At 59.9% G+C, this 115,343-nt stretch carries 95 protein-coding genes, 2 tRNA genes and 1 riboswitch (2 of these 98 cut by a window edge); of the genes, 65 read left to right on the top strand and 32 right to left on the bottom strand.

The window, feature by feature from the left end:
• Positions 1-188, top strand: partial view of a lipid IV(A) 3-deoxy-D-manno-octulosonic acid transferase gene (waaA, locus tag ACX3YF_RS04920; RefSeq protein ID WP_458973473.1) — the 3' end only. It extends 1,093 nt beyond the left edge of the window; the window shows 188 of its 1,281 coding nt (coding positions 1,094-1,281); its start codon lies off the left edge, out of view; its stop codon occupies positions 186-188.
• A gap of 72 nt (positions 189-260) precedes the next feature.
• On the opposite strand, the gene ACX3YF_RS04915 is transcribed toward waaA, so the two are convergent.
• On the bottom strand, positions 261-1,697 hold the full coding sequence (locus ACX3YF_RS04915) for a TolC family outer membrane protein (RefSeq protein ID WP_103403348.1): 1,437 nt from the start codon (positions 1,695-1,697) through the stop codon (positions 261-263).
• Between the two features lie 195 nt (positions 1,698-1,892).
• Positions 1,893-1,998: riboswitch (TPP riboswitch) on the top strand.
• A 162-nt stretch (positions 1,999-2,160) separates the two neighbouring features.
• Between ACX3YF_RS04915 and thiC the strand changes: the two genes are divergently transcribed.
• Positions 2,161-4,050, top strand: coding sequence for a phosphomethylpyrimidine synthase ThiC (gene thiC / locus ACX3YF_RS04910; RefSeq protein ID WP_047536631.1), 1,890 nt, complete (start codon positions 2,161-2,163; stop codon positions 4,048-4,050).
• 149 nt (positions 4,051-4,199) lie between these two features.
• Entirely contained in the window at positions 4,200-5,492 is a 1,293-nt protein-coding gene (cytX, locus tag ACX3YF_RS04905; protein WP_130204980.1) for a putative hydroxymethylpyrimidine transporter CytX, read from the top strand.
• Here the strand turns inward: cytX and ACX3YF_RS04900 are convergent.
• Positions 5,461-6,207 (bottom strand): RsiV family protein, encoded by a 747-nt coding sequence (locus tag ACX3YF_RS04900; protein ID WP_198132358.1) that lies wholly within the window; start codon positions 6,205-6,207, stop codon positions 5,461-5,463. The two genes, cytX and ACX3YF_RS04900, sit on opposite strands and share 32 nt — an antisense overlap.
• Before the next feature lie 214 nt (positions 6,208-6,421).
• On the opposite strand from ACX3YF_RS04900, the gene ACX3YF_RS04895 reads away from it, so the two are divergent.
• The 9 genes from ACX3YF_RS04895 (at position 6,422) to ACX3YF_RS04855 (ending at position 15,821) form a co-directional block, all read left to right on the top strand.
• Positions 6,422-7,039, top strand: coding sequence for an NUDIX domain-containing protein (locus ACX3YF_RS04895; protein WP_198132359.1), 618 nt, complete (start codon positions 6,422-6,424; stop codon positions 7,037-7,039).
• Entirely contained in the window at positions 7,030-7,482 is a 453-nt protein-coding gene (locus ACX3YF_RS04890; protein ID WP_046819863.1) for a DUF1249 domain-containing protein, read from the top strand. Before ACX3YF_RS04895 ends, ACX3YF_RS04890 begins: the two co-directional genes overlap by 10 nt.
• A gap of 112 nt (positions 7,483-7,594) precedes the next feature.
• The gene (gene cpdA / locus ACX3YF_RS04885) at positions 7,595-8,410 is read left to right on the top strand and encodes a 3',5'-cyclic-AMP phosphodiesterase (RefSeq protein WP_198132360.1); all 816 of its coding nucleotides are present in this window, start codon (positions 7,595-7,597) and stop codon (positions 8,408-8,410) included.
• Between the two features lie 180 nt (positions 8,411-8,590).
• The gene (locus ACX3YF_RS04880; RefSeq protein WP_090465470.1) at positions 8,591-9,199 is read left to right on the top strand and encodes a YqiA/YcfP family alpha/beta fold hydrolase; all 609 of its coding nucleotides are present in this window, start codon (positions 8,591-8,593) and stop codon (positions 9,197-9,199) included.
• Positions 9,200-9,241: 42 nt separating this feature from the next.
• On the top strand, positions 9,242-11,146 hold the full coding sequence (parE, locus tag ACX3YF_RS04875) for a DNA topoisomerase IV subunit B (RefSeq protein WP_130204972.1): 1,905 nt from the start codon (positions 9,242-9,244) through the stop codon (positions 11,144-11,146).
• Positions 11,146-12,135: an esterase-like activity of phytase family protein gene (locus ACX3YF_RS04870; protein ID WP_458973472.1), complete on the top strand. Its 990-nt coding sequence runs from the start codon at positions 11,146-11,148 to the stop codon at positions 12,133-12,135. The genes parE and ACX3YF_RS04870 overlap by 1 nt, the downstream gene beginning before the upstream one ends.
• Positions 12,132-12,653, top strand: coding sequence for a retropepsin-like aspartic protease family protein (locus ACX3YF_RS04865; RefSeq protein ID WP_047536656.1), 522 nt, complete (start codon positions 12,132-12,134; stop codon positions 12,651-12,653). Before ACX3YF_RS04870 ends, ACX3YF_RS04865 begins: the two co-directional genes overlap by 4 nt.
• A gap of 10 nt (positions 12,654-12,663) precedes the next feature.
• On the top strand, positions 12,664-14,931 hold the full coding sequence (gene parC / locus ACX3YF_RS04860) for a DNA topoisomerase IV subunit A (RefSeq protein WP_047536659.1): 2,268 nt from the start codon (positions 12,664-12,666) through the stop codon (positions 14,929-14,931).
• A gap of 176 nt (positions 14,932-15,107) precedes the next feature.
• Positions 15,108-15,821, top strand: coding sequence for a PqiC family protein (locus ACX3YF_RS04855; RefSeq protein ID WP_130204968.1), 714 nt, complete (start codon positions 15,108-15,110; stop codon positions 15,819-15,821).
• A 273-nt stretch (positions 15,822-16,094) separates the two neighbouring features.
• Here ACX3YF_RS04855 and ACX3YF_RS04850 read toward each other — a convergent pair whose 3' ends face one another.
• The gene (locus tag ACX3YF_RS04850; protein ID WP_448645706.1) at positions 16,095-17,615 is read right to left on the bottom strand and encodes an AhpA/YtjB family protein; all 1,521 of its coding nucleotides are present in this window, start codon (positions 17,613-17,615) and stop codon (positions 16,095-16,097) included.
• A 135-nt stretch (positions 17,616-17,750) separates the two neighbouring features.
• On the opposite strand from ACX3YF_RS04850, the gene serB reads away from it, so the two are divergent.
• Positions 17,751-18,965 carry a phosphoserine phosphatase SerB gene (gene serB, locus ACX3YF_RS04845; RefSeq protein ID WP_103403340.1) on the top strand — a complete coding sequence of 405 codons (1,215 nt, stop codon included), beginning with the start codon at positions 17,751-17,753 and terminating at the stop codon, positions 18,963-18,965.
• A gap of 127 nt (positions 18,966-19,092) precedes the next feature.
• Here serB and asd read toward each other — a convergent pair whose 3' ends face one another.
• The 3 genes from asd to ACX3YF_RS04830 are packed head-to-tail and all read right to left on the bottom strand — an operon-like array spanning position 19,093 to position 22,368.
• Positions 19,093-19,953 carry an archaetidylserine decarboxylase gene (gene asd / locus ACX3YF_RS04840; protein WP_047536672.1) on the bottom strand — a complete coding sequence of 287 codons (861 nt, stop codon included), beginning with the start codon at positions 19,951-19,953 and terminating at the stop codon, positions 19,093-19,095.
• Between the two features lie 18 nt (positions 19,954-19,971).
• Positions 19,972-20,787, bottom strand: coding sequence for a rhodanese-like domain-containing protein (locus ACX3YF_RS04835; protein WP_130204964.1), 816 nt, complete (start codon positions 20,785-20,787; stop codon positions 19,972-19,974).
• Between the two features lie 42 nt (positions 20,788-20,829).
• Positions 20,830-22,368, bottom strand: coding sequence for an HDOD domain-containing protein (locus ACX3YF_RS04830; protein WP_458943767.1), 1,539 nt, complete (start codon positions 22,366-22,368; stop codon positions 20,830-20,832).
• Positions 22,369-22,533: 165 nt separating this feature from the next.
• Between ACX3YF_RS04830 and motA the strand changes: the two genes are divergently transcribed.
• Positions 22,534-23,385 carry a flagellar motor stator protein MotA gene (gene motA / locus ACX3YF_RS04825; RefSeq protein ID WP_130204960.1) on the top strand — a complete coding sequence of 284 codons (852 nt, stop codon included), beginning with the start codon at positions 22,534-22,536 and terminating at the stop codon, positions 23,383-23,385.
• A gap of 2 nt (positions 23,386-23,387) precedes the next feature.
• Entirely contained in the window at positions 23,388-24,464 is a 1,077-nt protein-coding gene (motB, locus tag ACX3YF_RS04820; protein ID WP_130204958.1) for a flagellar motor protein MotB, read from the top strand.
• 49 nt (positions 24,465-24,513) lie between these two features.
• Here motB and ACX3YF_RS04815 read toward each other — a convergent pair whose 3' ends face one another.
• The 4 genes from ACX3YF_RS04815 to rsgA form a co-directional block, all read right to left on the bottom strand.
• Complete coding sequence (locus ACX3YF_RS04815) at positions 24,514-25,005, bottom strand: toll/interleukin-1 receptor domain-containing protein (RefSeq protein ID WP_130204956.1); 492 nt, start codon at positions 25,003-25,005, stop codon at positions 24,514-24,516.
• Positions 25,005-25,964 (bottom strand): caspase family protein, encoded by a 960-nt coding sequence (locus ACX3YF_RS04810; RefSeq protein ID WP_458973471.1) that lies wholly within the window; start codon positions 25,962-25,964, stop codon positions 25,005-25,007. The genes ACX3YF_RS04815 and ACX3YF_RS04810 overlap by 1 nt, the downstream gene beginning before the upstream one ends.
• Before the next feature lie 2 nt (positions 25,965-25,966).
• A complete protein-coding gene (locus ACX3YF_RS04805) occupies positions 25,967-26,374 on the bottom strand; it encodes a TIR domain-containing protein (protein ID WP_130204952.1) in 408 nt (135 codons plus the stop codon).
• Positions 26,375-26,585: 211 nt separating this feature from the next.
• Positions 26,586-27,617: a small ribosomal subunit biogenesis GTPase RsgA gene (gene rsgA / locus ACX3YF_RS04800; RefSeq protein ID WP_047536692.1), complete on the bottom strand. Its 1,032-nt coding sequence runs from the start codon at positions 27,615-27,617 to the stop codon at positions 26,586-26,588.
• A 107-nt stretch (positions 27,618-27,724) separates the two neighbouring features.
• Here rsgA and orn point away from each other — a divergent pair, with 107 nt between their 5' ends.
• From orn to ACX3YF_RS04775, 5 genes are all read left to right on the top strand, one after another.
• A complete protein-coding gene (gene orn / locus ACX3YF_RS04795; RefSeq protein WP_130204950.1) occupies positions 27,725-28,267 on the top strand; it encodes an oligoribonuclease in 543 nt (180 codons plus the stop codon).
• 144 nt (positions 28,268-28,411) lie between these two features.
• On the top strand, positions 28,412-29,023 hold the full coding sequence (locus tag ACX3YF_RS04790; protein WP_288100164.1) for a trimeric intracellular cation channel family protein: 612 nt from the start codon (positions 28,412-28,414) through the stop codon (positions 29,021-29,023).
• Between the two features lie 329 nt (positions 29,024-29,352).
• Complete coding sequence (locus ACX3YF_RS04785) at positions 29,353-33,141, top strand: dermonecrotic toxin domain-containing protein (RefSeq protein WP_458943766.1); 3,789 nt, start codon at positions 29,353-29,355, stop codon at positions 33,139-33,141.
• Between the two features lie 357 nt (positions 33,142-33,498).
• Positions 33,499-34,533 (top strand): hypothetical protein, encoded by a 1,035-nt coding sequence (locus ACX3YF_RS04780; RefSeq protein WP_223272642.1) that lies wholly within the window; start codon positions 33,499-33,501, stop codon positions 34,531-34,533.
• 91 nt (positions 34,534-34,624) lie between these two features.
• A complete protein-coding gene (locus ACX3YF_RS04775; protein ID WP_458973470.1) occupies positions 34,625-39,367 on the top strand; it encodes an RHS repeat domain-containing protein in 4,743 nt (1,580 codons plus the stop codon).
• Positions 39,368-39,441: 74 nt separating this feature from the next.
• Here ACX3YF_RS04775 and queG read toward each other — a convergent pair whose 3' ends face one another.
• Positions 39,442-40,512 (bottom strand): tRNA epoxyqueuosine(34) reductase QueG, encoded by a 1,071-nt coding sequence (queG, locus tag ACX3YF_RS04770; protein ID WP_288100637.1) that lies wholly within the window; start codon positions 40,510-40,512, stop codon positions 39,442-39,444.
• Positions 40,513-40,575: 63 nt separating this feature from the next.
• Between queG and ACX3YF_RS04765 the strand changes: the two genes are divergently transcribed.
• The 12 genes from ACX3YF_RS04765 to ACX3YF_RS04710 all read left to right on the top strand — a co-directional run bounded on the left by ACX3YF_RS04765 (position 40,576) and on the right by ACX3YF_RS04710 (position 55,573).
• Positions 40,576-42,075 carry an NAD(P)H-hydrate dehydratase gene (locus ACX3YF_RS04765; protein WP_458943764.1) on the top strand — a complete coding sequence of 500 codons (1,500 nt, stop codon included), beginning with the start codon at positions 40,576-40,578 and terminating at the stop codon, positions 42,073-42,075.
• Positions 42,063-42,533 (top strand): tRNA (adenosine(37)-N6)-threonylcarbamoyltransferase complex ATPase subunit type 1 TsaE, encoded by a 471-nt coding sequence (tsaE, locus tag ACX3YF_RS04760; RefSeq protein WP_047536712.1) that lies wholly within the window; start codon positions 42,063-42,065, stop codon positions 42,531-42,533. The genes ACX3YF_RS04765 and tsaE overlap by 13 nt, the downstream gene beginning before the upstream one ends.
• Positions 42,534-43,964 (top strand): N-acetylmuramoyl-L-alanine amidase, encoded by a 1,431-nt coding sequence (locus ACX3YF_RS04755; RefSeq protein ID WP_130204941.1) that lies wholly within the window; start codon positions 42,534-42,536, stop codon positions 43,962-43,964.
• Positions 43,965-43,972: 8 nt separating this feature from the next.
• Positions 43,973-45,871 (top strand): DNA mismatch repair endonuclease MutL, encoded by a 1,899-nt coding sequence (mutL, locus tag ACX3YF_RS04750; protein WP_458974827.1) that lies wholly within the window; start codon positions 43,973-43,975, stop codon positions 45,869-45,871.
• On the top strand, positions 45,871-46,842 hold the full coding sequence (miaA, locus tag ACX3YF_RS04745; protein ID WP_288100632.1) for a tRNA (adenosine(37)-N6)-dimethylallyltransferase MiaA: 972 nt from the start codon (positions 45,871-45,873) through the stop codon (positions 46,840-46,842). The genes mutL and miaA overlap by 1 nt, the downstream gene beginning before the upstream one ends.
• A 94-nt stretch (positions 46,843-46,936) precedes the next feature.
• Entirely contained in the window at positions 46,937-47,197 is a 261-nt protein-coding gene (hfq, locus tag ACX3YF_RS04740) for an RNA chaperone Hfq (RefSeq protein WP_007902656.1), read from the top strand.
• 12 nt (positions 47,198-47,209) lie between these two features.
• The gene (gene hflX / locus ACX3YF_RS04735; protein ID WP_046819838.1) at positions 47,210-48,511 is read left to right on the top strand and encodes a ribosome rescue GTPase HflX; all 1,302 of its coding nucleotides are present in this window, start codon (positions 47,210-47,212) and stop codon (positions 48,509-48,511) included.
• Positions 48,512-48,607: 96 nt separating this feature from the next.
• On the top strand, positions 48,608-49,780 hold the full coding sequence (gene hflK / locus ACX3YF_RS04730) for an FtsH protease activity modulator HflK (RefSeq protein ID WP_130204933.1): 1,173 nt from the start codon (positions 48,608-48,610) through the stop codon (positions 49,778-49,780).
• A complete protein-coding gene (gene hflC / locus ACX3YF_RS04725) occupies positions 49,780-50,649 on the top strand; it encodes a protease modulator HflC (protein ID WP_090465431.1) in 870 nt (289 codons plus the stop codon). Before hflK ends, hflC begins: the two co-directional genes overlap by 1 nt.
• Positions 50,650-50,953: 304 nt before the next feature.
• Positions 50,954-52,141, top strand: coding sequence for an ATP phosphoribosyltransferase regulatory subunit (locus ACX3YF_RS04720; protein WP_047536733.1), 1,188 nt, complete (start codon positions 50,954-50,956; stop codon positions 52,139-52,141).
• Between the two features lie 54 nt (positions 52,142-52,195).
• Positions 52,196-53,488 (top strand): adenylosuccinate synthase, encoded by a 1,293-nt coding sequence (locus ACX3YF_RS04715; protein WP_130204929.1) that lies wholly within the window; start codon positions 52,196-52,198, stop codon positions 53,486-53,488.
• 150 nt (positions 53,489-53,638) lie between these two features.
• The gene (locus ACX3YF_RS04710; protein WP_288100625.1) at positions 53,639-55,573 is read left to right on the top strand and encodes a methyl-accepting chemotaxis protein; all 1,935 of its coding nucleotides are present in this window, start codon (positions 53,639-53,641) and stop codon (positions 55,571-55,573) included.
• A gap of 46 nt (positions 55,574-55,619) precedes the next feature.
• Here ACX3YF_RS04710 and ACX3YF_RS04705 read toward each other — a convergent pair whose 3' ends face one another.
• From ACX3YF_RS04705 to ACX3YF_RS04690, 4 genes are all read right to left on the bottom strand, one after another.
• Positions 55,620-57,185, bottom strand: coding sequence for an ABC transporter permease (locus tag ACX3YF_RS04705; protein ID WP_130204925.1), 1,566 nt, complete (start codon positions 57,183-57,185; stop codon positions 55,620-55,622).
• Complete coding sequence (locus ACX3YF_RS04700) at positions 57,185-58,195, bottom strand: iron ABC transporter substrate-binding protein (RefSeq protein ID WP_448645713.1); 1,011 nt, start codon at positions 58,193-58,195, stop codon at positions 57,185-57,187. Before ACX3YF_RS04700 ends, ACX3YF_RS04705 begins: the two co-directional genes overlap by 1 nt.
• Positions 58,196-58,470: 275 nt before the next feature.
• Positions 58,471-58,557: transfer RNA gene (locus ACX3YF_RS04695), tRNA-Leu, on the bottom strand.
• 166 nt (positions 58,558-58,723) lie between these two features.
• Positions 58,724-58,810 (bottom strand) — tRNA-Leu (locus ACX3YF_RS04690).
• 225 nt (positions 58,811-59,035) lie between these two features.
• Here ACX3YF_RS04690 and rnr point away from each other — a divergent pair.
• The 11 genes from rnr to ACX3YF_RS04635 all read left to right on the top strand — a co-directional run bounded on the left by rnr (position 59,036) and on the right by ACX3YF_RS04635 (position 75,811).
• Positions 59,036-61,672: a ribonuclease R gene (gene rnr, locus ACX3YF_RS04685; protein ID WP_130204919.1), complete on the top strand. Its 2,637-nt coding sequence runs from the start codon at positions 59,036-59,038 to the stop codon at positions 61,670-61,672.
• A complete protein-coding gene (gene rlmB / locus ACX3YF_RS04680) occupies positions 61,669-62,436 on the top strand; it encodes a 23S rRNA (guanosine(2251)-2'-O)-methyltransferase RlmB (protein WP_288094967.1) in 768 nt (255 codons plus the stop codon). Before rnr ends, rlmB begins: the two co-directional genes overlap by 4 nt.
• A 314-nt stretch (positions 62,437-62,750) precedes the next feature.
• Entirely contained in the window at positions 62,751-63,173 is a 423-nt protein-coding gene (gene rpsF, locus ACX3YF_RS04675; protein WP_008035342.1) for a 30S ribosomal protein S6, read from the top strand.
• Between the two features lie 28 nt (positions 63,174-63,201).
• Positions 63,202-63,432, top strand: a complete 231-nt coding sequence (gene rpsR, locus ACX3YF_RS04670) for a 30S ribosomal protein S18 (RefSeq protein WP_002551829.1) — start codon at positions 63,202-63,204, stop codon at positions 63,430-63,432.
• Between the two features lie 36 nt (positions 63,433-63,468).
• A complete protein-coding gene (locus ACX3YF_RS04665) occupies positions 63,469-64,362 on the top strand; it encodes a YybS family protein (protein ID WP_047536780.1) in 894 nt (297 codons plus the stop codon).
• Between the two features lie 19 nt (positions 64,363-64,381).
• Positions 64,382-64,828 (top strand): 50S ribosomal protein L9, encoded by a 447-nt coding sequence (gene rplI / locus ACX3YF_RS04660; protein ID WP_007939577.1) that lies wholly within the window; start codon positions 64,382-64,384, stop codon positions 64,826-64,828.
• A 134-nt stretch (positions 64,829-64,962) separates the two neighbouring features.
• A complete protein-coding gene (gene dnaB / locus ACX3YF_RS04655; protein WP_077045379.1) occupies positions 64,963-66,360 on the top strand; it encodes a replicative DNA helicase in 1,398 nt (465 codons plus the stop codon).
• Positions 66,361-66,551: 191 nt separating this feature from the next.
• Positions 66,552-68,852: a YgiQ family radical SAM protein gene (locus ACX3YF_RS04650; protein ID WP_448645714.1), complete on the top strand. Its 2,301-nt coding sequence runs from the start codon at positions 66,552-66,554 to the stop codon at positions 68,850-68,852.
• A 220-nt stretch (positions 68,853-69,072) separates the two neighbouring features.
• Positions 69,073-72,345: a transglutaminase family protein gene (locus ACX3YF_RS04645; RefSeq protein ID WP_458973469.1), complete on the top strand. Its 3,273-nt coding sequence runs from the start codon at positions 69,073-69,075 to the stop codon at positions 72,343-72,345.
• A gap of 89 nt (positions 72,346-72,434) precedes the next feature.
• On the top strand, positions 72,435-74,921 hold the full coding sequence (locus ACX3YF_RS04640; protein WP_458973468.1) for a circularly permuted type 2 ATP-grasp protein: 2,487 nt from the start codon (positions 72,435-72,437) through the stop codon (positions 74,919-74,921).
• On the top strand, positions 74,921-75,811 hold the full coding sequence (locus ACX3YF_RS04635) for a transglutaminase family protein (RefSeq protein WP_198131919.1): 891 nt from the start codon (positions 74,921-74,923) through the stop codon (positions 75,809-75,811). Before ACX3YF_RS04640 ends, ACX3YF_RS04635 begins: the two co-directional genes overlap by 1 nt.
• A 152-nt stretch (positions 75,812-75,963) precedes the next feature.
• On the opposite strand, the gene ACX3YF_RS04630 is transcribed toward ACX3YF_RS04635, so the two are convergent.
• A complete protein-coding gene (locus ACX3YF_RS04630) occupies positions 75,964-76,143 on the bottom strand; it encodes a hypothetical protein (RefSeq protein WP_090328546.1) in 180 nt (59 codons plus the stop codon).
• 68 nt (positions 76,144-76,211) lie between these two features.
• Positions 76,212-76,799: an LOG family protein gene (locus ACX3YF_RS04625; protein ID WP_130204907.1), complete on the bottom strand. Its 588-nt coding sequence runs from the start codon at positions 76,797-76,799 to the stop codon at positions 76,212-76,214.
• A 343-nt stretch (positions 76,800-77,142) separates the two neighbouring features.
• Here ACX3YF_RS04625 and azu point away from each other — a divergent pair, with 343 nt between their 5' ends.
• Entirely contained in the window at positions 77,143-77,589 is a 447-nt protein-coding gene (gene azu / locus ACX3YF_RS04620; RefSeq protein WP_458943759.1) for an azurin, read from the top strand.
• 175 nt (positions 77,590-77,764) lie between these two features.
• Here the strand turns inward: azu and nadE are convergent, their stop codons facing one another.
• The 3 genes from nadE to ACX3YF_RS04605 all read right to left on the bottom strand — a co-directional run bounded on the left by nadE (position 77,765) and on the right by ACX3YF_RS04605 (position 80,872).
• A complete protein-coding gene (gene nadE, locus ACX3YF_RS04615; protein WP_130204903.1) occupies positions 77,765-78,592 on the bottom strand; it encodes an ammonia-dependent NAD(+) synthetase in 828 nt (275 codons plus the stop codon).
• Positions 78,593-78,596: 4 nt separating this feature from the next.
• A complete protein-coding gene (gene pncB, locus ACX3YF_RS04610; protein WP_458973467.1) occupies positions 78,597-79,820 on the bottom strand; it encodes a nicotinate phosphoribosyltransferase in 1,224 nt (407 codons plus the stop codon).
• Between the two features lie 140 nt (positions 79,821-79,960).
• Entirely contained in the window at positions 79,961-80,872 is a 912-nt protein-coding gene (locus ACX3YF_RS04605; protein WP_130204899.1) for a LysR family transcriptional regulator, read from the bottom strand.
• Positions 80,873-81,047: 175 nt separating this feature from the next.
• Here ACX3YF_RS04605 and amaB point away from each other — a divergent pair, with 175 nt between their 5' ends.
• The 9 genes from amaB to ACX3YF_RS04560 all read left to right on the top strand — a co-directional run bounded on the left by amaB (position 81,048) and on the right by ACX3YF_RS04560 (position 91,051).
• Complete coding sequence (gene amaB / locus ACX3YF_RS04600) at positions 81,048-82,538, top strand: L-piperidine-6-carboxylate dehydrogenase (protein ID WP_458973466.1); 1,491 nt, start codon at positions 81,048-81,050, stop codon at positions 82,536-82,538.
• Between the two features lie 153 nt (positions 82,539-82,691).
• A complete protein-coding gene (amaA, locus tag ACX3YF_RS04595; RefSeq protein WP_198131923.1) occupies positions 82,692-83,975 on the top strand; it encodes an L-pipecolate oxidase in 1,284 nt (427 codons plus the stop codon).
• 360 nt (positions 83,976-84,335) lie between these two features.
• Positions 84,336-85,469 carry an ABC transporter substrate-binding protein gene (locus ACX3YF_RS04590; protein WP_130204893.1) on the top strand — a complete coding sequence of 378 codons (1,134 nt, stop codon included), beginning with the start codon at positions 84,336-84,338 and terminating at the stop codon, positions 85,467-85,469.
• 171 nt (positions 85,470-85,640) lie between these two features.
• Positions 85,641-86,555: an ABC transporter permease subunit gene (locus ACX3YF_RS04585; RefSeq protein ID WP_047536821.1), complete on the top strand. Its 915-nt coding sequence runs from the start codon at positions 85,641-85,643 to the stop codon at positions 86,553-86,555.
• Positions 86,556-86,558: 3 nt separating this feature from the next.
• The gene (gene livM / locus ACX3YF_RS04580; RefSeq protein WP_047536823.1) at positions 86,559-87,842 is read left to right on the top strand and encodes a high-affinity branched-chain amino acid ABC transporter permease LivM; all 1,284 of its coding nucleotides are present in this window, start codon (positions 86,559-86,561) and stop codon (positions 87,840-87,842) included.
• Positions 87,839-88,711 (top strand): ABC transporter ATP-binding protein, encoded by an 873-nt coding sequence (locus ACX3YF_RS04575; protein ID WP_130204889.1) that lies wholly within the window; start codon positions 87,839-87,841, stop codon positions 88,709-88,711. The genes livM and ACX3YF_RS04575 overlap by 4 nt, the downstream gene beginning before the upstream one ends.
• Positions 88,708-89,427 carry an ABC transporter ATP-binding protein gene (locus tag ACX3YF_RS04570; protein WP_103403304.1) on the top strand — a complete coding sequence of 240 codons (720 nt, stop codon included), beginning with the start codon at positions 88,708-88,710 and terminating at the stop codon, positions 89,425-89,427. Before ACX3YF_RS04575 ends, ACX3YF_RS04570 begins: the two co-directional genes overlap by 4 nt.
• 360 nt (positions 89,428-89,787) lie before the next feature.
• On the top strand, positions 89,788-90,117 hold the full coding sequence (locus ACX3YF_RS04565) for a hypothetical protein (RefSeq protein WP_223272664.1): 330 nt from the start codon (positions 89,788-89,790) through the stop codon (positions 90,115-90,117).
• A gap of 163 nt (positions 90,118-90,280) precedes the next feature.
• On the top strand, positions 90,281-91,051 hold the full coding sequence (locus tag ACX3YF_RS04560) for an SDR family oxidoreductase (RefSeq protein WP_090328573.1): 771 nt from the start codon (positions 90,281-90,283) through the stop codon (positions 91,049-91,051).
• Positions 91,052-91,153: 102 nt separating this feature from the next.
• Here ACX3YF_RS04560 and ACX3YF_RS04555 read toward each other — a convergent pair whose 3' ends face one another.
• From ACX3YF_RS04555 to ACX3YF_RS04520, 8 genes are all read right to left on the bottom strand, one after another.
• Positions 91,154-92,287, bottom strand: coding sequence for an AGE family epimerase/isomerase (locus tag ACX3YF_RS04555; RefSeq protein ID WP_458973465.1), 1,134 nt, complete (start codon positions 92,285-92,287; stop codon positions 91,154-91,156).
• 165 nt (positions 92,288-92,452) lie between these two features.
• Positions 92,453-93,025 carry a HupE/UreJ family protein gene (locus ACX3YF_RS04550; RefSeq protein WP_130206306.1) on the bottom strand — a complete coding sequence of 191 codons (573 nt, stop codon included), beginning with the start codon at positions 93,023-93,025 and terminating at the stop codon, positions 92,453-92,455.
• Positions 93,026-93,054: 29 nt separating this feature from the next.
• Positions 93,055-93,669 carry an urease accessory protein UreG gene (ureG, locus tag ACX3YF_RS04545; protein WP_047536839.1) on the bottom strand — a complete coding sequence of 205 codons (615 nt, stop codon included), beginning with the start codon at positions 93,667-93,669 and terminating at the stop codon, positions 93,055-93,057.
• Positions 93,670-93,692: 23 nt separating this feature from the next.
• Positions 93,693-94,367 carry an urease accessory protein UreF gene (locus tag ACX3YF_RS04540; RefSeq protein WP_458973464.1) on the bottom strand — a complete coding sequence of 225 codons (675 nt, stop codon included), beginning with the start codon at positions 94,365-94,367 and terminating at the stop codon, positions 93,693-93,695.
• Positions 94,364-94,864, bottom strand: a complete 501-nt coding sequence (gene ureE / locus ACX3YF_RS04535) for an urease accessory protein UreE (protein ID WP_047536845.1) — start codon at positions 94,862-94,864, stop codon at positions 94,364-94,366. The genes ACX3YF_RS04540 and ureE overlap by 4 nt, the downstream gene beginning before the upstream one ends.
• A gap of 201 nt (positions 94,865-95,065) precedes the next feature.
• Positions 95,066-95,698, bottom strand: a complete 633-nt coding sequence (locus tag ACX3YF_RS04530) for a TetR family transcriptional regulator (protein ID WP_130206312.1) — start codon at positions 95,696-95,698, stop codon at positions 95,066-95,068.
• A 37-nt stretch (positions 95,699-95,735) separates the two neighbouring features.
• Positions 95,736-95,864: a hypothetical protein gene (locus tag ACX3YF_RS04525; RefSeq protein WP_256590140.1), complete on the bottom strand. Its 129-nt coding sequence runs from the start codon at positions 95,862-95,864 to the stop codon at positions 95,736-95,738.
• Positions 95,865-95,868: 4 nt separating this feature from the next.
• Positions 95,869-96,285: a hypothetical protein gene (locus tag ACX3YF_RS04520; protein ID WP_130206314.1), complete on the bottom strand. Its 417-nt coding sequence runs from the start codon at positions 96,283-96,285 to the stop codon at positions 95,869-95,871.
• A gap of 377 nt (positions 96,286-96,662) precedes the next feature.
• Between ACX3YF_RS04520 and ACX3YF_RS04515 the strand changes: the two genes are divergently transcribed.
• From ACX3YF_RS04515 to ACX3YF_RS04505, 3 genes are all read left to right on the top strand, one after another.
• Positions 96,663-98,738, top strand: coding sequence for an AsmA family protein (locus ACX3YF_RS04515; protein WP_458973463.1), 2,076 nt, complete (start codon positions 96,663-96,665; stop codon positions 98,736-98,738).
• Positions 98,739-98,970: 232 nt separating this feature from the next.
• Complete coding sequence (locus ACX3YF_RS04510) at positions 98,971-99,747, top strand: hypothetical protein (RefSeq protein WP_130206318.1); 777 nt, start codon at positions 98,971-98,973, stop codon at positions 99,745-99,747.
• 58 nt (positions 99,748-99,805) lie between these two features.
• The gene (locus ACX3YF_RS04505) at positions 99,806-100,504 is read left to right on the top strand and encodes a hypothetical protein (protein WP_458943754.1); all 699 of its coding nucleotides are present in this window, start codon (positions 99,806-99,808) and stop codon (positions 100,502-100,504) included.
• Between the two features lie 76 nt (positions 100,505-100,580).
• Here ACX3YF_RS04505 and ACX3YF_RS04500 read toward each other — a convergent pair whose 3' ends face one another.
• On the bottom strand, positions 100,581-101,495 hold the full coding sequence (locus tag ACX3YF_RS04500) for a LysR substrate-binding domain-containing protein (RefSeq protein ID WP_448645721.1): 915 nt from the start codon (positions 101,493-101,495) through the stop codon (positions 100,581-100,583).
• 110 nt (positions 101,496-101,605) lie between these two features.
• Here ACX3YF_RS04500 and ACX3YF_RS04495 point away from each other — a divergent pair, with 110 nt between their 5' ends.
• From ACX3YF_RS04495 to ACX3YF_RS04485, 3 genes are all read left to right on the top strand, one after another.
• A complete protein-coding gene (locus ACX3YF_RS04495; RefSeq protein ID WP_196584643.1) occupies positions 101,606-102,244 on the top strand; it encodes an FMN-dependent NADH-azoreductase in 639 nt (212 codons plus the stop codon).
• Positions 102,245-102,550 carry a DMT family transporter gene (locus ACX3YF_RS04490; protein ID WP_130206326.1) on the top strand — a complete coding sequence of 102 codons (306 nt, stop codon included), beginning with the start codon at positions 102,245-102,247 and terminating at the stop codon, positions 102,548-102,550.
• Positions 102,551-102,658: 108 nt separating this feature from the next.
• Positions 102,659-103,549 (top strand): esterase/lipase family protein, encoded by an 891-nt coding sequence (locus tag ACX3YF_RS04485; RefSeq protein ID WP_130206328.1) that lies wholly within the window; start codon positions 102,659-102,661, stop codon positions 103,547-103,549.
• Positions 103,550-103,623: 74 nt separating this feature from the next.
• On the opposite strand, the gene ACX3YF_RS04480 is transcribed toward ACX3YF_RS04485, so the two are convergent.
• On the bottom strand, positions 103,624-104,511 hold the full coding sequence (locus ACX3YF_RS04480; RefSeq protein WP_458973462.1) for a DMT family transporter: 888 nt from the start codon (positions 104,509-104,511) through the stop codon (positions 103,624-103,626).
• Positions 104,512-104,608: 97 nt separating this feature from the next.
• Here ACX3YF_RS04480 and ACX3YF_RS04475 point away from each other — a divergent pair, with 97 nt between their 5' ends.
• From ACX3YF_RS04475 to ACX3YF_RS04465, 3 genes are all read left to right on the top strand, one after another.
• Positions 104,609-105,391 (top strand): AraC family transcriptional regulator, encoded by a 783-nt coding sequence (locus ACX3YF_RS04475; RefSeq protein WP_130206332.1) that lies wholly within the window; start codon positions 104,609-104,611, stop codon positions 105,389-105,391.
• A gap of 108 nt (positions 105,392-105,499) precedes the next feature.
• Positions 105,500-105,808 carry a PsiF family protein gene (locus tag ACX3YF_RS04470; RefSeq protein ID WP_449104637.1) on the top strand — a complete coding sequence of 103 codons (309 nt, stop codon included), beginning with the start codon at positions 105,500-105,502 and terminating at the stop codon, positions 105,806-105,808.
• A gap of 238 nt (positions 105,809-106,046) precedes the next feature.
• The gene (locus ACX3YF_RS04465; RefSeq protein ID WP_047536867.1) at positions 106,047-107,060 is read left to right on the top strand and encodes an AI-2E family transporter; all 1,014 of its coding nucleotides are present in this window, start codon (positions 106,047-106,049) and stop codon (positions 107,058-107,060) included.
• 130 nt (positions 107,061-107,190) lie between these two features.
• On the opposite strand, the gene ACX3YF_RS04460 is transcribed toward ACX3YF_RS04465, so the two are convergent.
• The gene (locus tag ACX3YF_RS04460) at positions 107,191-108,465 is read right to left on the bottom strand and encodes an Hsp70 family protein (RefSeq protein ID WP_130206336.1); all 1,275 of its coding nucleotides are present in this window, start codon (positions 108,463-108,465) and stop codon (positions 107,191-107,193) included.
• Positions 108,466-108,762: 297 nt separating this feature from the next.
• On the opposite strand from ACX3YF_RS04460, the gene ACX3YF_RS04455 reads away from it, so the two are divergent.
• On the top strand, positions 108,763-109,707 hold the full coding sequence (locus tag ACX3YF_RS04455; RefSeq protein WP_130206338.1) for a DnaJ C-terminal domain-containing protein: 945 nt from the start codon (positions 108,763-108,765) through the stop codon (positions 109,705-109,707).
• 23 nt (positions 109,708-109,730) lie between these two features.
• On the top strand, positions 109,731-110,036 hold the full coding sequence (locus ACX3YF_RS04450; protein WP_130206340.1) for a chaperone modulator CbpM: 306 nt from the start codon (positions 109,731-109,733) through the stop codon (positions 110,034-110,036).
• Between the two features lie 69 nt (positions 110,037-110,105).
• Here the strand turns inward: ACX3YF_RS04450 and ACX3YF_RS04445 are convergent, their stop codons facing one another.
• Complete coding sequence (locus tag ACX3YF_RS04445) at positions 110,106-111,233, bottom strand: sensor histidine kinase (RefSeq protein ID WP_458943750.1); 1,128 nt, start codon at positions 111,231-111,233, stop codon at positions 110,106-110,108.
• 248 nt (positions 111,234-111,481) lie between these two features.
• On the opposite strand from ACX3YF_RS04445, the gene ACX3YF_RS04440 reads away from it, so the two are divergent.
• On the top strand, positions 111,482-115,343 hold the 5' portion of the coding sequence (locus tag ACX3YF_RS04440) for an NEL-type E3 ubiquitin ligase domain-containing protein (protein ID WP_458973461.1). 1,388 nt of this gene lie beyond the right edge of the window; the window shows 3,862 of its 5,250 coding nt (coding positions 1-3,862); the start codon lies at positions 111,482-111,484; its stop codon lies off the right edge, out of view.

The raw sequence follows: 115,343 nt of genomic DNA, 5'->3' as shown, positions 1-115,343 counted from the left end.
TGCGCAGCGCCGGGGCGTTGCAGGAAGTGGAGGATGCCGAAGGCTTGGCACTGGCGGTGCAGCGTCTGTTCGAATTGCCCAGGGATGCGCAGCGGATGGCGGAGGCGGGGTTGAAGGTGATGCGCACCAATCAGGGCGCATTGCAGCGGTTGCTGGATGGGTTGGGGCGGTTGATCGAGCGGGCTTGAATCTGTCACTGACCCTTTGTGGCGAGGGAGCACGCTCGCTCGCCACAAAGGTCTTTCACCAGGACTTGTTTGTTACTGACCCGGTCTTGCATTCAACTGGTCAGCCGCCGCCTTGGCCAGATCCGGCGGCAGGAAGTCCTTGTCCGGGTTGTAGTCAGGCTTGAGCCACCGCGCCAGGTCCTGCAAATCCCCGGGGTTCAACGTGCCGGCCTGTTGCTTGAGGCGCAGGTTGTCGAGGATGTAGTCGTAGCGGGTGTTGTTGTAGTTGCGCACCGAGGTGTACAGCTGGCGTTGCGCATCCAGCACGTCAACGATGTTTCGTGTTCCCACCTGATAACCGATTTCGGTCGCTTCCACCGCACTCTGGTTGGAAATGATCGACTGCTTGCGTGCCTGTACCTGTTCGACGTCGGTATTCACCGCGCGGTGCAGGTCGCGGGTGTTTTCGACGATTTGCCGGCGCAGGGATTCGCGTTGCTGCTCGATCTGATCCAGTTGTGCATAGGATTGGCGCACCTGGGAGTTGATCAGGCCGCCGCTGTAGATCGGGATGTTCAGCTGCAGGCCCACCGACGTTTGCTCGACGTTGCCACCGTAGGGTTGGGGAAAGGCATTCGGGTTGCTGAAGCCCAGGGCGTCGTTATCGCCTTTTTCGTATTTCGCCACGGCATCGATGGTCGGCGCGTGGCCGGCCTTGCGCTGCTTGAGGGTTTGCTCGGCAGCGCTGACGGCGTAGTTGCTGGCCAACAGATTGAGGTTCTGTTTGGCCGCCGTTTCGACCCAGGCCTTGGCATCGTTCGGCGCTGGCGGCAGGATCGGCAGGTTGTGGCTGATGCCCTGGATCGAGTTGTACTGACGGTTGGTCAGGGTGATCAGCGCTTCAAATGCATCATCCACCTGGCGCTGCGCGACGATACGGTTGGCGCGTGCGGTGTCGTAGCTGGCTTGTGAGTTGAGCACGTCGGTCTTGTCCGAGAGGCCGACATCGAAGCGCTCATTGGACTGATCGAGCTGGCGTTTGAACGCGGCTTCCTCGGCCTTGGTCGAGGCCAGGTTGTCCTGGCTGCGCAGTACGTTGAAGTAACTGTTGGCGGTTTGCAGGATCAGGTTCTGCTCGGTTGCCGAGAGTTGCAGCGCGGCCTGCTCATTGACGTCCTTGGCGGCCTGGAACTGGAACCAGCGATCGGCACGGAACAACGGCTGCGCCAGCGTGGCCTGGTATGAATGAGCATTGCGGTTGGCGGTGGTCGACGGCTGATCGAGCGAGGTGCGCGCGCTGGACACTTGCGCGCCACCCGAGAGATTAGGCAGCAGGCCGGCGCGGGCCTGGGGCACGACTTCCTTCTGGGCGCCGTATTGGGCCATGGCGGCGGCGAGGTCGGCGTTGTTGTTCACCGCTTCCTGATAGACGCTGACCAGATCGGTTTTGTTGGATAAGGGCGCTTCTGCCCAGGCCATTCCATTGGACGCACAAGACACGGCCAGGGCCAGTGAGAGTTTGCGCAGCATAGGCGTTCCCTAGAATTAATATTACACAAGTAATTTGAGCGCCAAGGCTAAGGCGCGACACGTGCAACGTCAATGCGCGCGACGGCGTAGCGAGTGTAGTGGCGCATCGGGGCGCCAACAATCCTGCAATTGCGCCATTCATCATGGTATTTGCCGCAGTGTTGGCGTTCTTTGCCAGTTGTGTCTAGACTGGCCGGGTTCTTGTCGGGGTGCCTTGCTATGAGGCTGAGATCGAATAATTTCGGATCCCGTTGAACCTGATCAGGTTAGCGCCTGCGTAGGGAACAAGATTTCTCGTCACCCGGCGAGTCCTCTTGTGCTTCGTCCGGGATGTTGTTCGACAATCGAACACCCCTCGAGCACTGAGCACAGCACTGCTGGAATTCCCAGCGCCCGTGCGTCCATTCGTTTACAGGTTCGCTCCGACAAATCCACCGCCTGGATGCTGTCTGGAGAGCCCGTGATGACGACAAAAGCAAAAAACGACACCCACCTGAGCGAATCGGCCAAGGTCGACGAGCAGTCGGTTCAGCCTTTTACCCGCTCGCAAAAAATTTATGTGCAGGGCTCTCGCCCGGACATTCGCGTGCCGATGCGCGAAATCAGCCTGGACGTGACCCCCACCGATTTCGGCGGCGAAATCAATGCCCCGGTCACTGTCTATGACACTTCAGGCCCGTACACCGACCCCAACGTCATCATCGACGTGCGCAAGGGCTTGGGCGATGTGCGCTCGGCCTGGATCGACGACCGGGGTGATACCGAGCGCTTGCCTGGCCTGAGCTCGCACTTCGGCCAGGAGCGCCTGGCCGATCCGGAACTGACCAAGCTGCGTTTCGCTCACGTCAACAACCCGCGCCGCGCCAAGGCCGGGGCCAACGTCAGCCAGATGCACTACGCGCGCAAAGGCATCATCACCGCCGAGATGGAATACGTCGCCATCCGCGAAAACATGAAGCTGCAAGAGGCCCGCGCTGCCGGCCTGATGAAACAGCAGCACGCCGGTCACAGCTTCGGCGCCAGCATCCCGAAAGAAATCACGCCGGAGTTTGTCCGCGAAGAAATCGCCCGTGGTCGCGCAATCATTCCAGCCAACATCAACCACACCGAACTGGAACCGATGATCATCGGCCGTAACTTCCTGGTGAAGATCAACGGCAACATCGGCAACAGCGCCCTGGGTTCGTCCATCGAAGAAGAAGTGGCGAAACTGACCTGGGGTATTCGCTGGGGTTCGGACACGGTCATGGACCTGTCCACCGGCAAGCACATCCACGAAACCCGCGAGTGGATCATCCGCAACTCGCCGGTGCCGATCGGTACCGTGCCGATCTACCAGGCGCTGGAGAAGGTCAATGGCGTCGCTGAAGACCTGACCTGGGAGCTGTTCCGCGACACGTTGATCGAGCAGGCCGAGCAAGGCGTCGACTACTTCACCATCCACGCCGGCGTGCTGTTGCGCTATGTGCCGATGACCGCCAAGCGAGTGACCGGCATCGTTTCCCGTGGCGGTTCGATCATGGCCAAGTGGTGCCTGGCGCACCACAAGGAAAACTTCCTCTACACCCATTTCGACGAAATCTGCGAAATCATGAAGGCCTATGACGTCAGCTTCTCGCTGGGCGATGGCCTGCGTCCGGGTTCGATTGCCGACGCCAACGACGAAGCGCAGTTCGGCGAGCTGGAAACCCTCGGTGAGCTGACCAAGATCGCCTGGAAGCACGACGTGCAATGCATGATCGAAGGCCCGGGCCATGTGCCGATGCAGTTGATCAAAGAGAACATGGACAAGCAGCTCGAGTGCTGCGACGAGGCGCCGTTCTACACCCTCGGCCCGCTGACCACCGACATCGCACCAGGCTACGACCACATCACCTCGGGTATTGGTGCGGCGATGATCGGCTGGTTCGGTTGCGCCATGCTTTGCTACGTGACGCCGAAGGAGCATTTGGGTCTGCCGAACAAGGATGACGTGAAGACCGGGATCATCACCTACAAGATCGCCGCTCATGCCGCCGACCTTGCGAAGGGGCATCCAGGCGCGCAGATTCGTGACAATGCCTTGAGCAAGGCGCGTTTCGAGTTCCGTTGGGAAGATCAGTTCAACCTCGGCCTCGATCCGGACACCGCTCGCTCGTATCACGATGAAACCCTGCCGAAGGATTCGGCCAAGGTCGCGCATTTCTGTTCGATGTGCGGGCCGAAGTTCTGCTCGATGAAAATCACCCAGGAAGTGCGCGAGTACGCGGCCAACCAGCGGATCGAAGCGCTGGACGTGGACGTCGCCCAAGGCATGGCCGAGCAGGCCGAGCGCTTCAAGAAAGAAGGCAGTCAGCTGTACCAGAAAGTTTGATCTGACCTGAAAGGATGGGGCCTATAGGCCCCATCGCCAGCAGGCTGGCTCCCACACTGGATTTGTGAACGCCACAAGTCCCCTGTGGGAGCCAGCCTGCTGGCGATAGCGGTCAACACAACAACAAATGTCCTTCTGAGATAACACCCTTGAGCATTCAACCCAGTACTTACTCCCCCGACATCGCGGTGCCGTCTGACAGGCGTGTGTTCGGCGGCCGGGATCTGTTTTCCCTGTGGTTCTCCCTCGGCATCGGCCTGATGGTGCTGCAGACCGGCGCGCTGTTGGCGCCGGGTTTGGGGCTGTCCGGCGCGTTGCTGGCGATTTTTCTAGGCACGCTGGTCGGTGTTTTGCTGCTGGCCGCGGTTGGCGTGATCGGTAGCGATACCGGCCTGTCGTCGATGGCCGCGCTCAAACTCAGCCTCGGCGCCAAAGGCGCGAGCCTGCCGGCGGTGCTGAACCTGCTGCAACTGATCGGTTGGGGTTCGTTCGAAATCATCGTCATGCGCGATGCCGCCAGCCTGTTGGGCGCACGAGCCTTCAGTGAAGGCAGCCTGCTGTCCCATCCGATGCTGTGGACGCTGGTCTTCGGCGCGCTGGCGACCTTGCTGGCGGTCAGCGGTCCGTTGACGTTCGTGCGCCAGATCCTGCGCAAATGGGGCATCTGGCTGCTGTTGGCCGCGTGCACCTGGCTGACCTGGAACCTGTTCGCCAAGGCTGATCTGGCGGGCTTGTGGGCGCAGGCCGGTGACGGTTCGATGCCGTTTGCCGTGGGCTTCGACATCGCGATTGCCATGCCGCTGTCGTGGTTGCCGCTGATTGCCGACTACTCGCGTTTCGGCAAACGGGCGAAAAACGTATTCGGTGGCACCGCGATCGGTTTCTTTATCGGCAATTTCTGGCTGATGAGCCTGGGCGTGGCCTACACCCTGGCGTTCGCGCCGAGCGGTGAAGTCAATGCCTTGCTGCTGGCTCTGGCCGGTGCAGGCCTGGGGATTCCGTTGCTGCTGATTTTGCTGGATGAGTCGGAAAACGCCTTCGCCGACATTCACTCGGCGGCGGTGTCCAGCGGGATTCTTCTACGCCTGAAGGTCGAGCACCTGGCGTTGGCCATCGGTGTGGTCTGCACCTTGATCGCCTTGCTGGCGCCCTTGGCTCAGTACCAGAACTTCCTGCTGTTGATCGGTTCGGTATTTGCGCCGCTGTTCGGCGTGGTGCTGGTGGACCACTTCATCCTGCGCAAACGCAGTGGCCAGGTCGCGGCAGCCGCATTGCGCTGGCCGGCGTTGCTGGCCTGGCTGGGCGGGATCAGCACTTACCATCTGCTGGCCAATCTGTATCCGGACATCGGCGCAACCCTGCCGGCGCTGGTGCTGGCAGGGTTGCTGCAACTCGTGCTGGGCCGGGCCTTCAGTTACGGCCGGGAAACAGCTCGGGCTTGATGATGCCATTCAGGCGAGGGTAGGGGATCTTCAGTTCGACATGGCCCAGCGCGTAAGGCGCGATGCTGCTGGTTTCGTACTTGAGGATCACCCCACCGTAGGTCAGCGCCACGTTCTGGGTTTTCTGGAACGGCCAGCTCTTCACGAATTCCGGTTCCTGATCGAGCTTGGTGCTGATCAGCCAGCTGTTGTGCGCCACCTGCGCGGCCTTCCAGAACGCGTCTTCCTGTCCCGGTACCAGCATGTCCGACAGCGTCAGCACCTTGTGCTGCTGGCGTGAGTAGTTGATGAAACCGCGGCCCGGAATCCCATGGGCGCCGCCGTTGTCCAGGTAGCTGGACAGTTCGACAATCACCAAGCCGTCATGCTGCTCGCGTACTTTCGATTGCAAATAACTGCTGTTGCGCGGGCCGGCGGTGCGCAAAAACTGTTCGCGATACGCGGCCAGTGTAGGCGCCACAGGGGCATCGGGCGAGGTGCGGGTCATTTGCAGCAGGCGTTTTTCGATGATGCCGTCAAGCGTAGGTTCGGCCGGGAAGTGCACGATATCAATATTCACCAGCGCGCAATCCTGATCCTTGCAGCCAGGCTTGAGCTGTTCGGAGGCGTCGCGAGTGGTTTCCAGCGGCGCCCGATAGTTGGGCTGGAACAGACTCTGGCAGGCACCCAGGGTCAGGGCGATGGCGGCCACGGAGGCGATTTTAAAAAGCGACATGGTTGTCCTTCATAAAACAGGGAAAGGCGAAAAGTTACCCGCTTCGACTGTCAACGAAGCAGTCAGTTCGCCACTAAGCTAATTAGAGTGGGTTTCGCCCTCACCGTCTATCCCGCTGACGGGAAAGGGGCTGCATCAAAGGTCACCGGCGCGTTAGGATGGCGCGAAGTCGAGGTGGGAGCCTCGTACAGGATTAGCAGTAACGAGGATAGTCATGACTGATTTTGCCACCGCCATTCCGACCGCCGTTGATATCGTTCGGCGCGAACAGTGCTATCAGGGCTTCTACAAGCTCGATCGCGTGCACTTGCGCCACGAACTGTTCGCCGGTGGCATGAGCCGCGAGATCAATCGTGAAGTGTTCGTGCGCCACGATGCGGTGTGCGTGCTGCCTTACGATCCGCAGCGCGATGAAGTGGTGCTGATCGAGCAGTTCCGCGTCGGCGCCATGGGCAAGACCGACAATCCCTGGTTGATCGAACTGGTCGCTGGTCTGATCGACAAGGAAGAAGTACCGGAAGAAGTTGCTCACCGCGAAGGGCAGGAGGAAGCTGGGCTTGTATTCGGGGCGCTGTGGCCGATGACCCAATATTTTCCATCGCCGGGCGGCAGCAATGAATTCGTGCATTTGTACCTGGGGCGTTGCGAGACAACCGGGGTCGGCGGCCTGCATGGGCTGGAGGAAGAAGCAGAAGATATCCGCGTCTCGGTCTGGGCCTTTGAAGATGCCCTGCAGGCCGTACGCGACGGACGTATTGCCAACGCACCAAGCATCATTGCCTTGCAGTGGCTGGCCTTGAATCGCGTTGAAGTGAGGGGGTTATGGTCGTAAACAAGCTGCGCGATCGCTATCGGGTGGACCTGGTGGGGCTGCAAGCGTCCTGCGAGGCGAACTACGCGCGACTGATGCGACTGCTGCCGGACATGCGCAACGAGCCGGCCGCGCGGCGCATCGCCGTGACCCATGGCGATCAGATGCTCGGGGTGCTGGCGCTGGAAGTGCTGCAAGTCTGCCCGTACACCACGACCCTGCAAGTGCGTCAGGAACACAGCCTGCCGTGGCTGCCGGTGCCGCAACTGGAAGTGCAGGTCTATCATGACGCGTGCATGGCCGAAGTGGTCAGCGCCGAACATGCGCGGCGCTTTCGTGGCATCTATCCTTACCCGAACGCCTCGATGCACCAGCCGGATGAAAAAGCCCAACTGAACATGTTTCTGGGCGAATGGTTGAGCCATTGCCTGGCGTTGGGGCACGAGTACGAAGTCGTACGTTAATGGTGAGCCGCAGTTGTGAACTGCGTCAGGTTCACAGGTTTCCCCTTTAGGTCGTCCCCCAGCATAATTGCGCCATTCATCCATTCCCGTGATCACGCCCTGGGAGAACACCTTGCCGAGCGTATCCACATTGAGTGCCGCCGATCCGGCGTTGCTGGTGCAAATTTCCGACAGCCATCTGTTCGCCGAGGCGGATGGCACGCTGCTGGGCATGAATACCCGCGACAGCCTGCAAAGAGTCATCGAGCTGGTACGCCAGCAACAGCCGCAGATCGACCTGATCCTGGCCACGGGTGATCTGTCGCAGGACGGCACGCTGGAGTCTTACCAGCGGTTTCGCGACCTGACCGGGCAACTCGGTGCGCCAGCCCGCTGGATTCCCGGCAACCACGACGAGCCGTTGATCATGGCCGAGGCGGCGGTGCAGAGCGCGTTGCTGGAATCGGTGGTCGACATCGGTAACTGGCGGGTCACGCTGCTCGATTCAGCCGTGCCGGGCTCGGTGCCGGGGTATTTGCAGGACGAACAGTTGCAACGGCTGGCGAGCTCGTTGAGTGAAGCGCCGGAGCGCCATCACCTGGTGTGCTTCCACCACCATCCAGTATCGATCGATTGTGCCTGGATGGAGCCGATCGGGCTGCGTAATCCCGAGGCGTTGTTTGCTGTGCTGGATCGTTTTCCACAGGTGCGCGCGGTACTTTGGGGGCACGTGCATCAGGAAGTCGATCAATGGCGTAATGATGTGCGTTTGATCGCTTCGCCTTCGACCTGCATTCAGTTCGAACCGGGCAGCGATGATTTCATGGTCGGGGAGCAAGCGCCGGGGTATCGCTGGCTGCGGCTGTTGCCGGATGGCCAGCTCGAAACCGGAGTGGAGCGCGTCACCGGTTTCGACTTCCAGATCGATTACAGCTCCAACGGCTATTAGTCATTCCCCAAGATTGCATTGCGGCCTTCGCGAGCAGGGCTTCGTGAACGGTGCAGATCCATTGTGGGAGCGAGCTCGCTCGCGAAGGCGTCCGCCCGGGCGACCCGATTTCACGGGTATCCCCGATTCCCCCGACACCCTGTAAACTCCGCCTCTTTATCCGACGCACAGGGAGTTCAAATGTCCGGCTCGATCCTTTATATCCACGGGTTCAACAGCGCGCCTGCGTCGAAAAAGGCCACTCAGTTGAGCGAAGTGATGGAGCGTCTGGGCTTGAGCGATCGATTGCGCGTGCCGGCCTTGCATCACCATCCCCGTGAAGCCATCGGTCAGCTGGAGCAAGCGATTGAGGCGCTCGGACGGCCACTGCTGGTCGGCAGCTCACTCGGCGGCTACTATGCGACTCACTTGGCCGAACGCCATGGCCTCAAAGCCCTGTTGATCAACCCTGCCGTCAGTCCGCACCGGATGTTCGACGGGTTTCTGGGGACGCAGAAAAACCTGTATACCGATGAGACCTGGGAACTGACCCATGACCATGTGACGGCCCTGGCCGAACTGGAAGTGCCGGCGCCGCAGGACCCGCAGCGCTATCAGGTGTGGTTGCAGACCGGTGACGAAACGCTGGACTATCGCCTCGCCCAGCAGTATTACCGGGCTTGTGCCTTGCGTATTCAGGCGGGCGGCGACCACGGTTTCCAAGGGTTTGCCGAGCGTCTTCCGGCCATGCTGAGTTTTGCCGGCATCGGCGCAGATTTGTATCAGGCGATTGATTTCAGCGCACTGTGAACCGTTGCCCCTTTTTCATTGAATCACTGACGACGAGACCCTATGGCCACTCCCAGCGCTAGCTCTTATAACGCAGACGCCATCGAAGTCCTCTCGGGCCTCGACCCGGTGCGCAAGCGCCCCGGCATGTACACCGACACCACTCGGCCAAACCACCTCGCCCAGGAAGTCATCGACAACAGCGTCGACGAAGCCTTGGCCGGGCATGCCAAATCGGTGCAGGTCATCCTGCACGCCGACCACTCGCTGGAAGTCAGTGATGACGGTCGCGGCATGCCGGTGGACATTCACCCGGAAGAAGGCGTCTCCGGCGTCGAACTGATCCTCACCAAACTTCATGCGGGCGGCAAGTTTTCCAACAAGAACTACCAGTTCTCCGGCGGTCTGCACGGGGTGGGTATTTCGGTGGTCAACGCCTTGTCGACCGAAGTCCGGGTCCGCGTAAAGCGTGACGGCAACGAATACCAGATGACCTTCGCCGACGGTTACAAGAAAACCGAGCTGGAAATCATCGGGACGGTGGGCAAGCGCAACACCGGCACCAGCGTGTTCTTCGCCCCGGACCCGAAATACTTCGATTCACCGAAATTTTCAATCAGTCGCCTCAAGCACGTGCTCAAGGCCAAGGCCGTCCTGTGCCCGGGGCTGCTGGTCAGTTTTGAAGACAAGGCCAGCGGCGAGAAAGTCGAATGGCATTACGAAGATGGCCTGCGCTCCTACCTGGTCGACGCGGTCAGCGAATTCGAACGCCTGCCGGACGAGCCGTTCTGCGGCAGCCTGGCCGGTAACAAAGAGGCCGTGGACTGGGCATTGCTGTGGCTGCCGGAAGGTGGCGACGCGGTGCAGGAAAGCTACGTCAACCTGATCCCGACCGCCCAGGGCGGTACCCACGTCAACGGCCTGCGCCAGGGCCTGCTCGACGCGATGCGCGAGTTCTGCGAATTCCGCAGCCTGTTGCCGCGCGGCGTGAAGCTGGCGCCGGAAGACGTCTGGGAACGCATTGCGTTCGTGCTGTCGATGAAGATGCAGGAGCCGCAATTCTCCGGTCAGACCAAGGAGCGTCTGTCGTCCCGTGAAGCGGCGGCGTTCGTTTCCGGTGTGGTCAAGGACGCGTTCAGTCTGTGGCTCAACGCCAACCCGGAAACCGGCATGCTCCTGGCGGAACTGGCGATCAACAACGCCGGCCGGCGCCTGAAGGCCAGCAAAAAAGTCGAGCGCAAGCGCATCACCCAGGGTCCGGCCCTGCCGGGCAAGCTCGCCGACTGCGCCGGGCAGGACCCGATGCGTTCCGAGCTGTTCCTGGTGGAGGGTGATTCCGCCGGCGGTTCGGCCAAGCAGGCGCGGGACAAAGAGTTCCAGGCGATCCTGCCGTTGCGCGGCAAGATCCTCAACACCTGGGAAGTGGACGGCAGCGAAGTACTCGCCAGCCAGGAAGTGCACAACATTGCCGTGGCCATCGGCGTCGATCCTGGCGCGGCGGACATGAGCCAGCTGCGCTACGGCAAGATCTGCATCCTCGCCGACGCCGACTCCGACGGTCTGCACATCGCGACCCTGCTCTGTGCATTGTTCGTCCAGCACTTCCGGGCGCTGGTCGATGCCGGCCACGTCTATGTCGCCATGCCGCCGCTGTACCGGATCGACCTGGGCAAAGAGATTTACTACGCCCTGGACGAAGCCGAGCGCGATGGCATTCTCGATCGCCTGGTGGCGGAGAAGAAGCGTGGCAAGCCGCAGGTCACCCGATTCAAAGGCCTGGGTGAAATGAACCCGCCGCAGTTGCGCGAAACCACCATGGATCCGAACACCCGGCGCCTGGTGCAACTGACGCTGGATGATTTCGAAGCGACGTCGGAAATCATGGACATGTTGCTGGCGAAAAAACGCGCCGGCGACCGCAAGACCTGGCTGGAATCCAAAGGCAACCTGGCCGAGGTTCTGGGCTGATGCGTCTGGGCTTTGCCCTGGCGTGTGCATTGCTGCTGACCTCGATCACGGTGTCTGCCGAGCCGGCACCGCCGTTGCGTCTGGTGTCCGAGCATGCCATCGAAGGCATGCGCGGGGGCAACCTGTCCGGGCTGGCCCTGTGCGGCAAGGACTTGTGGGCGGTCTCCGATCGCGACGACGATCAGATCTACCGACTCGATGCCCAGGCGGGCGTCTGGCGCGCGCAAGCCGTGGGCATCGGCGTTCCGCCGGTGCCTGACAGCGGTTTGCCCTGGGGATTGCGTTCGCGGACCTGGGCGGCGTCGTTCGTGCGTGGCGGGGATCTGGATTTCGAAGGCATCACCTGCGACAGCGCCGGCAATCGCTACATCGTCAGCGAAGGCCACGCGGCTGTCCTGCAAGTGCCGCCAACGGGGCCCGCGTCCTGGCTGAAAATCTCGCCGATGATGGTGCGCGAAGCGCGGGCCAGCGGCATGTTGTTGCAATTCAATGCATTGTTCGAAGGGTTGGCGATCAATTCGACGGGGGATCAGTTGTGGCTCGCCGCCGAGCGCCAAAGCCGCGGACTGGTGCTGATCAAGCGCAAGCAGACGGTGTGGGATTGCGACGGTGGCTGTGTGCTGTTGAGTGAATCGGGCATGGAAATGCAGCCGAAGCAGTTTCCCGGGGCCAAGGCGGTTTCACGGGATTTTTCCGATCTGTCATTGTTCAACGGCAAGCTGTTTACCCTGGAGCGCAATGCCTATCAGATCTGTCGCCGGGACCCGCAAACGGCCAAAGTGGAGCGCTGCTGGTCTTATGCTGACGAGTTGTTGCAGGAAAACCGTCGTTATCCACAGGACTACGGGCTGGAAGAGGCATTGGTCGTGGATGCGGATGGTGCGTGGATCGGTGTCGACAACAATTTCGGTGCCCGCGCCGATGGCGAGTTACGGCCGATCGTCTGGCGCTTTGCCGCGCCAGAAGGTGGCTGGAGTGCCAAGCCATGAGTCAGCAACCACCGGGCAAGCGCGCCGGCCGGGTGTTGATGGTGCTGGCCTGGTGCGCCGCGCTGTTTCTGGCGACGCGGTTTTTTGGCCAGTGGGAAGAGCGCCAGCAAAACCCGAACGTGGCGGTGAGCTCGGAGCAGGGCGAAGGTTTTATCGAAGTGAAACTGGTCAGCAATGGCCAGGGGCATTTCGTCGCCAGCGGCCATATTAACGGCCAGCCGGTGGATTTCATGCTCGATACCGGGGCGACCGACGTGTCGATCCCGGCCAGCCTGGCCGAGCGGCTGAAGCTGGAGAAAGGCTTCGGGGTGACCCTGAGCACGGCCAACGGTTTGAGCGAGGGGTATCGAACCCGCATCGACCGGCTGCAACTGGGCGATATCGTGTTGCGTGATGTACGCGCACTGGTCGCACCCGGTTTGCATGGCGACCAAGTGCTGCTCGGCATGAGCGCACTGAACAAACTTGAATTTACCCAGCGCGGTGGCACCATGCTGCTGCGCCAGACAACGAATTGATGAGGCCCGCATGAGCGATATCCTTGCAGACAGCTTGGACGGCGTAGAACGCCGTTCGCTGGCTGACTTCACCGAAAATGCCTACCTCAACTACTCCATGTACGTGATCATGGACCGTGCCTTGCCGCATATCGGCGACGGCCTGAAGCCGGTCCAGCGGCGCATCATCTACGCCATGAGCGAGTTGGGGCTGGACGCCGACTCCAAGCACAAGAAGTCGGCGCGTACCGTCGGTGACGTGCTCGGTAAATTCCACCCCCACGGCGACTCGGCCTGCTACGAAGCCATGGTCCTGATGGCCCAGCCGTTCAGCTATCGCTACACGCTGGTGGACGGTCAAGGTAACTGGGGTGCGCCGGACGATCCCAAATCCTTCGCCGCCATGCGTTACACCGAGGCGCGGTTGTCGCGTTACTCCGAAGTGCTGCTCAGCGAACTGGGCCAGGGCACTGCGGACTGGGGGCCTAACTTTGACGGTACTCTCGACGAGCCTCTGGTGTTGCCGGCACGTTTGCCGAATATCCTGCTCAACGGCACCACCGGTATCGCGGTGGGCATGGCCACCGACGTTCCGCCGCACAACCTGCGCGAAGTCGCCAGCGCCTGCGTGCGTTTGCTCGATGAGCCCAAGGCCACGGTCGAACAGCTCTGCGAGCACATTCAGGGCCCGGATTATCCGACCGAAGCGGAAATCATCACGCCGCGCGCCGATCTGCTGAAAATCTACGAAACCGGTCGCGGTTCCGTGCGCATGCGCGCCGTGTACCACGTCGAAGACGGCGACATCATCGTCACCGCGCTGCCGCATCAGGTTTCCGGCGCCAAGGTGCTGGAACAGATCGCCGCGATGATGCAGGCCAAGCCGTCCAAGGCCCCGCAGATTGCCGACCTGCGCGACGAATCCGATCACGAGAACCCATGCCGGATCGTGATCATTCCGGGCGCCCGCAAAAACTTTGATCACGATGCCTTGATGCAACACCTGTTCGCCAGCACCGAGCTGGAGTCGAGCTACCGGGTCAACATCAACATCATCGGGCTGGACGGCAAGCCGCAACTGAAAAACCTGCGGGCCCTGCTGGTCGAATGGCTGGAGTTCCGGGTGCAGACTGTTCGTCGTCGCCTGCAATTCCGCCTCGACAAGGTCGAGCGTCGCCTGCACCTGTTGGACGGTTTGCTGATTGCCTACCTCAATCTGGATGAAGTGATTCACATCATCCGTACCGAGGAGCATCCGAAAGCCGCCCTGATCGAGCGCTTTGCCCTGAGCGAGATCCAGGCCGACTACATCCTCGACACCCGCTTGCGTCAGTTGGCGCGACTGGAAGAGATGAAGTTGCGTGCCGAGCAGGATGAGCTGCTCAAGGAACAAGCCAAGCTGCAAGCCTTGCTGAGCAGTGAAGCCAAGCTGAAAAAGCTGGTGCGCACCGAGTTGATCAAGGATGCCGAAACCTACGGCGACGACCGTCGCTCGCCGATCGTCGAGCGCGCCGAGGCCAAGGCCCTGACCGAGCACGATCTGCTGCCGAACGAGAAAGTCACCGTCGTGCTGTCGGAAAAAGGCTGGGTTCGTTCCGCCAAGGGGCACGAAATCGACGCCACCGGGCTTTCCTACAAGGCCGGGGATGGCTTCAAGGCCCTGGCGGCGGGGCGCTCCAACCAGTTTGCGGTGTTTATAGACTCCACTGGTCGCAGCTATTCGGTGGCGGCGCACACCTTGCCATCGGCCCGTGGCCAGGGCGAGCCGCTGACCGGCCGTCTGACGCCACCGCCGGGGGCCAGTTTTGAATGCGTGCTGATGCCCGAGGACGACGCGCTGTATGTCATTGCCTCCGACGCCGGTTACGGTTTCGTGGTCAAGGGTGAAGACCTGCAGGCCAAGAACAAGGCCGGCAAGGCGCTGTTGAGCCTGCCGAACAACGCCAAGGTGATCCTGCCGCGTCCGGTGGCTGATCGTGAGCAGAACTGGCTGGCTTCGGTGACCACCGAGGGTCGCCTGCTGATCTTCAAAATCAGCGATCTGCCACAATTAGGTAAGGGCAAAGGCAACAAGATCATCGGTATTTCCGGTGAGCGAGTGGCCAGTCGCGAAGAGTATGTAACGGACATCGCCGTCCTGCCGGAGGGTGCCACTTTGGTGCTGCAGGCCGGAAAACGCACCTTGTCACTGAAAGCGGACGACCTCGAGCACTACAAAGGTGAGCGTGGGCGTCGTGGTAACAAATTGCCACGTGGCTTCCAGAGGGTAGATGCGCTGCTCGTCGAAAACCTCAATTAAGCGTGCTAGAGGCTCCGATCTACGATTTAACCCGTAGATCGGCGCTTTCGCGCTGGAGTCGGAACGCATATTCACGGATGATATGGCCTTTCAAGCGCCGGCGTGGCCGAGCGTTCTTCATATTTATTGAGTATTTTCACTGTGGTCAGCCTTGTGGCGATCACCTGGATGGGACGATGACTGCTCTGCGCCTTCCTTTTATTTTGATGCTCGCTGGCGTTCTTGGCCTGGCGGGTTGCAGCGTTCACCAGCCGGTGTCGCTGTATCAACTGGACAGCGGAAGTCCGGTTCAGCCTGCGCAAAGCGCGGGCATGGCGGTTTTGCTGGGTCCGGTAACCGTCGCTGACTACCTGCAACGCGAAACCCTGTTGCAGCGTCAGCCCGATGGCAGCCTGCAAGCTTCGCTCGATGGTCGCTGGGCCGGTAGCCTGTCTTCCGATATCGACCAGTTGTTACTGCGTCAGGTCGCCGGTCATCTGGACAGCCAGCGTGTCGTGCTGGCGCCTGCCAACGCAGGCTTCACGCCGGATGTGCAGGTGCTGCTGACCATCACGCGCCTGGACTCGGGTGAAAAGCAACCGGCGATCCTCGATGCGCAATGGCGCTTGATCGACCGCCGTGGTCAGGTGCGCGATAACCGCATCATTCATCTGCAGGAGCAACATGCCGGTAACACGGCGGCCCAGGTCCAGGCTCAGGGTGTATTGCTGCAGCGACTGGCCGAACAGTTGTCTGTCGCGCTCAAGCCATTGGCCAACCAGCCACCGATAGCCGAAGCGCCACGTAAACCGGCCGCCAAACCTGCGGCACCGGCGGCAGAACAGGAAAAACAGCCGAAGATCCCGATGGCTGCACCGATTCGTACGGATATGGAAGTGTTCCGCTTCTAAGACTGGATCGAGTCAAACCAAAGCCCGCCTTGTGCGGGCTTTGTTGTTTCTGCTGATTGGAGGCTTCCAGTGCGGCTGATGGCCTCATCGCTGGCAAGCCAGCTCCCACAAGGGTATCTGTTGAGCGCAAATTGTGTGTACGACATCAACCACTGTGGGAGCTGGCTTGCCAGCGATAGCGACTGTACAGGCAATAAAAAACCCGCAGACGAGTGATCATCTGCGGGCTTCAATAGGTAAGGCTGAAAGATCGCAGCCTTCGGCAGCTACGGCTTACGCCCGGCGCTCATGCATCCGCGCCAGCTGTCGTTCAAGCATCGACGGATAAGGCTCCATCAAACGCTCCACACAGCAGGCACCTTCAGGGCTGGCAATCGGGCGGATCCGCGCGCGCTGGCGGATCAGTGCGTCGTCGCTGATCTTGCGTTCCACCAGCAGCAGGTTGCGGCTGTGTTGCGACAAGGCCAGGGCATCCTGGGCGGTGTCGGTCAGCAGCAGGTCGATCTGGCTCAGGCCGAACAGGTCGTCGCCCAGGGTCAGGCCCAGTTGCAATTGCAGGGTGATGCCACTGTCGGCGACTTCGATCTGCAGCTGATGGCCCAGCGCCCGCAGCAACTCGCCGCAGCAGATGGCATTGGTCAGGTAATCGTCGCCGCTGTCTTCGGTATGGAACAGCATCAGCGTGCTGCCGTCGTTCAGGGTGTGCAGTTCGCTCTCATAGAGCGAGGCGGCCTGGTCGAGGCAGTCACGGTAGCGCTCGAGCAGTTCTTCCAGGCGTGTGCGAGGCAGGCGACGCAGCTGCTCCTGAGAGCCCAGTTGCACGGCCAGTACGGCGCTGTGCTGCGGCACGTTCGAAACGACAGGTCGAGCGGCCGGAATCGGTGCGCTGTCTGTCGAGTCATCGAGCAAATCGGCGAAGGCATCTTCGTCATCGTCATCGTCTTCGACGGTGCTGATGGCGCGCCGTGGTGCTGTTTTCATCGCCGCCATCGGACGGCTTTCGTCGAAGCTTGGGTCGCGCAGGTTGCGTACTTCGAAACCCGGCTCTGCGTCGTCGATGTCATCGAATTCCGGCTCTGGCACGGGCTCCGGCTCGGCAGGTTCCGGCGCGAAGTTGGCGTGCAGCTGGCGAGCCAGGTCACCGATTTCGTCCTGACGCTCGGTGGCCGGGGTGTATTCGTCGATATTGCGCAGCCACACCCGCAATTGCAGGAGCGGCGTGGAGATGTGTCGGCCCAGGCGCAGGCTCAAGGCCAGGGACAGGGCCAGCAGAATCGCGCTCAGGATGCCCATGCTTTGCAGGCTGATGGTCATCGGTTGCTGGAACTGGTCCATGTCCAGGCTGATGCGCAGTTGACCGGCGGTCACGTCCTGGAAGGTGATCTTGCTCTGGTACATGCCCTCGGCTTCACCCAGCAGGCCATGCTTGGGACGCTGTCCGGCTTCGGCGAGGATGCGGTTATCCACGCTATAGATGGCGGCGTGGGCCACCAGCTTGTTCTTGGTCAGGTTGTTGAGCAGTACGTTGAGGCTGAGGATGTCGTTGGACACCAGCAGCTCGGTGGCCGAGGTGGCCGTCTGCGTGGTCAGGCTTTCGCCCAGCGCATCCGCTTGTTCGTGCATGGCCTGCTTGAACTGCAAACCCATCACGCAGGCATAGATGACCAGGGCCAGAGCGACCAGGATCACGTTATGGCTGGCGATGCGCAATGCAATCGGTACACGGCGGTGGCGCAGTGCCCGGAAGATCAGCAGGAAGAAGTTGTCGGTTTTTACTGGCGTGGGCCGGTTCACTTGAGCTCGGCTCTTTTATCTGTGAAGTTGACGCGCAGTATAGCGACAGGGTCTAGACCGGCAAAGCGCTCACGGTGCCCGATGGTCACTGAAAGTGGGTAGAATGCGGTTTTTTTCCACCTGCGGGGGTGCGCCTTGCGCGAAATCGTCCTGATAAACATCACGGGAGTCGACCGTCCCGGTCTGACTGCGGCCATTACCGGCGTTCTGGCCCAGGGTGGTGTGAACATTCTCGACATCGGTCAGGCGGTGATCCACGACACCCTGTCGTTCGGCATCCTGGTTGAAATTCCTGGTACCGAGCAAGGCAAGTCGGTGCTCAAGGACATCCTGTTCAAGGGCTACGAGCTCGATCAACAGGTACGTTTCACGCCAGTGTCCGAAGAGGATTACCAGCAGTGGGTCGGCAACCAGGGCAAAAAACGCCACATCGTGACCCTGCTGACCCGCAAAGTGACGGCCGGGCAATTGCAGGCCGTGAGTTCGATCACCGCCAAATACGGCCTGAACATCGACCACATCGATCGGTTGTCGGGGCGCATGCCGCTGGATACGCCGGCGGATAAAGGCAAGGGCTGCATCGAGTTTTCCGTACGTGGCGAAGCGGCCGATCCGCAGGCGCTGCGTGCCGAATTCCTCAGCGTCGCCCAGGAGCTGAACGTCGACATCGCCTTCCAGGAAGATTCGCTGTTCCGTCGTAACCGTCGCCTGGCGGTGTTCGACATGGACTCGACCCTGATCGAAGCCGAAGTGATCGACGAACTGGCCAAGGCCGCCGGTGTAGGCGACAAGGTCTCTGAAATTACCGAGCGGGCGATGGCCGGCGAGCTGGACTTCCGCGCCAGCTTCAAGGAGCGTCTGGCGTTGCTCAAGGGGCTGGATGTCGGCGTACTCGATTCCATCGGTGCATCCCTGCGCCTGACCGAAGGCGCTGAAACCCTGTTCGCCGAACTCAAGCGCCTGGGCTACAAAACCGCCATTCTGTCGGGCGGGTTCACCTACTTCGCCAAGCAATTGCAGGCCAAGCTGGGTATTGACTACGTCTTCGCCAACGAGTTGGAAGTGGTGGATGGCAAGGTGACGGGCGTGGCAATCGAGCCGATTGTCGATGCGCAGCGCAAGGCTGATCTGCTCAAGGAGCTGGCGCACAAGGAAGGTTTGCGTCTGGAGCAGACCATTGCGGTCGGCGACGGCGCCAATGACTTGCCGATGCTGGCAATTGCCGGGTTGGGCGTGGCGTTTCGCGCCAAGCCGCTGGTTAAACAGTCGGCGAAGCAGGCAATTTCCACCCTGGGGCTCGATGGCGTGTTGTATCTGCTGGGCTTCCGCGATCGCGACGGACAACTGTAACGCCGCAAATCACCTGTAGGAGCGAGCCTGCTCGCGATGGACGTTAACGATGACGCGGGCATTCTGAATGCCCGCGGCGCCGTCACGTTTTTCGCGAGCCGGCTCGCTCCTGCGCTGTCGGTCTCTATCAGGCTTTCGGTGAGCCCATTCCCTGGCCCATCTGCACCGGCGAACCCGCCGCCAGTTCTTCAGCCCACTTCACTTGATCCGGCCCGAACAGCACGATAGCGGTCGAACCCAGTTTGAAGCGGCCCAGTTCCGCACCCTTTTCCAGATGGATCGGCGCACGAGCGGCTTCGTCGTAGCGGAAGGTTTTCAGCTCGCGTTTCGGCGGCGTCACCAGCCCGGCCCACACGGTTTCGATCGATGCCACGATCATCGCGCCCACCAGCACGACGGCCATCGGCCCGCGTTCGGTGTCGAAGATGCACGCCACACGCTCGTTGCGGGCGAACAGTTCCGGGACGTTTTCGGCGGTGGTCTGATTCACCGAGAAAATCCGGCCCGGGATGTAGACCATTTCGCGCAGGGTGCCGGCCAGCGGCATGTGCACACGGTGGTAGTCCTTTGGCGACAGGTAAATGGTCGCGAAATCACCGCCCATGAACGGCGCGGCGTTTGCCGCATCACCACCCAGCAATTCCAGCACGCTGAAGCTGTGGCCCTTGGCCTGGAACACGCGGCCGTGTTCGATCGGGCCGAGTTGGCTGACCGCGCCGTCGGCCGGGCTGAGGATCGCGCCCGGTGTCTGGTCCAGAGGACGCGCGCCGTCCTTCAGGGCGCGGGTGAAGAAGGCGTTGAAGTGCTCGTAGGCCGTCAGGTCTTCGACCAGCGCCTGGGACATGTCCACCTGATAACGCTTGGCGAACCAGGCGGTGAATGCATTCTTGAACCAGCGCACGCGGCATTCGGCGATGCAGCCGGCCAGTCGCGAGAGCAAATGGTGGGGCAGCAGGTACTGGCTGAGGATAAACAGACGCTTATTCATTAACTGTCCTTAAAAACCTTAAATCTCTACAGGGGTATCGGGGTGGTTGCCCCATTCGCCCCAGGAGCCGGCGTAGCCTTTGACTCGCGGATAACCGAGGGACTTGGCCACCAGATAGGTGAAGCCAGAACGGTGGTGAGTCTGGCAGTGGGTAATCACTTCTTTGTCTTTGCTGATCCCGAGTTGTTCGAGGATCTGCGGCATGTCGGTGCGGATACGCAGGTTCCGGGACTTGTCCATGCCGGCGGTCCATTCGAAATTGACCGCGCCAGGAATGTGTCCGCCCTTGGCCGCCAGGACTTTCTCGCCGGAGTACTCCAGCGGCCCGCGGGCGTCCCAGATCGCCAGGTCGGCGGCGCCGAGACGGCTTTGCAGGTATTCGCGGGTCGCGGTGGGTTCGTCATGCAGGGTCAATGCAACCGGGCCACCCACAGGAGCGGGGACCTGGATCGACATGGGCAAGCCTTCTGCCAGCCAGGCCGTCAGGCCGCCGTCGACATAGTGATAGTTGCTGTGACCAATGACGTCCAGAAGCCAGATAAAACGCCCGGCCCAACCGCCGCCCTCGTCGTCATAAACCACGTAGACCGCATCGGGATTGTGCCCCAGCTCACCGAACAACGCTTCGAGTGCGGCTTGCGGCGGCATCAGGCCTGGGGCGGGCGCCTGGCCGAGCTGTGTGCGTTTCGGATCGACAAACCGCGCACCGGGAATATGCCCTTCGGTGTAGCGGGCGCTGCTGGTCAGGTCCACCAGAATCAGATCACGGGCATCGAGGCGAGGGAGCAAGTCGCTCGGTTCGATCACCAGCGGCAAGCCAGAGAAGTCAGACATGTGAGGTCTCCAGAGCACAAAAGGGAGGATTGTAGCGCAGCGCTATTGGCCGCGGCGGCTAAAGTTATGCAGCGCTTTCTCGATGCACTGCGCCGTTTTGCCGAAGGCTTGCACGGTGATTTCCGAAAACGGCCCGCCGCCCTGATCCGCCACGACAATCATGATCACCCGGCCATTGTTGACCAGCGAGCGCAGCAGCAGGTGTTCGCCGCCGAACTGTGCACGCAGGCCATTGGGCAGCAGGGCTGAAAATTGTGCGTTGTTGGCCGGGTTGATCCGTACCTGGGCCTGTTGCGAAAGCAGGCGTTGCAGCACGGTGCTTTGGCTGACCGCAAAGTTCATCGCCGCCACTTCTTTGGGCAGCCCCGCCGTTTGGTGCACTCGCAGGTTGGCGTGGGTGCGGTCGGCCATCAGGATCATCACGCGGCGCATGCCGCAGGCGACCAGGGCGTCCCGGGCAGCGATGGTCAAGTGCATGGCATTGGTGAAGTGACTCGGTTCGACCAACAGCTCGGCGCATTGCTTGCGCCATTTCGCCAGGTCCTCGGCGGTGGGCGCCGGTGCCGGCAGCAAAGCGGCATGGACGCGATTCATGCCCCACGGCCAGATCAACGCTTCGGCGGGGTGCCAAAGGTCGGGCATGGCGTGATGGCGCGCACTGTTGGCGGCCTGTTGGTGCAATTGCTGTTGCACGTCTTCCATCGGTACTTGCAGGTAAAGGCTGGTCAGATACTGCCACCGCTGGCTGTGCGGACTGTCCCAGGCCTGGTGCGCCGACAATGCCAGACCGTTGGCCAGCAACACGGTGTTGGCCGGTTGATTGAGCCAGCGGCGCAGGGTCGGATCGTCATCGAGGCGGTTCTGCTGGCGCAATGGATGCTCGCTGTCGCGGGCAATGCGCAGAACCTTCACCAGTTCCCGTTGCTCGGTGAGCAGCAGGCGGTAGCCCTGCTGCACCCAGATCGGCAGGCGCCAGATGTCCGCCAGGGCCTGGCCGATGTCCAGCAGGCGTACGCCAAACAATTGCTTTTCGACCTTGCGCGCCGACTCGCCTTTATGAATGACCCGCAGTTCCCAGTCCTCCAGCAATTGCGGGTGAGTCAGGGCCAGTGGCCAGAGCGGCGACAGAAACAGCAGGCTGCCCCAGTAGATGTCCTGCCACAGGCGCGCCAGGCGACTGGCAAAAAAACCATTGGCCTGTTGCGTGGCGTGCTGGCTGATCATCTGCAATTGACGCAGGGCTTTGGGGATGTCGGTTTGCGGCAGTACGGGCATCCGGTCGAGCAGTTCTTCGGTGCGTTTGAGGCCAAGACGATTGATGGCGACCTCAAGGTTTTCCGCCGGCTCGGTCATGCTGCCATGGGTATGCCGGTTGGCTTCGCGAATCACGCTCAAGGCCAGGGGCGGGCTTTCCTGCATCAATTCGGCGATGTCGCGCAACGAGCTGCGATGGTCGCGAATGGCCAGCCAGACGCGGTCATGAATGGCCTTGGGAACCGGCAGGCGCACATCATCCAGAAGCTTGACCCAGCCTTCGAGTGTGGTCGGTTTTGGCGTTGGAACGTTCGTTTCGTTAACCATGTTGGAGGCGATCATCGTCAGCGTTAACTGTGCCCGGAGTGGGTCAAATTGGCTTTTCGCCTGAACTGGCTATAGTCTGGCGCAGTTTTGCCGATAAGTAGAAGAAGAGATTTTTTAACTTCCGAATATGACCTTGAACCCGACTCAGTAAGTGCTCTCCTACCTATGGCTAAAATTATCGGCATCATCGTCGTATTCGCGAGCGTGCTCGGCGGATACGTGCTCTCCCACGGCAAAATTGCAGCCCTGATCCAGCCTTTCGAGGTGATGATCATCGGCGGCGCGGCCCTCGGCGCATTCCTGCAGGCCAACCCCGGCTACATGACGATGCACGTGCTCAAGAAATCCCTGAGCATGTTCAGCTCGCGTTTCAGCCACGGCTTCTACCTTGAAGTCCTGGGCCTGATCTACGAAATTCTCAACAAGAGCCGCCGTGAAGGCATGATGGCGATCGAAGGTGACATCGAAGATGCCGCCGCGAGCCCGATCTTCGCCAAGTACCCGGCGGTCCTGAAGGATGAGCGCATGACGGCGTTCATCTGCGATTACCTGCGCATCATGTCTTCCGGCAACATGGCACCTCATGAGCTTGAAGGGCTGTTTGACATGGAACTCTTCAGCCTCAAGGAAGACCTGGAGCATCCATCCCACGCCGTGAACGGCATTGCCGACGCCATGCCCGGTTTCGGTATCGTCGCGGCGGTACTGGGTATCGTGGTGACCATGGCGTCCCTGGGCGAAGGTGACCAGAAGTCCATCGGCCTGCACGTGGGTGCGGCACTGGTCGGTACGTTCTTCGGTATTCTCGCCGCCTACGGCTTCTTCGGTCCGCTGGCCACTTCCCTGGCCCACGATTCCAAGGAAGAACTGAACGTCTACGAAGCCATCAAGGCCTCGCTGGTCGCCTCGGCTTCCGGCATGCCGCCATCGCTGGCCGTGGAGTTCGGACGCAAGGTTCTGTACCCGGCGCACCGTCCTAGCTTCGCCGAGCTGGAACAAGCGGTTCGCGGTCGTTAAGCATGGAGAACAATCAGCCGATAATCATCAAGCGCGTCAAGCGCTACGCCGGTGGGCATCACGGGGGCGCCTGGAAAATCGCCTTCGCCGACTTCGCCACGGCGATGATGGCGTTCTTCCTGGTGTTGTGGCTGTTGTCCACGGCGACGCCGGAGCAGAAGATCGCCATCGCCGGTTACTTCAAGGACCCGATCGGCTTCTCGGAAAGCGGCACGCCTTACATCATCGATCTGGGCGGCACGCCGACCCTGGCGCCGGAGAACACCCTCAACCCCGAGGTGAAGTCCCAGCCACAACCGGACAAGGTAACCGTCGACGCCGAACAGGTCGAAGGCATGGCCGAGATGGTCGAGAAGGAGCGTCTCGAACTGTTGCTGCAAGAGTTGCAGAACAAGGTCGAAGAAAATCCGCAGTTGCAGAAATTCAAAGACCAGATCATGTTCGAGATCACCCCGGACGGCTTGCGCATCCAGATCGTGGACGCCGAAAACCGGCCGATGTTCGACTCCGGCAGTGCCCGCTTGAAACCGTATTTCGAAGACATCCTGCTGGCCATGGCCGACACCATCAAAGCGGTGCCGAACAAGATCAGCATCAGCGGCCACACCGATGCCAAGCCGTACACCGGCACCGGTGATTTCGGCAACTGGGAACTTTCGGCCAACCGTGCCAACGCCGCCCGCCGTGCGCTGGTCGCGGGCAGCTATCCGGATCAGCAAGTGGCGCGTGTCGTGGGGTATGCCTCATCGGCGCTGTTTGATCGTGAACATCCGTTCAATCCGATCAACCGTCGTATCGACATCATCGTGCTGACCAAGAAAGCCCAGCGCGCCATCGAAGGTTCGCAAGGGGCCGAAACTGCCCCTGATGCCACGAAAGAAAACGGGACGCCCGGAGCAGCGCCGGCTGCACCCGTCGATCCGAATGCGTTGCCGGCGGACAAGGAGCCGCTGCCGGCGCATGAGCTTCGCGAGCGTCTGAATTTGTTCGATGATCCGGTGCCGAAACCGTCAGCGCCCGGGAGTGCGGCACCAGCCTCTGCTCCCGCCACTGCACCGGCCTCAACGCCGAAGCAGTGACCCACAAAAAAGGCCGACATCGCAGTCGGCCTTTTTTGTGGGCGCGATTTCAGAAACCGCGGGAGATTCTGGATTTGAGATCAATATGAAACCGATCGGCGTTCGTTCTGTTGACGCTGCGCATGGACTCGCTGCCGGTGATCGACTCCAGTGACATCGAGCGTTTGAGTGTCGCTTCATTGCGATAGGCATCAATGAAAAAATCGATGTCCTTTTCGCGCGTCAGTTTCGGCCATTTATCGAGGTACAGCGGCAGTTCTGTCGGTCCGGTCTTGAACGAGCAGATGCGCCGGTTGGTAATGGTGGCCTCGCCAATTTCGAACGGCACCCACCAGGACAGCGCGGTTTTTTCCGACACCACCGCCAGCAAATGCGTGCACTCACTGATATTGCGGGTGATTACGCCGGTGATGTCGTCGGTGGTCTGGGACTCTGGGTCCAGCACGTCCAGGTAAGTTCTGATGTTGGCCTGCATCAGGCGGCTGTTGATGTTCATCGCATAGGCGCGATCCATATGGCGGTAGCTGATAAACACAGGCATCAGAAGTGTCCCTTGATCGCGAGTTCGCGGTAATAGGCGCCGAGGGCAGTGAGGCGACATCCGGTGGAGTGAATGGCGGCGTAATACATATGTTCGGCATCCACCGGTTCGACCAGGCTGTGGCGGTTGCACTTTTGCAGTTGGGCGAAGACTTCGCCGTGCTCCGGGTTGAATTCAGGTTCGGTGGGCTCAAAGCTGGGGGCGAGAGGGTAGACCGACTCCGCTTCGGCAAACCACTCGGGCAGCTTGCGCAGGATTTCCTTGGGGATCAGCGGCGAGACCTCGCGCAGGGAAATGAACTGCGACACATTGGTCTTGAACACCGGCCGCTGCTCCCAGGCGTCGAGGGCGTTGTCGACGAATGAATAGAGGCTGCCCGGGGTGATTTTGCCGAGGATGTTCGCGGCACCGCCGTGCAATGCCTGAAGCAGCAAACCGGTAAAGACTCCGTGGCCGGCGCCTTCCATCGCCGGCTGTTCTTTTTTACATGCCGTCAGAATGGTCATGCCCTCGCCAATCACGCTGCTTTCGCTGCGCAATGCGCGTATTTCGCCAGCCGACCCGCCCTGGCAGCAGTCGAGAATGATCACCTTGTTTTTGATTTTCGTGGCTTTGCTCGCCCAGTTCAGGATATCGCTGATCCGGATACCGTCCTTTGCGGACTTGTAATCCTGAGGGATCAGCATGCCTTCGTCGGTATCGAGGTCGAAACTGCCGTGGCCGGCGAAATACAGCAGCGCGACATTGCAGTCGCCGGAGAACAGTTCGCGGATCTGGTCTTCGAGCTTTTCGCGACTCAAGTCGTCTTCGGCGGAGGTGAGCACGACGTTCTTGAAGTTCGGATCGCCATTGGCGTCGGTCTTCAATACCGAGGCCATGGCCATCGCGTCGTTGTTGCAGCCACTCAACTGGGACACATGGGTGTAGTTGTTAATGCCGATAAACAATCCCTTGCGCATGGTTACACCGCCGTATGCTGGCGAATGGCACTGACGATGCTGTTGGTGTTCCACGCACATTCGGCATGTGCGGCATCCCGTACCGCCGTGGAAATACGCTCGGCGCCGAACGGTTTGATCGCGATGATCACCTTGCCCATGCGCCTGGCGATTTCGATCTCCTTGTTGATCCACTTGCTGTAGGCCGAATACATCCCGGCCATGATCAGCACCGCCGAACAAGGGCGGATTTTGTTTTCAATGGCCAGCTCAAGTTGCTTGTCGGTTTGTGCGCCAACGATTGGATTGTGTGGGGGGACTGAAAAGTTCTTGAAGGTGAAGGTCGGGTGCGCGGTGAGCAGTTTTACCAGTCTGTCGTGGGCATCGGAGTAGTTCCACGAATGGCTGATGAACAGGTGATAGGTTTGCATGGGTGCCCTCGGTGTCGCCTGAATGCGAAGAGGGCTCGAATGTATGCAATTGAGGGGCACTGACAAGGCTTGCGCGGCGAATCAGAAATGCCCTGCAAGTGCGGGGGCGGACGTCTTACAGAAGCGTCTGATGTTTAAGGCGGGAGGGTATTTGTAGGCAGGAACGAGCGATCGCCCGCCCCCGTGGGGGCAGGGCGGTCGATGCGTCTGTTTAGTAGCCGTTTTCCGGCAGGCTGGCGATGATCGAGCGGTAGCTGTTCATTCGTTGTTGCTGCACGCGGCCATCTTCCAGGGCCTTGAGCAGGGCGCAACCAGGCTCGCGGTCGTGCTTGCAGTCGCGGAAGCGGCAGGTGCCGAGCAGGTCGTTGAACTCGATGAAACCGGCTTCGACGTCGGCACGGCTGACGTGGCCAAGGCCGAACTCCCGGATACCCGGTGAGTCGATCAGCTCACCGCCACCGGGGAAGTGGAACAGTCGCGCGGTGGTGGTGGTATGAGTGCCCTGGCCGGACAGCTCGGACAACGGCCCAACGCGGGTTTCGACGTTGGGCAACAGGCTGTTGACCAGCGATGACTTGCCGACACCGGACTGGCCGACGAACACGCTGATGCGTCCGTCCAGCTGCTGTTGAAGTTGCTCCATGCCGTTGCCATGGTGCGCCGACACTTCCAGCACCGGGTAACCCAGTGTGCGGTAAACCGCGAGCAGAGCGTTCAGTGCCGGCGCGTTGTTTTCGTCGATCAGATCGAATTTGTTCAACAACAGCAGCGGCTTGATGCCGGCATGCTCGGCTGCGACCAGATAACGGTCGATCAGATTGGCATGGGGTTCGGGCAGCGGGGCGAAGACGATCACGATCATGTCGACGTTGGCCGCAACAGGCTTGAGCTGGCCACGGCTGTCCGGACGGCAGAGTTCGGTGTTGCGTGGCAATTGGGCCACGATCACGCCGATGCCCTGGTTGCCGGCACGCCAGACCACTCGGTCGCCGGTCACCAGCGCCGGCAGGTTGGCGCGCAGGTGGCAACGGAAAACCTCACCGGCCTGTTCGCCATCAACGGCCTCGACTTCGACTTGCACGCCGAAGTGCGCGATCACCAGACCGTGCTGTTCCGGGCCCAGGTCGCCGCCCTCAAGTGCCTCGACAGCCGAGGACTCGCGTTTGGCGGCGCGGGCAGCGCGTTCGCCCTGAATCTTTTCGATGCGCCAGTTTTGACGACGATTGAGTTGGCGTTTGGCCATGGGTGTTCCGTATCAAGAATGCAGCGATTAGGTAAAACGGCCGCGAGTTTAGCACGCCCGGCCACCGGCCTAGGCTAAACTGCGCAGCATTGCCTAGGAGCCGACACATGCAAAACCCGCAGAATCTGATCTGGATCGACCTGGAAATGACCGGTCTGAACCCTGATACCGACGTCATCATCGAAATGGCCACCATCGTCACCGACAGTGACCTGAACACTTTGGCTGAAGGCCCGGTGATCGCCATCCATCACAGCGACGAAATCCTCGCCGGCATGGACGAGTGGAACACCCGTCAACACGGCGGTTCCGGGCTGACCCAACGTGTGCGCGAGAGCCGCATCAGCATGGCCGAAGCCGAAGCCGAAACCATCGCGTTCCTCGAGAAGTGGGTGCCGAAGGGCAAGTCGCCGATCTGTGGCAACAGCATCTGCCAGGACCGGCGCTTCCTTTATACCCACATGAAATCCCTGGAAAGCTATTTCCACTACCGCAACCTCGACGTGTCCACGCTCAAGGAACTGGCCGCGCGCTGGGCGCCGGACGTGCGTGACAGCTTCAAGAAAGGCAGCACCCACTTGGCCCTGGACGACATCCGCGAGTCCATCGCCGAGTTGCAGCACTACCGCAAGCATTTCATCAAGTTCTGATCAGGCGCCGCGAGGGCTGTTGTGGCGAGGGAGCGCTTCGCACTCCAGCGGGGCAAGCACCCTCGCCTCGGGTTTTCCGATTGCCCTCTTTTGGTGCTTGGGTGAAGTGAGTAGACTGCGCGCCTTTCTGCAAGGACCGCCACCATGTTGCTGATGCTCTACCTGATCGCCATCACCGCCGAAGCCATGACTGGCGCCCTGTCTGCGGGCCGTCGCGGCATGGACTGGTTTGGTGTGGTGCTGATTGCGTGCGTCACGGCGCTGGGCGGGGGGTCGGTGCGTGATGTGCTGCTGGGGCATTACCCACTGACGTGGGTCAAGCACCCGGAATACCTGGTGCTGACCTCTGTTGCGGCCATGGTGACGGTGTTCACGGCACGCTGGATGCGTCACCTGCGTTCGCTGTTTCTGGTGCTCGATGCCGTCGGTCTGGTGGCGTTTACCCTGATCGGCTGCATGACCGCCCTGGAAATGGGCCACGGCATGCTGGTCGCATCGGTCAGCGGGGTGATCACCGGGGTGTTCGGCGGCATCCTGCGGGATATCTTCTGCAACGATATTCCACTGATCTTCCGTCGTGAGCTCTATGCCAGCGTCTCGTTCGCCGCGGCGTGGTGCTACATGTTTTGTCTGTACCTGAATTTGCCCGGCGAACAGGCCATCCTGATCACCCTGTTCGGCGGTTTCCTGCTGCGCTTGCTGGCGATTCGTTTTCACTGGGAAATGCCAAAGTTTGTTTATAACGATGAGCAGTGAAGGATCTGCATAACGTTCAAGCGAAGATGCGGTAATTATTTAACGCATAGTGGATGGTTGGCTTTTATAAACTGAAGTTCAACTTCGGTTTATAGGCTGCTTGTATGTTTGATATATGTTTTGAACGTTGCACGGATGATGGTCATAAGCGATTCATTGAAGAAAAAATTCCTGATTGGTTAACCCAGGCATCACCCGACAGACGCTTGGCTTTGCGGCAAGCACCTGTCATCGTTCCTGAATGGTACCGAACGGTATCGGCGGCTTCACACGCAGAATTGGCGCAGGCGGTCAAAGCCAGCTGGATATCCCAGGCCAGGCTGGACCGGGTGTTCGAGTCGTTGGCCGATGCCCGGCGGTTTGCCGAGCCCTTGCTGCGCCAGGCGCTGAAGAATCGATTTGGCGTTGAACTCGATGTTACCCGCTCATACTTGCGGCTCTATTTGCCCAAAGGCATTTTGCCGGGGTATCAAGTTAAAACCCTTTCCCTGTTAGACGCGGCCTTGCATAACTTTGAGAAGAAGGAAGCCGCTGACCAGTACTTTGATAATGCATCCTGTTTTATCAGCGAACCTGATAGCCGAGGCCATTTTCATGTATTGCCCATTAACGAACGAATAACGATCGGCGCCTTTGCTTCAATGTGCCGCGAACTGGATATCGGCGGTCAGTACGCATCACAATTGGAGGCGATTCTGTTACCCAGGGATTCGGTGGCCAAGGTCGGACTGGCGTTCAGGGTCAAGACCAGTCAAAAAGATGCGTTCAGGGCGGCTGTGCTCCTGGCGCGGATGAAAGGGGACATCGGTACCGATTCCCAGGCGTCGCTGCTGCGGCTGCTGGATGGCGTGTCGAGTCTGGCGTTGCGCTGCTACCAGCTGCAGATCATGACGGCCCGGCTGACCGGGATCATGGTGCTGGCGGGTGATCTGGAACGTTCATCCCGCGTGGAACCGTTGATCGTGTACGTGCCTGACGATCCACAGCATCCGATCAAAGAGTACCCGTCGGCCCTGGCGTTCAAGACGGCATTGACGGAGCAACTGCGTTCACCGGCCTATCAACGTTTTTTTGCCCGGTTCATCGCCCATGAGCAGCGCGGTTATTTTTTTGCCGAACTTGACCAGCACTTGAATGCCGAGACCTGGCATGCAGTAAAGCCGGGTGACCCGCGGCCGGCCTGGCGACGCACGCCCGTCGACAACCCCAAGTTGCGTTTCCACGCGCACCCGGTTCAGGGTGATCCATGGCAATGGCTGTATCAGGACAAGCTCGACAAAATCCTCAATGACGCGCGCATCATCGCCGTGCCCACGACCGATGAGGATCGCCAGTCGCGCTGGGCGCTGTGGGACAGCCTGGAAAACGTGGCTTCGATCGTCGTGCAGGTCGCAACCCTGGTGGCAATGCCCTTCGTGCCGTTTCTGGGTGAAGTGATGCTGGCGTACACCGCTTATCAATTGCTCGAGGAAACCTTTACCGGTGTTCTTGATTGGGCTGAAGGGCAAGTGTCCGAAGCCGCTGATCATCTGTTGGTCATCGCCGAGAACCTCGCGCAGCTCGGTGCTTTCGGGGTGGCGGGGGCTGTGGCCGGAAAGATGCTCCCCCTCAAGCCGTCGGCGTTTATCGAGGGGCTTAAACCGGTAGCACTGCCCGACGGTCGCATGCGTTTATGGAATCCCGACCTGCAACCCTACGAACAAACCGCCGCGCTGCCGACCGGCGGCCTACCGGACGAGCAGGGGCTACAGCATCACGCCGGCAAAACCTTTTTGACGCTTCAGGGGCGCACTTATGCAGTGGGCGCCGAGGCTGAAAGCGGTACGTATTGCATTCGCCACCCGCAGCGGGCGGACGCCTACCGACCGCGACTCGCCCACAACGGCGCCGGCGCCTGGGCCCACGAGGTCGAGCGACCGATGCAATGGCAGGGGGCGCAACTGTTCCGGCGCCTGGGGCACTCGGTTGCAGAGTTTTCCGACGAGACTGCGCAACGCATATTGGCGGTCAGCGGGATCGATGAAGCGATGCTGCGGCACCTGCACGTTCACGCGCGGCGTCCACCGGCCTTGCTGGAGGATACGATTCGACGTTTCAAGGTTGATGAGCGGGTTCGGGCGTTTCGTGAATACGTCGCCAGCCCGGACCCTGGCATTTACGCCAAGGCTGACGTGCCTCTGCAATTGGAGCTGCTGAAGACGCAGGAGGTGGTGTTGTCCGAGGGGCAGTTGCTCGACGGCAACGTGATTCAAACCGTTGTGACCACACTGGAAGAGGGGGCCCTGAAAAGACTCCTTGGGTTAAGCACCGCGCCGGGTGACGCGCTGCCGTCAGTGACGGTTCGTGCCTCGCTGCTGCGCAGCCGCATGGCGCAATGGGCACAAACCCGTCGCGAACAGTTGTTCGGGGCCCTTGAGGAGGCTTTCGAGTCAGGCGCGGACAGCCACACCCGGCAGATGCGCCGGGTTTTTCCACGGTTGCCGCGCACGATCGCGCAGGAGTTGTGGGCCGAGTCCGGAGCCGCCGAACGCCTGCACCTGCACAACAGGCATGGCATGCCGCGGCGAATGGCTCACGAAGCGCTGTACTACCTGCGTGAATTGCGCCTGAACCGCGCCTATGAGGGACTCTACCTGGAGGCGCAATCAAGCACGGATACAGACATGCTGGCCCTGCATATGCTCGAAACGCTCGACGGCTGGTCGGCGGACATTCGCATCGAAGTGCGTGACGTCGATGTGGCGGGCGCTCTGCATGACAGCATCGGCCGTCCCGATGCGTCGATACGCAAGGTTCTGGTCAGGCAACAGGGGCGATACGAGGCCTTTGATGAGCATGGCGAGGCGCTCCATGGCCTGGATAATCTGTTCGGTGCGGTCCAGCATGCGTTGCCCCAGGCGCAGCGCGAAGCCATTGGTTTGCCTCACGTCGGGCAGGGGGGGGCGTTGGAGCAGGCCATCAGGCGTCGGCCATTGTTGCCGCGGTCCGAATTGCGAGCGTTGTTCGGACAACCGTCTCTGGAACCCGGTGCGCGCTCTCCCATGGGACTGGCGGTAGGTCGCGCCGGTTATCTGCTGGGCGGTGGTGACAGCTTGCCCACGGCATCCGGCGCGATTGAGCCGCGCTTGCGCAGGCTGTTTCCCACGTTGGCGGAAGAAGATTTACAGGCCTTGCGAGAGACCCGCCTGGGTGCCGATCCGTTGCCAGCCCTGGTCCACCTGGAAAATGAACACCTGACACTGCTCAATGACCTGCAGATCTGGGCCGACGACGTGCCCGCTCGTCACCCTCTGACGGATGTTGCGCTGTCTGCCGAGGTGAGCGCCGCGCAAAAGCGTAACCGCGCCGCTTTCATTGAGGTGGTGAAGGCCTGTTGGCGCCGGCAACTGACCCCGGAAAACCGCTTTGACACCCGCCGGTTTTTTTCAAAACTGGACGTCATTGGCGACTTGCCTGAACTGTCGGCGGATTTCAGTCATGTGTCCGAGTTTTTGCTGGTCAACAGCAGTGGTTGTCTAAGGGCAGGCCGCTTTCTTGAACGCTTCCCCAATCTTCAGTTCCTGACGATGAGGGGCGTTCGCCTGGAGTCCTTCCCTGTCGAGACCTTTCAGATGCGCTCACTCATCTGCCTGACGCTCGAGAATTGCGACCTTCGTTTGACGCAGGCCACTGCAGAAGGGTTGGCTCATATGGAGAACCTTGAAGAGTTGGACCTGGACAATAATCCGTTGGGTCTCAGCCCTCAGGTGGTCCACATGAAGAAGCTTGAGCGGCTGCACTTGAAGTCCACCGGATTGAGGGAAGTGCCCGATGGACTGTTCGGGTTGGAAAAATTGGCGTTTGCCGACTTGACGTTCAATGAAATTGTAGAAATGCCTGATGAGTTGTTCGATGTGCCTGATACCCGCCCTGTGAATTACAACTTTACGGATAACCCCCTGAGTGCTGCGAGTCAGCAACGTGTTTCCGAATATAAAAACAATTTCAGCGTTGATAAGCAGATCCTGATTCAGGTGGATGACGAGTTGGTAGACGAATTTCATGAGCTTGGTATCGAAACCGAATCCGATGAAAGTGGGCTGGAAACGGGTGATGAAAGTAGTGTGGATGACGACTGAACAAAATCGATGTGTTGATTGTTGTTGCGATTGCTGCGTGTTTTTCTGAGGGCTGTAGTCGGTCTGGTTTTAGAAATATCAAGTCAAGAAGAGCTGAAGTTGTCGCGCGTCAAGTGCTTAAGCTAGAGGGCGCGCGGTCTTCAGCTCTTCCGTTTCTTCGAGGGCTGAGTGTTCTCATTGGTTATATGGGTGAGTGGAAATAGTCTGTTAATCTTGTGAATGGTCGCGATCTGTCTTTCTTGTTATTTGTTTTTGGTAAGAGCGTGTAGTCAGGCAGTGGGTGAAGTTTCCAGTTGTCGGATACAGCATTCAATGCAGCCAAAAGGTTGCTACTAAAAAATGGCAAGGAATATGGATATGAGTGACTCGAAAGAACCTGGTGTTGAAATCGTTTCTGTTGAAAATGCGTTGCAAGCGCAGGCACCCGTGCAGATCGATAAAGTAACCAGGCTTGAAGTCAGATTCGAAGCGCCTGGCGTTGAATCGAAAAGGTTATATGCCAATGGCAGAATGCAGGTGCGGGTATGGGTCTTTGTAGAAGCCCAGGATGCAGATGGTAATCCTGTTTCGCTGCCATATTTTCCTGACCTGTTTTCGGCAAGGTTGATCGAATATCACACTGGCGAGCCTTTGAAGGTGGATGTCTATACTGGCAGCCCGTTGCAGGGGTGGAGTTCCAGCCCTATCGAGAACAAGTATTCCCATGAGGTACCGGGATGGGGGCTGTCGTCCTTGGTCAGCGATCGTCTTTCCGCCTTTCGACAGGCACCCCTGGTGTTTTGGGTGTCGTCCTCTGTCGTCGGACAGACACAAATCGCGGTAGAGGTGACGCTGCAAGGGAAAGTTTACAGGAGTAACAATACGACTAACCCGGATGGCAGGAAAATAAACAAAAGTGTCGTACTCCATGCTGAGAGAAAGGCGACTTATGCAATTGATCAGTTTCGCTGGGATTTGGAACGACTAAATATTAAGAGTGTGGATGAACAATTTTTCTTATACCATCTAGGGCTCTACCTTGGTTCGACACAGGTTGAACTTTTTTCGTGGGAAAGCGCGAAGTACAATCCGGACAGCAAATATCCGATAAATTTTTGTCGAATGAACCTGGAGGGTGCTGCGCGGGCGATAAGATTCTTTACTGGCGTTTTCCCTTCTGCTGTTCAGAAGAGCGTCCGAGTCAATATGCCAGGCTGGCAGTACGACATTGATGTGCATAAACGATCTGGAGAGCTCTCGTTAGTTAAAGGTCTATCGCCAAGGCGCGCTGATGATTTTCAGGCTCGGAAAGAGACGTTCCCGTTTATCGTTATTGATGAATTCGGTAATGATCATGCGCTGTCGATCCAAATAGATGAGCGTAATCTCAAGTTTAGTTTGCACAGGGGTTGATACTCGCCTGGCGCTTGGCTTTTTTCGAAAAGTTTGGCGCCAGCCTCGCCTCTATGAAAGAGACTGGGGTTCATGCTGATGGGAACGTCAAATGACTATAAGTAACTCAAGAAATATTTATTCAAATGCTTTTAACTTTCATGATTTCATTTCCGGGGGGGTCGATCCACGTACAGGAATTTATACCTGCTCCATAACGATGGGTGAAATCAAGTCCGGTGGGTTAAATGGCCCTTCCTTGCCGATCAACCTGTACTTCAATCCGCTCAACGGCGCTGATATTGGTTTGGGAGTGGGGTGGTCATTGGCATTGACCCGCTACGACACGGCGGCGCAGACGCTGACGCTGTCCAGTGGTGAAAGTTATAAGGCCAGGACATCGGCCACACGCTTGACCTTCGATGAACTGAAGCTGGAAACCATCAAGGCCAGTCGTCCTGCACCCAATCGCTATGACATTGTGCATAAGGACGGCCTGCGTGAAGAACTCGAAGTCTACGGTGCGAGTGACATAGCCGTTCCGAAGCGAATTGTTGCGCCAAATGGCGGCAGCATCACGCTCGGTTACACCGCTATAAACGATCAGCCAATACTCAGGGAAGTGAGGGACGATCAGCGTATTTTACTGAGTGTTTCGCGCAACCGTGGTGCAGTTAGCCTTGTTCAATACCCCGACACCCCCTGTGAGGCGCGCTTTGTTCTGTCGCTCGTCAATGACCGGGTTGTATCCATTGATTTGCCGACCGGCGATGCGTGGATCCTGACGTACGAGGATATCGAAGGTCGAAGTTATCTGAAGCAAGTCGACTCGCCGCTGGGTGCACGCGAGTTCATTGGTTATCAGCAGCAGGGGCATCGATTTCCGCGCGGAGCTCCCCTGCGATCCATTCCCTATGTCAACTCGCATACGGTTTTCCCCCGGCACAATCAGCCGGCGATAACCACCAATTACGAGTATTCCGACAACAATTTTCTGGGTTTCGACGCCGAGGACATCAAGTGGTCGGAGGAAGGAGATAACCTTTATCAGGCCTCAGACGACTATTCCTATACCTCGACCGAGCGCTTGATGCTGGATGGGAAGGTTCATCGCTCTACGGTCCGTACCTACAACAAATATCATCTGCAGGTCTCGGAGGTGGCGACTTGCAAGAAGGTGGCTACCTCGCAACTGATTGAGTATCACCTTGATCCGCGCAAAGATTTTTCAGAGCAGCCGGCACAGTTCAGATTGCCAAGAGTTCAGACCCTGCGTTACCACGACCGCGAGACGAACACATCGCGGGACGAGGTGTTGCGTACCGAATTCGATGCGTTTGGCAATTTGCTCAAGCAGGTCGAACCGAGTGGCGTGACCACTGTTTGCGAGTTCTACCCGGCGGCGGGTGCCGATGGTTGTCCGGCGGACCCCTTGGGTTTCGTGCGGTTCGAGAAACAGCGAACAGTCTTTCCAGCACCTGGATTCGCTGCGGCCGAGACCACTACCACACGTTATCGTTATCAGCTACAACGTGGGATGAGTGGCGCATCGGCGCAGAACATTGTCCGCGTGCGCGAGCAATTTCTTGAACTGGCACAGGGCAGCGAGACGCTCTGCTCTCAAACTGACCTGGTTTATATCGATCGCCCCACCGATCCCCTGGTTCACGGTCTGCTGGAAAAGCAAACCATCACGTGTAATGGCCAATCGACCCAATCTGAATTCCAGTACAGCCATGGTGGCGCGACCCGTACGCTGCAAACCACGCTGAAAGGGTTTGATGGCACCCGCAAAACGGTCACCACTGCCTTTTCAGCCCTCAATGGGGTGAAATTATCCGAGCGGAACGAGGATGAAGGGACAGTTGTCTTCGAGTACGACGCTCTTGGCCGCGTGGTGACAGAGACTGTGGCGCCTGACACCGCGTATACCGCCAGGCGCAGCAATGTCTATCAACCGGCGGTTGGCAATAGCACACCGGCAACGATCATCAGCACTGACGTAAACGGCCAGCAGCAGCGCGTCACTCTTGACGGTCTCGGGCGTACGATTCGTATCGAGGAGCAAGACAGCGACCACCAGGCCGATGGGCCGCTACGCCCGGTTTACTCGGCGCAATACGACGCGGCGGGCCAGCTCATCGAAGAAACCGGCACTGACTGGTTGCAGGGCGCTCCCCTGGCGATAAAAACCACCTTCATCCTTGATGATTGGGGGCAGGTAAAAACCACGCTCCATGGCGACGGTCGAAAAGCGCACGTGGAATTCGACCCAGTGACCCTTCGGGAAGTGCAGTGGCAAGAAGGCATGGGCAAGACCGTCACGGTCTACCAGGGGTTCGGCAAACCCGAGAGTATCGAGGTGTTCGACCTGAAGGGACGGAGTCTGGGCAAGACCCTTCACGAATATGATGGCCTGGGAAGGGGTGTCAGTCGGACCGATCCGGCAGGGAATACAACGGGTTATCAGTACGACGTATTCAATCGGCTCCGGCGCAGTGTATTGCCCGATGGCCATGCTGTGGAAACCGAGTATGCATCCCATAGTCCCGGACAAATGCCCGTCGAGGTCAAAGTCGCGGGCCGTAGTCTGGGTCAGCAGGCCTTTGATGGGCTCGGACGGTTGATCCAGAGCAACGTCGGCGGTCGAGTGACCAAGGCGGGGTTCGAGTCGGGTTTCAGCAAGCCCGCCTGGGAACAGGCGCCAGGTGGTGAACGGATCGAATACCAGTACGAACGCAACCTTGGCGGGCAAGTGATTCAACGCAACGCCAACGGATTACTCGCCAGGTATGCCTACCATCCCAGGCTTGGTCTGCCGACGATGTGTACGGAGCAAGGACGCGAGACGCGCTTCGAGTATTACCCCTCCGGGCGGCTCAAACGTGAGCTGTCCATCGTGGGCGAACAGCAGGAGAAGGCCCTCTATAGCTATTCATTGGGGGGGCGTCCCCTCACCTGCACCGATGTGCTCGGTCACCGACACACGACTGATTACGATGAATGGGGGCGTCCAAAATCGTTTGAACAACATGCACTCAAAGCCGCATTTGCCTACAACGCGCTGGGTCAGTTGACTGAGGTCGACGCCCAAGACATGAAGGGGGAAAGTTCGCTGGTCACCCGACTGGCTTACGATGATCTGGGGCGAGAAATCTCACGCCGTTTCGAGGCCGCTGGATCAGGCAGCCAAACCCTGACTTCAAGTTACACACCGACCAGCAAGTTGGCGCAACGCACATTGAAAAACGGCGATGACGTCATACGCGACGAGCGCTTCACGTACGACTCGCGCGGCCGCCTGAGCCAGTACAGCAGCCGTGGCACCCACCGACCGCGCGACCCGTATGGCAAAGAGATCATCAAGCAAACCTACGTGTTTGATGCGATGGACAACATCGTCTCCCTGGAAACCGAATTTCCCGGCGGTAAAAACCTGGCGTCCTTCGATTACAGTGCCAGCGATCCTACTCAATTGATCGGCATCCGACACAGCCACAAGGATTATCCGGCGCCGGTCGTGCTGGAGTATGACGCCAACGGTCAGTTGATCAGGGACGAACAGGCCCGCAGGCTGACTTACGATGCGCTGGGACGCCTGACTCAAGTGGCCAGCGCCGTCGGGGACGTGGTGCGCGGCTATCACTACGACGCGCAGGATCGGTTGGTCGAACTGTCACAGCCGGTCGGCCCGCCGACCCAGCGATATTACCGCGAAGGCCGCGTGCTGAACGAAGTGTGCGGCCCGGACAAGAGCACCTGCTTGCGCAACGCCGGCATTTTATTGGGGCAGAACCGGCAAGGGCAGGACGCCGGCACCAGGTTGTTGGGTGCCGACCAGCAGCAGAGTGTGTTGACCGAGGTCACTGGGTCGCGGCGCCAGGATTTTGCCTACAGCCCATATGGACATCGTCCGGCGGAAGGCGGCCTATTTGCCGTGCTGGGGTTCAGTGGCGAAGCACTCGACCCTTCGACAGGCTTGTACTTGCTGGGCAATGGCTACCGTGCCTATAGCCCTGCGCTGATGCGCTTTCTCAGCCCGGACAGCATGAGCCCGTTCGGCGCCGGCGGATTGAACCCCTACGCCTATTGTGGGGGCGACCCCATCAATCGAGTGGATCCGACAGGGCATTTTTGGAAAGCCTTGTTGGGGATAGCGTTGTCCATTGCCGGTTTTGCCCTGAGTGTCGTGACAATGGGGGCCGCCACGCCACTCGCGATCATTGGTCTGACGCTGGCGGCTGCGTCTACAACGTTGGGGATTGCCGGCATCATTGTCGACGAAGTGGCGCCGCAGTCAGGGATCGGAGAGATTTTGGGCTGGGCCAGCCTGGCCACTGGTGTGATGTCGTTAGGGGCCGGTTTGGGCGCCCTCGGCAAAAGTGCTGCTCAATGGGGGAGTAAATTGGCGAATGCCTTCAAGCCCGGGTTGAGTGGAAAACCCGCGGATGCAGCGAGGGCCATGTCCAGGGGGATGAGTAACGGAGCGTCGAGGGCGGGATCATCGATGGCCAAAGGCAAAGGGGCGAAAGCCGCCGCCAAAGCAGCGAAGGCAGGTGGGAAAGTGGATGACACACCGAAAAAATGGACCCTGAAGGGGCCCAAGGAAAAAAACATAAAGTCGGATCTGGGTCGATCCCAACTGGATGAATTCGAGGTATTCAAACGAGGCATAGCTGACGAGGGTCTTTCTCCAGTAGAGGCCTCGAAGAGGATGGGAGATCCGAAATACACAGCTCTGGAGAAGAAGCTGGGCCGATTCGAAGTGCGAATAGGTGGTAAGGACAGGGTGACTTTTTTGGTGCATGACACCGATCACATTGTCGAAATATTGCAGGTTGGCGGGCATACCTGAGTGTTAACGGGCGCTGATCATTTCAACTTTGCTTGAGCCTCACTTGATCTTGTTGCACTCGATAGCCGCTTCAATCATTCGAGACGATCGGTGTGTTGCTTCAGTGCCCACTCCACATGCTCTCTGACCAGTTCCGACGGGTACTCCCGTCGCGCCTTCAGCGCTTCCAGCACCGGAATCGTTGAGGGCGCGTTTCCCAATCCCACGGCGAGATTTCGCAACCAGCTCTGATAGCCCGCCCGCCGCAATGGCGAGCCTTCGGTATTGCTCAGGAACTTGTCCTCGTCCCACATGAACAGCTCCGCCAACTCGGCATTGTCCAGGCTATGGCGCGGCTTGAAGTCGCTTTCACCAGACGGCCGGGCGAAGCGGTTCCACGGACAGACGATCTGGCAGTCATCGCAACCGAACACTCGATTACCGATCAGTGGTCGCAGGTCTTCAGGGATCGCGCCTTTGAGTTCGATGGTCAGGTAGGAAATGCAGCGCCGGGCGTCCAGCACATAGGGGCCGACGAAGGCGTTGGTTGGACAAATATCGAGGCAGGCACTGCATCGGCCGCAATGTTCGGTGGCGTGAGGCGGGTCCACCGGCAACGGCAAATCGACAAACAGCTCGGCCAGGAAGAAATAACTGCCGGCCTTGCGATTCAAAACCAGCGTGTTCTTGCCGATCCAGCCCAGGCCGGCCTGTTCGGCGATGGCTTTTTCCAGAACAGGCGCACTGTCGACAAAGGCGCGATAGCCGAACGGGCCGATTTCAGCTTGAATCTTTTCCGCCAGTTGTTGCACGCGTTTACGGATCAATTTGTGGTAATCGCGGCCCAAGGCATAACGTGATACGTAGGCTTTTTCCGGCTGGGCGAGCATTTGCGCCATTTGCGTGTCGCCCGCCAGGTAGTCCATGCGCAGGGAAACGACTCTCAATGTGCCCGGCACCAGTTCTTCCGGGTGCGAGCGTTTGCTGCCGTGGGCGCCCATGTAGTCCATTTCGCCGTGGTAGCCGGCGTCGAGCCAGCGCTCCAGGTGCTGCTCATGCTCGCCCAGGTCGAGACCGCTGATGCCGACTTGCTGAAAGCCCAGCTCGCGGCCCCAGTCCTTGATGGATTGGGCGAGAGTGGGCAGGTCTGGAGTAATAGCGGGCATGAGGCGAGAGAAACCGGAGCTGAGGTGCGTATAATTCTGCCAGACATCGGAGCCTGAAGACGCATGCCGCACACTAAAGATGATTTACCCGACGCGCTGTACAGCGCTGCACAGGTCCGGGGACTTGATGCGAGCCTGATCGCGGCCGGAACAAAGGGCTTCGAATTGATGCAGCGTGCGGCTCGGGCGACCTGGCGAGCGCTGGTTCGTCAGTGGCCGTCGGCGACCGAATTGAGCGTGTTGGCAGGGCAAGGCAACAATGCCGGTGATGGCTATCTGGTGGCGGTGCTGGCCCGGCGCGCCGGATGGACGGTGCGGGTATTGGCGGTCGGCGATCCGCAACGGTTGCAAGGCGATGCCGGCCTGGCCCATGCCGAGGCCGTGTCTGAAAAGGTCTCTATCGAAGCGTGGAGCGCGCAGTCGCAATTGCGCGGTATCGTGCTCGACGCCTTGCTCGGCACGGGGCTGAGTGGTGACGTGCGCGACCCGTATGCCAGTGCCATTGCTGCGATCAATGCAAGCGGTCTGCCGGTGGCGGCGGTGGATATCCCTTCCGGTCTGAGCGCCGATACCGGGCGCATCCTCGCTCATGCGGTCCGGGCGGACCTGACCGTGACGTTCATCGGTTTGAAAGTGGGTTTGTTCACCGGTGACGCGGCGGATGTGGTGGGCGAACTGGTGTTCAACGACTTGCACGCCGATCCTCAGTTACTTGAAAGCGCACCGATCAGCGCCCGTCGTCTGACGGCTGGCAAGCTGCCGTTTCTGGCTGCGCGTCCGCCTGCTTCCCATAAAGGCAATTTCGGCCATGTGCTGCTGATGGGCGGCGATCGCGGTTTCGGTGGTGCGATCCTGCTGAGTGCGCAAAGTGCGCTGCGCAGCGGTGCCGGCATGGTGTCGGTGGCCACTCGCAGCGAACACGTGCCTGCCGCATTGGCCAGGATCCCCGAGGCGATGGTGGTGGGCGCTTCGTCAGCCAATCAACTGATGGGATTGCTTCAAAAGGTTTCCGTGTTGGTGGTTGGCCCAGGCTTGGGCCAGGCGGCTTGGGGACGCAGTCTTTTGTCGGCTGCCGCCAACGCGCCGGTGCCGCAAGTCTGGGATGCCGACGCGCTGAACATGCTGGCCGAGGAACGGGTGAGGTTGCCCAGGGATTGTGTGATCACCCCGCATCCGGGCGAAGCCGCTCGCTTGTTAGGCATCAGCACGGCGCAAGTTCAGGCGGATCGGCCCGCCGCGGCCCATGCGTTGAGCAAAAAATATACAGCGGTCGTAGTGCTCAAAGGCGCCGGCAGCTTGATCGCCAGTCCCGACGGGCGGCTGGCCGTGTGTCACCAAGGGCATCCGGCGATGGCCACTGCCGGGTTGGGTGATGTGCTGGCGGGTGTGGTCGGCGCGTTGCTGGCCCAGGGCATGGAGGCATTCGACGCCGCGTGCCTGGCGGTCTGGCTGCATGCCAATGCGGGCGAGCAACAAGGTAAATTCGGCCGTGGGCTGGCGGCCAGTGATCTGATTCCAGCCATTCGTCAGTTGTTGGAGGAGCAAGCACCGTGTCTGAAGTAACCCTGTATCTGGCTGATGAAGCGGCGATGACTGAATTGGGTACACGCATCGCCCAAACCACGAAAGGGCACGGTCTGATCTTTCTCGAGGGAGATCTGGGGGCGGGGAAAACCACGCTGTCCCGGGGCATCATCCGTGGCCTGGGGCATGTCGGGGCGGTAAAAAGTCCGACCTTCACTTTGGTTGAACCCTACGAGATCGGCGATATTCGTGCCTTTCATTTCGACCTGTATCGCCTGGTCGATCCGGAAGAGCTGGAGTTCCTCGGCATCCGCGACTATTTCGAAGATGACGCGCTGTGCCTGATCGAATGGCCTGACAAGGGTGCAGGCTTTTTGCCAAAGCCCGACCTGACCATTACCATTAGCCCGCATGACAGCGGGCGTTCGCTGAAAATTTTGCCCCAAGGCTCGCGTGGCGAGTCCTGGTGTGCCGCTTTGGCATTGGAATCCAAATAAATGATGGGGTTAGGTATGCGCTTTCGCGCGTTGGTTGCTGCCGTTGGGGTGTTGTTTTTGGCGGTAACCGTCGACGCTGTGGCCGACACGAAGGTCAACAGTGTTCGCCTGTGGCGGGCGCCGGACAACACGCGACTGGTGTTTGATCTGACGGGCCCGGTGCAGCACAGTGTCTTTACCCTGACATCCCCGGATCGCCTGGTCATCGACATCAATGGCGCGACCCTGGGTTCGCCGTTGAACGTCAACACCTCGAATACCCCGATCACCGCCATGCGCTCGGCCCAACGCACGCCGACCGACCTGCGGGTGGTCATCGACCTGAAAAAGGCTGTGACCCCGAAAAGTTTCTCCCTGGCACCGAACGCGCAGTATGGCAACCGGTTGGTTGTCGATCTGTTCGATAGTCCGTCTGACGCCGCGCCACCTCCAGCGCCGACGCCTTCGGTCGCGACCGTGCCGGCAGTGCCGGTGACTCCCGCGGAACCTGCAATCAAGCTGCCGCCGGCACCGGCCGGCAAGCGCGACATCATTGTCGTGATCGACGCCGGCCACGGTGGCGAAGACCCGGGTGCTTCGGGCTCTCGCGGTCAGCGCGAAAAAGACGTGGTGCTGGCCATCGCCCGCGAACTGCAACGCCAGGTGAGCGGCATGAAAGGTTTCCGCGCCGAGCTGACTCGCACCGGTGACTACTTCATTCCCTTGCGCGGCCGCACCGAAATCGCCCGCAAGAAAGGCGCTGACCTGTTCGTTTCGATCCACGCCGATGCCGCGCCTTCAGCTGCCGCATTCGGGGCCTCGGTGTTCGCCCTGTCTGATCGCGGCGCCACGTCGGAAACTGCGCGCTGGCTGGCTGACAGTGAAAACCGCTCCGACCTGATCGGCGGTGCCGGCAACGTCAGCCTCGACGACAAGGACCGCATGCTCGCAGGCGTGTTGCTCGACCTGTCGATGACGGCGTCGCTGACTTCCAGCCTGAACGTCGGTCAGAAAGTCCTGACCAACATCGGCCGGGTCACGCCGTTGCACAAACAGCGGGTGGAGCAGGCCGGGTTCATGGTGCTGAAGTCGCCGGATATTCCGTCGATCCTGGTGGAAACCGGGTTCATCTCCAACGCCAATGAAGCCTCGAAACTCGCGGCGTCGAGCCATCAGCAGGCGTTGGCGCGCTCTATCAGCAGTGGCGTGCGTCAGTTCTTCCAGCAAAACCCGCCACCTGGCACCTACATCGCCTGGTTGCGTGACTCGGGCAAAATCGCCCAAGGTCCGCGTGACCACCGGGTCAGCCCGGGCGAGACGCTGGCGATGATCGCTGTGCGTTACCAAGTGTCGCCGGCCACGCTGCGCAGTGCCAACAACCTGTCGAGCGACGAACTCAAGATTGGTCAGCATTTGACCATTCCCGGCACTGAACTGGCGGCCAAAGAATGAATCAGGTGCTGACCAACGCTGCCCGCATCGAGCTGCTCAGCCCGCGACTGGCGAACCAGATCGCCGCCGGTGAGGTGGTTGAGCGCCCGGCGTCGGTGATCAAGGAGTTGCTGGAAAACAGCCTCGACTCCGGCGCCAAACGCATCGATGTCGATGTGGAGCAGGGCGGCGTCAAACTGCTGCGGGTGCGTGATGATGGCAGCGGCATTTCCGCCGATGACCTGCCGCTGGCGCTGGCCCGTCATGCCACCAGCAAGATCCGTAATCTGGAAGACCTTGAGCAGGTCATGAGCCTGGGCTTCCGTGGTGAAGCCCTGGCGTCGATCAGTTCTGTGGCGCGTCTGACCCTGACGTCGCGCACTCGCGATGCCGATCAGGCCTGGCAGGTGGAAACCGAAGGCCGTGACATGGCGCCCCGCGTGCAGCCAGCCGCCCATCCGGTGGGGACCTCGGTCGAGGTCCGCGACCTGTTTTTCAACACACCGGCGCGGCGCAAGTTTCTCAAGACCGAAAAAACCGAATTCGATCATCTGCAGGAAGTGATCAAGCGTCTGGCCCTGGCGCGCTTCGACGTGGCGTTCCATTTGCGCCACAACGGCAAGACCATTCTCAGCCTGCACGAGGCCCATGATGATGGGGCCCGCGCCCGGCGAGTGGCAGCGATCTGCGGTCCAGGCTTCCTGGAACAGGCACTGCCGATTGAAATCGAGCGCAACGGTCTGCATCTGTGGGGCTGGGTCGGGTTGCCGACCTTCAACCGTAGTCAGGCGGATTTGCAGTATTTTTTCGTCAATGGCCGTGCGGTACGCGACAAACTGGTGGCCCACGCGGTGCGCCAGGCTTATCGCGACGTGCTATTCAATGGTCGGCATCCGACCTTCGTGCTGTTTTTCGAAGTTGATCCGGCGGGCGTCGACGTCAACGTGCACCCGACCAAGCACGAAGTACGCTTCCGTGACGGGCGCATGGTCCACGATTTCCTCTACGGTACGTTGCACCGCGCCCTGGGTGATGTGCGACCGGAAGATCAACTGGCTGCACCGGTGGCGACGGCCATTGTCCGTCCTGTCGGGCTTGAGGCAGGCGAGTTCGGTCCGCAGGGCGAAATGCGCCTGGCCGCCAATGCGCTGCTGGAGCAGCCTCAAGCGCAACCGTCGCTCAATACGCCGGCCGGCTCGGGATCTGGTTCGGGCTATCAGTATCAATACACCCCGCGACCTCCGTCCGCGGTTCCCGCCGCTGAGGCCCAGGCTGCCTATCGTGAATTCTTCGCGCCGCTGCCGGAGGCCAATGCCGTAGCGCTGCCGGCCGGTCAGGATGATATCCCGCCGCTGGGTTACGCGCTGGCGCAGCTCAAAGGCATCTACATCCTTTCGGAAAACGCCCAGGGGCTGGTGCTGGTGGACATGCACGCCGCTCACGAGCGAATCATGTACGAGCGCCTGAAAGTCGCCATGGCCAGCGAAGGCTTGAGCGGGCAGCCGCTGCTGGTGCCGGAGTCCCTGGCGGTCAGCCAGCGCGAGGCCGATTGCGCCGAAGAGCACGTCGCCTGGTTCCAGCGTCTGGGCTTCGAACTGCAGCGGCTTGGCCCGGAAACACTGGCCATCCGGCAGATTCCGGCCTTGCTCAAGCAGGCTGAAGCCAATCGACTGGTCGGCGACGTGTTGGCCGACCTGATGGAATACGGCACCAGTGACCGGATTCAGGCGCACCTGAACGAATTGCTTGGGACCATGGCCTGCCACGGCGCCATTCGGGCGAACCGGCGTCTGGCCCTGGCGGAAATGAACGGTCTGTTGCGCGATATGGAAAACACCGAGCGCAGCGGTCAATGTAACCATGGCCGACCGACCTGGACCCAGTTGGGCCTGGACGATCTGGACAAACTGTTCTTGCGCGGTCGTTGATGAGCCAGCTCCCACCTGCGATTTTCCTGATGGGCCCGACCGCCGCCGGCAAGACCGACCTGGCCATCGAACTCACCAAAGTCCTGCCTTGCGAACTGATCAGTGTCGATTCGGCACTGGTTTACCGTGGCATGGACATCGGTACTGCGAAGCCATCGAAAGAACTTCTGGCGCAATATCCCCACCGTTTGATCGATATCCTCGACCCCGCCGAGAGCTACTCCGCCGCGGATTTTCGCCGGGACGCCCTCGAGGCCATGGCCGAGATCACCGCGCGCGGAAAAATTCCGCTGCTGGTCGGCGGCACAATGCTCTACTACAAGGCCTTGCTCGAAGGACTGGCGGACATGCCGGCCGCCGATCCAGACGTTCGCGCGCAGATCGAAGAAGAAGCTGCACGCCTTGGCTGGCAAGCCTTGCACGAACAACTGGCAGTTATTGATCCGGTTTCTGCGGCGCGGATTCATCCGAACGATCCACAGCGACTCAGTCGAGCACTGGAAGTTTATCGCGTCAGCGGTCGAAGCATGACCGAGCTGCGCTTGCAACAATCTGCGCAAAGTACTGACGCAGCCGCTTCGGGACGGCAACAATTGCCCTATACTGTCGCGAACTTGGCCATAGCTCCGGCAAATCGTCAGGTATTGCACGACCGAATTAAACAAAGATTCACTTTAATGTTGGAACAGGGATTCATAGATGAGGTCGTAGCCCTGCGTAAGCGAAGTGACCTGCATGCCGGGTTGCCGTCTATACGTGCGGTAGGTTACCGACAAGTCTGGGACTACCTGGATGGCAAGCTGACGTCAGCCGAGATGCAGGAGCGTGGAATCATCGCCACGCGCCAATTGGCGAAGCGCCAGTTCACCTGGCTGCGCAGTTGGGCTGATTTACATTGGCTGGACAGCCTCGATTGCGACAATCTGCCGCGCGCCTTGAAATACTTGGGGACCATCTCCATATTGAGCTGAGTCCTTGCAATTGCCGTCTATCCTTGGGGGTGTGACGGCCAAAGTCATCTGTTTACCTATTTTTTTATATTGAATCCTTAAAGGAGTGCGGCACATGTCAAAAGGGCATTCGCTACAAGACCCTTACTTGAATACTTTACGTAAAGAAAAAGTTGGGGTTTCCATCTACCTGGTCAACGGTATCAAGCTGCAAGGCACGATCGAGTCTTTCGACCAGTTCGTCATCCTGCTGAAAAACACCGTCAGCCAGATGGTCTACAAACATGCTATCTCTACAGTAGTGCCGGTTCGTCCAATTCGTCTGCCTAGCGCAACCGAATCCGAAGCAGGTGATGCTGAGCCAGGTAACGCCTGATAGGAGTCTCCTTTGTTCTTTGAGCGCCACGGTGGTGGTGAGCGAGTCATCCTCGTTCACTTGGATGGACAGGACCCTGAGGCGCGCGAAGACCCGCAGGAGTTTCAGGAGTTGGCTAATTCGGCCGGCGCCGAGACCGTTGCGTTTTTTAACGTGCCGCGTCATCGGCCAACCGCCAAATTCCTGATTGGCAGTGGCAAGGTCGAGGAACTGCGCGACCTGGTCAAAGCCGAAGAGGCCGATCTGGTGATTTTCAATCACGTCCTCACGCCCAGTCAGGAACGCAACCTCGAACGTGTTTTCGAGTGTCGCGTGATCGACCGTACCGGTCTGATTCTCGATATTTTCGCCCAACGCGCCCGTACCCATGAAGGCAAGCTCCAGGTAGAACTGGCCCAGCTTGACCACATGAGCACCCGGCTGGTTCGTGGCTGGACTCACCTTGAACGCCAGGGTGGCGGTATCGGCATGCGTGGCCCGGGTGAAACCCAACTGGAAACCGACCGCCGTTTGCTGCGGGTTCGGCTGCGACAGATCAAGGGCCGGCTGGAGAAAGTGCGCAGCCAGCGCGAACAGTCGCGGCGTGGTCGTTCGCGTGCGGATATCCCTACCGTGTCGCTGGTGGGGTATACCAACGCCGGTAAGTCCACGCTGTTCAATAACGTGACGAAATCCGACGTCTACGCGGCTGACCAATTGTTTGCCACGCTGGACCCTACCCTGCGTCGTCTGGATCTGGACGATCTGGGGCCGATTGTCCTGGCAGACACTGTAGGTTTCATTCGCCACTTGCCCCACAAGCTGGTCGAGGCATTTCGGTCTACCCTCGAGGAGTCGAGCAACTCCGACCTGTTGTTGCACGTGATCGATGCGGCCGAACCCGATCGCATGTTGCAGATCGAGCAGGTGATGGTGGTGCTGGGCGAGATTGGTGCCCAGGACTTGCCGATCCTCGAGGTCTATAACAAACTCGATTTGCTTGAAGGCGTTGAGCCACAAATCCAGCGCGACGAAAACGGCAAGCCCCAGCGGGTCTGGCTGTCGGCGCGTGATGGCACTGGCCTGGAATTGCTTGAGCAAGCCATTGCCGAATTACTTGGCAGTGATTTGTTTATCGGTACCCTGCGCTTGCCGCAACGATTCGCTCGACTGCGTGCGCAGTTTTTCGAACTCGGCGCGGTGCAAAAAGAAGAACACGACGAAGAAGGCATCAGTTTGCTGGCCGTTCGTTTGCCCCGGGTCGAGTTGAATCGACTGGTAAGCCGTGAAGGATTGCAGCCGATGGAATTCATCGAGCAACACACTTTGCAATAAAAGCCTGAGAAAGCGGTTGTGCCGTGGTGACAGGCATTCTGTAGCATTGGTCGGCGCGCCGTGGGTGCGTCTTTGCTTTATCAGATGGAGAGCGCTATGGCTTGGAATGAGCCGGGTGGCAACTCGAATAATCAGGATCCTTGGGGTGGCAAGCGTCGCAACAATGGCGACCGCAAGGGACCACCGGATCTCGACGAGGCCTTCCGAAAGCTGCAGGAAAGCCTGAACGGGTTGTTCGGTGGTGGTAAGAAACGTGGTGATGACGGCGGTGGTCCGGGCAAGAGTGGCGGCTTTGGCGGCCTGCTCGGTATCGGCCTGGTCGTGCTGGCGGCCATGTGGCTGTACAGCGCGGTCTATGTCGTGGACGAGCAGGAGCAGGCCGTCGTGCTGCGCTTCGGCAAGTACTACGAAACCGTTGGCCCGGGCCTGAATATCTATTTCCCGCCGATCGACAAGAAGTACATGGAAAACGTCACGCGTGAGCGTGCGTACACCAAGCAGGGTCAAATGCTGACCGAAGACGAAAACATCGTCGAAGTGCCGCTGACCGTGCAGTACAAGATCAGCAACCTGCAGGACTTCGTGCTGAGCGTCGATCAGCCGGAAATCAGTCTGCAGCACGCGACCGACAGCGCCCTGCGCCATGTGGTGGGTTCCACCGCGATGGACCAGGTGCTGACTGAAGGTCGTGAATTGATGGCCAGCGAAATCAAGGAACGTCTGCAACGCTTCATGGACACCTATCGCACCGGTATCACCGTCACCCAGGTCAACGTACAGAGCGCAGCGGCACCGCGCGAAGTCCAGGAAGCCTTCGATGACGTGATCCGCGCCCGTGAAGACGAGCAGCGTTCGCGCAACCAGGCTGAAACCTATGCCAACGGCGTCGTGCCGGAAGCTCGTGGTCAGGCCCAGCGCATTCTCGAAGACGCCAATGGCTACCGTGACGAAACCGTCTCGCGCGCCAAGGGTGAGGCTGACCGCTTCACCAAACTCGTTGCCGAGTACCGCAAGGCTCCTGAAGTGACCCGTCAGCGTCTGTACCTGGACACCATGCAGGAAGTCTTCAGCAACACCAGCAAGGTGCTGGTGACCGGCAACAAGAATGGCCAGAGCAATCTGCTGTACTTGCCGCTGGACAAAATGGTCGAAAGTGGTCGCAACACCAGCACTCCGGTGACCGGTGCGGCAGCCACCAGCAATGAAGCGAATGCGCGTGCGGCAGCTGATCTGCAGCAACAGCAAGCACGTACCAGGGAGAGTCGCTGATGAGCAATAAATCGCTGATCGCCCTTATTGTCGGCGTCGTCGTGGCGATCGCTGCCTGGAACTGCTTCTACATCGTGGCTCAGACCGAGCGTGCGGTGTTGCTGCAGTTCGGTCGCGTGGTTCAGGCCGATGTACAACCTGGCCTGCATGTGAAAGTGCCCTACGTTAACCAGGTGCGTAAATTTGACGCACGCCTGATGACGCTGGATGCACCGACACAACGCTTCCTGACGCTGGAAAAGAAAGCCGTGATGGTCGATGCCTACGCCAAGTGGCGGGTGAAGGACGCAGAGCGTTTCTACACCGCGACATCCGGTCTCAAGCAAATTGCCGACGAGCGCCTGTCCCGTCGTCTGGAGTCTGGTCTGCGTGACCAGTTCGGTAAGCGCACCTTGCACGAAGTGGTGTCGGGTGAGCGTGATGCGCTGATGGCGGATATCACGGCTTCGCTGAACAAGATGGCTGAAAAAGAGCTGGGCATTGAAGTTGTCGATGTTCGGGTCAAGACCATCGATCTGCCGAAGGAAGTGAACCGTAGCGTGTTCGAGCGTATGAGCACCGAGCGTGAGCGTGAAGCTCGCGAGCACCGCGCCAAGGGTAACGAGCTGGCTGAAGGCATCCGTGCCGACGCCGATCGTCAGCGCCGCGTGTTGCTGGCTGAAGCCTATCGTGAATCTGAAGAGATTCGCGGTGACGGTGATGCCCAGGCCGCTTCGATCTATTCCAAGGCCTATGGTCAGGATCAGGAGTTCTACGCGTTCTACCGTAGCCTGCGCGCCTACCGTGAAAGCTTTGCGAATAAATCCGACGTCATGGTCCTCGACCCAAGCAGTGACTTCTTCCACTACCTGGAAAAAGCCAAGCCTTGATACGGCGTTGACCCGAATCATTCCGCCGGGCGGCTAACGCCTCTGGCGGGGTGATCCTTTGGCAAAACGTGTGTATGATGCGGCAGCCGGGAAATTCCCGGCTTTTTTGCGTCTGCACGTTTGATTGCTGTTTTTGGTGCAAGCGTACGAGTCTAAAGGCTCGACAGGTTTTTCGAGGAAAGTGGTTGGCGAAGCCGGTTGAAGGCTTTTCGCTCCGTTGTTCATGCGCGGAACAATCATTTTCTGCTTCACTCAAGGCTCGGCCGAGGGCTGGCTGGCCGCCCGGATATAGGGGAATGGCGTAATGGCAACGGTAGACCGCTGGCTGCTGCCAGATGGCATCGAAGAAGTACTGCCACCGGAAGCGGCGCGCATTGAAGTTGCGCGTCGCCAGGTGTTGGATCTGTTCCAGAGCTGGGGTTACGAATTTGTCGTGACTCCCCATATCGAGTACCTGGAATCCCTGCTGACCGGCGCGGGCCAGGACCTGGATCTGCGTACCTTCAAGGTCATCGACCCGCAGTCGGGCCGGCAGATGGGTTTCCGCGCGGACATCACGCCGCAGGTGGCGCGTATCGATGCGCACACCCTGCGTCGCGAAGGCCCGAGTCGTCTGTGCTATGCCGGCAGCGTGCTGCATGCTCAGCCACGCGCCTTGTCGTCCTCGCGCAGCCCGATCCAGCTGGGCGCCGAGTTGTACGGCGATGGCAGCCCCGGCAGCGATGTCGAAGTCATCAGCCTGATGCTGGCGATGCTGCAACTGGCCGATGTGCCGGACGTGCACATGGACCTCGGTCATGTCGGCATCTACCGCGGCCTGGCTCGCGCAGCCGGTTTGTCCGGTGAAGTCGAACAGCAGTTGTTCGATGCATTGCAACGCAAGGCCATCGACGAGGTCATTACCTTGACCGAGGGTTTGCCTGCCGATTTGTCGGGCATGCTGCGGGCGTTGGTCGACCTGTGCGGCGGTCGCGAAGTACTGGCCGCTGCGCGTGAGCGTCTGGCGGGGGCACCGGCCCCGGTTCTGGCGGCGCTGAACGATTTGCTGGCGATTGCCGAGCGTTTGTCCGTGCGTTTCCCGGATTTGCCGCTGTACTTCGACCTGGGCGAATTGCGCGGCTATCACTACCACACGGGTGTGGTGTTCGCCGTGTTCGTGCCGGGTGTTGGCCAGTCCATTGCCCAGGGCGGTCGTTACGACGACATCGGCGCCGATTTCGGTCGCGCCCGTCCGGCAACCGGCTTTTCCACCGATTTGAAAACCCTGGTGACCCTGGGGCGTGCTGAAATCGAGCTACCGTCTGGCGGTATCTGGATGCCTGACAGTACGGATGCGGCACTCTGGCAGCAGGTTTGCCAGTTGCGCAGTGAGGGTCAGCGTGTCGTTCAGGCATTGCCTGGACAACCTTTGGCCGCCGCCCGTGAAGCGGACTGCGACCGGCAATTGATTCAGCAGAACGGGCTTTGGCAAGTATCGCCACTGGCTTCTTGAGTTTTCCTGCCGGCCACCGCCGGCACCAAGTTTGCGCGAATGAGGACAAGTGTTATGGGTAAGAATGTCGTAGTCCTGGGCACCCAATGGGGTGATGAGGGCAAAGGCAAGATCGTTGATCTGCTGACCGAACATGCTGCCGCCGTAGTGCGCTACCAGGGTGGCCACAACGCTGGCCACACCCTGGTGATCGACGGCGAAAAAACCGTCTTGCACCTGATCCCGTCGGGCGTGCTGCGCGAAGGCGTGCAGTGCCTGATCGGCAACGGCGTGGTGGTTGCACCTGACGCCCTGCTGCGGGAAATCAACAAGCTGGAAGAGAAAGGTGTGCCGGTGCGTGAGCGCCTGCGTATCAGCCCGTCCTGCCCGCTGATCCTGTCCTATCACGTCGCGCTGGACCAGGCCCGTGAAAAAGCGCGTGGCGAGCTGAAGATCGGCACCACCGGTCGCGGCATCGGCCCGGCTTACGAAGACAAGGTTGCACGTCGTGGCCTGCGCATCGGTGACCTGTTCCACCGCGAGCGTTTCGCCGCCAAGCTGGGCGAGTTGCTGGACTACCACAACTTCGTACTGGTCAATTACTACAAAGAGCCTGCAATCGACTTCCAGAAGACACTGGACGAGTGCATGGAATACGCCGAGCTGCTCAAGCCGATGATGCTGGACGTCACTGCCGAGCTGCACCAGCTGCGTCGCGCTGGCAAGGACATCATGTTCGAAGGCGCCCAGGGTTCGTTGCTGGACATCGACCACGGTACCTACCCGTACGTCACCAGTTCCAACACCACCGCTGGCGGTATCGCGACCGGTTCGGGTGTTGGTCCGATGTTCCTGGACTACATCCTCGGCATCACCAAGGCCTACACCACGCGCGTTGGTTCGGGTCCGTTCCCGACTGAACTGTTCGACGACGTTGGCGCGTTCCTGGCCAAGCGTGGCCACGAGTTCGGTGCAACCACCGGCCGTGCCCGTCGTTGCGGCTGGTTCGATGCCGTTATCCTGCGTCGCGCCATCGATGTGAACAGCATCTCGGGCCTGTGCCTGACCAAGCTGGACGTACTGGACGGCCTGGAAACCATCAACATCTGTGTTGGCTACAAGAATCAGGACGGCGCAGTGATCGACGCACCGACCGACGCCGACAGCTACATCGGCCTGGAGCCGGTGTACGAAGAAATGCCGGGCTGGAGTGAATCGACCCTGGGTGCCAAGACCCTGGAAGAGCTGCCTCAGGCTGCACGCAACTACATCAAGCGTGTCGAAGAGTTGGTCGGCGCGCCGATTGACATTATTTCGACGGGCCCGGACCGCAACGAAACCATCGTTCTGCGTCATCCGTTTGCTTGATAAGACATTGATGTGAAACACAAAGGGCCCATAATCGGGCCCTTTGTCGTTTTTGCCTGCTGAACGGCATGACCTTTGCTGTGAACATTGAAAAGAGCCTCCTTTCAGGTGTGCTATCAATTTAATGGCGCCAAAGCAGAGGGATTTCTAGTGTCGGCCGTTCTCTCATTGTTACAAAGCCGTTTGTTGAGGCCTGTGTTCGTTACGCTTGGTATCGCTCTATTGGTGCAAGTGGTCGTGGCGGTCGCTCTGACACGGAGCACGGTGACCGCATTGGAAGCCGATTTGGGCATGCGCCTGGGCGCGGACAGTCAAAAACTTTCCGGCGAGCTTGAGCAGGCGGGGCGAGAAGTCACGTCGAGCCTCGATAGCCTCTCCACCAGTACCCGTCAGCGCCTCACGGCCGGGTTGTCCTCGCGATTGGAGGAGGAGCAGGCACAACTGCGCGAGACACTGGAAAAGGACCTGAAGGATTCCGCCGGCGACATGGCGCAACTCCTGGCATCGGTTGCGCCGCGCGCCATGTGGGACAACGACATTCCAACCTTGTCCGAGTTCGCGCGCAGGGCCCAGCGCAATCCCAACGTACTGTTCGTGGTGTATGACGACGCCACGGGTCAGCATCTGACGCGCTACCTCAACCGAGAGAACCCGATCAACAAGGCGCTTCTGGAAAAAGGCCAGGGCGATCGGGCGCTGGACAAGGTGCTGGATGCGGCGAAGAGCGATCCTTCGGTCTTCTACATCGAAGCCTCGATCAACCCCAATGGCGTGGAAATCGGCAAGGTCTTGATGGGCGTATCGACCGCGTCGGTGGAAGCCGATCTGGCGGCCCTGGACAAGCGTTTCTCCGCCTTGATCGCCAGCAGCGATCAATTGGTGGGTGACAGTCTGAAGGGCGCGGCGGCCGATAGTGCGACCGCCATGCGTTCGCGACTGCAGTCGGCTCAGTCCACGGCGGCTGAAATGAAAGCCAATACCACCAGTACCGTGCAGGAAGCCGCGGCCACCCTGCGCTGGCGTATCGGTATCTGTCTGGCGGTCGTGGGCTTTGGTGTCCTGCTGTTGCTGGCGGTGGTGCTTGGGCGTCGAGTGGTCAATCGCTTGAGAATGCTGATTATCGCCATGGATGACCTGGCGGCGGGCGAGGGTGATCTGACCAAGCGCGTGCAAATCAACAGCAAGGACGAGATCGGCGACATGGCGTCGGCGGTCAATCGGTTTGTGGATAAGTTGCAGCCGATCGTGCGTGAAGCCGGCGACGTAGCCCAGCGGACCGGCGTGGAAATCGGCGCCATGACCCTGCGCAATGCCGGAGCCGATGCCGCGGCGGGTATGCAGCGCGATGAAGTGGCCGAGAGTCTGCGTGCTTTGTCGCAAATGGCAGACGAAGCCCAATCTGAAAGCCAGGCCATGCAGGCGGCTTTGAAACAGGTCGTGGATATCCGTCAGGCCACTGACGAAAACACCCGGACTTCCGCAAAAGTCGGCAGTCTGATCGAGGCGTTGGCGGGTCAAGTCGAAACCGGAGCACAGGTGATCGAGCGACTTGCGCAACAAAGCGAGCAGATTGAGGTGGTGCTGACGGTCATTCACGGGATTGCCGAGCAGACCAACCTGCTGGCACTGAATGCGGCCATTGAAGCGGCGCGCGCGGGTGAGACTGGGCGCGGGTTCGCGGTGGTGGCGGACGAAGTGCGGGCACTGGCGAGCAAGACCCAGAGCTCTACCGGCGATATTCAGGCGCACATTGTGGCCTTGCAGCAGGGTGCACGGGAGGCGGTGGCGGCGATTGGCCAGGCTGGGCGCCAAGCGGACGAAGGCTTGTTGGTGCTGCGGGACAGTGCGCGTCTTCAGCAATCAGTGCAGGCCTCGGTGGAGCAAGTGCATGCGGCGATCGGTCTGGCGACCCAGGCCGCTGCGCAACAGGCTCAGGGTGCGCAAGCGGTGCGTGGTCGGGTCGAGACCATTCATGCGCAGGCCGAGAAAGCGGCTCAGGCAGTGGTGGAAACCACGGCCAGTGGCAAGGTGCTGGACGGCTTGGCAGCGCAGTTGAAGGCGAGTCTGGGGCAGTTCAGGGCTTGAATGAGCAAAAGATCGCAGCCTTGGGCGGCTGCGATCTTTTGCTTGATCAGCGGCTCAAATACATCCGGGTTGTTAATAAATAAACGGGTAGCCCCGACACCAATATCAATAACGCCGCATAAGGCGCCGCCGCCGCAAATTCCACGTTCGCGGTATGCGCCCAGACTTCCGTTGCCAGTGTGTTGAGCCCGGTTGGACTCAATAACAACGTCGCCGTCAGCTCCTTCATCGCATCAAGAAATACCAGCGCAAAAGCCGCACCTAGCGCTGGAAAGATGATCGGCAGGGTCACCCGGCAAAACGCACTGAATGACGACGATCCCAGCGTGCGTGCCGCCTCTTCCAGTTGTGGCGCTGCCTTGTTCAGTGCCGTACGAATCGGCGCCTGAGCCAAGGGCAGAAACAGCAGCGCATAAGCGATCAGCAACAGCGCCGAAGTCTGATACAGCATCGGCACATAGTGCAGGGCGAAATACACCAGGGCCAGCGCAATCACCAGGCCAGGCAGTGCATGCAGCAGATAGGGCAGGCGTTCGGCCCAGATAGCCAGTTGGCCTTTATAGCGCACCACCAGCAAGCCCACCGGCACCGCCAGCACCAGGCACAGCGCTGCGCCACCCAGCGACAGTGCCAGGGATGAAAACAATGCCTCGCCAATGGCCGCCGCCGGGAATGCCGCCGAGGAGCCCACGGCCAGCCAGTAGCCAAGCATGCCCAATGGGATGCCGCTGCCAATGATCGCGAGCAACGCGCAGTAAAGTTGTCCGGCCATCGCCCATTGACCGAGACGAACCTGTTCCGCCTGTCGTGCCGCGCCTTGGCCGGTACGCACATGCCGGCCCTTGCCACGCACGCGCAGCTCCAGCCACAGCAGTGCCAGGCACAACGCCAGCAATATCGCCGAAAGCATCGCTGCATTGGCGTTGCTGAATTCCAGCTCAAACTGTTGATAGATCGCGGTGGTGAAAGTTTGCAGGCCAATGATCGACAGTGCGCCAAATTCCACCAGCATGTGCAAGGCGATCAGCAATGAACCGGCCAGCAGCGATGGCCAGAGCAGAGGGAGAGTAATCTTGAGGAACACACCCCAGCGATTCTGCCCCAGGGTGCGGGCGGATTCTTCCAGGCAGGGATCGAGGTTGCGCAGGGTCGCCGCCACGGGCAGAAATATCAGCGGGTATTTGGACAGTGTCATCACCAGGATCGCCCCGCCCAGCCCTTCGAAGTGGGCGCTCAGCGAAACCCAGGTGAAGCTGCTGACAAACGCCGGAACGGCGAATGGCAGACACAGGACCACGCCCCACAGTCGCCGGCCCGTCAGATTGCTGCGTTCAAGCAGCCAGGCCAGCGACAGGCCGATCAGGCCGCTGGCGAGCGTCACGCCGAGCATCAGTGCCAGGGTATTGTGCAGCAAGCCGAACACGTAGGGCCGCCAAAGCAGGTGCACTGCCTCGGCCCATCCCGCTTGCCAGGTCTTGAGCCCGACATAGGCCAGCGGCAGCAGGCTGAGCACAACCAGCACCATGACCGGTAGCAGCAACCAGATTGAAGGCCACTTGCGTCGAGGTCTGTAAGCACTGCGCATGGCGGAAGCGGAAAGCGATGCGCTCATCAGTTCAGGCCAACGTCGCGTTCCAGGTCCAGGGCTTCTTCGGCGTTACCGAGATCGGCCGGAGTGACTTTTGGTGCCTCCAGTTCGCTGAATGGCTTGAGGCCGCGATCGGACTCCATGCCTTTGTGCAGCGGGTATTCGGCGGTGGTCTGGGTGATCACGCGCTGCCCTTCTTCGCTGGCCATGTAGGCGAGCAATTGCTGGGCTTCTTTTGGATGCTTGCTGGATTTCAGTACAGCGGCGCTGGACACCGTGATCAACCCACCGACGTCGCCTCCGGTGAAGTAGTGCAGTTTCGAGTCGAGCTGGCCTTTTTCGCGCTGCAAGGCGAACCAGTAGTAATTGTTGACCAGTACCGTGGCGACTTCGCCGTTTTCTACTGCTTTAAGCGCGACCATGTTGTTGCTGTAAGTCTTGCCGAATGCGCGCAGGCCAGTCAGCCACTCTTCGGCGGCGTCCATGCCGTGAACCTTGATGATCGCAACCGCCTGCTCCTGAAACGCGCCGCTGGAGGGCACGAAGCCGACCTTGCCTTGCCATTTCGGGTCGGAGAAACCCATCACCGACTTGGGCAGGTCTTTTTCATCAATCAGTGTCGGGTTGTAGGCGACGACTCGGGCCCGGGCGGTGATGCCGATCCAGGTGCCATTGCCGGCGACGTATTCTTTGGGCAGCACGGCGAGCGTGGCTGGGTCGGTCTGAGCCAGCAGGCCTTGTTCGCCGAGTTTGTTCAGTGGCGGTGATTCTTCGGTGTAGATCACGTCGGCGGGGGAGCGATCACCTTCTTCGACGACCTGGCTGGCCAGCTGGTTGCTGCTGCCTTTGCGCACGTTGACGTGAATGCCGGTCCTGGTCTCGAAGGCTTTGGCGATGGCATCGCCGACTTCCTTGTGTTGCCCGTTATAGAGGGTCAGGGAAACCGGGTCGGCGGCCTGGGTGAGGGGTGTGGCGAGTGCCAGGCCGAGCAGGCTGAGGGTCAGGCTGCGGCGCAGGGTATTTCGAAACATCATTCGCAGGGTTCCTCACTGTCGCATTGCAAAAACTTGCAACAATGATAAACGATATTGTTTCTCAAATGCGCACTGCTGATTCTTGTGGCGGGGCGGGCTTGCTCGCGAAAAACGACAGGACAACGCGGTGCTTCAGTTGCCCCACGTTTTCGTTAGCGTCCATCGCGAGCGGGCTCGCTCCTACAAGGGGGTGTTGATTTTTTGAAAGCCAGAAACGCAAAAACCCGCTTTCGCGGGTTTCTGTGAAATTCAAGGCCGTAACCTTGAATTTGAATTGGTGCCCAGAAGAAGACTCGAACTTCCACGGCCGTAAGGCCACCAGCACCTGAAGCTGGCGTGTCTACCAATTTCACCATCTGGGCATTCATCTTCAGCGTTGCCGCTGTTGATGTGGCGCACTATACGGAGCGCAATTTGATCTGTAAACCCCTGATTTAAAATAAATAAATCAACGGCCTTAAATGCAAAAACCCGCTTTCGCGGGTTTTTGTGTGAGCCTTGAAATTGATCTAATCTCAAGCTCGAAATTGGTGCCCAGAAGAAGACTCGAACTTCCACGGCCGTAAGGCCACCAGCACCTGAAGCTGGCGTGTCTACCAATTTCACCATCTGGGCAGTATCGGCAACGTTGTCCGTCGTCGATGGCGCGCACTATACGGAGCGTCTTTTTAACTGTAAACCCCCGACATCAAAAAAACCTGAAAAATTTCACCGGCGGTCTTCAAATCAGCTTTGTGACGTCGATAAAGGGCTTTAGAAGGGCTGTCATAGCCTGAAATTTCCCGTTTCATTACGCCTATGCCAAACTAACCCGTATATAGACAAGGTGAAAACTCTCTAATGGCCGATTGGCAGTCCCTCGATCCCGAGGCCGCTCGTGAAGCGGAAAAATATGAAAACCCTATTCCTAGCCGCGAACTGATCCTTCAGCACCTTGCTGATCGAGGTTCGCCTGCTAACCGCGAGCAGTTGGTCGAAGAGTTTGGTCTGACCACAGAGGACCAGATCGAAGCCCTGCGCCGCCGCCTGCGCGCCATGGAGCGCGATGCTCAACTCATCTATACCCGTCGTGGCACGTATGCACCGGTAGACAAGCTCGACCTGATCCTGGGCCGCATCAGCGGTCACCGTGACGGCTTCGGTTTCCTGGTTCCGGACGATGGCAGTGACGACCTGTTCATGAGCCCGGCGCAAATGCGTCTGGTGTTCGATGGCGACCGTGCCCTGGCGCGGGTTTCCGGCCTCGACCGTCGCGGTCGCCGCGAAGGCATGATCGTCGAAGTGGTGTCCCGTGCTCACGAGAGCATCGTCGGGCGCTATTTCGAAGAGGGCGGTATCGGTTTCGTGGTTGCCGACAATCCGAAGATCCAGCAAGAAGTGCTGGTGACGCCGGGTCGCAACGCCAACGCCCAGATCGGTCAATTCGTCGAAGTGAAGATCACTCACTGGCCGACGCCACGCTTCCAGCCTCAGGGCGATGTGGTTGAAGTCGTGGGTAACTACATGGCGCCGGGCATGGAAATCGACGTCGCCCTGCGCACTTACGACATTCCTCACGTCTGGCCTGAGGCGGTGCTCAAGGAAGCGGCCAAGCTCAAGCCCGAAGTCGAAGAGAAAGACAAAGAGAAGCGCATCGACCTGCGTCATCTGCCGTTCGTCACCATCGACGGCGAAGACGCCCGTGACTTCGATGACGCGGTCTATTGCGAAGCCCGTAAGGGCAAGTTGCGTCTGTTCTCGGGTGGCTGGAAGTTGTACGTGGCGATTGCCGACGTATCCAGCTATGTGAAGCTCGGTTCGGCGCTGGACGCTGAAGCCCAGGTGCGCGGCAACTCGGTGTACTTCCCCGAGCGCGTGATCCCGATGCTGCCTGAGCAGCTGTCCAACGGTCTGTGCTCGCTGAACCCGCAGGTCGATCGTCTGGCCATGGTTTGCGAGATGACCATCTCCAAAACCGGCGAAATGACCGACTACTGCTTCTACGAAGCGGTGATCCACTCCCATGCACGCCTGACTTACAACAAAGTCAGCGCCATGCTCGAAACGCCGAAAGCCACCGAAGCGCGCAAGCTGCGTGGCGAGTACACCGACGTCGTGCCGCACCTCAAGCAGCTGTACTCGCTGTACAAGGTTCTGCTGGCGGCCCGTCATGTGCGTGGCGCGATCGATTTTGAAACCCAGGAAACCCGGATCATCTTCGGCTCCGAGCGCAAGATCGCGGAAATTCGCCCGACCGTGCGCAACGATGCCCACAAGCTGATCGAGGAATGCATGCTGGCGGCCAACGTGGCCACTGCCGAATTCCTGAAAAAACACGAAATCCCGGCACTGTATCGCGTCCACGATGGTCCGCCACCGGAGCGCCTGGAAAAACTGCGTGCCTTCCTCGGTGAGCTCGGCCTGTCCCTGCACAAAGGCAAGGACGGCCCGTCGCCGAAGGATTACCAGGCACTGTTGGCCGGTATCAAGGACCGTCCGGATTTCCACCTGATCCAGACCGTCATGCTGCGTTCGTTGAGCCAGGCGGTGTATAGCGCTGATAACCAGGGCCACTTCGGCCTGAATTACGAGGCTTACACCCACTTCACCTCGCCGATCCGCCGCTACCCGGACTTGCTGACTCACCGGGCAATCCGCAGCGTCATCCATTCGAAACAGGACACCCCGCACGTTCGTCGTGCTGGCGCGATGACCATTCCGAAGGCGCGTATCTATCCGTACGACGAAGCGGCCCTGGAGCAACTCGGCGAGCAGTGCTCGATGAGCGAGCGCCGTGCCGACGAAGCGACCCGCGACGTGGTGAACTGGCTCAAGTGCGAGTTCATGAAAGACCGCGTGGGCGAGTCGTTCCCGGGTGTGATCACCGCAGTGACGGGTTTTGGCCTGTTCGTCGAGCTGACCGATATCTACGTCGAAGGCCTGGTGCACGTCACCGCGCTGCCGGGCGATTACTACCACTTCGATCCTGTGCATCACCGCCTGGCCGGTGAGCGTACCGGTCGCAGCTTCCGTCTGGGTGACACTGTTGAAGTGCGGGTCATGCGCGTCGATCTCGATGAACGCAAGATCGACTTCGAAATGGCCGAAAAAACCCTCAGCGCGCCGATCGGTCGTAAAAAACGCGGTACTGAAACTGCGGCGCCAGCGGCATCTGCTGCAAAAACAGCCGCAGAGCCGGTGCCGGAGAAAGCCGGTCGTCGTCCTGCCAGAGAAAAGGCTGTAGAGGCCTATCGCCCAAGCGATGCCGCGGCGAAAAACGCCGAAGTGCGCAAAAGCCGTGAAATGAAGAAGGCCTTGCTGGCCGATGCGAAAAGCGGCGGTAAAGCGGCGTCTGCGGGAAAGACCGGACGGTCGACGCCTGAAAAGGCCGTCGGCGGCAAACCTGCCAAACCGAGCAAACATCGTAAAGGCCCGCCAAAAGCGGGCTCGGCCCCAGCCAAAAGTGGCGGGGCGCGTAAACCTAAGGCCAAGCCATGAGTCAGTTGGAAAAAATCTACGGCGTGCACGCTGTAGAAGCATTGCTGCGTCATCACCCGAAACGCGTCAAGCAGATCTGGCTGGCCGAAGGCCGCAGTGATCCGCGCGTACAGACGTTGATCGAACTGGCCAACGAGAATCGTGTCCAGGTCGGCCAGGCTGAGCGCCGTGAAATGGACGCCTGGGTCGAAGGTGTGCACCAGGGTGTGGTCGCGGATGTGAGCCCGAGCCAGGTCTGGGGCGAAGCGATGCTCGACGAGCTGCTCGACCGTACCGAAGGTGCGCCGTTGCTGTTGGTGCTCGACGGCGTGACCGATCCACACAACCTGGGTGCCTGCCTGCGTTCCGCCGATGCGGCGGGCGCGCTGGCGGTGATTGTTCCGAAGGACAAGTCGGCGACCCTGACGCCGGTTGTGCGAAAAATCGCCTGCGGTGCTGCGGAAGTGATTCCGCTGGTCGCCGTGACCAACCTGGCACGCACCCTGGAGAAACTCCAGCAGCGTGGCTTGTGGGTCGTCGGCACGGCAGGGGAGGCCGAAGTCAGTCTGTATGACCAGGACCTGACCGGACCGACCATCCTGATCATGGGCGCCGAAGGCAAGGGCATGCGCCGCCTGACCCGCGAGCATTGCGACTACCTGGTGAATTTGCCGATGGCGGGTAGCGTCAGCAGTCTCAACGTTTCCGTGGCGACGGGCGTCTGTCTGTTCGAGGCGCAGCGTCAGCGCCGCGTCAAGGCTGCGACTGCCGCCAAGAAGGCCTGATCCGGCTGCAATCCCTGTGGGAGCGAGCTTGCTCGCGATAGCGGTGTAACATTCGGCATCAATGTTGAATGTTGCGTCCTCATCGCGAGCAAGCTCGCTCCCACAATGGTTTGTGCCCAGCCAAAGAATGGCGGGCAAACGAACTGTTCAAATAATCACCAATTACCTTGCGCCTCTCTCGCCCCTTCTCTACAATTGCGCCCCTTGCTGCGATGGCAGGCACGCATGTGTCTAGCGTCCACAAGTCCATAAGTGTCATTCACTCCTTGTCTGACCGCTTTTGAGCGGCAGGCTACAACCCGTAAGGAGCATTCATGCGTCATTACGAAATCATCTTTTTGGTCCACCCGGATCAAAGCGAGCAAGTCGGCGGCATGGTTGAGCGTTACACCAAGCTGATCGAAGAAGACGGCGGCAAAATCCACCGTCTGGAAGATTGGGGCCGTCGTCAACTGGCCTACGCAATCAACAATGTTCACAAGGCTCACTACGTGATGCTGAACGTTGAGTGCACTGGCAAGGCCCTGGCCGAGCTGGAAGACAACTTCCGCTACAACGATGCAGTGATCCGTAACCTGGTCATCCGTCGCGAAGAAGCCGTTACCGGCCAATCCGAGATGCTCAAGGCTGAAGAAAACCGCAGTGAGCGCCGTGAGCGTCGCGACCGTCCTGAGCACTCCGACGCTGAAGGCGTTGATGGTGATGACAGCGACAACAGCGATAACGCTGACGAGTAATCCACGGACCTTTTGAGGAGCCAATTACATGGCACGTTTCTTCCGTCGTCGTAAATTCTGCCGCTTCACCGCTGAAGACGTGAAAGAGATCGATTACAAAGATCTCAACACTCTGAAAGCTTATGTATCCGAGACCGGCAAAATCGTTCCAAGCCGCATCACCGGTACCAAAGCTCGTTATCAGCGTCAGCTGGCCACCGCTATCAAGCGCGCCCGCTTCCTGGCCCTGCTGGCCTACACCGACAGCCACGGCCGCTGAGACCGGGCAGTCGACACGTAGCAAAGGATTGAATGTATGCGTGCCTTAGCTGAGTTCATCATGCGGGGCCGTATGCAGGCCACTCTGGTAGTGGCCGGATGCGCGGCATTGCCGTTGTTGTATTGGTTGGGTGCTGCCGCCGGATGCCTTGTGCTCCTGCGGCGCGGATTGAGGGACGCCCTGGGCGTTCTTGCTCTGGGGCTGCTGCCGGCGTTGATCTGGTGGCTGAAATTCGACGATCCACGGGCACTTCTGGTGCTGCTGGGGTCTGCGAGCCTTGCGTTGGTTTTGCGCGCAAGCGAGTCCTGGAACCGCGTGCTGCTGGTCAGCATAGCGATGGGAGTGGTGTTTTCAGTGGTGCTGGGGACGGCTTTTGGTCCTCAGATCGAGATGCTGGCGCAGGCTTTGATAAAAGTCATGCCGTCGCTACTCGGTGAGGTCTACCAGAAGATGTCGGTAGACGAGCAAGCGCGTTTCGCGTCCCTGATTGCACCTATCCTGACCGGCCTGATTGCGGCTTTGTTGCAAATCGTCAGTGTGCTGAGCCTGATTGTCGGGCGCTACTGGCAGGCGTTGTTGTACAACCCGGGTGGTTTCGGTCGCGAGTTTCGCGCCATTCGAATCCCGCTGGGTCCCGCGATGTTGCTGCTGGCCGGCATGGTTGTGACACCGAACTTCGGTGTCCAGATGTCCATGCTCGTGCCGTTGTGCAGCGTACCGCTGGTTTTCGCCGGGCTGGCCCTGATTCACGGGCTGGTGGCGCAAAAGCGACTGGCCAGATTCTGGCTGGTGGGGTTGTACGTCACGCTGTTGCTGTTCATGCAGCTGATCTATCCGTTGCTGGTGGTCCTGGCCATCGTCGACAGCCTGATTGATTTTCGCGGTCGTCTGGCGCCGAAAGACGCCGATAACGCGAACGGTGAAGGTTAAAAGTTAAGAGGATTTTCACATGCAACTGATCCTTCTGGAAAAAGTCACCAACCTGGGCAACCTGGGTGACAAAGTGAACGTTAAGGCTGGTTACGGTCGTAACTACCTGCTGCCTTACGGCAAAGCTACCGCTGCGACCCCAGCCAACCTGGCTGCGTTCGAAGAGCGTCGCGCTGAGCTGGAAAAAGCTGCAGCAGACCGTAAAGCATCGGCTGAAAGCCGCGCTGCCCAACTGGCTGAGCTGGAAGTGACTATCACTGCCACCGCTGGTGACGAAGGCAAGCTGTTCGGTTCGATCGGTACTCACGACATCGCTGATGCACTGACCGCCTCTGGCGTTGAAGTTGCAAAAAGCGAAGTTCGTCTGCCGAACGGCACCATCCGCAACGTAGGTGAATTCGACGTAGCCGTGCACCTGCACGCCGAAGTTGAAGCCACCGTACGCGTTGTCGTGGTAGCAGCTTAAGCAGCACTTGTCGGCTGGCACCCTCGGGTGCTTGCCGGTAACATCGGGCACGATCCTGTTTACAGGTCGTGCCCTTTGTCTTTCTGGCAGTTCCGTTTTTTAACCCCAGCTTCTCCAAAAAATACCAAGTGGCCATGAACGAAATTTCCGCTCCCGAGCAATACGATCTGCAAACCGCCGCGCTAAAAGTGCCGCCGCACTCCATCGAAGCCGAACAGGCTGTACTCGGTGGTCTGATGCTGGACAACAACGCCTGGGAACGCGTGCTTGATCAAGTCTCCGACGGTGATTTCTATCGACATGACCACCGCCTGATCTTCCGTGCGATCGCCAAACTGGCCGATCAGAACTCGCCGATCGACGTCGTGACCCTGGCCGAGCAATTGGACAAGGAAGGTCAGACGTCGCAAGTTGGCGGCCTTGGCTACCTCGGCGAACTGGCGAAAAACACGCCGTCCGTCGCCAACATCAAGGCCTATGCGCAGATCGTTCGCCAACGCGCGACGCTGCGCCAACTGATCGGTATCAGTACCGAAATCGCCGACAGCGCCTTCAATCCGGAAGGTCGTACGGCCGAAGAAATCCTCGATGAAGCTGAACGGCAGATCTTCCAGATCGCCGAGGCCCGGCCTAAAACCGGTGGCCCGGTGGGTGTGAATGAACTGCTGACCAAGGCCATCGACCGCATCGACACCCTGTTCAACACCGACAACGCCATCACCGGCCTGTCCACCGGCTACACCGACCTCGACGAGAAAACCAGCGGCCTGCAACCGGCCGACCTGATCATCGTGGCCGGCCGTCCATCCATGGGTAAAACCACCTTTGCGATGAACCTGGTGGAAAACGCCGTGCTCCGCAGCGAGAAAGCGGTTCTGGTTTACTCGCTGGAGATGCCAGGTGAATCGCTGATCATGCGTATGTTGTCGTCCCTGGGGCGCATCGACCAGACCAAGGTCCGTTCCGGCCAGCTGGAAGACGACGATTGGCCGCGCCTGACCTCGGCGGTCAACCTGCTCAACGACCGCAAGCTGTTCATCGACGATACCGCCGGCATCAGCCCGTCGGAAATGCGCGCCCGGACCCGGCGTCTGGTGCGTGAGCACGGTGATGTCGGCCTGATCATGATCGACTACCTGCAACTGATGCAGATCCCCGGTTCCAGCGGCGACAACCGGACCAACGAGATTTCCGAGATCTCCCGGTCCCTGAAGGCGTTGGCCAAGGAATTCAACTGCCCGGTGGTGGCGTTGTCCCAGCTCAACCGTTCCCTGGAACAACGGCCGAACAAGCGCCCGGTGAACTCCGACTTGCGGGAATCCGGAGCGATCGAGCAGGACGCCGACGTCATCATGTTCGTGTATCGCGACGAGGTGTACCACCCGGAAACCGAGCACAAAGGCATCGCCGAAATCATCATCGGCAAGCAGCGGAACGGGCCGATCGGCTTTATCCGCCTGGCGTTCATCGGCAAGTACACCCGGTTCGAGAACCTGGCACCGGGTAGCTATAACTTCGATGATGATGAATAAATCTCTCATCGTCTGAGCTGACGCCTTCGCGAGCAGGCTCGCTCCCACTCTGGAATGCGTTCCTTTGTGGGAGCGAGCCTGCTCGCGAATGGGCGTGGCGCAATTTCCGACCATAGCCGTCGGAATTGGTCAAAATTTGTGCTATATTCCGCGCCCGCGAAATTCAATGAAAGCCAACACCGGTTATCGACATGCAAGCAGCCAAGCCGTTATTTGACTATCCCAAGTACTGGGCCGAATGTTTCGGGCCAGCGCCATTCCTGCCGATGAGCAGGGAGGAGATGGATCAGCTTGGCTGGGATTCCTGCGACATCATCATCGTCACCGGTGATGCCTATGTCGATCACCCGTCGTTCGGCATGGCGATCATCGGCCGGCTGCTGGAGTCCCAGGGCTTCCGCGTCGGGATCATTGCCCAGCCAAACTGGCAGTCCAAAGACGACTTCATGAAGCTCGGCGAGCCGAACCTGTTCTTCGGTGTCGCGGCCGGCAACATGGACTCGATGATCAACCGCTACACCGCCGACAAGAAAATCCGTTCCGATGACGCCTACACGCCGGGTGGCCTGGCGGGCAAGCGACCGGACCGCGCGAGCCTGGTTTACAGCCAGCGCTGCAAGGAAGCCTACAAGCACGTGCCTATCGTGCTCGGCGGCATCGAAGCGTCCCTGCGCCGCATCGCTCACTACGATTACTGGCAAGACCGCGTTCGCAACTCGATCCTGATCGACGCCAGCGCCGACATCCTGCTCTACGGCAACGCCGAACGTGCCATTGTCGAAGTCGCCCAGCGCCTGTCCTACGGTCACAAGATCGAAGACATCACTGACGTGCGCGGCACCGCGTTCATCCGTCGCGACACGCCGAAAGACTGGTACGAAGTCGACTCCACGCGCATTGACCGTCCGGGCAAGGTCGACAAGATCATCAACCCGTACGTCAACACCCAGGACACCTCTGCCTGCGCCATCGAGCAGGAAAAAGGTCCGGTTGAGGATCCGCAGGAAGCCAAGGTCGTGCAGATCCTGGCAAGTCCCAAGATGACCCGCGACAAGACCGTGATCCGTCTGCCGTCGGTGGAAAAGGTCCGTAACGACGCGGTGCTCTACGCCCACGCCAACCGCGTGCTGCACCTGGAAACCAACCCGGGCAACGCCCGTGCCCTGGTCCAGAAGCACGGCGAAGTGGACGTCTGGTTCAACCCGCCACCGATTCCGATGACCACCGAAGAAATGGACTACGTGTTCGGCATGCCTTATCAGCGCATTCCGCACCCGGCCTATGGCAAGGAGAAAATCCCGGCCTACGAGATGATCCGCTTCTCGGTGAACATCATGCGTGGCTGCTTCGGCGGCTGCACCTTCTGCTCGATCACCGAGCATGAAGGCCGGATCATCCAGAACCGTTCTGAAGAGTCGATCATTCGCGAAATCGAAGAAATTCGTGACAAGGTTCCAGGTTTTACCGGCGTCATCTCCGACCTTGGCGGCCCGACCGCGAACATGTACCGCATCGCCTGCAAGACCCCGGAAATTGAATCCGCGTGCCGCAAGCCGTCGTGCGTGTTCCCGGGTATCTGCCCGAACCTGAACACCGATCACTCGTCGCTGATTCAGCTGTATCGCAGTGCCCGTGCCTTGCCGGGTGTGAAGAAGATCCTGATCGCTTCCGGCCTGCGTTACGACCTCGCGGTCGAGTCGCCGGAATACGTCAAAGAGCTGGTGACCCACCACGTTGGCGGTTACCTGAAGATCGCCCCGGAACACACCGAGGAAGGTCCGCTCAACCAGATGATGAAACCGGGCATCGGCAGCTATGACAAGTTCAAGCGCATGTTCGAGAAGTACTCCAAGGAAGCCGGCAAAGAGCAGTACCTGATTCCGTACTTCATTGCTGCCCACCCTGGCACCACCGACGAAGACATGATGAACCTGGCCCTGTGGCTCAAGGGCAATGGTTTCCGTGCCGACCAGGTGCAGGCGTTCTACCCGTCGCCGATGGCCACGGCCACCGCGATGTACCACTCGGGCAAGAACCCGCTGCGCAAGGTCACCTACAAGTCTGACGCGGTGACCATCGTCAAGAGCGAAGAGCAGCGCCGTCTGCACAAGGCGTTCTTGCGTTATCACGACCCGAAAGGCTGGCCGATGCTGCGTGAAGCGTTGATCCGCATGGGCCGCAGCGACCTGATCGGGCCGGGCAAGAACCAGTTGATCCCGTTGCACCAGCCGTCCACCGACAGCTACCAGAGTGCCCGTCGCAAGAACTCGACGCCGGCCGGCAGCCATAAAGTGGCCAAGGAAACGACCAGGATCCTGACCCAGCACACCGGCCTGCCGCCACGCGCCAGCGACGGTGGCAACCCGTGGGACAAGCGTGAACAAGCCAAGGCTGCGGCATTCGCCCGTAACCAGCAGGCGGCCAAGGAGCGCAAGGATGCGGCCAAAGGCAAAGGGCCGAAACCGGCTCGCAAACCGGTCGTACCGCGCTAAACCGCGCTTGGGCTGAACAAAACGCCAACCTTCGGGTTGGCGTTTTGCATTTCCGGGCCGCGTAACGCCACAAATATGTGCAGCGTCGCCAAACCAATTTCCCGCCTCGCCCGATTTTGGTGCTGTACTGCCTCCAGTAACCGGAGAAAGCGCCAGCACGGCTGGGTGGCATAAGTCTTGCGCGCTTTCACATACGCTTAGGGCTCGCAGGAGGCACGCCGTGTCGATTCATGTCGCATTGCATCACGTTACGCATTACCGCTACGACCGAGCCGTTGAGCTCGGTCCGCAGATCGTTCGCCTGCGCCCGGCCGCCCACAGTCGCACGCGGATTCTGTCCTATGCGCTGAAGGTTTCGCCCGAGCAGCACTTCATCAACTGGCAGCAGGACCCCCAGGGCAATTACCTGGCGCGGTTGGTGTTCCCGGAAAAAACCGATGAGCTGCGGATCGAAGTCGACCTGGTGGCAGAAATGGCGGTGTTCAATCCGTTCGATTTCTTCCTTGAGCCCTACGCGGAAAAAATTCCGTTCACCTATGCCGCCGACGAGCGCAAGGAGCTGGCGCCCTACCTGGAAACCTTGCCGCTGACGCCGAAGTTCAAGGCGTACCTGGAGGGTATCGACCGCACACCGTTACCCGCTGTGGATTTCCTCGTCGCGCTCAATCAGCGACTGAGTGAAGACATCGGCTACCTGATCCGCATGGAACCGGGCGTGCAAACGCCCGAGCACACCCTTGAGCACGCTTCCGGGTCTTGCCGCGATTCCGCGTGGTTGCTGGTGCAACTGCTGCGCAACCTCGGACTGGCCGCGCGTTTTGTCTCCGGCTACCTGATCCAGCTGACGGCCGACGTCAAAAGCCTCGACGGACCCTCGGGCACGGATGTGGATTTCACTGACCTGCACGCCTGGTGCGAGGTGTATCTGCCCGGCGCCGGCTGGATCGGCCTGGATGCGACCTCGGGGCTGTTTGCCGGTGAAGGCCATATTCCGTTGGCCTGTAGTCCCGATCCGTCCTCAGCGGCACCGATCAGTGGCCTGGTGGAGCCGTGCGAGTGCCAATTCAGCCACGAAATGTCCGTGGAGCGGATTTGGGAAGCGCCTCGGGTCACAAAGCCCTACACCGAAGAGCAGTGGCTGGCGATTCAGAGCCTGGGCCGGCAGATCGATGCCGACTTGCTGGAAGGCGATGTCCGCCTGACCATGGGCGGAGAACCGACGTTCGTCTCCATCGATGACCCGGACGGTGCCGAGTGGAACACCGCGGCGCTGGGGCCGGACAAACGTCGCCTGTCTGCCGAACTGTTCCAGCGCATGCGTCAGCATTACGCGCCCAAAGGCCTGGTGCATTTCGGCCAGGGCAAGTGGTACCCCGGTGAGCAACTGCCGCGCTGGTCGCTCAACTGCTACTGGCGCCGCGACGGGGTGCCGATCTGGCACAACAGCGCGCTGATCGCCGACGAGCAGCAAGACTATGGCGCCGATGGCGAACTGGCCGGACGATTCCTGGCGAGTGTCGCCGAACGCCTGAAAATTCCGACACGTTTTGTGTTTCCCGCCTACGAAGACAATTTCTATTACCTCTGGCGCGAAGGCACGTTGCCGCAGAACGTCAGCGCCGAAGATTCGCGTCTCGAGGAGCCGCTGGAGCGTGCGCGACTGCGTAAAGTCTTCAGCCAGGGCCTGGACAAGGTGATTGGCCAGGTCTTGCCGCTGGCGCGGACCGCCAAGGGCGACCAGTGGCAGAGCGGGCGCTGGTACCTGCGCGACGAGCACTGTCGCCTGGTGCCGGGGGATTCACCGCTGGGCTATCGCCTGCCCCTCGGCTCGCAGCCCTGGGTGAAAGCGGCGGAGTATCCGTTCATTCATCCGCAGGACCCGAACCAGGATTTCCCGGATTTGCCCGACACTGCTCAATTGCAAAGCCAGGGCGCTGCCGTTGTGGTTGATCGTGCACCGAAAATCGATGAATCCGCCGACTGGCTGACCCGCACCGCGTTCTGCGCCGAGGCGCGGGAAGGTCGCTTGTACCTGTTCATGCCGCCGCTGGAGCGGGTTGAGGACTACCTCGAACTGGTCGCCGCGATTGAAGCCACCGCTGAGGAGCTGCATTGCCCGGTATTGCTGGAAGGCTATGAACCGCCGAGCGATCCGCGTTTGAGCAACTTCCGCATCACGCCGGACCCGGGGGTGATCGAGGTCAATGTGCAGCCGTCCGCCACCTGGGATGAATTGGTCGAGCGCACTGAATTTCTTTACGAGCAGGCACGGCAAACCCGACTTACCACCGAGAAATTTCTGATCGATGGCCGGCATACCGGCACCGGTGGCGGTAACCATTTCGTACTGGGTGGCGCGACACCGGCCGACTCACCGTTCCTGCGGCGTCCGGATATGCTGCGCAGCCTGATCAGCTACTGGCATAACCACCCGTCCTTGTCCTACCTGTTTTCCGGGCTGTTCATCGGCCCGACGTCGCAGGCGCCACGGGTCGATGAAGCGCGCAACGATGCCCTGTATGAGTTGGAAATCGCCTTTGCCCAGATGCCGCAACCCGGCGAGGAATGCGCGCCGTGGCTGGTCGACCGGTTGCTGCGCAATCTGTTGATCGACGTGACGGGCAACACTCACCGCGCCGAGTTCTGCATCGACAAGCTTTACTCGCCGGACGGCGCTACGGGGCGCTTGGGCTTGCTCGAGTTGCGTGCCTTTGAAATGCCGCCGCATGCACGCATGAGCCTGGCTCAACAGCTGCTGCTGCGGGCGCTGGTCGCACGTTTCTGGCGCGAACCCTATGCGCCGCCGAAACTGGCGCGCTGGGGCACGGAGCTGCACGACCGGTTCCTGTTGCCGCACTTTATCGAGCAGGATTTCGCCGATGTCATTGTCGACCTCAACGCCGCCGGTTATCCAGTGCGGGCCGAGTGGTTCGCGGCGCATCTGGAGTTTCGCTTTCCCAAGGTCGGCGATTACGCCGTCAGTGGCATTGCGCTGGAACTGCGCCAGGCACTTGAGCCGTGGCATGTACTGGGCGAGGAGGGCGCGGTCGGTGGCACGGTGCGCTACGTGGATTCGTCCCTGGAGCGTCTGCAGGTCAAACTCAACGGCTTGCCGCCACAGCGTTATTTACTGACCTGCAACGGCATTCCGGTGCCGCTGCAGCCCACCGGGCGCGTCGGTGAGTTTGTCGCCGGGGTGCGTTTCCGCGCATGGCAACCGGCCAATTGCCTGCAACCGACCATTCCCGTGCATGCGCCGCTGGTGTTCGACCTGCTCGACACCTGGATGGGGCGTTCGCTGGGCGGTTGCCAGTATCACGTGGCCCATCCGGGCGGGCGCAACTACGTCAGCTTGCCGGTCAATGCCAACGAGGCCGAGAGCCGCCGGATGGCGCGCTTCTTCCGGATCGGACACACCCCCGGGAAACTTCCTGTACCGATTCTGGAAATTAACGACGAACTGCCGATGACGCTTGATTTACGACGTTTCTAAACCGTACGCGACGCCCGGATATTTCGTCTATCCGGGCGTCATGAGCCTGCGTTAGTCTGACCTTTCCCTGCTGTCTGCCGAGCTTTCCAATGCCTGACCTGCTTGACCGCTACCCGCTGACGGCGGGCACTTATCATGAACTGCTCGACGACAGCGGCGCCGTGCGTGCGCACTGGCGACGGTTGTTCGACCAATTGCAGCGCAGCACGCCTGCGCAACTGGTGCAGCGCCAGGCACTGCTGGCCCGGCAGATTCATGAAAACGGTGTCACCTATAACGTATACGCCGACCCCAAGGGCGCCGATCGTCCCTGGGAGCTGGACCTGCTGCCCCATGTGATTGCCGCCGATGAATGGGAGCAGCTGTCGGCCGGCATCGCCCAGCGCGCCCGATTGCTCAATGCCGTGCTGGCCGACCTGTACGGCCCGCAACGCCTGATCGCCGAAGGCTTGTTGCCGGCGGAGCTGGTGTTCGGCCACAACAACTTCCTCTGGCCTTGTCAGGGCATCAGTCCACCGGAAGGGGCCTTTCTACATCTATATGCCGTGGACCTGGCACGCACCCCCGATGGTCGCTGGTGGGTGACGGCGGATCGTACGCAAGCACCGTCCGGGGCCGGTTATGCGCTGGAAAACCGCACTATCGTGTCCCGCGCCTTTCCCGAGTTGTACCGCGATTTGAAGGTGCAGCATCTGGCCGGATTCTTCCGCACGCTTCAGGAAACGCTGGCGCGCCAGGCGCCGAGCGATGAAGAGGTGCCGCTGGTGGTGTTGCTGACGCCGGGGCGTTTCAACGAAAGCTATTTCGAACACCTGTACCTGGCGCGTCAGCTCGGTTACCCGCTGGTGGAGGGTGGCGACCTGACCGTGCGCGATGCCACGGTCTACCTGAAAACCCTCAGTGGCCTGCGCCGGGTCCACGCGATCATGCGCCGGCTCGACGACGACTTCTGCGACCCGCTGGAGCTGCGTACCGATTCGGCTCTGGGTGTGCCGGGCTTGCTCGAGGCCGTGCGCCAGGGGCGGGTGTTGGTGGCCAACGCCCTCGGCAGCGGCGTACTCGAATCGCCGGGACTGTTGGGCTTCCTGCCGAAGATCAATCAGTTCCTGTTTGGTGAAGAGCTGATGTTGCCATCCATCGCCACGTGGTGGTGCGGCGAAGCGCCTGTGCTGGCCCAGGCCCTGGAGAAATTGCCGGAATTGCTGATCAAACCGGCATTCCCGTCCCAGAGCTTTGCACCGGTATTTGGCCGTGATCTGAGCGAAAAACAGCGGCAAACGCTCGCTGAGCGCATGCAGGCGCGTCCTTACGCTTATGTTGCGCAAGAACTGGCTCAACTCTCCCAGGCGCCGATCTGGCAGGCCGAGGACGGTCAACTGCAACCCCGGGCCATCGGCATGCGTGTGTACGCCGTGGCCAGTCGCGACGGTTACCGGGTCCTGCCCGGTGGTTTGACCCGCGTCGCCGCCGAGGCGGACGCTGAAGTGGTGTCGATGCAGCGCGGTGGGGCGAGCAAGGACACTTGGGTCCTGGGCGATCGGCCGCCGAGCGGCGAGCAATGGAAAGCCCAACGCAACATCGGCGTACATGATCTGGTGCGCCGCGACCCGTATCTGCCGTCACGGGTCGTGGAAAACCTGTTTTGGTTCGGCCGCTACTGCGAGCGCTGCGATGACAGTGCGCGGTTGTTGCGGATCATGCTGGCGCGTTATGTCGACGGCGATGACCCGCAGGCGCTGGACGCGGCGGTCGATCTCGGTGAGCGGCTGATGCTGCTGCCCGAAGAAGGCGAACTGCCAGAGCGCTTGCTGGCCGCGATACTGGGCGATGACTGGCCCTTTAGCCTGCGTTCCAACCTGCAGCGTTTGCAATGGGCGGCCTCGCAGGTGCGCGGCAAGCTCTCGCGGGAAAACTGGCAGGCGCTGGTGGAATTGCAGCGCGAAGCCATGGAGCTGGAAACCGAAGAGCCGGACTTTGGCGAGTTGCTGGATTTCCTCAACCGACTGGTGATGTCCCTGGCGGCGTTGTCGGGGTTTGCACTGGACGACATGACCCGCGACGAAGGCTGGCGCTTTTTGATGATCGGCCGGCGGATCGAGCGTCTGCAATTTCTCAGTGGCAGCCTGGCGGCGTTCCTGCGTGGCGCCGGGGCCTTCGATCAGGCGGGGTTGGAATGGCTGCTGGAACTGGGCAACAGCAGCATTACCTACCGTTCGCGTTACCTGGCGGTGGCGCAATTGATCCCGGTGCTCGACCTGCTGCTGCTCGACGAACAGAACCCTCATGCCGTGCTGTTCCAGCTGAAACTGGTGACCCGCACACTCAAACGCCTGAACGACGACTTTGGCGTGCCCCGTGAAGCCGGTTTGCCGCAGTTGGTGGAGCGTCTGGCGCGCTTCGATCTGGGCTGCCTGGAAAACCCGTTGTTTGGCGCCGCCAGCGTGCGTGCCGCCGTCGAGGGGCTGGCCGATCTGCTGCAAGAAATCGCCGATGCCAGCGGGCAAGTCTCGGATCGCCTGGCCTTGCGCCATTTCGCCCATGTCGATGATGTCAGCCAACGCACGGTGTCCGTCTGATGAGTGCTCACTACCAGATTTCCCACGACACCCATTATCACTACGACAGCCCGGTGTCCCTGGCCCAGCAACTGGCGCACCTGTGGCCGCGTCCCTGTGCCTGGCAGCGCTGTACCGCACAGCAATTGCAGATCAGCCCGGAACCGACCTCGCGCCGTGATGAGCTGGATGTGTTCGGTAATCCGTTGACCCGGCTGGCGTTCGAACGTCCCCATGATGAATTGCTGGTCAATGCGAGCCTCACGATCGAAGTGCTGCCCCGGCCGGTGCTGGACTTCAATCAGTCTCCGGCCTGGGAAGACACCCGCAATGCACTGACCTACAGCAGCCAGCCACTGTCCCCGCAAATCCTGGACGCCTGCCGCTACCGGTTCGAATCACCCTACGTGCACCTCAAGCGTAACTTCGTCGAGTTCTCGGAAAGTTGCTTTCCGCCAGGGCGGCCATTGCTGCTGGGGGTTCAGGCCCTGATGGAGAAAATCTTCAGCGAATTCACCTTCGATGCCGAAGCGACGCAGGTGGCGACGCCCCTGGTGGAAGTGCTGGAGCGTCGGCGTGGCGTCTGTCAGGACTTCGCCCACCTGATGCTCGCGTGCGTGCGCTCCCGTGGATTGGCTGCGCGGTACATCAGTGGCTACCTGCTGACCCAGCCGCCACCGGGCCAGCCACGACTGATCGGCGCCGATGCATCCCATGCCTGGGTTTCGGTGTTTTGTCCGGTGCTGGGTTGGGTAGATTTCGACCCGACCAACAACGTGCAACCGGCGCTGGAGCACATCACGCTGGCCTGGGGCCGGGATTTTTCCGATGTCTCGCCGTTGCGCGGGGTGATTCTGGGCGGAGGAAACCACGACCCGGAAGTCCGCGTCACCGTTATGCCATTGGAATAATGAAGATCAACTGTAGGAGCGAGCCTGCTCGCGATGGACTTGAGAACGCAGCGGGGTATCAGATACACAGCGTTATCGTTGAAGACCATCGCGAGCAGGCTCGCTCCTACAGGGATTTCGGGGCCTGACTGGATCATCCGGCCCGGAGGGACTCAGGCGTCCGGCGCCTGATCTTTCGGTGCATCAACATCATCTTCTGCAGCGACTTCACCGTCCGGGTTCAGTGCCGCGTCTTCAGCCATCGCTTTCTTGCGCTGAAGCTTTTCCTCTTTCTTCTGTTCCTTGGCCAGGTCACGCTGACGTTTGGCGAAGGAGTAGTTGGGTTTAGCCATGGGCGATCCTCTGGGGTCGAAGGTGAGGTTGAGCGGCGCGTATTCTGCCCTGTATCGGTGCCAAGTCGTTAGTCGGGTTTTTGCTCGACCCACTTGGGCAGTACGGTGGGTTGCCACTGATCGAGGGCGTCGAGCAGAAATTTTGGCGATTCGCTCACCTGCAGCATGTCACGGTGCGCTGCGCGAACGAAGCCTTCGCCGACGATATGATCGAGAAAACCGGTGAGTTTGCTGTAGAAACCGTTCACTTCCAGCAAGCCCAGCGGTTTGCCGTGGTAGCCGAGTTGGCCCCAGGTCCAGACCTCGAACAGCTCTTCCAGCGTGCCCAGGCCGCCAGGCAGGGCGATGAAGGCATCGCTGAGTTCGGCCATCCGCGCTTTGCGCGCATGCATGCCGTCCACCACTTCCAGGCGAGTCAGCCCTTTGTGGCCGATTTCCTTGTCCATGAGGCTCTGCGGGATGATGCCCACGACTTCGCCACCGGCCGCCAGCGCGGCATCGGCCACGATACCCATCAGTCCGACAGCGCCGCCGCCATAAACCAGTGTCAGCTTTCGCTCGGCCAATGCCCGGCCGAGGGCCTCGGCCGCTTCCCGATACGCGGGATTGGTCCCGGTGCTGGCACCACAAAATACACAAACGGATACTAAAGACATGCCTTACTCCATGGTCGATCAGGGCCACAGAGTAAAGGCAGGCGCGCGACACTCCAAGAGCTAGACTTCGCGCTTGGGTGTTTCGTAAGTGCCGCTGGCGCCACAGGCGTAGGCGGCAAGCAAGCTGCACAACAGGCTATTGAGGGACATGGCAGACGCTCCAGTTGGGGATGATGGCCTGATCATAGGCCCGGCCCGGAGGTCTGGCTGGTAGATTGTTTCGATGGGTGTCATAGCCCGAAAGTTGTATACAATTTTTGATTCAGGTCATAGGAACTTGCGAAGTTTTCAGGCAGTCTTCTGTCCACTCGCATTTCTGTTAACCCTGCCTTGGAGATTCACCATGTTTGCCAAACTCGCTGCGGTATCCCTGTTGACACTGGCCAGCAGCCAACTGATGGCTGCAGAGTGCAAAACGACTATCGAGTCCACTGATCAGATGACCTTCAACACCAAGGCCATTGAAATCGACAAGAGCTGCAAGACCTTCACCGTGGAACTGACCCACTCCGGTAGCCTGCCGAAAACCGTCATGGGCCATAACTGGGTGCTGAGCAAAGAAGCCGACATGCAGCTGATCGCCACCGACGGTCTGGGTGCCGGTATCGAAAAGAACTACTTGAAAGAAGGTGATGCGCGCATCATCGCGCACACCAAGGTGATCGGCGCCAAGGAAACCGACTCGGTGACCTTCGACGTGTCGAAGCTCGACGCCGCTGAAAAATATGGCTTCTTCTGCTCGTTTCCTGGCCACATTTCGATGATGAAAGGCACCGTGACGCTGAAGTAAGCCGAAGCACCGCGTTAACGTTCGTCGCGGGCAAGCCACGCTCTCACAGGTCCGGCGACGCCAATGTGGTAGCGAGCCTGCTCGCGAAGGGGTCATCAGCATCAGTGAATGCAATGGCCAAAGAAAAGCCCGCTGAAGATCAACCCTTCAGCGGGCTTTTTCATTCATTCAAGAATCAAGGCGCAAACGGCATCACCCGCTTGTGGTGCGTCTTGTTGTAAGTGCCAACGATGATGTTGAAAGCTTCCTCGCGCACCGGCTCGCCATGCAGAAAGGCGTCGATCTCGGCGTAGGTCACGCCGTGGGACGCTTCGTCCGGTTTGCCAGGGGACAGGTCTTCGAGGTCGGCGGTCGGTACTTTTTCCACCAGCGATTCCGGCGCACCGAAGCTGCGGGCGATGGCCCGGACCTGGTTTTTCACCAGGCCGCTGAGCGGTGCCAGATCGCAAGCGCCATCGCCGAACTTGGTGAAGAAGCCCATCACTGCCTCTGCCGCGTGATCGGTACCGATCACCAGGCCGTGGGCGGCACCGGCGATGGTGTACTGGGCGACCATGCGCATACGCGCCTTGGTGTTGCCGAGTACGAAGTCCACCGAGACCGCATGCTTGCCTTCAAAGGCCGCGACTTCATTGGCCAGTGACTTGACCGCCGGACCGATGTTCACGGTGTGGCGCTCGTCCGGATCGATGAAATCCACGGAGGCCTGGGCATCGTGTTCATCGAACTGGGTTTCGTACGGCAGGCGCACGGCGACGAACTTGTATTGATCGTCTCCCGTGCGCTGGCGCAGTTCACGCATGGCACGCTGGGCCAGCAGGCCCGCGGTCAGGGAGTCGACACCGCCACTGATGCCCAGTACCAGGGTCTTGAGCCCGGAATTGACCAGGCAGTCCTGGATAAAGGTAATCCGCCGGGCGACTTCAGCCTTGAGGGCGGCCTCGTCGGCAAACGGCGGTTGGACCTTGAGCTGTTCAGCAATCTCACGCTGTACGGCTTGCATGAATTCACTCCTTGCTAGATACGCTGGGAAGGGCAGGAACTTGGAAAACGTGTCGCAAATAGGCGACGAAATTCGGGTCTTTGCAGTGAGTCTTGCCTGGCTCGTCGGAGATCTTTGCCACCGGCTGGCCGTTGCAGGCCGTCATTTTAAGCACGATGCTCATCGGTTCGACACCCGGAATGTCACACGTCAGGTTGGTGCCAATGCCAAAGCTGACGTTGATCCGCCCACGCAGCGCGCGGAATATTTCCAGGGCCTTGGGCAGTGTCAGGCTGTCGGAGAACGTCAACGTCTTGCTCATCGGGTCGATGCCGAGCTTGTGATAGTGGGCGATGGCTTTTTCCGCCCAAACCACCGGATCGCCCGAGTCATGGCGCAAACCGTCGAAAAGCTTGGCAAAAAACAGGTCGAAATCACCGAGGAAGGCATCCATGGTGATGCAGTCGGTCAGGGCGATGCCCAGAAGGCCACGGTATTCACGGACCCAGCAATCGAGCGCGGCAATCTGGCTGTCAACCAGTCGCGGGCCGAGCTGCTGGTGGGCCATGATCCATTCGTGGGCCATGGTGCCCAGCGGTTTCATGTCCAGTTCCCGGGACAGGTGCACGTTGCTGGTGCCGACAAAACGTCCCGGGAAGTCATGCTTGAGCACGTTCACCACTTCTTCCTGCACGCGGTACGAGAAGCGACGGCGGGTGCCGAAGTCGGCGACCTGCAATTCGGACAACTCGTCGCTGCTGGCGTTGGCGGTCAGCCAGTCGAACTTGCGATAAAGCTGCTCGCGCGCCTGTTCCAGAACGACTTCCCGATAGCGGTAGCGGTTGCGCACTTCGCTGACGATCGCCAGCATCGGCACTTCGAACAGAATCACGTGCAGCCAGGGACCGCGCAGGCGGATGAACAGTTCTCCGTTTTCGATACCGGTATGGACGTAGCGCAGGTTGAAGCGAAACAACCCGAGAAAGCGCAGGAAATCCGGCTTTATGAAGCTGATGCGCTCCAGGAAGCTCAACTGGTCGGCACTCAGGCTCAACTCGGCCAGGCGCTCGAGCTGGTAACGGATTTCCGCCAGATAAGGGCGCAAATCCTCACTGTTGCGGCAACGAAACTCCCATTCGACTTCCACGTTCGGGTAGTTGTGCAGCACCGCCTGCATCATCGTCAGTTTGTAGAAGTCGGTGTCGAGCAGGTTCTGCACGATGCGATCGGCAAACACACTCTCGCTCATAACGGGAATCTCCAGCGTTGCAGCGGTATTGATCAATGGCGCTAGTGGCGCATATCAGAGGGCTGGATTGCCAGCGATTTCTTGGATCACAACAGATCCCCTGTGGGAGCAAGTTCGCTCCCGCAGGGGATGGCCAAGGCCTAACGTTGTGGAGGCTCCGGGCTATCAACCTGCTCCAGCATCCACTTCACGAAATCCCGCACCTTCGGCACTTCCGCCGAATGCTCCGGGTACGCCAGGTAATACGCATCCGTGCTGGGCATTGCATGCTTCCAGGGAATGACCAGTTTGCCGTCCGCCAACTCTTCTTCCACCAGAAACCGTGGCAGCAGCGCCACGCCACAGCCGACTTGCGCCGCGCGGATGCACATGTAGAAGGTTTCGAAACGCGGGCCGTGGTAGCTGTGTTCGGTGTGGTAGCCCTGACTGTCGAACCAGTCATGCCAGGCCTGGGGGCGCGAGGCGTTTTGCAGCAGGACCAGATCGGTGAGTTGCGTTGGATCGGTGAACGGCTCGGCCGGCAGGCTGCCGGGGGCGCAGACGGGCACCAGCTCCTCGCCGAACAGCTTCAGGCATTCGGTGCCGGGCCGTGAGCCCTGGCCAAAGTAGAACGCCAGGTCGCTGCGCCCTTGCAGCAGGTCGTCGGCTTCCTGTTCGCTGCACAGGTCCAGGTGAATCGATGGATGACGCAGGCGCCAGCCTTTGAGGCGTGGCACCAGCCAGCGCGCGCCGAAAGTCGGTGGCGTGGAAACGCGCAGGACTTCGGTTTCACCGCCATAGGAGCGCAGGTAATGGGTCGACATCTCGACTTGCGTGAGGATTTTTCTGACCTCGACCAGGTACAAGTCGCCCGCTGGCGTCATTTGCAGGCGTCGGCGCACCCGGCGAAACAGCAAGTGTTGCAACAGCTCTTCGAGTTGCGCGACCTGTTTACTCACCGCACTCTGGGTCAGATTCAACTCTTCGGCGGCCCGGGTGAAGCTCAGATGCCGGGTCACGGCTTCGAAACACTGCAGCGCAGCGATCGATGGCAAATAGCGTTTGTTCAGCATGGGCGATCCTTTGTACTTGTCTCTTTATTGCCAGCAATGCACAACATGAATAAACGGAATGATATCTCTCTTAAAGGTCGTTTGTTGAGTAACCTCGGGGGAGCTAAAACTACAGGCCTGATCAGCCGTGATTTTCCGGCTGCGCCCGTTCCGTTTTTTGCTTGAGGAGTCACCCATGGTTGCCGCATTGCTTGATCGTCTTGGTGTAAACCCGCCCCTGTACCAGAACGGCAAAGTGCCGGTGCATTCGCCTATCGATGGCAGCCGCATCGCCGCCGTGAACTGGGAAGGTGCCGCCGAAGTTGAGCAGCACATCAGTCGCGCAGATCATGCGTTCGAGCTGTGGCGCAAGGTTCCGGCGCCGCGCCGTGGCGAACTGGTGCGTCAACTGGGCGACATCCTGCGTGAATACAAGGCCGATCTCGGTGAGCTGGTGTCCTGGGAAGCCGGCAAGATCACCCAGGAAGGCCTGGGTGAAGTTCAGGAAATGATCGACATCTGCGACTTCGCCGTCGGCCTGTCCCGTCAGTTGTATGGTCTGACCATCGCTTCCGAGCGTCCTGGCCACCACATGCGCGAAACCTGGCACCCGCTGGGCGTCGTCGGCGTGATCAGTGCGTTCAACTTCCCGGTCGCGGTCTGGGCCTGGAACGCCACGCTGGCACTGGTCTGTGGCAACCCGGTGATCTGGAAGCCGTCGGAAAAGACGCCGCTGACCGCCCTGGCCTGCCAGGCACTGTTCGACCGCGTGCTGAAGAACTTCAGCGATGCTCCACCGCACCTGAGCCAGGTCATCATCGGTGGCCGCGATGCCGGCGAAGCCCTGGTCGACGACCCGCGTGTCGCGCTGGTCAGCGCCACCGGCAGCACCCGCATGGGCCGTGAAGTGGCGCCGAAAATCGCCGCGCGCTTCGCCCGCAGCATTCTGGAACTGGGTGGCAACAACGCCATGATCCTCGGCCCAAGCGCCGACCTGGACATGGCCGTTCGCGCCATCCTGTTCAGCGCCGTCGGCACTGCCGGTCAGCGTTGCACCACGTTGCGTCGTCTGATTGCCCACGAATCGGTCAAGGAAGAGATCGTCACCCGCCTGAAAGCCGCTTACTCCAAAGTGCGTATCGGCCATCCACTGGAAGGCAACCTGGTCGGCCCGCTGATCGACAAGCAAAGCTTCGAAAACATGCAGGACGCGCTGGAGCAGGCCCTGAGCGAAGGCGGCAAGGTATTCGGCGGCGAGCGTCAGCTCGAAGACAAATTCCCGAACGCTTACTACGTTTCGCCGGCCATCGTCGAAATGCCGGAGCAGAGCGACGTGGTCTGCCACGAAACCTTCGCGCCGATCCTGTATGTGGTCGGTTACAGCGATTTCAACGAAGCCCTGCGTTTGAACAACGCTGTACCGCAAGGCCTGTCTTCGTGCATCTTCACCACCGATGTGCGTGAAGCCGAACAGTTCATGTCGGCGGTGGGCAGCGATTGCGGTATTGCCAACGTCAACATCGGCCCGAGCGGCGCGGAAATCGGCGGCGCGTTTGGTGGCGAGAAAGAAACCGGCGGTGGTCGCGAGTCCGGCTCCGACGCATGGCGCGGCTACATGCGCCGTCAGACCAACACCGTGAACTACTCGCTGGAGTTGCCATTGGCTCAAGGCATCACGTTCGATTAAGCGTCAGTCATACAGTGATCCCCTGTGGGAGCGAGCCTGCTCGCGATAGCGGTGCGTCAGTCACGTAGTGGTCGACTGGCAGATAGCAATCGCGAGCGGGCTCGCTCCCACATTTGAACTTTGTGTTGGTTAGGTTTCTGTTGGAGTCTGGCAATGCCGTTACGCGAAGAGTGTCTTTGGGAAAAACTGACGCCGCAAAGGCCTGACAACGCGGCGCTCAAGGGAGAGGTGAAGGTCGATGTCTGCGTCATCGGCGCCGGTTTTACCGGTCTGTCGGCGGCCGTGCATTTGCTGGAGCAGGGTAAAACGGTTTGCGTGCTCGAAGCCCATCGCGCCGGACATGGCGGTTCCGGGCGCAACGTCGGGCTGGTCAATGCCGGCCTGTGGATTCCACCGGACGACATTGAAGCCGGGTTTGGCGAGGCGGTCGGCAGTCAGCTCAACCGCATGCTCGGTGCGGCTCCGGCCCTGGTGTTCAGCCTGGTCGACAAATACAACATCGATTGCCAGTTACGCCGTGAAGGCACGTTGCACATGGCGCACAACGCCCGCGGTGAAGCGGATCTGCGCAGTCGCGAAGAACAGTGGAAGCGCCGTGGCGCGCCGGTCGAGCTACTGACCGGGCAGGCTTGCGAACAAGCCACGGGTACCAAAAAAATCGCCGCCGCCTTGCTCGATCGGCGTGCCGGCACGGTCAATCCCATGGCCTACACCACGGGGCTGGCCAAAGCGGCCATCGGCCTCGGTGGTCAATTGTTCGATCATTCCCCGGTCACCCGACTCGAACGCCAGGGCCAGCGCTGGTCGGTGCAGACCGCCCAGGGTTCGGTACTGGCCGAGCAAGTGGTGATTGCCTCCAATGCATACACCGAGGGCGACTGGACGGAATTACGGCGCAATTTCTTCCCCGGTTATTACTACCAGGTGGCGTCGGTGCCGCTGACGGAAGAGGCCGCGCAACACATTCTTCCGGGTGGCCAGGGTTCCTGGGATACCCGCCAGGTGCTCAGCAGCATTCGCCGCGATAAAGACGGTCGTCTGTTGCTTGGCAGTCTGGGCAACGGCAATCAGAAACCGACCTGGTTCCTCAAGGCGTGGGCCGATCGCGTCCAGCAGCATTATTTCCCTTACCTCAAACCGGTGGAGTGGGAGTGCACCTGGACCGGTCGCATTGCGTTCACCCCCGATCATTTGATGCGTCTGTTCGAGCCGGCGCCCGGTTTAGTGGCAGTCACCGGTTACAACGGCCGGGGCGTGACCACGGGTACAGTCGTCGGTAAAGCCTTTGCCGATTATTTGTGTAACGGAAATCCTCAAGCGCTACCGATTCCCTTTGCACCCATGCAGCCATTGGCCGGGGTCGGGTTGCGCAGTTGTCTTTATGAGGCGGGCTTTTCGCTGTATCACGCGGGCCAGTGCCTGCGGATCGTCATTTGATGATTGAAATCGTGCTGGAGAGCGGCGCTTTTTCGCGCAGCGACTAGCCTGTAATGGTGCGGGTTGTAGCAGTACCGCACCAGCAGTGTGCAGTTCGGTGACGTGGGTTGTTACAGGCGGGTTGCACACCGTTTGGTGTAGTGGTTGCAATGATGGCACGGGAGGGTTGCGCCTCAATAAATAAAAGGTTTCACCTTCTCTGGTTTAGACGGTTGCACACCCAATGAAAATGGGATCGAAACAGTCAAAATAACAATAAAGCAGCGACTTTTTTCAGAATAAAAAACCGATGGCACGGCACTTGCTCTGAGCATTAACGAAGTCGCAGTGCCAACTAAAAAAACCTTGGAGCACCACCTCATGTCCCAGACGTTTTACAAGAAAGGCTTTCTGGCCCTCGCAGTGGCAACTGCGTTGGGTGTTTCTGCGTTTGCTCAGGCTGACATCAAGATCGGCGTAGCGGGTCCAATGACGGGCGCCAACGCGGCATTTGGCGAGCAGTACATGAAGGGTGCGCAGGCAGCTGCCGATGCGGTCAACGCAGCGGGCGGCGTAAACGGGGAAAAAATCGTACTGGTCAAGGGCGATGACGCCTGCGAACCGAAACAGGCTGTGACGGTCGCCAAGGACCTGACCAACCAGAAAGTCGCCGGCGTGGTCGGTCACTTCTGCTCCTCGTCGACCATCCCGGCCTCCGAGATCTACGACGAAGCGGGCATCATCGCGATCACTCCAGGCTCCACCAACCCACAGGTTACCGAACGCGGCCTGAGCGCCATGTTCCGTATGTGCGGTCGTGACGACCAGCAAGGCATCGTGGCCGGCGACTACATCGTCGACGTGCTCAAGGGCAAGAAGGTTGTCGTGCTGCACGACAAGGACACCTACGGCCAGGGTCTGGCAGATGCCACCAAGGCTCAACTGGTCAAGCGCGGCGTGACGCCAGTGCTGTACGAAGGCCTGACCCGTGGTGAGAAAGACTTCAGCACCATCGTGACCAAAATCCGCGGTGCCGGCGCCGATGTCGTCTACTTTGGCGGTCTGCACCCGGAAGCCGGTCCTCTGGTTCGTCAACTGCGTGAACAAGGCCTCAAAGACGTCAAGTTCATGTCCGACGACGGCATCGTGACCGACGAACTGGTGACCACCGCTGGCGGCCCGCAATTCGTCAACGGCGTGCTGATGACCTTCGGCGCCGACCCACGCCTGCTGCCAGACAGCAAGACCGTGGTAGACGAGTTCCGCAAAAAAGGCACCGAGCCAGAGGGCTACACCCTGTATGCCTACGCTTCGGTCCAGACCCTGGCTGCAGCCTTCAACGGCGCCAAGTCCAACAAGGGTGAGGACGCTGCCAAATGGCTGAAAGCACACCCGGTCAAGACCGTCATGGGCGAGAAGTCCTGGGATAGCAAGGGCGACCTGAAAGTCTCCGACTACGTGGTTTACGAGTGGGACAAGGACGGCAAATACCATCAACTGGAAAAACAGAAGTGATATGAACAGCTGATTTGCCCGACGCCCTGGGTGTCGGGCAATCCTGAAACATGTCCGTGCAGTACCTGTCTTTTCTCGTAGAGCTGCACACAACCGTGTTGCGCCGGCGGCTGAACCCCGGTCCGTCGCAACCGGCTTCTGTGCAGTCTCTCAAATGCGTGAGATTGCGTTATGGATGGTATTTTCCTGCAGCAACTGGTCAACGGCCTGACCCTCGGGTCGGTCTATGGCCTGATCGCCATCGGCTACACAATGGTCTATGGCATCATCGGCATGATCAACTTCGCCCACGGCGAGGTTTACATGATTTCCGCTTACCTCGCGGCAATCAGTCTGGCTCTGCTGGCATACTTCGGTATTGAATCCTTCCCTCTGCTGATGCTCGGCACTCTGATCTTCACCATCGTCGTCACGGCGGTGTATGGCTGGGTCATCGAGCGTGTCGCCTACAAACCCCTGCGTAACTCCACCCGACTGGCACCGCTGATCAGCGCCATCGGTATTTCGCTGATCCTGCAAAACTATGCACAGATCGCCCAAGGCGCGAAGCAACAAGGTGTACCGACCTTGCTGACGGGTGCCTGGCGCGTCGACATCGGCACCGGTTTCGTGCAGTTGACCTACACCAAGGTCTTCATTCTGGTCGCCGCGTTTGCCGGCATGGCCGTGCTGACCTACATCATCAAGTACACCAAGCTCGGCCGCATGTGCCGCGCAACACAGCAAGACCGCAAGATGGCCTCGATCCTCGGGATCAACACCGATCGGGTGATCTCCTATGTGTTCATCATCGGTGCAGCGATGGCGGCCCTGGCCGGTGTGCTGATCACCATGAACTACGGCACATTCGACTTCTATGCCGGCTTCATCATCGGCATCAAGGCGTTCACCGCCGCCGTGCTCGGCGGAATCGGTTCGCTGCCTGGCGCCATGCTCGGCGGGATCATTCTCGGGATTTCCGAGTCGCTGTTCTCCGGTCTGGTCAACTCGGACTACAAAGACGTTTTCAGCTTCTCGCTGCTGGTTCTCGTTCTGGTCTTTCGGCCTCAAGGCCTGCTCGGCCGTCCTCTTGTGTCGAAGGTGTAAGCGATGTCTTCAACCACTAAAAAATCCATTGATGTCAAAAAAAGTCTGGTTGACGCGATTCTTGCCGGTCTCATCGCCCTGATTGTGTTCGGACCGATCGTCGGCGTCGTGCTCGACGGCTACGGCTTCAACCTGGAAACGACCCGGGTGGCATGGATTGTCGCCATCGTCATGGCCGGTCGCTTTGTCTTGAGCCTGTTCCTGCAAACCCCGAAGGGCCTGAAAATCCTCGAAGGTTTTGAAACCACCGGCTCCGGGGTGCATGTACTGCCACCCGATTACAAATCCCGCCTGCGCTGGATCATCCCGCTGGTGATCGTCATCGCGGTGGTGTTTCCGTTCTTCTCCAACTCCTACCTGCTGGGCGTGGTTATCCTCGGCCTGATCTATGTGTTGCTGGGGCTGGGGCTGAACATCGTGGTCGGCCTGGCCGGCCTGCTCGACCTGGGTTATGTGGCGTTCTACGCCATCGGGGCCTACGGTCTGGCGCTCGGGTATCAGTACCTGGGACTGGGCTTCTGGACGGTGCTGCCTCTGGCGGCGATCACCGCCGGTCTGGCCGGTTGCATCCTCGGGTTCCCGGTGCTGCGTTTGCACGGTGACTACCTGGCGATCGTGACCCTGGGTTTCGGTGAAATCATCCGCTTGATCCTCAACAACTGGCTGTCCCTGACGGGGGGGCCGAACGGCATGCCGGCACCGTTGCCGACATTCTTCGGCCTCGAGTTCGGCAAGCGGGCGAAGGATGGCGGGGTGCCTTTCCACGAGTTCTTCGGTATCGCCTATAACCCGGACGTGAAGTACTACTTCATCTATGCGGTGTTGTTCCTGGTGGTGCTGGCTGTGCTCTACATCAAGCATCGTCTGGTCAAGATGCCGGTGGGTCGTGCCTGGGAAGCCCTGCGTGAAGATGAGATCGCCTGCCGCTCCATGGGGCTGAACCACGTACTGGTCAAGCTCTCGGCGTTTACCATCGGCGCTTCGACGGCCGGTCTGGCCGGCGTGTTCTTTGCCACCTACCAGGGCTTTGTGAACCCGACCTCGTTCACCTTCTTCGAATCGGCGCTGATCCTCGCCATCGTGGTGCTCGGCGGCATGGGTTCGACCATCGGTGTGGTGATGGCGGCCTTCGTGCTGACCGTGGCCCCGGAACTGCTGCGCGGCTTTGCGGAGTACCGCGTGCTGCTGTTCGGCATCCTGATGGTGTTGATGATGATCTGGCGACCGCGCGGCCTGATTCGGATCAGCCGTACCGGTGTGACCCCGCGTAAAGGAGTAGCGCCATGAGCGAAGTCGTACTCTCTGTAGAGAAGCTGATGATGCACTTCGGCGGCATCAAGGCGTTGAATGATGTCAGCCTGCAGGTCAAGCGCAACTCGATCTTCGCCCTGATCGGCCCCAACGGTGCCGGCAAGACCACCGTGTTCAACTGCCTGACCGGGTTCTACAAGGCCTCGGGCGGCAAGATCGAACTGAATGTGCGCGGCGAGAAAACCAACGTCATCAAGTTGCTCGGCGAATCGTTCAAGCCGACCGATTTCGTCTCGCCGAAATCCTTCGCCAGTCGCCTGTTCTACAAGGCGTTCGGCGGCACCCACCTGGTGAACCGTGCCGGCCTGGCGCGGACCTTCCAGAACATTCGTCTGTTCAAGGAAATGTCGGTGCTGGAAAACCTGCTGGTGGCCCAGCACATGTGGGTCAACCGCAACATGCTGGCCGGCATCCTCAACACCAAGGGCTATCGCAAGGCCGAAAGCGATGCGTTGGACCATGCGTTCTACTGGCTGGAAGTGGTGGACCTGGTGGACTGTGCCAACCGTCTGGCCGGTGAACTGTCCTACGGCCAGCAGCGTCGCCTGGAAATCGCCCGGGCCATGTGCACCCGTCCGCAGATCATCTGCCTCGACGAACCGGCCGCCGGCCTCAACCCTCAGGAAACCGAAGCGCTGAGCGCGATGATCCGGCTGCTGCGCGACGAGCACGATCTGACCGTGGTGCTGATCGAACACGACATGGGCATGGTAATGAGTATTTCCGATCACATCGTGGTGCTGGACCACGGCATCGTCATCGCCGAGGGTGGCCCTGACGATATCCGTAACGACCCGAAAGTGATTGCCGCCTACCTGGGCGCCGACGAAGAGGAGCTCGCATGACTAACGGTGCCATCCTCGAACTCAAGGAGCTGGACGTATTTTACGGGCCGATCCAGGCCCTGAAGAAAGTCTCGCTGCACATCAATGAAGGTGAAACCGTCAGCCTCATCGGCTCCAACGGCGCCGGCAAGTCGACCCTGCTGATGTCGATTTTCGGCCAGCCACGGGCGGCGAGCGGGCAGATTCTCTATCAAGGTGTGAACATTACCCAAAAGTCGTCGCACTACATTGCCTCCAACGGCATCGCGCAATCGCCGGAAGGGCGGCGGGTGTTCCCCGACATGACCGTCGAGGAAAACCTGCTGATGGGCACCATCCCGATCGGTGACAAGTACGCCAAGGAAGACATGCAGCGCATGTTCGAACTGTTCCCGCGGCTCGAAGAGCGGCGCAACCAGCGCGCCATGACCATGTCCGGCGGCGAGCAGCAAATGCTCGCCATCGCCCGTGCGCTCATGAGCCGCCCGAAACTGTTGCTGCTGGACGAGCCTAGCCTCGGGCTGGCGCCGATTGTGGTGAAACAGATCTTCGCCACCCTGCGGGAACTGGCCAAGACCGGCATGACCATCTTCCTGGTCGAGCAGAACGCCAACCACGCCCTCAGGCTTTCGGACCGGGCCTATGTGATGGTCAACGGCGAGATCCGCATGACCGGCACTGGCAAGGAGCTGCTGGTCAACGAGGATGTGCGTAACGCTTATCTCGGCGGGCATTGATTCCAGCCTGATGTAACCCAAGCCCCGGCGCGCAATCGCCGGGGCTTTTTTACACCTCCAATTCGCCACAATCCCTTGAAGGAGCGAGCCTGCTCGCGAAGGTCTTCAGGACTGCGCGTTTATTCAGAATATTCGCGTTTTCGTTGACGTCCATCGCGAGCAGGCTCGCTCCCACAGGGTTTTGTGGCGGCCTCGATGAAATTGTGGAAAACAAAATTCCCAAGCTCTGAAAGCGCGACATAAAGCCGCTGCAAATAACTGTTTTGTCACGGTTTTGACTTGTCCCCGTTTGCTGTGGAGCTGGCTGTGAATAACGTGGGAGTAGCTGGCTGAACGCCTTTGAATTCGAGGCCTGCAGGCGTGTGGTTGTTTTTTGATCAGGCGTTTTTGCGCAGCGATGAGACCGCTTTGTCAACCTTTTTATTGGCGTCGAAAACCGCTCGAAAAGGCGTGGACAAGCCTGTGGATAAGTCTGTGACTAAACTCTGGAAAGACCCGGATAAAGGCCGTGGTTACAGGCTTGGCGCCATCATCGACTTGACCGCCCGGTCGGGTTGTTTGCCCTTTGGTGCACAGCAGACCAATGAGGGTCAAGTAAAAAAATTTCAAAATCCGTCGCAAAGCCTTGTGGATAGCGGCTTTCAGCTTTTTCCACTTGCCCCCAAAGACTGTGGACCCACCTGTGGATAACATGCGCGCACCTGTCTGCAGGCCACGCTGGTCAAGGGGTTGCAAGGTTTGATCGTTTTTTGTACAGCTTGGGTGGTGGTTGCCGCTGTGGACAAGGCCGGGCATGCTGCCTGCTGATTTTCTATTCCAATGGCTGTCGATCAGCCGAAGCAAGGAGAACACGATGTCCAACACCCTGTTTATTACCGGCGCGACTTCCGGTTTTGGTGAAGCCTGTGCCCGTCGTTTTGCCGAGGCCGGCTGGAAACTGGTGCTGACCGGTCGTCGTGAAGAACGCCTCAACGCGCTGTGCGCCGAACTGTCGAAGCAGACAGAAGTTCATGGCCTGGTCCTCGATGTGCGTGACCGCAAGGCCATGGAAGAGGCTATTGCCAACCTGCCGCCGTCCTTCGCCAAGCTGCGCGGCCTGATCAACAACGCTGGCCTGGCCCTGGGCGTTGACCCGGCACCCAAGTGCGATCTGGATGATTGGGACACCATGGTTGACACCAACATCAAAGGCCTGATGTACAGCACCCGTCTGCTGCTGCCGCGCCTGATCGCCCACGGTCGTGGTGCCGGCATCGTCAACCTGGGTTCCATCGCCGGCAACTACCCGTACCCGGGCAGCCACGTGTATGGCGCGAGCAAGGCGTTCGTCAAACAGTTCTCCCTGAACCTGCGCTGCGATCTGCAAGGCACGGGCGTGCGGGTCAGCAACATCGAACCTGGCCTGTGCGAGAGCGAGTTCTCGCTGGTGCGTTTTGCCGGTGATCAGGAGCGTTACAACGCCACTTACGCCGGTGCCGATCCGATCCAGCCGCAAGACATTGCCGACACCATTTTCTGGGTCCTCAATGCGCCGGCCCATATCAACATCAACAGCCTGGAGCTGATGCCCGTGAGCCAGACCTGGGCCGGGTTTGCCATTGATCGCAGTGGTGGCAAGGCTTAAGACCGCATCGCGGCCAATCGCGAGCAGGCTCGCTCCCACAATGGATCTGCATGCACAGGACCTGGTGTGGGAGCGAGCCTGCTCGCGAAAGCGCTTGAACAGTCAGCGCAGATATTCAGCCAACCCGCGATAACAGGTCGCCAAGTGATAAGGCGTGGTCGACGGCATGTCCCGACGGCTCACTTGTCCCTGCTCGTCACGGCACTCGTACCAGCCTCGCGAGTGCAGCGAATGCTGTTGCAGCGCCTGCAACTGGCGCAGCACCGCGGGCTCGCTGTGCGGACGCAGGGTCAACGCGCGCAGGTATTCGGCCTGGGCCCAGATGCGCTGTGTGGCGTCCCGAGAGCCGCCGTCCGGTCCGAAGTCGAGCATGGCCCGCACCGCACCGGTCTGTTGATCGACCCCCAGTTGCTCGGTGAAGGCAAAGGCGCGCTCCAGGGACGCATGCAGTGTCGAGCCGCGTAGCAGCGGCGATGACTCCAGCAGGAAATACCATTCGAACTGGTGCCCCGGTTCAAACCAGTTATCCACAGACCCCAGCGGTTTTTCCATCAACACCCCATGTTGCGGGTCGATGAAGCGCTTCTGCATGGCTGTGCATAACTCGAGGAGTGCCCGTTGCACGGCGCGGTCTTCGCGGACTGCCAGGGTGGCGAGAAAGGCTTCCGCCAGGTGCATCAACGGGTTTTGCAGCGGCCCGCTGCCCAGGGACGACCAGTTGCGGTCGAGGCTGGCTTCGTAGAGGCCATCACCCGTGGCGAATCGCCGGGCGATCACTTCCAGCGCGGCGTTGAGCACCGACTCCACCAGCGGCTCGCGGACTTTGTCCCAGTAATGGGCGCAAGCGAAGAGGATGAAGGCGTGGGTGTAGAGGTCTTTGCGCTGATCCAGCGGCGCGCCGTGCGGGTCGATGCTGTAGAACCAGCCGCCATGCTCGGCGTCGTGAAAATGCCGCTGCAAAGAGCGGAACAGGGCTGCCGCGCGTTCTTCGGCGGCCGGCACCTGGCCGATCAGGCTGGCAAACAGGTACAGCTGTCGCGCACAGGCCATGGCCCGGTAGCGCTGAGGGGGCAGGGGCTGATGCTCGGCGTCCAGCGCCTCATAGGGCAGCGCCATGTCGGCATTCCAGCCGGGGCCTTGCCACAGGGGCACGATCACGTCCTTGAAGTGCTGTTGCACCGAGGAAAACAGGGCGGTCAGTTCAGGCTGGGAGGCGGAGCGGGAAACAGGCGGCATTGGCTGGCGTCGTCACGGCTGGGGCGATTGCGCGACATGTTAGCAGGCCTGAGCGGTGTGTTGTCTGTCAGGCCGCTTTCGCGAGCAGGCTCGCTCCCACAGGGGTAGGCATTTCATTGTGGGAACGAGCCAGCCCGCGAAGAGGTCATCACAGGCTATGGAGAATCAACCTGCCAGCAACCACGCCCCCGTCGCCGCCGAAGCCGCACCCGCCAGTCGAACCAACGGCGCTGCCGCCCGTGGCAGTACGCGCACCACGGCATAACCCGCCGCATGCAGCGCAGCTGTCGCCACTACAAAACCGGCGGCGTACGTCCAGGGGCTCGACATGTCCGGCAGTTCCAGGCCATGGGCCACGCCATGGAACAGCGCGAACAAGGCTGTTGCAGCCACCGCCATGCTCAACGGCGGACGCACCGCCAGCGCGACGGCCAGGCCCAGCGCCAGCACGGACGCGGCAATCCCGCTTTCCAGCGCCGGCAGGTTCAGCCCTTCAAAGCCCAGCAGCCCGCCCATCAGCAGGGTGCCGACGAAAGTGCACGGCAGCACCCAGCGCGCGGCGCCTTGTTGCTGCGCCGCCCAGAGGCCGACGGCCAGCATCGCCAGTAAGTGATCGAGGCCGCCGAGCGGGTGGCTGATGCCGGCGATCAAGCCGTTGTCGCCGTGCCCGGGGTGGGCGAAGGCGATGGCCGGGGTCAGCAGCAGTGCCAGGGTGCCGAGGATGCGTTTGAGTGTCATGGATAAGCTTCCTTGTTGATAAGTGATGATCAGGCTGCCGTCAGCAGGCCCTGGCGCTCAATGAAGGCGATGATCTCTTCCAGGCCCTGGCCGGTTTTCTGGTTGCTGAAAACGAAAGGCTTGCCGTTGCGCATGCGCGTGGTGTCGCTGTCCATCAAGGTCAGCGATGCCCCCACCAGCGGTGCGAGGTCGATTTTGTTGATCACCAGCAGGTCGGATTTGCAGATCCCCGGCCCGCCCTTGCGCGGCAGCTTGTCGCCGGCCGACACGTCGATCACGTAGATGGTCAGGTCCGACAGTTCCGGACTGAAGGTGGCCGACAGGTTGTCGCCGCCGGACTCCACCAGAATCAGGTCCAGGCCTGGAAAGCGCCGGTTGAGTTGATCCACGGCCTCAAGGTTGATCGAGGCATCTTCGCGAATCGCCGTGTGCGGGCAGCCGCCGGTTTCCACGCCAATGATGCGTTCCGGCGCGAGCGCTTCATTGCGCACCAGAAAGTCGGCGTCTTCGCGGGTGTAGATGTCGTTGGTGACCACCGCCAGGTTGTAGCGGTCGCGAAGGGCCAGGCACAGGGCCAGGGTCAAGGCGGTTTTGCCGGAACCGACCGGGCCGCCGATGCCGACGCGCAGAGGTTGTGTGTTCATGTGACTCTCCAGAATAAAAGGTCCTAGGAACGGAACAGACGGCTGTACTGGCGCTCGTGGGCCATGCACGCCAGGGACAGGCCGAAAGCGGCGCTGCCATAGTGTTCGGGGTTGATTCGCGTAGCGTCCTGCTGGGCTTGCTGCAACAGCGGCAGCAATTCGCTGGTCAGGCGCTGAGCGGCTTGCTGGCCCAGCGGCAGGGTTTTCATCAGTACCGCCAGTTGGTTTTCCAGCCAGCTCCAGAGCCAGGCGGCCAGCGCGTCCTGCGGACTGATCTGCCAGGCCCGAGCGGCCAGCGCCCAGCCCAGGGCCAGGTGCGGTTCGGCGCGTTGTTCGAGGAAGGTGCGGGCCGGTGCATCGAGTTCGGGCAAGCCATTGAGCAGTTGTTGCAGGGAGTAGCCCATTTGCCGGCTCTCCTGATGCAGCTCGCGGGTTTCCCGACTGGCCCGGTGTTCTTCGCAGCGTCGCAGCAGTTCGCTCCAGTTGTCCTCGGCCGCCGCCATGCAATGGGCCAGTAACAGCGGGGCCTCGAAGCGGGCCAGGTTCAACAGCAACTGATCGCTGATCCAGCGCCGAGCGCTGGCAGGGTCATGAACGCGACCGTTCTCCACGGCCATTTCCAGGCCTTGGGAATAGCTGTAGCCGCCAATCGGCAATTGCGGACTGGCCAGACGCAGCAGCGCCCAGGCCGGGTTCATGGGCGCACGCCGAACTGGTGCAGTTTGGGCGGGTAGTTGAAGTCTTCATCGCCGTGGCGCGAATGGTGATGGCCTCCGCCGTAAGCCCCGTGTTCCGGCTGGAACGGCGCTTCGATGTGCTCGGTGGTGGCGCCGAGTTGTTCGAGCATGGCCTTGAGCACATAGTCATCGAGCAGGCGCAACCAGCCGTCGCCGACCTGCAAGGCGACGTGACGGTTGCCCAGGTGATAGGCGGCGCGGGTCAGTTCGAAGGCATTGGCGCAGGTGACGTGCAGCAGTTGTTCGGGGCGGGCGCAAACGCGGACGATGCGCCCGTCTTCGGCCTGCAGGCATTCGCCGTCATAAAGAGGCGACTGACCGCGTTCCAAAAACAAACCGACATCTTCGCCCTCGGCACTGAAACAGCGCAGCCGGCTTTTGCTCCGGGCTTCGAAGGTCAGGTGCAACTCGGCGGCCCAGACGGGTTGAGGGTCGATTCTGCGGTGAATCACCAGCATCGGAAAGCTTCCAGCAATGGACAATGCTCAGGCTAGAGCAAGGGGCTTGCCAATCGACGCCAATTGTAGGAAATGCCTGTGGGAAAGGTAGGGCGAGGTCAGTCTTGGTGCAGGTTTTGGCTGATTTTGGTGCGTTGTTTTTTTAAGCGCACCGATTTAATGCGCGACGATTTGCTGAGGGAGCGGACCTGCTCGACAGGCTTATTCGGTGCTGCCGAGCCCTTGCCAGTGCTTCAAGCCAATAAAGATGAACCGCAGTTGCTGGGTAATCTTGGCCTGAGGGGTCAGGTGTGCAGGCAGCGCCTCGAGAGGCGGGTCGATGATGTCTGGCAACGTGGCGAACACGCTTTTGACGATCAGGTCCGCCATAACGCTCAGGCCGGCGATGTCCAGGTGTTGCAGCTTCGGCATCAACGACAGATCGGCGGCCAGGTCCGAGCTGATGTCCTCGCGAAGGCGGCCGATGGCCTGGCGCACCGGCAGCGAGCCGCCGTACTGCTCGCGGGCGAGAAACAGAAATTGCGAGTGGTTGGCACTGACGACATCGAGAAAGATCCGCACCGAGGCGTCGATGATGCCGCCCATGACAAACTCGTTGTGCCGCACCAGGCGGATGGTTTCACGGAAGGTCTGACCGACTTCGCTGACCAGCACCAGACCCAGTTCGTCCATGTCGGCGAAGTGCCGGTAAAAACCCGTGGGGACAATTCCGGCGGTTTTCGCCACTTCGCGCAGGCTCAAACTGCCGAATCCTCGGCCGCCTTCCATCAAATGGCGAGCAGCGTCCATGAGGGCAATGCGGGTTTGTTGCTTCTGTTCGGCGCGGGGCAGCATCGCAAGGGCGTTTTCTGGAGAAGGAGAGCGGCGCACTCTAGCAAATAGGCTTTGCTGGCGTCGAACGACGAGAGGAGATCAACTGCACGGAGGCGATTTCGATCAGGTGAATCGCCAGAAAATCAAAAGCCCAATCGAGTGATTGGGCTTTTTTCATGGCCGCCATGGGCTTAGCTCATAGCGCTGTTGCGTTCGATCACACGATCACCACCACCTTCGGCCAGGGTTTGACCAGGGGTGCGGTCAGAACCGTCAGCAGCCAGGGTTTGGCCTGGGGTACGGTCAGAACCATCGGCAGCCAGGGTTTGGCCTGGGGTACGGTCGGAACCGTCGGCAGCCACAGTTTGGCCCTGAGGGGTCTTGTCGTATCCATCTTCGGTGATCAGACCTTTTTCTTTCAGGCGATCGTTACCGCCTTCGGCCAGGGTTTGACCAGGAGTGCGGTCGGAACCGTCAGCGGCGAGGGTGTGGCTGAACACCGAGTGGCTGTCTTTCACTTGTGGAGTGGCTTGGTCGGCGGCCGGCAGTGCGAATGCAGTGCTGGCCAACATAGAGAGTGTCAGGCTAAGCAGAAGTTGGCGTTTCATGTTCGGGTGCTCCGTAGGAGGGCGATAAATTGGGTACGAGGGCAATGCTACTCTCGATAAGTCGATATAAAAGTTCATAAACGCAATGGTAATAATCAACGGAATTGATTGTTCTCTACGGCCCTTGTAAATCGGGCCTTTGCGGTGCACCGAGGTGGGTATTTTCGACTCACTGGCGCCACGCAAAAGTGCGGGGGAGGTAACGCAGGGGGGCGCAAGAGCGCTGCGTTCGGTGGGGCGATTGCGGCAAAATCGGCTTTTCGATTAAACCTGCGGGCGGTTTTTCAGTCGTAGATTCCATAGCGGGCCGGTTCTGGCCCCGCGTTTCTCATGTGCGTCGCGGTCGGGGCGCTCAGTCGTATCAGGAGCCCTGTGCAATGACGCGCACTCGTAAAATTCTCGCCTGGAGCATCGTCAGCCTGGTTGTTCTGCTGTCGGCCCTGGTTCTGATCATCGTGTTCTTCGATTGGAACCGGATCAAACCACCCCTCAATGCCAAAGTCTCTGAAGAACTGCACCGTCCGTTCGCCATCAACGGCAACCTGGCGGTGGTCTGGCGGCGTGAACTCGATGAGGGCGGCTGGCGGGCGTGGGTGCCCTGGCCGCATGTGGTGGCCGAGGACCTGAGCCTGGGCAACCCGGACTGGTCGAAAACGCCGCAGATGGCCAGTCTCAAGCGTGTTGAACTGCGCATCTCGCCCCTGGCCCTGCTGGCGCAGCGCGTGGTGATCCCGCGCATTGATCTCACTGAGCCCAGTGCCGAGTTGCAACGCCTGGCTGACGGTCGCGCCAACTGGACCTTCAAGTTCGACCCCAAGGACCCGAATGCCCAACCGTCTCCGTGGGTGGTGGATATCGGCGCGATCGGCTTCGACAAGGGGCACGTCACCCTGGATGACCAGAGCCTGAAGACCCAACTCGACCTGCTGATCGACCCGCTGGGCAAACCGATTCCATTCAGCGAGATCGTTGGCGACAAAGCCGCGAAAACCGCGCAAGAAAAGGGCGGCGCCCCCCAGGACTACGCCTTCGCCTTGAAGGTCAAAGGCCAATACCACGGGCAGAAACTCGCGGGTCAGGGCAAGATCGGCGGCTTGCTGGCCTTGCAGGATGCCGCCAGACCGTTTCCGCTGCAGGCACAGGCAACGATTGCCGACACCAGCATCGAACTGGCCGGCACCCTGACCGATCCGCTGAATCTTGGCGCCCTGGATCTGCGTCTGAAACTGGCCGGCACCAGTCTGGGCAATCTCTACCCGCTGACCGGCGTGACCCTGCCGGACACACCGCCTTACGCCACCGACGGTCACTTGATCGCCAAGCTGCACGAGCCGACTGGCGCGGTGTTCCGCTATGAGGACTTCAACGGCAAGATCGGCGCCAGCGACATCCACGGCAGTCTGGCTTACGTCGCCAGCCAGCCTCGACCGAAACTCAGCGGCTCGCTGCTTTCCAATCAACTGCTGTTTGCCGACCTCGCCCCATTGATCGGCGCCGACTCCAACGCCAAGCAAAAGGCCCGGGGTGGTGAGAGCAAGCAACCGGCAGACAAAGTGTTGCCGGTCGAAGCATTCAAGACCGAGCGCTGGCGCGATATGGACGCGGATGTCGAATTCACCGGCAAGCGCATCGTCCACAGCGAAAAACTGCCGTTCAACGATCTTTATACGCACCTGGTGCTCACCGATGGCGTCCTCAGCCTCGAGCCGCTGCGATTCGGCGTGGCGGGCGGCAAACTGGATGCGCAGATTCGCCTGAACGGTCAGACCGAGCCGCTGGAAGGCAAGGCCAAACTCACGGCCCGGGGGTTCAAGCTCAAACAGTTGTTCCCGACCTTCGAACCGATGAAAACCAGTTTCGGTGAACTCAATGGTGATGCCGACATCACCGGTCGCGGCAACTCGGTGGCCAAGTTGCTGGGCAGCGCCAACGGCAATCTGAAGATGCTGATCAATGACGGTGCCATCAGTCGCGAATTGATGGAGCTGGCCGGGTTGAACGTCGGTAATTACGTGGTCGGTCGGATCTTTGGCGACAAGGAGGTGAAGATCAACTGCGCGGCCGCCGACTTCGACATCAAGACCGGCTTGGCCACCACGCGGCTGTTCGTATTCGATACCGAGAACGCGATCATCTACATCGATGGCACGGCGAACATGGCAACCGAGCAACTGGACCTGACCATCACCCCGGAATCCAAGGGCTGGCGCTTGATTTCGTTGCGTTCGCCGCTGTACGTGCGGGGCAAGTTCATCAAGCCTGATGCCGGGGTGAAAGCCGTGCCGTTGATGTTGCGCGGTGCCGGGATGGTCGCATTGGGCGTGATCGCCGCGCCGGCGGCGGGCTTGCTGGCGCTGGTGGCGCCGAGTGGGGGCGAGCCGAATCAGTGTGCGCCGCTGCTGGAGCAGATGAAGTCGGGCAAGGCGCCAAAGGTGGTAAGAGGGACGAACTAGTGTTCGCCTCGTGAACTTGTTTTAGATATTAACAGTGTTGTGAATATTGCATTGTTGGTGGGTGCTTGTTTGGTTTTTAGAGTTTTTGTTTGTGAAAGCCAACTTTGATGATTTGGAAATAAGCTGTCATGCACCCGTTGTAGAAGTTATGGAAGATGGTTGCTAAGTTGGCGTTGTCAGTCAGGTGGCTGATTGAGAGCTTAATAACTGTTTATAAGATATGGAAGTTGATATGAGTATTTTAGTGCCAAGTTATGAAGAGAGTCAGTTATTTTTTAGGGCTGCGCAGATAGCACCAATTGTCGAGGTGCCAAAAAGCCGCAGTTTGTCCGATGAAAAAGAAGGTGTCGCTCAGCAGGATCTGCTGGTGGGTAACGAAACGCCCTCCGTGATCGGTTTTGCAGATAACCTTGATGAAGATAAAAGGCAGGCAGCGGCGGACAGCATCCATTTTTCCGAGCGTTATGCAAATTTCAACTCGGACATCAAGGAGAGGCCCGTTGAATGGCATGCGAAATACAGTGAAAGCATGCGGCATTGTGGTTGGACGCTGACCAATAGCAAGTATGTGGACCATGTCAGCAAACAAGTCGATGTGACAATGGAGTCCATTGTCCTGGATATGATTGCAGCGGTTGCTGGCAGGAATGCAAATGCCATGTTGACGCTGTTGCAAGGGGCTTTCGATAAGATCAAGTCGGAAGAGTCATTAATTAATTTGTTTGATAGCAACAGCAAAAAAGGAAAAAATGCAGAGTTTCGGATTGTACCGTGCCTGCAATCATCCGAGGGTGCCGCGATAACAGCGTTCCTGGCTGTCGACTGTGAACTTCAGACACAACAAGGTGGTGCCTGGTTCTGGAAATGGAAACTGTCCAACTTGAAAATGAAAAAAGTGGCGACCATGGTGGAACTGAATATGCTTATGCACGAACGCAGGCGAGATTTCATCTATGAGGCGCTTGATAAGAGCTCTGAGGAGTTCTTTAGTGGTGTCAAACTTAAGTAAGAGTGTAGGGCCGGGTTGCTCAGGGAGCAACCCGCTTTGACTTTCCGGAGTTGTTGAAATGATCAAGGATGATATTTGTCTGGTGGCAGGTAATTTGCTTTTGGTTGCCGGTGGATTTTCGCAACGGTTGCGCGAGGATCTGCTTGACTCCGTACTTTTTTCTCAGTTGTATGCAGGTGCGAAAGTTGTGAAGTGGTCGGATGCCGAAAGCTGGTATACGGAATGCGCCACTGCGATGGAAAGGGTCAAATGGCAGCGTACAGTCTATAAAAACAGCAGTTTTGAACCAAAAGATGATGCCGGGTTTTCAATACGGGACTCTGTTGTAAACCAGGTGCATTCTCTTTTTGGCAAAAATCTGGTCGAGAAGTTCGAGCAGTTAATCAACTGCATTGAGCATTCGTTCGTCGAGGAGGCGGCTGGCAGGGTATTGCGAGAGCATGCCGTGGCCACTGAAAAGACATCGGATGACGCTGATTTTTCGACTATTGCCCTGCAGATGGGGGTCTTGGGGCCAGGCCCTGTTCTTTATTCCGGGTTTGTATGCTTTAAAACTTCCGAAGAGGTTGAGGTCGACTTTTTGAATCAGTGTTTTTCCGGCACGCATATTGTGGGCGAAGTCAGTATCGACTTTGCGAAGCAACAGCTGGATCGGGCTGCTTTTGAAAGAAGTCGGATGCGGGAAAAAATAATCGCTCAACTCCCTGACTCAAGAGACGGTCTGATTCTTGAGCTCTGCCCAGGATGCATTGGTTGATCTGATTGGATCTGCACGGCGGTTCAAAGGGGCGTGGGCTTTACTTGGTTTTGTAGCCACTGCCCAAAGCGCGGACTCAACGCAAGGCATGGCCCGAAATCCGCGCCTCTTCCTCCAGCCACGCAAAAAACGCCCGCACCGGTGGATGCCGCTCGCGTCCCGGTACGCACAAGGCGCTATAACCAGCGCCATCCACTTGAACCTCCCCCCGATAAGGCACCAGCAACTCGCTGGCCACGCTCTCTGACACCAGGATATTGCTCGCCAGTACCAAACCTTGCCCGGCAATCGCCGCTTGCAGGGCGTAATGCTCTTCGTCGTATTCGCGCATGGCCGGCTGGCCGGCCAGCCAGGGTTCGCCAGACTGTGCGCACCAGGCTTCCCAGCCATGGGAATAGAGCCGGGAGTTGTGCCAGCGCACGCTGATCAGCGTCGGTGCGCGGTGGGAGGCCAACGCCACTTGTTCGGGTGAGCCATATACGCCGAATGACTCGTCGAACAGGCACAGCCCATACAGGTTCGGATAGTCGGCAAGGCTGTAACGCAGCACCAGATCGACGCTGGCGTCCTGATGCAAGTCGATGACTTCGCAATGGGTGTCCAGGCGCAGGTTGATGTTCGGGTGTCGCGCATAAAAGCGTCCCAGGCGCGGCACCAGCCACAGGGCGGCGAAGGCCGCGGTGGTGGATATCGTCAGGCTGCTGCCGCTGCGTTGCGGGCGTAGCGTATCGATGCTTTGCGCCACGTCCAGCAGTGCGCCGTGCAAGCTGTGGAACAGCCGTTCGCCGCATTCGGTCAGACGTACCTGCCGCGGCAGGCGTTCGAACAACGGCACGCCGAGCCAGGTTTCCAGCGAGCGGATCTGATGCGATACCGCTGTCGGCGTCACCGAGAGTTCCTCAGCGGCGGCCTTGAAGCTCAACAGGCGAGAGGCGGATTCAAAGGCCCGCAGGGCGGTCAGTGGTAATGAGGCGAACATCGCGTACTCCATGGATGAAATGGATTCATCCAGACTGATTTTTGCTCATTTGAAGCAGGACAGCTAAGAGCTTCAAGCTGAAAGCCATAAGCAGTTTGAGTTTAAACCTGGAGGATATTCAGATGAGTAAAATTCTTGCGATTCATGCCAGTCCCCGTGGCGAGCGTTCTCACTCCCGGCGCCTGGCCGAGGTTTTTCTATCGGCCTTGCAGGCGCGAAATCCACAATGGCACCTGACCCGCCGCGAAGTCGGGCGGGCGTTGATTCCTCCGGTCAGCGAAGCTTTCGTGGCCGCCGCGTTTTACCCCGAGCCCGAAGCGCGACCGTTGTCGATGCAGGCGGACCTGGCACTCAGCGATGAACTGGTCGGCGAATTGCTGGGCCACGATGTGCTGGTGATCTCCACGCCGATGCACAACTTCAGCGTGCCCAGCGGCTTGAAAGCCTGGATCGATCAGATCGTGCGCCTTGGCCTGACGTTCAATTACACGCTGGACAACGGCGTAGCTCAATACGAACCCCTGGTGCAGGGCAAAAAGGCGCTGATCATCACCAGTCGCGGCGGGTTCGGTTTTGGTCCGGACGGCGAGTTGGCCTCGATGAACCATGCCGATACCTTGCTGCGCACGGTGCTGGGTTTCATCGGTATCACCGACGTCACGGTGGTCGCCGCCGAAGGGGAAGAGTCCGAAGCACGCACTTTCGCGGTGTCCGCCGCCGAGGCTGAACGGCGTCTACTGGCGCTGGTCAGGGCGTTTTAGATGGCCTGGGTGTGTCTGCTGATCGCGGCCGGGTTTGAAGTGACCTTCGCCATGGGCATGAAATACGCCGAGGGCTTCACGCGGCTCTGGCCGTCGCTGGTGACCGTCGTGGCGGCGGTGGGCGGAATCTACTTCCTGACCCTGGCCATGCGCGAGTTGCCGGTGAGTATCGCCTACCCGATCTGGACCGCCATCGGATCACTGGGCACAGTGTTTCTCGGGTTTGCACTGTTGGGCGAAAGCCTGACTCTGATCAAAGTGCTGTCGGTCGGACTGATCGTCGCCGGGGTGCTGGGGCTGAAGTAGGCTGGATGGCATAAACTGTTGTATGAGTTGTCATCTTTGCTGGCGATGCTAGGCGAGTCTTTTACTTTGCGCCTTGCATCAGCTCACTGTTCATCAGGATGTCCGCCCATGTCGCAAGATTCTGCCCCGCGCTACCCGCTGGTGCTGGTTCCGGGAATGCTCGGGTTTGTCCGGTTGCTGCTCTACCCTTATTGGCACGGGATCATTTCCGCGCTGCGTCAGGGTGGGGCGGTGGTGATTGCGGTACAGGTCTCGCCGCTGCACTCCAGCGAAGTGCGCGGTGAGCAACTCCTGGCGCGGATCGACGAGATCCTGCGCGAAACGGGGGCCGAGAAGGTCAACCTGATCGGTCATAGCCAGGGCTCGCTGACCGCCCGATACGCCGCCGCCAAACGCCCCGACCGGGTGGCGTCAGTGACGTCGGTGGCCGGGCCCAATCACGGCTCGGAGCTGGCGGACTACCTGCACGAACACTATCCCCATGACAGCGTCAGAGGGCGGATGCTGAGTAGCCTGCTACGGTGGATCGCGGCGCTGATGAGCCTGCTCGAAACCGGCTATCGCGGGCCTAAGCTGCCGGTGGATATCCATGCGTCCCATCATTCACTCACCAGCGCAGGCGTGGCGTTGTTCAATCAACGTTATCCACAAGGCCTGCCCGAGTGTTGGGGCGGGCACGGACCGGAAGAGGTCAACGGCGTGCGTTATTACTCCTGGTCCGGGACCTTGCAACCGGGCAAGACCGACCGGGGGCGCAATCCGCTTGATGGCACCCATCGCAGTTGCCGGTTGTTCGCCAAAACCTTCGTTCGCGAATCCGGGTATTGCGACGGGATGGTCGGGCGCTACAGCTCGCACCTTGGAAGGGTGATTGGTGATGAGTTTCCGCTGAACCATTTCGACATCGTCAATCAGCCCTGGGGATGGGTGGGCAAGGAGGCCGAACCGATCCGGCTGTTTGTCGAACATGCGGCCCGGCTGAACGCGGCAGGCCTTTAGACCGCGTTCTTGTTCATCGCGGGCCACATGGCGCGATCCCTGTGGGAGCGTGGCTTGCCCGCGATGAGGCCAGGTCAGGCAACGCTTGTCTTGCGGCCCAACACCGTGGTCCACCGCTCGGACAGAATCACCCCGCCCAAGGTCAACAATCCGCCCACCAGGTGATACAGCGCCAACTGCTCATGCAGCACCACCGCCGCAATCAGCGCGGTGATCAACGGCAGCAGGTTGAAAAACAACGTGGTCCGGCTCGGTCCCAGGCGCACCACGGCCTGCATCCACGCCAGGGGGGCGACCATCGAGGCCAGCAGGCAGGCGTACAGCACCAACGGAATGTTCTGCAAAGTCGGGCCGACTTTCGGTGAGGCGAGAAACAGTGGAAACAGCACCACCACCGCGACCAGTACCTGCAAGTACAGCAACACCAAGGGCGGCAAGCGCAGCTGCCATTTTTTCAGCAGCGTGCTGTAGATCGCGTAGGCCAGGGTGGCGATCAGCATCATCGCATCGCCCAGGTTCACACCATGCTCGAGCAGTACACCCAGGCTGCCGGACGAGATCACCACCAACACCCCGGCAAACGACAGCACCGCACCGGCCAGTGCGCCCATGGTCAGGCGCTGGCCGAGGCTGATGATCGCCATGGCCAGTGACATCAAGGGCATCAACGACAGGATGATGCCCATGTTGGTGGCCGAGGTCAGGCCCGCGGCGAAGTAGGCCAGGCTTTGGTAAACCGCCATGCCGAGCACGCCGAGGACAAAGATCTTGCCCAGGTTCGGGCGGATCACCGGCCAATGGGCGATCACCGGTTTGAGCATGAAGGGGGTGAACAGCAGTCCGGCCAGCAGCCAGCGGTAGAAGCCGATCTCGGCGGGGAAGATCGCCCCGGCCGACATTTTGGTGATCACGGTGTTGCCGGCCCAGATAAAGATGGCCAGCAGGGGATACGCGTATTGCATCAGGGAAAAACCAGAACGTTAATGAAGGGTGATTATCCCCTGTCTGGATGCAAGCCTATACTTCGATCCAGACAACCCGCCCCTGATTCCGGACAGCATGAACCGAAAACACATCGACCTGCTGGATTTCAGCGAACTGCCTTCAGCGGTCTACTTCCGCTACGCCGACTTCGATACCCATGAATTCGCCGCGCCGCACCGTCACCCTTGGGGCACGCTGGAGTATGCGGCCCACGGGGTGTTGCACATGGACGTCGACGGCAGCCGTTTCATGTCGCCGCCGCAATATGCGGTGTGGGTGCCGCCGCAAATCGAGCACAGTTTCTACAGTCATCAGCCGATCAATTACCGCGCGGTTTGCCTGGCGCCGACGGTCTGTGCCGATCTGCCACAGCAGGGTTGCACGCTGGCCATCAGCGACATCCTCAAGGCGATCCTCAAGGACTTCGCGACCCGGGATGTGAAGATCCCCGAGCGGGAAGCGGACAAACGCCTGGCCCAGGTATTGGTAGACCAGTTGCAACAGGCGCCGGTGCATGAGTGCTACTTGCCCTACGCCAGCACGCCCGGGCTGCTGAGCATACTCGAAGCGCTGCAAGCCGAACCCGGGGATAACCGGCCACTGGCGGATTGGGCCGGGCAAATTCATGTCAGCGAACGCACCCTGGCGCGGCAGTTTATCCGCGAGCTGGGCATGAGTTTTGGTGAATGGCGCCAGCGTTTACGGTTTTTGTCCGCGATAGAGGCGCTGGACAGCCAGCGCAGCATTCAGGAAATCGCCTTTGATATGGGGTACAGCACCGGATCTGCATTCATTGCGATGTTCCAGCGCCAGGCCGGGTGTACGCCTGACTACTACCGGCGCAACAAGATGTTTTAACGAACTCATCGAGAGGAGGCGTTTATGTCTGGAGGAAGGTGTAACAAGGCTTGACTACACTCCTCGGGGAGGCTGCATCGTTCGATGCGGCGACAAGGAGAAAACTCCATGAAGATAGTGCGTGTCCCGTTGTTGATAATCGGTTTGCTGCTCTGTTCCCAGGGCTTCGCTGCCACTGAGCAACAGAACAAGATGACTACCTGCAATGCCGAAGCTACCGCTAAAAACCTCAAGGGCGATGAGCGCAAAGCCTTCATGAGCAATTGTCTGAAAGCCGCGCCAGCAGCCAACGATGCCGGCAAAGCCCTGACCCCTCAGCAAGAGAAAATGAAAACCTGCAACGCCGACGCCACCGCCAAAGCCCTCAAGGGTGACGCGCGCAAGGCGTTCATGAGTGATTGCCTGAAGAAAAAATAAACATTCAGCTGACAGTGTGGGGGGCGATGAGGGCCTCTTCGCGAGCAGGCTCGCTCCCACAATGGAACTGAGCACACAGGACAAAATGTGGGAGCGAGCCCGCTCGCGATGGGGCCGGTCAAGGCTCTGCAAAAAAAGCCAGAACTTCCCGACCAAGGCCGTCCCACACAATCTCTAGTGCTGCCACCGGATCGCTGGCAGACTGCCCATCCTTTTACGCCGTTCGTTTTGAGGCTGTATGCCAACGTTTTCTCAGCGTCAAGTGTTGCTGGTCATCAGCTGGGTCATCATTTTCGGCGGGCTGCTGCTGGTGATTCCGCTGCGGTTGCTGCCCAGCCTGCTGGCCGGGTTGCTGGTGTTTGAACTGGTCAACATGCTCACCCCGCAGCTGCAGCGGCTGATCGAAGGGCGGCGCGCGCGCTGGCTGGCCGTGGCGTTGCTGGGGACATTAGTGGTCAGTGTGCTGACGCTGATCTTCGCCGGCGCCATCAGTTTTCTGCTGCACGAGGCGGAAAACCCAGGCGCTTCCCTCGACAAATTCATGCACGTGGTCGACCGCGCTCGCGGACAGCTGCCGCCGTTCATCGACGCTTACCTGCCGGCCAGCGCCGCCGAGTTTCGCGTGGCCATTGGCGAGTGGATGAGCAAGCACCTCAGCGACTTGCAACTGGTGGGCAAAGACGCTGCGCACATGTTTGTGACGCTGCTGATCGGAATGGTGCTGGGCGCGATCATTGCCTTGCAGCGCGTTCCGGATCTGACCAAGCGCAAGCCATTGGCCGCGGCGCTGTTTGATCGCCTGCACCTGCTGGTCCAGGCGTTCCGCAACATCGTGTTCGCGCAGATCAAGATTTCCCTGCTCAATACATTCTTTACCGGGATTTTTCTGGCGGTGATCCTGCCGCTGTTCGGCATCAAGCTGCCGCTGACCAAAACCCTGATCGTGCTGACCTTCCTGCTGGGACTGTTGCCGGTGATCGGCAACCTGATGTCAAACACCCTGATCACCATCGTCGGCTTGTCGCTGTCGATCTGGGTGGCCGTGGCGGCATTGGGGTATCTGATCTTTATCCACAAGCTCGAATACTTCCTCAACGCGCGCATCGTCGGCGGGCAGATCAGTGCCAAGTCGTGGGAGTTGCTGTTGGCGATGCTGGTGTTCGAGGCCGCGTTCGGCCTGCCGGGGGTGGTGGCAGGGCCGATTTATTACGCGTATCTGAAGAGCGAGCTGAAGCAGGTGGGGATGGTTTGATCGGGAAATGTATTGCCTGATCTGACGTCATCGCTGGCAAGCCAGCTCCCACAGATATGACGTAGCCGCGAGAACGGCGCTGTACCTGTGGGAGCTGGCTTGCCAGCGATGGAGGCGACTCGGTGTCGGATCAGCCCATCGGGCCGTAGCGCTTGGCCGCCTCGATCGCCAGGCCACTGCCGATGCTGCCAAAGATGTTCCCTTCCACGTGCCGCGCATTCGGCAGCATCGCCGAAACGCTGTTGCGCAGGGCCGGAATTCCGCTCGAACCACCGGTGAAGAACACGGTGTCCACCTGATCGACCCGCACATCGGCGTCCGCCAGCAACCGGGTCACGCTGTCGCGCACGCGCTCGAGCAGGTTCTCGATGGCTGACTCGAACAGTGCACGGCTCAATTCCACGCTCAGGCCCGGTTCGATGCGGTCCAGGGCTACGTGGCGGCTGTCGGCATGGGTCAGCTGGATCTTGGTTTCTTCCACTTCCATGGCCAGCCAGTGACCGGCACGTTGTTCGATCAACTTGAACAGGCGATCGATGCCACCGGTGTCTTCGATGTCATAACGCATGCTGCCCAGCGCCAGGGTCGACTTTTGCGAGTACACCGAGTTGATGGTGTGCCAGGTCGCCAGGTTCATGTGGTGGCTGGTGGGCATGTAGGCGCCGCTCTTCATCCGGCTGCCGTAGCCGAACAGAGGCATCAGGCCCTGCAGGCTCAGCTGCTTGTCGAAGTCGGTCCCGCCGATGTGCACGCCACCGGTGGCCAGGATGTCGTCGTGACGGTTGTCGTGGTTGCGACGTTCCGGGGACAGACGCACCAGGGAGAAGTCCGAAGTACCACCGCCGATGTCGACAATCAGCACCAACTCTTCTTTTTCGATGGTCGACTCATAGTCGAATGCTGCAGCGATCGGTTCGTACTGGAAGGACACGTCTTTGAAGCCGATGGCGCGGGCCACGTCCACCAGGGTGTTTTCCGCTTCCTGGTCGGCCATTTCGTCGTCATCGACAAAGAACACCGGGCGACCCAGCACGACTTCTTCGAATTCCCGACCAGCGGCAGCCTCGGCACGCTTCTTCAGCTGCCCGATGAACAGCCCGAGCAGGTCCTTGAACGGCATCGCCGTGCCCAGCACGCTGGTGTCGTGCTTGATCAGCTTGGAACCCAGCAGGCTCTTGAGCGAGCGCATCAGGCGCCCTTCGTAGCCTTCCAGGTACTCGTGCAGCGCCAGCCGACCGTACACCGGGCGGCGTTCTTCCATGTTGAAGAAGACCACCGAAGGCAGGGTGATCTTGTCGTCCTCCAGCGCGATCAGCGTTTCCATGCCAGGGCGAAGCCAGCCGACGGTGGAGTTGGACGTGCCAAAGTCGATGCCGCAGGCACGGGCTGGAGATGCGTTTTTCATGTCTTTCAAGTTCCGGTTAAAAAACGGCCGCGCAGTGTATGTCAGTGCGGCACAGAATCGAAGGCCGACCATCCGCTAAATCTGCCGATCAACCGCTTGAAAGACGCGCGATCACCCCCAAACTACCCTGCATCAACCGGACAGCCGCAGGGCAATCGCAAGAAGTCCCGCCGGCTGCCGATAAACTTATGAAGCGCTGCCCGGTCACAAACTTGAGATCGGTCAAACTCTGTGCGGCAAATAAGGCGCATGCTGTGTCAGGTGGCGCGATTTCGATAACGGATGGTGATTCCCACGATGGACTTCAAAGACTATTACAAGATTCTCGGTGTGGAGCCGACCGCAGACGACAAGGCGATCAAGGCCGCCTATCGCAAGCTGGCGCGCAAATACCACCCCGACGTCAGCAAGGAAAAGGACGCCGAGGCCAAGTTCAAGGATGCCTCCGAGGCCTATGAAGCGTTGAAAAGCGCCGACAAACGCGCCGAATACGACGACTTGCGCCGCTATGGCCAGCATGGTCAACCGTTCCAGGGGCCGCCAGGCTGGCAAAGCCGTGGCGGTTTCGGTGGCGGCGGTCAGGACACTGGCGATTTTTCGGACTTCTTCAGTTCGATCTTCGGTAACCGTGGCCCCGGCTTTGGGGGGGCAGAGTCGCGTCGCAGCAGCGGGCGTCGAGGACAGGACGTGGAAATGGAACTGGCGATTTTCCTGGAGGAAACCCTCTCGAACGAATCGAAGAAGGTCACCTTCCAGGTGCCGCAATACAACGCCGCCGGCCAGCACGTCAGCAATACCACTAAAAGTCTGAACGTGAAGATCCCCGCCGGCGTGACCGACGGCGAGCGCATTCGCCTCAAGGGCCAGGGCGCGCCGGGTGTCGGTGGCGGCGCCAATGGCGACCTGTACCTGACCATCCGTTTCGCGCCGCACCCGAAATTCGATGTCGAAGGCGAAAACCTGATCATCACGCTGCCGTTGGCCCCCTGGGAACTGGCCCTGGGCACCGAAGTGGCCGTGCCGACCCTGACCGGCAAGATCAACCTCAAGGTGCCGGCCGGCAGCCAGAACGGCCAGCGCATGCGCGCCAAGGGCCATGGCCTGCAGAGCAAGGCCGGCGAGCGTGGTTACCTGTTCGTGCAACTGAAGGCCGTCATGCCGAAAAAATCGGACGATGAGATCAAGGCCCTGTGGCAGGAACTGGCGAAAAAAGCCGCGTTCGACCCGAGAGAAAATTTCTGATCCAAGACCCGGAGTAGCCCGTAATGAGCAGCCCTCTGATCGTTCAACTGGACCTGGCCGAATTCTGTGAGGCGACCGACCTGTCGGACGTCTACGTGATCGAAATCGTCGAACACGGCATCCTCGAACCCCAAGGGGGCACGCCGAAGGATTGGCGCTTCACCGATTACGAACTGACCCTGGCCAAGCGCGCCGCCAAGCTGCGGCGCGATCTGGAACTGGAATGGGAAGGCGTCGCCCTGGCGCTGGACCTGCTCGAAGAGGTGCAGCAACTGCGGGCGGAGAACCGGATGTTGCGGCAGCGGTTGGGGCGGTTGGTGGTGGAGTAATCGGAACACCGAATCTGTGGCGGGGGCACTTGGTCCCTCGCCACAAAAAGTCCACCGGTCACAACGGCTTTAAAGCTTTCTGGGCAATACCACCGTAAACCGCGTGCCGTCCTCTTCATTCGAACTGACTTCAATCGTCCCCTGGTGAGCGTTAACCACCTCCTTGACGATAAACAACCCCAATCCCAGGCTGGTTGAAGGCTGACCCAGTTGTTCGTCGGCGCTGCGCACCAGCGGGTCGAAGATGGTGGCGATGGCGTCTTCGGAAATAGGCGATCCGTGATTGTGCACCGTTAGACAAACGGCGTCCGGCTCGCCCTTGAGGGTCACCGTCACGTCGCGTTTGTTCGAGCCATGCTGCAAGGCGTTGCCGATCAGATTCTGCAACAACTGAGCGATGCGCCCCGGATCCCAGTTACCACGAACGTCGCCCAGTACTTCCAGGGTCGGATCAGACTCCGGATTGCCCGCACAGGCCTCGGCAATCACCGCATGCGCCGCTTCGGCCATGTCCATGGGGGCGGGTTCGATCGGCAGGCTCCGGCCCAGGCGGCTGCGCACCAGTTCCAGCAAATCGCTGACCATCACCGTCATATGGCGCGTGCCACGCTGGATGTGGGTCACGCAGGCCAGGGCATCGCCCTCGAGTGCGGTTTTGCGCAACAGCAATTCAGTGGACATGCTCACCGCTTGCAGCGGCGCGCGCAGGTCGTGGCCGAGGATCGCCAGAAAGAGGTCCCGTGAACGATTGACCTGCTCGGCATAAGCGGCGGTGGACTCGGCCAGGGCTTCGTCGATGGCTTCGTTGAAACGGATCATGTCCTGGAAGTAGGCCATGTCGGGGGACACGAGGCTGGCGACCCACAGGCGGATCACACAGGCGCGCAAATGGCGAAATTCGCTGGTCATCTGCACCAGGTCGAAACCGACGTTGTGACGCAATTCGCCGTGGCTGGCGCCGGCCTGGTCCAGGCTCGGGGTTTTTTCCGGGCCTTCGCCCTTGGCCTTGGCCGCTTGTTCACCGGGCGTTTGAGGCATGGTCATGTCCCGCGCGGCGGCCAGCAGGATCGCCTTTGCATGATCGCGTAACGCGGCACTGTCCATGAGCTCGGCGGCAGGGGTGATGGTTTCGGCGAACAGCTCCCATTCATCGACGATGCGATCGACATGTAACACGATGAATTCGGATAGACGCATGGCAGGTACCTGAGCATGAAACATGGAAGATCGACTCGAATAGTAGCCCCTTTGGCGAGAAATACACGACCGCTCATTCAGTGGCATGGCCGGCCACTTTTGTGGCGGTACATACCTATTGAAGGCTCCTTGATTTTCGAAGCGTGCAGGCCATTTCAGCGCCTTGGCCCAACAGTTATTTGGTCTTTTTTTTCGAGGGAGGATCAATAAGCTGTTGATTCCTATCCTGTCATCAAGGTGATTGAACAGTGTCTGATTTGCATGGAAGCAACTCGCGGGCAACGCCCGCCGAAAACAAGGGTGTGCATTACGGTCGTGTACTCGACGTGATACCTGGCGCGATCAAACAGGCGTCGATGTCGAGATTGAAAAGCCTTGAAACACTGAGGCCGGAGCCCCCCCAGTGGTACAGCGCTGCACGGGAAACAGACCGCCAATACCTCAAGCAATTGATCGAAGAGCAGGGGCGCCTGCAAGGCGTACTGGACAAGACCCTGGGCGATTTGCAGCACGACATCCAGGCCTTCGCCGAGCCTCTGCTCAGTGCGTCGATGCAGGCGAACTTCAATGGCGTGAAGAATATCGACGCCTTGAGCGTGCAACTTGAAGTTGCCGACAAAATTGCCTTTGTCATCGACACCGGGGCCACTCGCGTTCGGCAGTCCACGCTGCTGGAAGCGGCGCTGCACAATTTCGAGGAAGCAGAAACCGCTGAAGACGCCTGGCGCACCAGCTCCGGCCTCTATCGCAAGGACGAGCGCGGCGTACTTGCGCTTGAGTCCGCGATTTCCTTGCCCCGGTTTGCATCGATGTGCCGCAACCTCGACATCGGCGGACAGTACCAGCGACATATCAAATCCATCCTGCTGCCGGCGACCGCCGAGGCCCGGCGCGCCTTGCAGGACGCATCGGTGGCCAGTGAAAAAGCCACTTTTCAGGTGGCGTCACTGGTCGCCCGCTTGAAGGGCGATATCAGCGACCATGCCTATGGCAAGCTCATGCAAATACGCCAGAGCGAGGCCAATACCACGCTGTACGACCGGCCATTGCACTGCCACCGATTGTCGCTGATGGGCTTTCGGTTGACCGGCATCGTGCTGTTCAGTGCCGTCAGCGATCCGTCGAAGGTCAAGCAGGCGATTGATGCCTTGACCCCCGAATGGGTGAAATTCTGGAGCGAGTGGTCGCAGCGCATCCCGGTATTGCCCGGCGCGGAGTACGAGCGGTTCAAACTGCTGCAGGCGTTTTTCGCCAACGGCCCCCAGGGCCTCAACGATGAGCTTTTGCGCCGCGACGACATCTACCATCAGAGCCGTTTGTCCGGCCCTGTGATCGCCTATGTGCCGGATGATCCGGAACATCCGCTCAAGGAATACCCGTCGCTGACCGCATTCATGAAAACCTTGCTCGGGCAGCTGCGCGACACGCAATACCAGGCGTTTTTCAGCCGGTTCGTGGCGCAAAAGGACAAGGGAGTGTTTTTCAGCCGGGTCAACGAACGCCTCAAGACGGTGACCTGGCAGCAACGCGAACCGCTGGACATGGGGCCGTGGTGGCGTGAAACGGCGGTCGAGAATCCCGATGCAGAACCCATTACCAATCAGATCACCGGCGATCTGTGGGCGACACTGTTCATTGAGCGCCGGGACAAGGCCATCGCCGATGCCCGACGCATCGCGGTGCCGACCGACGACGAGGACGCCAACGCCCGCTTCAAGCGCCTGACCAGTTACCTGGACATCGGCTGGAACCTGTTCAATTTCGCCGCCATGCTGGTACCCGGCCTGGGCGAGGCGATGCTGGGCATCATGATTGCGCAGATGCTCGCCGAGGTGGCCGAAGGTACCGAAGACTGGAGCAAAGGCGACAAGGAAGAGGCCTCGGCCTACTTCAATGGCGTGCTGATCAACTTTGCGCAGTTGGCGCTGATGGGCGCCGGTCATGCATTGCCAACCGGCCAGCTGACGCCGATCAAGGTCTCGCCCTTCGTCGAAGGGCTCAAGCCTGTGGAGGTCGCTGGCAAGCCGCGTTTATGGAACCCGGACCTGACGCCGTATGAGCAATCGGTGACCCTGCCCAAGGAGGGCGTCGTCGGTGAAAAAGGTTTGTACCGGCATCAGGAGCAAGACCTGCTGCGCCTCGACGACAAATGCTACGAAGTCAAACAGGACCCCAACACCGGCCAGCATCGCCTGCAACATCCCACCCGCGCCGACGCCTATCAGCCCTTGCTGGCGCACAACGGTGCCGGCCTGTGGAAGACCGAACTCGATCAACCGCTGGAGTGGGATCGGCGCCAATTGCTGCAACGCTTGGGCGCCCCGGTGGATGGGCTCACGGATCAAACCCTGGAGCAGGTTCTGACCGTCAGTGGCGTTCACGAAAATGCATTGCGCCGGCTGCACGTGGAACACGAAACCCTGCCCGCGCTGCTGACCGATACCTTCAAGCGCTTCAAGGCCTACGCCGATGCCGAAGCCTGTGCAGACCTGATACTGGACGGTCGGATCGGCCAGGAGTGGGCCGATTATGTCGTGCGCTTCATGACCGAACTGCCGGGCTGGCCCGAGGGCAAAGCCATCGAAGTGTTCGAGGGGCCGGGCCTGTCGGGGGCGGCGATCAAGGAGGGCTATGCCGAGGCGTTGCCGGCCGACACCTTGCAGATAACCTGGCAGGATTTGCTGGCCGGTGCGCTGCCGAAACGCGTGGTCGGGTTCCTGGATGAACAGGCCCTTCGCGAAATGCTGGGGCAGTGGTATGCGGGGGATTCAAAGGCGCGCATCAAGGCCTTGCGCGATCGCCTGGCCGATCAGGCGCGGAGCAGTAAAAGGCGTTTGTTCGACAAACTGTACGAGCGCCGCGAGCGTACGGACGATTCCCGTGTGAGCTTGCTCAAGGGGCACGAGTCGTCGTTGTCGACCAGCGTGGCGCAAGCGCTGGTGGATCACGCACACCCCTCGGACCTGCAACATCTGGCCGAGAAAAAACGCGTGCCCTTGAGGCTTTCCCAGCAGGCCGGGGAAGCGGCGCACCAGCTTCGAGTGGCACGAGCCTATGAAGGCCTGTACCTCGGCGAACTGCACACCACGGACACTGAGCGTCTGGAGCTGCACTCTCTGGCAGCCCTGCCTGGCTGGCCTGCGGACCTGCGTCTGGAAATTCGCGACTATTCATTTTCGGGCTCGCTGCACGACAGCCTTGGCCCGCAGGACGCGCCGATCCGCAAGGTGCTGATCCGGGGCGATGATGGCCGCTATGAAGCTCGGGACGCGCTCGATCAACACCTGCACGGTGCGGACACGCTCTATGCCGCCGTACTGCACGCATTACCCGACCCACAGCGCATCGACCTGGGTTTTGAAATCCATGATGCCGCCGGGCTTGAGCAAGCGATAAAGACAACACCACGGGATCGATCGTTGTTCGAGCCTGTGCTGCGGGAAAACCCCGTGCTCAAACCGTCCTACGACCCCAGCGTCATGCGCTTGCGCGGCGGCATGCCGGGTTATGCGCAGGCCCCGCGTGGCATGGGACTGCGGCGGCGGGCTCGCTCGCTGTATCCGGGCTTTAGCACTGAAGAAGTCGAAACAATGCTCAGCAAGTTCAATCAGAACGGTGGTTCGGCCCATGAACGACTGACCGCGTTGGAGGCCGAGTTCAATCAGTTGAATCGCACGATGCAAAACTGGATGAACTTACCGACCCGGTCTTTTCGTTTCACGCCGTCAGGGATTGCCGAGTGGCGCGCGCGCGACCGCCTCTACAAAGCCATAAGGCAGTGCTGGCAGCGAACCGGGCCCGAGGGCGTGCAAGTGGCGGGTGCCGTGCATACGCAATGGCTGAATCTGGACGACCTGCCTTTGCTTCCTCGGCTCCTCGAGACGCTACCGAAACTGGAGGCCAACTTCGATCATGTCACCAGCCTGAGCCTGCGCAGCGGCGAGTTGCGCAACGAGCACATGACCTTTCTCGATTCGTTTCGCCAGGTGCGTTATCTCAACCTGCAAGACAACCTGCTGACCGCCGTTCCCGAGGCGATCGGTGAGATGAGTCATCTGAGTGACCTGTCCCTCAATGACAATCGCATAGAGCTGGATGCATCGGCAGTGG

Source organism: Pseudomonas fluorescens group sp. PF-69 (assembly GCF_054481235.1).
The sequence above is the reverse complement of the archived record's forward strand: the minus strand, read 5'-3'. Positions and strand labels throughout refer to the sequence as shown.

Coding starts and splice junctions, on each gene's coding strand:
- ACX3YF_RS04465 (WP_047536867.1), top strand. CDS start 106,047: ATGCCAACGTTTTCTCAGCGTCAAGTGTTGCTGGTCATCAGCTGGGTC.
- ACX3YF_RS04830 (WP_458943767.1), bottom strand. CDS start 22,368: ATGGTTAACGAAACGAACGTTCCAACGCCAAAACCGACCACACTCGAA.
- ACX3YF_RS04515 (WP_458973463.1), top strand. CDS start 96,663: ATGACGCGCACTCGTAAAATTCTCGCCTGGAGCATCGTCAGCCTGGTT.
- queG (WP_288100637.1), bottom strand. CDS start 40,512: ATGCCCGCTATTACTCCAGACCTGCCCACTCTCGCCCAATCCATCAAG.
- pncB (WP_458973467.1), bottom strand. CDS start 79,820: ATGAGCGAGAGTGTGTTTGCCGATCGCATCGTGCAGAACCTGCTCGAC.
- hflK (WP_130204933.1), top strand. CDS start 48,608: ATGGCTTGGAATGAGCCGGGTGGCAACTCGAATAATCAGGATCCTTGG.
- ACX3YF_RS04555 (WP_458973465.1), bottom strand. CDS start 92,287: ATGCCGCCTGTTTCCCGCTCCGCCTCCCAGCCTGAACTGACCGCCCTG.
- orn (WP_130204950.1), top strand. CDS start 27,725: ATGCAAAACCCGCAGAATCTGATCTGGATCGACCTGGAAATGACCGGT.
- parC (WP_047536659.1), top strand. CDS start 12,664: ATGAGCGATATCCTTGCAGACAGCTTGGACGGCGTAGAACGCCGTTCG.
- ACX3YF_RS04665 (WP_047536780.1), top strand. CDS start 63,469: ATGCGTGCCTTAGCTGAGTTCATCATGCGGGGCCGTATGCAGGCCACT.
- ACX3YF_RS04505 (WP_458943754.1), top strand. CDS start 99,806: ATGATCAAGGATGATATTTGTCTGGTGGCAGGTAATTTGCTTTTGGTT.
- ACX3YF_RS04475 (WP_130206332.1), top strand. CDS start 104,609: ATGAACCGAAAACACATCGACCTGCTGGATTTCAGCGAACTGCCTTCA.
- ACX3YF_RS04640 (WP_458973468.1), top strand. CDS start 72,435: ATGCCTGACCTGCTTGACCGCTACCCGCTGACGGCGGGCACTTATCAT.
- ACX3YF_RS04480 (WP_458973462.1), bottom strand. CDS start 104,511: ATGCAATACGCGTATCCCCTGCTGGCCATCTTTATCTGGGCCGGCAAC.
- asd (WP_047536672.1), bottom strand. CDS start 19,953: ATGAATAAGCGTCTGTTTATCCTCAGCCAGTACCTGCTGCCCCACCAT.
- ACX3YF_RS04880 (WP_090465470.1), top strand. CDS start 8,591: ATGTCCGGCTCGATCCTTTATATCCACGGGTTCAACAGCGCGCCTGCG.
- ACX3YF_RS04775 (WP_458973470.1), top strand. CDS start 34,625: ATGACTATAAGTAACTCAAGAAATATTTATTCAAATGCTTTTAACTTT.
- ACX3YF_RS04870 (WP_458973472.1), top strand. CDS start 11,146: ATGCGTCTGGGCTTTGCCCTGGCGTGTGCATTGCTGCTGACCTCGATC.
- ACX3YF_RS04780 (WP_223272642.1), top strand. CDS start 33,499: ATGAGTGACTCGAAAGAACCTGGTGTTGAAATCGTTTCTGTTGAAAAT.
- ACX3YF_RS04815 (WP_130204956.1), bottom strand. CDS start 25,005: ATGCCTGTGTTTATCAGCTACCGCCATATGGATCGCGCCTATGCGATG.
- ACX3YF_RS04550 (WP_130206306.1), bottom strand. CDS start 93,025: ATGACACTCAAACGCATCCTCGGCACCCTGGCACTGCTGCTGACCCCG.
- ACX3YF_RS04445 (WP_458943750.1), bottom strand. CDS start 111,233: ATGCGTCTATCCGAATTCATCGTGTTACATGTCGATCGCATCGTCGAT.
- ACX3YF_RS04495 (WP_196584643.1), top strand. CDS start 101,606: ATGAGTAAAATTCTTGCGATTCATGCCAGTCCCCGTGGCGAGCGTTCT.
- ACX3YF_RS04855 (WP_130204968.1), top strand. CDS start 15,108: ATGACTGCTCTGCGCCTTCCTTTTATTTTGATGCTCGCTGGCGTTCTT.
- parE (WP_130204972.1), top strand. CDS start 9,242: ATGGCCACTCCCAGCGCTAGCTCTTATAACGCAGACGCCATCGAAGTC.
- ureG (WP_047536839.1), bottom strand. CDS start 93,669: ATGAACACACAACCTCTGCGCGTCGGCATCGGCGGCCCGGTCGGTTCC.
- thiC (WP_047536631.1), top strand. CDS start 2,161: ATGACGACAAAAGCAAAAAACGACACCCACCTGAGCGAATCGGCCAAG.
- motA (WP_130204960.1), top strand. CDS start 22,534: ATGGCTAAAATTATCGGCATCATCGTCGTATTCGCGAGCGTGCTCGGC.
- miaA (WP_288100632.1), top strand. CDS start 45,871: ATGAGCCAGCTCCCACCTGCGATTTTCCTGATGGGCCCGACCGCCGCC.
- ACX3YF_RS04525 (WP_256590140.1), bottom strand. CDS start 95,864: ATGGCGGCCATGAAAAAAGCCCAATCACTCGATTGGGCTTTTGATTTT.
- ACX3YF_RS04900 (WP_198132358.1), bottom strand. CDS start 6,207: ATGTCGCTTTTTAAAATCGCCTCCGTGGCCGCCATCGCCCTGACCCTG.
- azu (WP_458943759.1), top strand. CDS start 77,143: ATGTTTGCCAAACTCGCTGCGGTATCCCTGTTGACACTGGCCAGCAGC.
- amaB (WP_458973466.1), top strand. CDS start 81,048: ATGGTTGCCGCATTGCTTGATCGTCTTGGTGTAAACCCGCCCCTGTAC.
- ACX3YF_RS04625 (WP_130204907.1), bottom strand. CDS start 76,799: ATGTCTTTAGTATCCGTTTGTGTATTTTGTGGTGCCAGCACCGGGACC.
- ACX3YF_RS04700 (WP_448645713.1), bottom strand. CDS start 58,195: ATGATGTTTCGAAATACCCTGCGCCGCAGCCTGACCCTCAGCCTGCTC.
- rpsR (WP_002551829.1), top strand. CDS start 63,202: ATGGCACGTTTCTTCCGTCGTCGTAAATTCTGCCGCTTCACCGCTGAA.
- hfq (WP_007902656.1), top strand. CDS start 46,937: ATGTCAAAAGGGCATTCGCTACAAGACCCTTACTTGAATACTTTACGT.
- ACX3YF_RS04650 (WP_448645714.1), top strand. CDS start 66,552: ATGCAAGCAGCCAAGCCGTTATTTGACTATCCCAAGTACTGGGCCGAA.
- ACX3YF_RS04835 (WP_130204964.1), bottom strand. CDS start 20,787: ATGTCTGACTTCTCTGGCTTGCCGCTGGTGATCGAACCGAGCGACTTG.
- motB (WP_130204958.1), top strand. CDS start 23,388: ATGGAGAACAATCAGCCGATAATCATCAAGCGCGTCAAGCGCTACGCC.
- hflC (WP_090465431.1), top strand. CDS start 49,780: ATGAGCAATAAATCGCTGATCGCCCTTATTGTCGGCGTCGTCGTGGCG.
- ACX3YF_RS04755 (WP_130204941.1), top strand. CDS start 42,534: ATGATGGGGTTAGGTATGCGCTTTCGCGCGTTGGTTGCTGCCGTTGGG.
- ACX3YF_RS04810 (WP_458973471.1), bottom strand. CDS start 25,964: ATGCGCAAGGGATTGTTTATCGGCATTAACAACTACACCCATGTGTCC.
- ACX3YF_RS04890 (WP_046819863.1), top strand. CDS start 7,030: ATGGTCGTAAACAAGCTGCGCGATCGCTATCGGGTGGACCTGGTGGGG.
- ACX3YF_RS04470 (WP_449104637.1), top strand. CDS start 105,500: ATGAAGATAGTGCGTGTCCCGTTGTTGATAATCGGTTTGCTGCTCTGT.
- ACX3YF_RS04485 (WP_130206328.1), top strand. CDS start 102,659: ATGTCGCAAGATTCTGCCCCGCGCTACCCGCTGGTGCTGGTTCCGGGA.
- livM (WP_047536823.1), top strand. CDS start 86,559: ATGTCTTCAACCACTAAAAAATCCATTGATGTCAAAAAAAGTCTGGTT.
- ACX3YF_RS04805 (WP_130204952.1), bottom strand. CDS start 26,374: ATGCAAACCTATCACCTGTTCATCAGCCATTCGTGGAACTACTCCGAT.
- rsgA (WP_047536692.1), bottom strand. CDS start 27,617: ATGGCCAAACGCCAACTCAATCGTCGTCAAAACTGGCGCATCGAAAAG.
- ACX3YF_RS04790 (WP_288100164.1), top strand. CDS start 28,412: ATGTTGCTGATGCTCTACCTGATCGCCATCACCGCCGAAGCCATGACT.
- ACX3YF_RS04530 (WP_130206312.1), bottom strand. CDS start 95,698: ATGCTGCCCCGCGCCGAACAGAAGCAACAAACCCGCATTGCCCTCATG.
- ACX3YF_RS04590 (WP_130204893.1), top strand. CDS start 84,336: ATGTCCCAGACGTTTTACAAGAAAGGCTTTCTGGCCCTCGCAGTGGCA.
- rpsF (WP_008035342.1), top strand. CDS start 62,751: ATGCGTCATTACGAAATCATCTTTTTGGTCCACCCGGATCAAAGCGAG.
- ACX3YF_RS04605 (WP_130204899.1), bottom strand. CDS start 80,872: ATGCTGAACAAACGCTATTTGCCATCGATCGCTGCGCTGCAGTGTTTC.
- nadE (WP_130204903.1), bottom strand. CDS start 78,592: ATGCAAGCCGTACAGCGTGAGATTGCTGAACAGCTCAAGGTCCAACCG.
- ACX3YF_RS04705 (WP_130204925.1), bottom strand. CDS start 57,185: ATGAGCGCATCGCTTTCCGCTTCCGCCATGCGCAGTGCTTACAGACCT.
- amaA (WP_198131923.1), top strand. CDS start 82,692: ATGCCGTTACGCGAAGAGTGTCTTTGGGAAAAACTGACGCCGCAAAGG.
- ureE (WP_047536845.1), bottom strand. CDS start 94,864: ATGCTGGTGATTCACCGCAGAATCGACCCTCAACCCGTCTGGGCCGCC.
- ACX3YF_RS04635 (WP_198131919.1), top strand. CDS start 74,921: ATGAGTGCTCACTACCAGATTTCCCACGACACCCATTATCACTACGAC.
- ACX3YF_RS04715 (WP_130204929.1), top strand. CDS start 52,196: ATGGGTAAGAATGTCGTAGTCCTGGGCACCCAATGGGGTGATGAGGGC.
- dnaB (WP_077045379.1), top strand. CDS start 64,963: ATGAACGAAATTTCCGCTCCCGAGCAATACGATCTGCAAACCGCCGCG.
- ACX3YF_RS04720 (WP_047536733.1), top strand. CDS start 50,954: ATGGCAACGGTAGACCGCTGGCTGCTGCCAGATGGCATCGAAGAAGTA.
- ACX3YF_RS04455 (WP_130206338.1), top strand. CDS start 108,763: ATGGACTTCAAAGACTATTACAAGATTCTCGGTGTGGAGCCGACCGCA.
- ACX3YF_RS04510 (WP_130206318.1), top strand. CDS start 98,971: ATGAGTATTTTAGTGCCAAGTTATGAAGAGAGTCAGTTATTTTTTAGG.
- ACX3YF_RS04895 (WP_198132359.1), top strand. CDS start 6,422: ATGACTGATTTTGCCACCGCCATTCCGACCGCCGTTGATATCGTTCGG.
- rplI (WP_007939577.1), top strand. CDS start 64,382: ATGCAACTGATCCTTCTGGAAAAAGTCACCAACCTGGGCAACCTGGGT.
- ACX3YF_RS04560 (WP_090328573.1), top strand. CDS start 90,281: ATGTCCAACACCCTGTTTATTACCGGCGCGACTTCCGGTTTTGGTGAA.
- ACX3YF_RS04915 (WP_103403348.1), bottom strand. CDS start 1,697: ATGCTGCGCAAACTCTCACTGGCCCTGGCCGTGTCTTGTGCGTCCAAT.
- ACX3YF_RS04765 (WP_458943764.1), top strand. CDS start 40,576: ATGCCGCACACTAAAGATGATTTACCCGACGCGCTGTACAGCGCTGCA.
- ACX3YF_RS04575 (WP_130204889.1), top strand. CDS start 87,839: ATGAGCGAAGTCGTACTCTCTGTAGAGAAGCTGATGATGCACTTCGGC.
- ACX3YF_RS04630 (WP_090328546.1), bottom strand. CDS start 76,143: ATGGCTAAACCCAACTACTCCTTCGCCAAACGTCAGCGTGACCTGGCC.
- ACX3YF_RS04585 (WP_047536821.1), top strand. CDS start 85,641: ATGGATGGTATTTTCCTGCAGCAACTGGTCAACGGCCTGACCCTCGGG.
- rlmB (WP_288094967.1), top strand. CDS start 61,669: ATGAGTCAGTTGGAAAAAATCTACGGCGTGCACGCTGTAGAAGCATTG.
- ACX3YF_RS04460 (WP_130206336.1), bottom strand. CDS start 108,465: ATGAAAAACGCATCTCCAGCCCGTGCCTGCGGCATCGACTTTGGCACG.
- ACX3YF_RS04540 (WP_458973464.1), bottom strand. CDS start 94,367: ATGAACCCGGCCTGGGCGCTGCTGCGTCTGGCCAGTCCGCAATTGCCG.
- ACX3YF_RS04520 (WP_130206314.1), bottom strand. CDS start 96,285: ATGAAACGCCAACTTCTGCTTAGCCTGACACTCTCTATGTTGGCCAGC.
- ACX3YF_RS04450 (WP_130206340.1), top strand. CDS start 109,731: ATGAGCAGCCCTCTGATCGTTCAACTGGACCTGGCCGAATTCTGTGAG.
- ACX3YF_RS04490 (WP_130206326.1), top strand. CDS start 102,245: ATGGCCTGGGTGTGTCTGCTGATCGCGGCCGGGTTTGAAGTGACCTTC.
- ACX3YF_RS04570 (WP_103403304.1), top strand. CDS start 88,708: ATGACTAACGGTGCCATCCTCGAACTCAAGGAGCTGGACGTATTTTAC.
- rnr (WP_130204919.1), top strand. CDS start 59,036: ATGGCCGATTGGCAGTCCCTCGATCCCGAGGCCGCTCGTGAAGCGGAA.
- ACX3YF_RS04865 (WP_047536656.1), top strand. CDS start 12,132: ATGAGTCAGCAACCACCGGGCAAGCGCGCCGGCCGGGTGTTGATGGTG.
- ACX3YF_RS04500 (WP_448645721.1), bottom strand. CDS start 101,495: ATGGAGTACGCGATGTTCGCCTCATTACCACTGACCGCCCTGCGGGCC.